Annotated in this window: 101 protein-coding genes and 2 pseudogenes (1 of these 103 running past the window's edge); 46 read left to right on the top strand and 57 right to left on the bottom strand. The window is 63.5% G+C overall.

The genetic code is table 11. From position 1 onward, the window contains the following. Both NKJ75_RS11775 and aptA read right to left on the bottom strand, forming a co-directional pair. On the bottom strand, nt 1-155 hold the start of the coding sequence (locus NKJ75_RS11775) for an endonuclease domain-containing protein (protein ID WP_352499706.1). It extends 292 nt beyond the left edge of the window; 155 of the gene's 447 nt are visible here — the first part of the coding sequence; its start codon is at nt 153-155; its stop codon lies beyond the left edge, outside the window. Between the two features lie 112 nt (nt 156-267). Continuing rightward, nucleotides 268-1,596, bottom strand: coding sequence for an omega-aminotransferase AptA (gene aptA, locus NKJ75_RS11770; protein WP_023687994.1), 1,329 nt, complete (start codon nt 1,594-1,596; stop codon nt 268-270). Between the two features lie 255 nt (nt 1,597-1,851). Here aptA and NKJ75_RS11765 point away from each other — a divergent pair, with 255 nt between their 5' ends. Then, the gene (locus tag NKJ75_RS11765) at nt 1,852-2,481 is read left to right on the top strand and encodes a TetR family transcriptional regulator C-terminal domain-containing protein (RefSeq protein WP_023705585.1); all 630 of its coding nucleotides are present in this window, start codon (nt 1,852-1,854) and stop codon (nt 2,479-2,481) included. Nucleotides 2,482-2,490: 9 nt separating this feature from the next. On the opposite strand, the gene NKJ75_RS11760 is transcribed toward NKJ75_RS11765, so the two are convergent. Then, nucleotides 2,491-3,363: a helix-turn-helix transcriptional regulator gene (locus NKJ75_RS11760; RefSeq protein ID WP_023729382.1), complete on the bottom strand. Its 873-nt coding sequence runs from the start codon at nt 3,361-3,363 to the stop codon at nt 2,491-2,493. Nucleotides 3,364-3,462: 99 nt separating this feature from the next. Between NKJ75_RS11760 and NKJ75_RS11755 the strand changes: the two genes are divergently transcribed. Together NKJ75_RS11755 and NKJ75_RS11750 are read left to right on the top strand one after the other, a co-directional pair. After that, the gene (locus NKJ75_RS11755) at nt 3,463-4,302 is read left to right on the top strand and encodes an SDR family oxidoreductase (protein WP_352499705.1); all 840 of its coding nucleotides are present in this window, start codon (nt 3,463-3,465) and stop codon (nt 4,300-4,302) included. Further along, nucleotides 4,299-5,021 (top strand): SDR family oxidoreductase, encoded by a 723-nt coding sequence (locus NKJ75_RS11750; RefSeq protein WP_023687991.1) that lies wholly within the window; start codon nt 4,299-4,301, stop codon nt 5,019-5,021. The genes NKJ75_RS11755 and NKJ75_RS11750 overlap by 4 nt, the downstream gene beginning before the upstream one ends. A 2-nt stretch (nt 5,022-5,023) precedes the next feature. Here NKJ75_RS11750 and NKJ75_RS11745 read toward each other — a convergent pair whose 3' ends face one another. From NKJ75_RS11745 to NKJ75_RS11720, 7 genes are all read right to left on the bottom strand, one after another. Beyond that, nucleotides 5,024-5,401: a DoxX family protein gene (locus tag NKJ75_RS11745; RefSeq protein WP_352499704.1), complete on the bottom strand. Its 378-nt coding sequence runs from the start codon at nt 5,399-5,401 to the stop codon at nt 5,024-5,026. Between the two features lie 76 nt (nt 5,402-5,477). Then, the gene (locus NKJ75_RS11740; protein ID WP_023690827.1) at nt 5,478-5,936 is read right to left on the bottom strand and encodes a carboxymuconolactone decarboxylase family protein; all 459 of its coding nucleotides are present in this window, start codon (nt 5,934-5,936) and stop codon (nt 5,478-5,480) included. Nucleotides 5,937-5,962: 26 nt separating this feature from the next. After that, nucleotides 5,963-6,481, bottom strand: coding sequence for an RrF2 family transcriptional regulator (locus NKJ75_RS11735; protein WP_352499703.1), 519 nt, complete (start codon nt 6,479-6,481; stop codon nt 5,963-5,965). Nucleotides 6,482-6,590: 109 nt separating this feature from the next. Next, nucleotides 6,591-7,904: an NAD-dependent dihydropyrimidine dehydrogenase subunit PreA gene (gene preA, locus NKJ75_RS11730; protein WP_023699020.1), complete on the bottom strand. Its 1,314-nt coding sequence runs from the start codon at nt 7,902-7,904 to the stop codon at nt 6,591-6,593. A 59-nt stretch (nt 7,905-7,963) separates the two neighbouring features. Next, nucleotides 7,964-8,317 carry a hypothetical protein gene (locus tag NKJ75_RS11725; protein ID WP_352499702.1) on the bottom strand — a complete coding sequence of 118 codons (354 nt, stop codon included), beginning with the start codon at nt 8,315-8,317 and terminating at the stop codon, nt 7,964-7,966. Between the two features lie 109 nt (nt 8,318-8,426). Further along, a complete protein-coding gene (locus NKJ75_RS32860; protein ID WP_502903854.1) occupies nt 8,427-8,750 on the bottom strand; it encodes a hypothetical protein in 324 nt (107 codons plus the stop codon). Next, nucleotides 8,743-10,110, bottom strand: a complete 1,368-nt coding sequence (locus NKJ75_RS11720) for an NAD(P)-dependent oxidoreductase (RefSeq protein ID WP_352499701.1) — start codon at nt 10,108-10,110, stop codon at nt 8,743-8,745. The genes NKJ75_RS32860 and NKJ75_RS11720 overlap by 8 nt, the downstream gene beginning before the upstream one ends. Before the next feature lie 211 nt (nt 10,111-10,321). On the opposite strand from NKJ75_RS11720, the gene NKJ75_RS11715 reads away from it, so the two are divergent. After that, the gene (locus NKJ75_RS11715) at nt 10,322-10,765 is read left to right on the top strand and encodes a hypothetical protein (protein WP_156935986.1); all 444 of its coding nucleotides are present in this window, start codon (nt 10,322-10,324) and stop codon (nt 10,763-10,765) included. 68 nt (nt 10,766-10,833) lie between these two features. On the opposite strand, the gene NKJ75_RS11710 is transcribed toward NKJ75_RS11715, so the two are convergent. Then, nucleotides 10,834-11,553 carry a gamma-glutamylcyclotransferase gene (locus NKJ75_RS11710; protein WP_023699643.1) on the bottom strand — a complete coding sequence of 240 codons (720 nt, stop codon included), beginning with the start codon at nt 11,551-11,553 and terminating at the stop codon, nt 10,834-10,836. 196 nt (nt 11,554-11,749) lie between these two features. Between NKJ75_RS11710 and NKJ75_RS11705 the strand changes: the two genes are divergently transcribed. Continuing rightward, nucleotides 11,750-12,526: a VOC family protein gene (locus tag NKJ75_RS11705; protein ID WP_352499700.1), complete on the top strand. Its 777-nt coding sequence runs from the start codon at nt 11,750-11,752 to the stop codon at nt 12,524-12,526. A gap of 251 nt (nt 12,527-12,777) precedes the next feature. Beyond that, entirely contained in the window at nt 12,778-13,440 is a 663-nt protein-coding gene (locus NKJ75_RS11700) for a hypothetical protein (RefSeq protein ID WP_352499699.1), read from the top strand. A gap of 31 nt (nt 13,441-13,471) precedes the next feature. Here NKJ75_RS11700 and NKJ75_RS11695 read toward each other — a convergent pair whose 3' ends face one another. Next, nucleotides 13,472-13,960, bottom strand: coding sequence for a hypothetical protein (locus NKJ75_RS11695; RefSeq protein WP_352499698.1), 489 nt, complete (start codon nt 13,958-13,960; stop codon nt 13,472-13,474). Between the two features lie 207 nt (nt 13,961-14,167). On the opposite strand from NKJ75_RS11695, the gene NKJ75_RS11690 reads away from it, so the two are divergent. After that, nucleotides 14,168-14,560: a DoxX family protein gene (locus NKJ75_RS11690; RefSeq protein WP_352499697.1), complete on the top strand. Its 393-nt coding sequence runs from the start codon at nt 14,168-14,170 to the stop codon at nt 14,558-14,560. A gap of 92 nt (nt 14,561-14,652) precedes the next feature. On the opposite strand, the gene NKJ75_RS11685 is transcribed toward NKJ75_RS11690, so the two are convergent. Beyond that, a complete protein-coding gene (locus tag NKJ75_RS11685; protein WP_352499696.1) occupies nt 14,653-17,094 on the bottom strand; it encodes a GcvT family protein in 2,442 nt (813 codons plus the stop codon). 242 nt (nt 17,095-17,336) lie between these two features. Continuing rightward, the gene (locus NKJ75_RS11680) at nt 17,337-18,875 is read right to left on the bottom strand and encodes a trimethylamine methyltransferase family protein (protein WP_352499695.1); all 1,539 of its coding nucleotides are present in this window, start codon (nt 18,873-18,875) and stop codon (nt 17,337-17,339) included. A 217-nt stretch (nt 18,876-19,092) separates the two neighbouring features. On the opposite strand from NKJ75_RS11680, the gene NKJ75_RS11675 reads away from it, so the two are divergent. Then, entirely contained in the window at nt 19,093-19,683 is a 591-nt protein-coding gene (locus tag NKJ75_RS11675) for a transglycosylase SLT domain-containing protein (protein WP_352446054.1), read from the top strand. 56 nt (nt 19,684-19,739) lie between these two features. On the opposite strand, the gene NKJ75_RS11670 is transcribed toward NKJ75_RS11675, so the two are convergent. The 8 genes from NKJ75_RS11670 to NKJ75_RS11635 form a co-directional block, all read right to left on the bottom strand. Next, nucleotides 19,740-20,177 (bottom strand): TA system VapC family ribonuclease toxin, encoded by a 438-nt coding sequence (locus NKJ75_RS11670; RefSeq protein ID WP_352499694.1) that lies wholly within the window; start codon nt 20,175-20,177, stop codon nt 19,740-19,742. Continuing rightward, complete coding sequence (locus NKJ75_RS11665) at nt 20,174-20,401, bottom strand: hypothetical protein (RefSeq protein ID WP_023668191.1); 228 nt, start codon at nt 20,399-20,401, stop codon at nt 20,174-20,176. The genes NKJ75_RS11670 and NKJ75_RS11665 overlap by 4 nt, the downstream gene beginning before the upstream one ends. A gap of 142 nt (nt 20,402-20,543) precedes the next feature. After that, nucleotides 20,544-22,760 (bottom strand): dipeptide ABC transporter ATP-binding protein, encoded by a 2,217-nt coding sequence (locus NKJ75_RS11660; RefSeq protein WP_023729392.1) that lies wholly within the window; start codon nt 22,758-22,760, stop codon nt 20,544-20,546. A 47-nt stretch (nt 22,761-22,807) separates the two neighbouring features. After that, complete coding sequence (locus NKJ75_RS11655; protein WP_023668189.1) at nt 22,808-23,965, bottom strand: ABC transporter permease; 1,158 nt, start codon at nt 23,963-23,965, stop codon at nt 22,808-22,810. Between the two features lie 13 nt (nt 23,966-23,978). Further along, complete coding sequence (locus NKJ75_RS11650) at nt 23,979-25,013, bottom strand: ABC transporter permease (protein WP_023668188.1); 1,035 nt, start codon at nt 25,011-25,013, stop codon at nt 23,979-23,981. Nucleotides 25,014-25,236: 223 nt separating this feature from the next. Next, complete coding sequence (locus tag NKJ75_RS11645) at nt 25,237-26,889, bottom strand: ABC transporter substrate-binding protein (protein ID WP_023668187.1); 1,653 nt, start codon at nt 26,887-26,889, stop codon at nt 25,237-25,239. 253 nt (nt 26,890-27,142) lie between these two features. After that, nucleotides 27,143-33,190, bottom strand: coding sequence for a translocation/assembly module TamB domain-containing protein (locus tag NKJ75_RS11640; protein ID WP_352499693.1), 6,048 nt, complete (start codon nt 33,188-33,190; stop codon nt 27,143-27,145). Nucleotides 33,191-33,192: 2 nt separating this feature from the next. Further along, the gene (locus NKJ75_RS11635; RefSeq protein WP_352499692.1) at nt 33,193-35,121 is read right to left on the bottom strand and encodes an autotransporter assembly complex protein TamA; all 1,929 of its coding nucleotides are present in this window, start codon (nt 35,119-35,121) and stop codon (nt 33,193-33,195) included. Nucleotides 35,122-35,398: 277 nt separating this feature from the next. Between NKJ75_RS11635 and NKJ75_RS11630 the strand changes: the two genes are divergently transcribed. The 7 genes from NKJ75_RS11630 (at nt 35,399) to NKJ75_RS11600 (ending at nt 47,974) form a co-directional block, all read left to right on the top strand. Next, complete coding sequence (locus NKJ75_RS11630) at nt 35,399-40,885, top strand: alpha-2-macroglobulin family protein (RefSeq protein ID WP_352499691.1); 5,487 nt, start codon at nt 35,399-35,401, stop codon at nt 40,883-40,885. 83 nt (nt 40,886-40,968) lie between these two features. Next, on the top strand, nt 40,969-43,074 hold the full coding sequence (gene pbpC / locus NKJ75_RS11625) for a penicillin-binding protein 1C (RefSeq protein ID WP_352499690.1): 2,106 nt from the start codon (nt 40,969-40,971) through the stop codon (nt 43,072-43,074). A gap of 100 nt (nt 43,075-43,174) precedes the next feature. Beyond that, nucleotides 43,175-43,858, top strand: a complete 684-nt coding sequence (locus NKJ75_RS11620; RefSeq protein ID WP_352499689.1) for a M15 family metallopeptidase — start codon at nt 43,175-43,177, stop codon at nt 43,856-43,858. Nucleotides 43,859-44,088: 230 nt separating this feature from the next. Then, entirely contained in the window at nt 44,089-45,117 is a 1,029-nt protein-coding gene (locus tag NKJ75_RS11615; protein WP_023673082.1) for a sulfate ABC transporter substrate-binding protein, read from the top strand. Between the two features lie 18 nt (nt 45,118-45,135). Next, a complete protein-coding gene (gene cysT, locus NKJ75_RS11610; protein ID WP_023687973.1) occupies nt 45,136-45,987 on the top strand; it encodes a sulfate ABC transporter permease subunit CysT in 852 nt (283 codons plus the stop codon). Next, complete coding sequence (gene cysW, locus NKJ75_RS11605; protein WP_023690809.1) at nt 45,980-46,864, top strand: sulfate ABC transporter permease subunit CysW; 885 nt, start codon at nt 45,980-45,982, stop codon at nt 46,862-46,864. The genes cysT and cysW overlap by 8 nt, the downstream gene beginning before the upstream one ends. Nucleotides 46,865-46,933: 69 nt before the next feature. Then, nucleotides 46,934-47,974, top strand: coding sequence for a sulfate/molybdate ABC transporter ATP-binding protein (locus NKJ75_RS11600; protein ID WP_023673079.1), 1,041 nt, complete (start codon nt 46,934-46,936; stop codon nt 47,972-47,974). Between the two features lie 14 nt (nt 47,975-47,988). On the opposite strand, the gene NKJ75_RS11595 is transcribed toward NKJ75_RS11600, so the two are convergent. Beyond that, entirely contained in the window at nt 47,989-48,375 is a 387-nt protein-coding gene (locus tag NKJ75_RS11595; RefSeq protein ID WP_031247062.1) for a PIN domain-containing protein, read from the bottom strand. A gap of 8 nt (nt 48,376-48,383) precedes the next feature. Further along, the gene (locus tag NKJ75_RS11590) at nt 48,384-48,656 is read right to left on the bottom strand and encodes an AbrB/MazE/SpoVT family DNA-binding domain-containing protein (RefSeq protein ID WP_023690806.1); all 273 of its coding nucleotides are present in this window, start codon (nt 48,654-48,656) and stop codon (nt 48,384-48,386) included. Between the two features lie 240 nt (nt 48,657-48,896). Here NKJ75_RS11590 and NKJ75_RS11585 point away from each other — a divergent pair, with 240 nt between their 5' ends. After that, nucleotides 48,897-49,883, top strand: coding sequence for a sulfate ABC transporter substrate-binding protein (locus NKJ75_RS11585; protein ID WP_023744562.1), 987 nt, complete (start codon nt 48,897-48,899; stop codon nt 49,881-49,883). A 260-nt stretch (nt 49,884-50,143) separates the two neighbouring features. Then, nucleotides 50,144-50,593 (top strand): RrF2 family transcriptional regulator, encoded by a 450-nt coding sequence (locus NKJ75_RS11580; protein ID WP_023673075.1) that lies wholly within the window; start codon nt 50,144-50,146, stop codon nt 50,591-50,593. A 65-nt stretch (nt 50,594-50,658) separates the two neighbouring features. Here NKJ75_RS11580 and NKJ75_RS11575 read toward each other — a convergent pair whose 3' ends face one another. After that, complete coding sequence (locus tag NKJ75_RS11575; protein WP_050485897.1) at nt 50,659-52,200, bottom strand: acyl--CoA ligase; 1,542 nt, start codon at nt 52,198-52,200, stop codon at nt 50,659-50,661. 113 nt (nt 52,201-52,313) lie between these two features. On the opposite strand from NKJ75_RS11575, the gene NKJ75_RS11570 reads away from it, so the two are divergent. After that, nucleotides 52,314-53,462, top strand: coding sequence for a lysophospholipid acyltransferase family protein (locus NKJ75_RS11570; protein WP_023744560.1), 1,149 nt, complete (start codon nt 52,314-52,316; stop codon nt 53,460-53,462). On the opposite strand, the gene NKJ75_RS11565 is transcribed toward NKJ75_RS11570, so the two are convergent. The 7 genes from NKJ75_RS11565 to NKJ75_RS11535 all read right to left on the bottom strand — a co-directional run bounded on the left by NKJ75_RS11565 (nt 53,457) and on the right by NKJ75_RS11535 (nt 61,440). After that, complete coding sequence (locus NKJ75_RS11565; protein WP_023733120.1) at nt 53,457-54,011, bottom strand: gluconokinase; 555 nt, start codon at nt 54,009-54,011, stop codon at nt 53,457-53,459. The two genes, NKJ75_RS11570 and NKJ75_RS11565, sit on opposite strands and share 6 nt — an antisense overlap. Before the next feature lie 2 nt (nt 54,012-54,013). Then, the gene (locus NKJ75_RS11560) at nt 54,014-55,000 is read right to left on the bottom strand and encodes an ABC transporter permease (protein ID WP_023696194.1); all 987 of its coding nucleotides are present in this window, start codon (nt 54,998-55,000) and stop codon (nt 54,014-54,016) included. After that, entirely contained in the window at nt 54,997-55,977 is a 981-nt protein-coding gene (locus tag NKJ75_RS11555; protein WP_023690800.1) for an ABC transporter permease, read from the bottom strand. The genes NKJ75_RS11560 and NKJ75_RS11555 overlap by 4 nt, the downstream gene beginning before the upstream one ends. After that, entirely contained in the window at nt 55,974-57,536 is a 1,563-nt protein-coding gene (locus NKJ75_RS11550; protein WP_023744559.1) for a sugar ABC transporter ATP-binding protein, read from the bottom strand. Before NKJ75_RS11550 ends, NKJ75_RS11555 begins: the two co-directional genes overlap by 4 nt. Before the next feature lie 93 nt (nt 57,537-57,629). After that, complete coding sequence (locus tag NKJ75_RS11545; RefSeq protein WP_023833938.1) at nt 57,630-58,754, bottom strand: sugar ABC transporter substrate-binding protein; 1,125 nt, start codon at nt 58,752-58,754, stop codon at nt 57,630-57,632. 325 nt (nt 58,755-59,079) lie between these two features. Continuing rightward, complete coding sequence (gene gntR, locus NKJ75_RS11540; protein ID WP_023712085.1) at nt 59,080-60,108, bottom strand: HTH-type transcriptional regulator GntR; 1,029 nt, start codon at nt 60,106-60,108, stop codon at nt 59,080-59,082. A 159-nt stretch (nt 60,109-60,267) separates the two neighbouring features. After that, nucleotides 60,268-61,440 (bottom strand): MFS transporter, encoded by a 1,173-nt coding sequence (locus tag NKJ75_RS11535; RefSeq protein WP_050587434.1) that lies wholly within the window; start codon nt 61,438-61,440, stop codon nt 60,268-60,270. Nucleotides 61,441-61,671: 231 nt separating this feature from the next. On the opposite strand from NKJ75_RS11535, the gene NKJ75_RS11530 reads away from it, so the two are divergent. The 4 genes from NKJ75_RS11530 to mocR all read left to right on the top strand — a co-directional run bounded on the left by NKJ75_RS11530 (nt 61,672) and on the right by mocR (nt 64,948). Further along, a complete protein-coding gene (locus NKJ75_RS11530; RefSeq protein WP_023673065.1) occupies nt 61,672-61,959 on the top strand; it encodes a DUF3175 domain-containing protein in 288 nt (95 codons plus the stop codon). A gap of 188 nt (nt 61,960-62,147) precedes the next feature. Next, on the top strand, nt 62,148-63,059 hold the full coding sequence (iolE, locus tag NKJ75_RS11525; RefSeq protein ID WP_023673064.1) for a myo-inosose-2 dehydratase: 912 nt from the start codon (nt 62,148-62,150) through the stop codon (nt 63,057-63,059). Between the two features lie 214 nt (nt 63,060-63,273). Then, nucleotides 63,274-63,480 carry a LacI family DNA-binding transcriptional regulator gene (locus NKJ75_RS11520; protein ID WP_023673063.1) on the top strand — a complete coding sequence of 69 codons (207 nt, stop codon included), beginning with the start codon at nt 63,274-63,276 and terminating at the stop codon, nt 63,478-63,480. Between the two features lies 1 nt (nt 63,481). Next, entirely contained in the window at nt 63,482-64,948 is a 1,467-nt protein-coding gene (gene mocR / locus NKJ75_RS11515; protein ID WP_023673062.1) for a rhizopine catabolism transcriptional regulator MocR, read from the top strand. A gap of 19 nt (nt 64,949-64,967) precedes the next feature. Here the strand turns inward: mocR and NKJ75_RS11510 are convergent, their stop codons facing one another. Then, on the bottom strand, nt 64,968-66,212 hold the full coding sequence (locus NKJ75_RS11510; protein ID WP_023673061.1) for a DegT/DnrJ/EryC1/StrS family aminotransferase: 1,245 nt from the start codon (nt 66,210-66,212) through the stop codon (nt 64,968-64,970). Between the two features lie 359 nt (nt 66,213-66,571). Here NKJ75_RS11510 and NKJ75_RS11505 point away from each other — a divergent pair, with 359 nt between their 5' ends. From NKJ75_RS11505 to NKJ75_RS11485, 5 genes are all read left to right on the top strand, one after another. After that, a complete protein-coding gene (locus tag NKJ75_RS11505) occupies nt 66,572-67,483 on the top strand; it encodes a polysaccharide deacetylase family protein (RefSeq protein ID WP_023673060.1) in 912 nt (303 codons plus the stop codon). Nucleotides 67,484-67,546: 63 nt separating this feature from the next. After that, nucleotides 67,547-68,515, top strand: coding sequence for a rhizopine catabolism ABC transporter substrate-binding protein (locus NKJ75_RS11500; RefSeq protein ID WP_023687959.1), 969 nt, complete (start codon nt 67,547-67,549; stop codon nt 68,513-68,515). A 157-nt stretch (nt 68,516-68,672) separates the two neighbouring features. After that, complete coding sequence (locus NKJ75_RS11495; protein WP_023687958.1) at nt 68,673-69,788, top strand: ABC transporter permease; 1,116 nt, start codon at nt 68,673-68,675, stop codon at nt 69,786-69,788. After that, nucleotides 69,785-70,621: an ATP-binding cassette domain-containing protein gene (locus NKJ75_RS11490; protein ID WP_023712088.1), complete on the top strand. Its 837-nt coding sequence runs from the start codon at nt 69,785-69,787 to the stop codon at nt 70,619-70,621. Before NKJ75_RS11495 ends, NKJ75_RS11490 begins: the two co-directional genes overlap by 4 nt. Before the next feature lie 33 nt (nt 70,622-70,654). Then, nucleotides 70,655-71,761, top strand: coding sequence for a Gfo/Idh/MocA family protein (locus NKJ75_RS11485; RefSeq protein WP_023744558.1), 1,107 nt, complete (start codon nt 70,655-70,657; stop codon nt 71,759-71,761). Nucleotides 71,762-71,901: 140 nt separating this feature from the next. On the opposite strand, the gene NKJ75_RS11480 is transcribed toward NKJ75_RS11485, so the two are convergent. Together NKJ75_RS11480 and NKJ75_RS11475 are read right to left on the bottom strand one after the other, a co-directional pair. Continuing rightward, complete coding sequence (locus tag NKJ75_RS11480) at nt 71,902-72,678, bottom strand: FadR/GntR family transcriptional regulator (RefSeq protein ID WP_023725423.1); 777 nt, start codon at nt 72,676-72,678, stop codon at nt 71,902-71,904. Between the two features lie 118 nt (nt 72,679-72,796). Next, on the bottom strand, nt 72,797-73,687 hold the full coding sequence (locus NKJ75_RS11475; RefSeq protein WP_023744557.1) for an NAD-dependent epimerase/dehydratase family protein: 891 nt from the start codon (nt 73,685-73,687) through the stop codon (nt 72,797-72,799). Between the two features lie 117 nt (nt 73,688-73,804). Here NKJ75_RS11475 and NKJ75_RS11470 point away from each other — a divergent pair, with 117 nt between their 5' ends. Continuing rightward, complete coding sequence (locus NKJ75_RS11470; RefSeq protein WP_023756378.1) at nt 73,805-74,743, top strand: NAD(P)-dependent oxidoreductase; 939 nt, start codon at nt 73,805-73,807, stop codon at nt 74,741-74,743. A gap of 19 nt (nt 74,744-74,762) precedes the next feature. On the opposite strand, the gene NKJ75_RS11465 is transcribed toward NKJ75_RS11470, so the two are convergent. Together NKJ75_RS11465 and NKJ75_RS11460 are read right to left on the bottom strand one after the other, a co-directional pair. Further along, nucleotides 74,763-75,545 carry a FadR/GntR family transcriptional regulator gene (locus NKJ75_RS11465; protein WP_023712091.1) on the bottom strand — a complete coding sequence of 261 codons (783 nt, stop codon included), beginning with the start codon at nt 75,543-75,545 and terminating at the stop codon, nt 74,763-74,765. A gap of 180 nt (nt 75,546-75,725) precedes the next feature. Then, nucleotides 75,726-76,715 carry a sugar-binding protein gene (locus NKJ75_RS11460; protein WP_023673050.1) on the bottom strand — a complete coding sequence of 330 codons (990 nt, stop codon included), beginning with the start codon at nt 76,713-76,715 and terminating at the stop codon, nt 75,726-75,728. Between the two features lie 466 nt (nt 76,716-77,181). On the opposite strand from NKJ75_RS11460, the gene NKJ75_RS11455 reads away from it, so the two are divergent. From NKJ75_RS11455 to NKJ75_RS11400, 13 genes and pseudogenes are all read left to right on the top strand, one after another. Continuing rightward, the gene (locus NKJ75_RS11455) at nt 77,182-77,922 is read left to right on the top strand and encodes an ATP-binding cassette domain-containing protein (protein WP_023682237.1); all 741 of its coding nucleotides are present in this window, start codon (nt 77,182-77,184) and stop codon (nt 77,920-77,922) included. A 41-nt stretch (nt 77,923-77,963) separates the two neighbouring features. Continuing rightward, nucleotides 77,964-78,962: an ABC transporter permease gene (locus NKJ75_RS11450; RefSeq protein WP_023673048.1), complete on the top strand. Its 999-nt coding sequence runs from the start codon at nt 77,964-77,966 to the stop codon at nt 78,960-78,962. A gap of 39 nt (nt 78,963-79,001) precedes the next feature. Then, the gene (locus NKJ75_RS11445; protein WP_352499688.1) at nt 79,002-79,772 is read left to right on the top strand and encodes an SDR family oxidoreductase; all 771 of its coding nucleotides are present in this window, start codon (nt 79,002-79,004) and stop codon (nt 79,770-79,772) included. 150 nt (nt 79,773-79,922) lie between these two features. Then, nucleotides 79,923-80,750, top strand: a complete 828-nt coding sequence (locus NKJ75_RS11440) for an AraC family transcriptional regulator (RefSeq protein WP_352499687.1) — start codon at nt 79,923-79,925, stop codon at nt 80,748-80,750. Nucleotides 80,751-80,861: 111 nt separating this feature from the next. After that, entirely contained in the window at nt 80,862-81,305 is a 444-nt protein-coding gene (locus tag NKJ75_RS11435; RefSeq protein ID WP_023815618.1) for an SRPBCC family protein, read from the top strand. 16 nt (nt 81,306-81,321) lie between these two features. Next, complete coding sequence (locus NKJ75_RS11430; protein ID WP_352499686.1) at nt 81,322-82,116, top strand: FAD binding domain-containing protein; 795 nt, start codon at nt 81,322-81,324, stop codon at nt 82,114-82,116. 61 nt (nt 82,117-82,177) lie between these two features. Continuing rightward, nucleotides 82,178-82,660: a (2Fe-2S)-binding protein gene (locus tag NKJ75_RS11425; protein WP_023752952.1), complete on the top strand. Its 483-nt coding sequence runs from the start codon at nt 82,178-82,180 to the stop codon at nt 82,658-82,660. 11 nt (nt 82,661-82,671) lie between these two features. Further along, the gene (locus tag NKJ75_RS11420) at nt 82,672-84,039 is read left to right on the top strand and encodes a xanthine dehydrogenase family protein molybdopterin-binding subunit (RefSeq protein ID WP_352499685.1); all 1,368 of its coding nucleotides are present in this window, start codon (nt 82,672-82,674) and stop codon (nt 84,037-84,039) included. 1 nt (nt 84,040) lies between these two features. After that, on the top strand, nt 84,041-85,045 hold the full coding sequence (locus tag NKJ75_RS11415; protein WP_023690781.1) for a xanthine dehydrogenase family protein molybdopterin-binding subunit: 1,005 nt from the start codon (nt 84,041-84,043) through the stop codon (nt 85,043-85,045). A gap of 7 nt (nt 85,046-85,052) precedes the next feature. Further along, nucleotides 85,053-85,934, top strand: a complete 882-nt coding sequence (locus NKJ75_RS11410; RefSeq protein WP_023736011.1) for an AAA family ATPase — start codon at nt 85,053-85,055, stop codon at nt 85,932-85,934. A gap of 3 nt (nt 85,935-85,937) precedes the next feature. After that, a pseudogene (locus tag NKJ75_RS32855) lies at nt 85,938-86,167 on the top strand (hypothetical protein); the annotation flags it as partial. A gap of 2 nt (nt 86,168-86,169) precedes the next feature. Then, complete coding sequence (locus tag NKJ75_RS11405; protein WP_352499684.1) at nt 86,170-87,306, top strand: vWA domain-containing protein; 1,137 nt, start codon at nt 86,170-86,172, stop codon at nt 87,304-87,306. Then, nucleotides 87,306-88,193 (top strand): amidohydrolase family protein, encoded by an 888-nt coding sequence (locus NKJ75_RS11400; RefSeq protein WP_352499683.1) that lies wholly within the window; start codon nt 87,306-87,308, stop codon nt 88,191-88,193. Before NKJ75_RS11405 ends, NKJ75_RS11400 begins: the two co-directional genes overlap by 1 nt. Before the next feature lie 11 nt (nt 88,194-88,204). Here the strand turns inward: NKJ75_RS11400 and NKJ75_RS11395 are convergent, their stop codons facing one another. The 8 genes from NKJ75_RS11395 to NKJ75_RS11360 all read right to left on the bottom strand — a co-directional run bounded on the left by NKJ75_RS11395 (nt 88,205) and on the right by NKJ75_RS11360 (nt 98,084). Further along, nucleotides 88,205-88,735 carry a GNAT family N-acetyltransferase gene (locus NKJ75_RS11395; protein WP_352499682.1) on the bottom strand — a complete coding sequence of 177 codons (531 nt, stop codon included), beginning with the start codon at nt 88,733-88,735 and terminating at the stop codon, nt 88,205-88,207. Between the two features lie 26 nt (nt 88,736-88,761). Further along, on the bottom strand, nt 88,762-89,169 hold the full coding sequence (locus NKJ75_RS11390; protein WP_352499681.1) for a carboxymuconolactone decarboxylase family protein: 408 nt from the start codon (nt 89,167-89,169) through the stop codon (nt 88,762-88,764). A gap of 391 nt (nt 89,170-89,560) precedes the next feature. Then, nucleotides 89,561-91,057: a sugar ABC transporter ATP-binding protein gene (locus NKJ75_RS11385; RefSeq protein ID WP_023668180.1), complete on the bottom strand. Its 1,497-nt coding sequence runs from the start codon at nt 91,055-91,057 to the stop codon at nt 89,561-89,563. Beyond that, on the bottom strand, nt 91,057-92,106 hold the full coding sequence (locus NKJ75_RS11380) for a hypothetical protein (RefSeq protein WP_027050677.1): 1,050 nt from the start codon (nt 92,104-92,106) through the stop codon (nt 91,057-91,059). The genes NKJ75_RS11385 and NKJ75_RS11380 overlap by 1 nt, the downstream gene beginning before the upstream one ends. After that, nucleotides 92,103-94,226, bottom strand: coding sequence for an ABC transporter permease (locus NKJ75_RS11375; protein WP_352499680.1), 2,124 nt, complete (start codon nt 94,224-94,226; stop codon nt 92,103-92,105). Before NKJ75_RS11375 ends, NKJ75_RS11380 begins: the two co-directional genes overlap by 4 nt. A gap of 79 nt (nt 94,227-94,305) precedes the next feature. Continuing rightward, a complete protein-coding gene (locus NKJ75_RS11370; RefSeq protein ID WP_352499679.1) occupies nt 94,306-95,331 on the bottom strand; it encodes a sugar ABC transporter substrate-binding protein in 1,026 nt (341 codons plus the stop codon). A gap of 59 nt (nt 95,332-95,390) precedes the next feature. Next, nucleotides 95,391-96,377: an ABC transporter permease gene (locus tag NKJ75_RS11365; RefSeq protein ID WP_023668176.1), complete on the bottom strand. Its 987-nt coding sequence runs from the start codon at nt 96,375-96,377 to the stop codon at nt 95,391-95,393. A gap of 273 nt (nt 96,378-96,650) precedes the next feature. Beyond that, entirely contained in the window at nt 96,651-98,084 is a 1,434-nt protein-coding gene (locus NKJ75_RS11360; RefSeq protein WP_352499678.1) for a DHA2 family efflux MFS transporter permease subunit, read from the bottom strand. 109 nt (nt 98,085-98,193) lie between these two features. On the opposite strand from NKJ75_RS11360, the gene NKJ75_RS11355 reads away from it, so the two are divergent. Further along, nucleotides 98,194-99,195, top strand: coding sequence for an ornithine cyclodeaminase family protein (locus tag NKJ75_RS11355; protein ID WP_352499677.1), 1,002 nt, complete (start codon nt 98,194-98,196; stop codon nt 99,193-99,195). Beyond that, a complete protein-coding gene (locus tag NKJ75_RS11350) occupies nt 99,192-100,700 on the top strand; it encodes an HAL/PAL/TAL family ammonia-lyase (protein WP_352499676.1) in 1,509 nt (502 codons plus the stop codon). Before NKJ75_RS11355 ends, NKJ75_RS11350 begins: the two co-directional genes overlap by 4 nt. Here NKJ75_RS11350 and NKJ75_RS11345 read toward each other — a convergent pair whose 3' ends face one another. From NKJ75_RS11345 to NKJ75_RS11290, 12 genes are all read right to left on the bottom strand, one after another. Next, nucleotides 100,701-101,504, bottom strand: a complete 804-nt coding sequence (locus NKJ75_RS11345) for a 3-methyl-2-oxobutanoate hydroxymethyltransferase (RefSeq protein ID WP_023682254.1) — start codon at nt 101,502-101,504, stop codon at nt 100,701-100,703. It abuts the gene before it with no gap. Nucleotides 101,505-101,589: 85 nt separating this feature from the next. Beyond that, nucleotides 101,590-102,684 (bottom strand): fatty acid desaturase family protein, encoded by a 1,095-nt coding sequence (locus NKJ75_RS11340; protein ID WP_352499675.1) that lies wholly within the window; start codon nt 102,682-102,684, stop codon nt 101,590-101,592. Nucleotides 102,685-102,700: 16 nt separating this feature from the next. After that, nucleotides 102,701-103,615 carry a sugar phosphate isomerase/epimerase family protein gene (locus tag NKJ75_RS11335; protein WP_023705643.1) on the bottom strand — a complete coding sequence of 305 codons (915 nt, stop codon included), beginning with the start codon at nt 103,613-103,615 and terminating at the stop codon, nt 102,701-102,703. 54 nt (nt 103,616-103,669) lie between these two features. Next, complete coding sequence (locus NKJ75_RS11330; RefSeq protein WP_352499674.1) at nt 103,670-104,758, bottom strand: Gfo/Idh/MocA family protein; 1,089 nt, start codon at nt 104,756-104,758, stop codon at nt 103,670-103,672. A 103-nt stretch (nt 104,759-104,861) separates the two neighbouring features. Next, nucleotides 104,862-105,929: an ABC transporter ATP-binding protein gene (locus NKJ75_RS11325; RefSeq protein WP_023833947.1), complete on the bottom strand. Its 1,068-nt coding sequence runs from the start codon at nt 105,927-105,929 to the stop codon at nt 104,862-104,864. Then, nucleotides 105,929-106,717 (bottom strand): ABC transporter permease, encoded by a 789-nt coding sequence (locus NKJ75_RS11320; RefSeq protein ID WP_023712104.1) that lies wholly within the window; start codon nt 106,715-106,717, stop codon nt 105,929-105,931. Before NKJ75_RS11320 ends, NKJ75_RS11325 begins: the two co-directional genes overlap by 1 nt. Then, nucleotides 106,717-107,586, bottom strand: coding sequence for an ABC transporter permease (locus NKJ75_RS11315; protein WP_023712105.1), 870 nt, complete (start codon nt 107,584-107,586; stop codon nt 106,717-106,719). The genes NKJ75_RS11320 and NKJ75_RS11315 overlap by 1 nt, the downstream gene beginning before the upstream one ends. A gap of 65 nt (nt 107,587-107,651) precedes the next feature. Further along, nucleotides 107,652-108,713 carry an ABC transporter substrate-binding protein gene (locus tag NKJ75_RS11310; RefSeq protein ID WP_023668165.1) on the bottom strand — a complete coding sequence of 354 codons (1,062 nt, stop codon included), beginning with the start codon at nt 108,711-108,713 and terminating at the stop codon, nt 107,652-107,654. 33 nt (nt 108,714-108,746) lie between these two features. Next, a complete protein-coding gene (locus tag NKJ75_RS11305) occupies nt 108,747-109,721 on the bottom strand; it encodes a PfkB family carbohydrate kinase (protein WP_023714831.1) in 975 nt (324 codons plus the stop codon). Next, a complete protein-coding gene (locus NKJ75_RS11300; protein ID WP_023714832.1) occupies nt 109,718-110,752 on the bottom strand; it encodes an ADP-ribosylglycohydrolase family protein in 1,035 nt (344 codons plus the stop codon). Before NKJ75_RS11300 ends, NKJ75_RS11305 begins: the two co-directional genes overlap by 4 nt. A 3-nt stretch (nt 110,753-110,755) precedes the next feature. Next, a complete protein-coding gene (locus NKJ75_RS11295; RefSeq protein ID WP_023687928.1) occupies nt 110,756-111,481 on the bottom strand; it encodes a GntR family transcriptional regulator in 726 nt (241 codons plus the stop codon). Between the two features lie 208 nt (nt 111,482-111,689). Next, entirely contained in the window at nt 111,690-112,460 is a 771-nt protein-coding gene (locus NKJ75_RS11290) for an IclR family transcriptional regulator domain-containing protein (RefSeq protein ID WP_352499673.1), read from the bottom strand. Nucleotides 112,461-112,576: 116 nt separating this feature from the next. On the opposite strand from NKJ75_RS11290, the gene NKJ75_RS11285 reads away from it, so the two are divergent. The 3 genes and pseudogenes from NKJ75_RS11285 to pcaF form a co-directional block, all read left to right on the top strand. After that, the gene (locus NKJ75_RS11285) at nt 112,577-113,434 is read left to right on the top strand and encodes a CoA transferase subunit A (protein WP_023685266.1); all 858 of its coding nucleotides are present in this window, start codon (nt 112,577-112,579) and stop codon (nt 113,432-113,434) included. Next, nucleotides 113,431-114,219 (top strand): CoA-transferase subunit beta, encoded by a 789-nt coding sequence (locus NKJ75_RS11280; protein ID WP_023685267.1) that lies wholly within the window; start codon nt 113,431-113,433, stop codon nt 114,217-114,219. Before NKJ75_RS11285 ends, NKJ75_RS11280 begins: the two co-directional genes overlap by 4 nt. 1 nt (nt 114,220) lies before the next feature. Next, nucleotides 114,221-115,303 (top strand): annotated as a pseudogene (gene pcaF / locus NKJ75_RS11275) (3-oxoadipyl-CoA thiolase); the annotation flags it as partial. Nucleotides 115,304-115,343 lie beyond the last annotated feature (40 nt).

Below are 115,343 nucleotides of genomic sequence, written 5' to 3'. Positions count from 1 at the left end.
ATGTACGGCCCAATCGGGCACTGACGGCGAAACTTGATGCCGGCTGATTTCAGGTCCCGCAGTTCATACCACAGCAGCGATTCTCCCTTGGTCGCGTGAACTCGAAGCGCTCGCGCCTTTTGGCGCATTTCGAAGCTCACGCGGGTACGGGGCATCAGGAGCGGCCTTGGAACAAAAGAGCAGGTCGGCGTCCGGTCGCACCGACCCCACCCGACCGCTTCGCGGCCACCCTCCCCTCGAGGGGGAGGGATATCCGCGCCCGGTTTGTCAATCGATCGCCCTCAGCACTTCTCTGACATGGTCGATCAATTCGTTGATCTGGCCCTTGGTGATGATCAGTGGCGGCGACAGCGCGATGATGTCGCCGGTGGTGCGGATCAGCGCGCCGCGCTCGAACGCCTTGACGAAGGCCGAGAAGGCCCGCTTGGTCGGGCTGCCGGCGATCGGCGCCAGTTCGATCGCGCCGATCAGGCCGATATTCCGGATGTCGATGACATGCGGCTCGCCCTTCAGCGAATGCAGCGCATCTTCCCAGTACGGCGCCAGTTCCTCGCCGCGGGTGAGCAGGCCCTCTTCCTTGTAGGTGTCGAGCGTGCCGAGTGCCGCGGCGCACGCAATCGGATTGCCCGAATAGGTGTAGCCGTGGAAGAACTCGATCATGTGCTCGGGGCCGGTCATGAAGGCGTCGTGGATTTCCTTCTTCACGAACACCGCGCCCATCGGGATGACGCCGTTGGAGACGCCCTTGGCGGTGGTCATGATGTCGGGCGTGACGCCGAAATAATCCGCAGCAAACGGCGCGCCCAGACGGCCGAAACCGGTGATGACCTCGTCGAAGATCAGCAAAATGCCGTGCTTGGTGCAGATCTCGCGCAGCTTCTGCAGATAGCCCTTCGGCGGCAGGATGACGCCGGTGGAGCCGGCGACCGGTTCGACGATGACGGCGGCGATGGTCGAGGCGTCATGCAGGGCAACGATGCGCTCGAGCTCGTTGGCGAGTTCGGCGCCATATTCCGGCACGCCCTTGGAGAAGGCGTTCTTTTCCGGCAGATGCGTGTGCGGCATGTGGTCGACGCCGCCGAGCAGCGTGCCGAACATCTTGCGGTTGGTGACGATGCCGCCGACCGAAATGCCGCCGAAATTGACGCCGTGATAGCCGCGTTCGCGGCCGATCAGGCGGGTGCGCGCGCCCTCGCCCTTCACACGGTGATAGGCGATCGCCATCTTCAGCGCGGTTTCCACCGATTCCGAACCGGAATTGGTGAAGAAGACATGGTCCATGCCCTTGGGCGCGAGGTCGACCAGCCGGTTTGCCAATTCGAACACGATCGGGTGTCCCATCTGGAAGGCCGGCGCATAGTCGAGTTCGGCCGCCTGATGCTGGATCGCTTCCGTGATCTTGGGACGGCAATGGCCGGCATTGACGCACCAGAGGCCGGCGGTGCCGTCGAGCACCTTGCGGCCGTCGCTGGTGGTGTAGTGCATGTCCTTGGCGGACACGAACATGCGCGGCGCCTGTTTGAACTGCCGGTTTGCCGTGAACGGCATCCAGAATGCGCTGAGATCGTTCGGCGTGACTTTCAGCCGGTTGGACATGACCAAGACTTCCCCTTGTAACCTGTTTCGGTGCGGCTAACGCTTGGTCTTTCCAAAGCTTGGTCTTTGCTGCGTTTTCATGCTACGCAAATTTTTGACCGATTGGACAAACGTTAGCACCGCCCTGTCGGCGGTCAAGGGATTACTAGCGGAAATGCGGCCTGCGAAGTGCGCTCCACGGGTAAGAGAAAAACTGGTCCAGAGAATTGGTCCAGATGACCCGCTCGGCCAAGGCTTGCAGGGGTGAGCGGCGCCATGGAAGGCTCAGCCCCTCGCCGCACCCGCATCCAGCAGGAAAAGCGCGAACTGATCCTGGAAGCAGCGCTCGAAGTCTTCTCCACCAACGGCTTTCGCGGCTCGACCATCGACCAGATCGCCGAGGCCGCGGGGATGTCGAAGCCGAACCTGCTCTATTATTTCCGCCGCAAGGAAGACATCCACGAAACGCTGATGGAGCGGCTGCTGGCGACCTGGCTGGCGCCGCTACGTGAACTCGACGACATCGGCGACCCCCTGACCGAGCTCAGGAGCTACATCCGGCGCAAGCTCGAAATGGCGCGTGATTTTCCCAGGGAGAGCCGGCTGTTCGCCAACGAGATCCTGCAAGGCGCGCCGCGCATCATGCCGCTGCTGGCGGGTGAGCTGAAAACGCTGGTCGACGAGAAGGCCAACGTCATCAAGGGCTGGATGCGCGCCGGAAAAATCGCCCGCACCGATCCCTGGCACCTGATCTTTTCGATCTGGGCGACGACGCAGCACTATGCCGATTTCGATGTCCAGGTCCGCGCGGTGCTCGGGCCCGACCGCGGCAGCGACGGCCGCTTCGAGGATGCGGCGCGGTTTCTGGAGCAGTTGTTCATTGATGGGCTGAAGCCGAAGGGCTGACCTTGGGCGTCAGGCGCTGCGGCGCTCCGCCGGCATCGCCTCAAGCAAATTCTGCAGCTTCTCGATCGAATTCTGTTCGGCCAGCGGCGTGTAGACGATCAGCTTCATGTCCGAGCCGTCGTCGATCGACAGGCTCATATGCTCGAACGTCATGGCGCCGGCTCTCGGATGTCGGACATGTTTCACCCCCGACAATCGGCGTGCCACGTCGCGTTGCGGCCACCAGTCCCGAAACTCCGGACTTGAGCGCGTCATAAGCACGATCAGCCGCTCGAAATCCGCATCGCCCACATAGCGGGCGCTTTCCGCCCGGAACGAGGCCAGCACGGTGCGCGCCAATTGCTCCCAGTCAACCAGCAGGCGCCGGTGATGCGGATTGGTGAACACCATGTGGACGATGTTGCGGGCGTCGCCCTCTAGCAGGCCATAATCACCGAACACCGCTACCGCCGCCGGATTCCAGGCCAGCACGTCCCAGCGCCGCCCGACGACATAGGCCGGCTGCAGCACCAGGCTCTCCAGCATATGCATCAGCGGGCCATCGACCTTTTCCGGCGCAGCCACGCGGTTCTCCGGTTGCTGGCGGCCTGCCAGGATGAACAGATGCCGCCTTTCAACGGCGTCGAGGCGCAGCGCTTCGCTGAGCGCCGCTAGCACCTCCACCGAGGGTCTGACCTCGCGCCCCTGCTCTAGCCATGTGTACCAGGTGGTGCCGACGCCGGCGATCATCGCCACTTCCTCGCGACGCAAGCCTGGCGTGCGTCTCCGCAGGCCGGTCGCGATGCCGGTGGCGGACGGCGTCAATCTTTCGCGGCGCGAGCGCAGGAAGGCGCCAAGCTCGCGCCGGCGGCTGTCTTCAGCGGAGTGCGTGGGAGCATCCATGAGAGCTATTATAGCAGTATTGATACCAGGATAAAGTTTGAACTGTTTGGGCTGCGTCAGGCGCCCCATCTTCCATCCAGAGAGATGGAGGCTCTGAATATGGATCTGAAAGACAAGACAATCCTCATCACCGGTTCGACCGACGGCGTCGGCCGTGTCGTCGCGCAAAGACTGGGCGCCGGCGGCGCGCGCGTGCTGGTGCATGGCCGTGACGCGGCTCGCGGCAAGGCAGCCGTCGCAGAAATCGAATCCGCCGGCGGCAAAGCCGAGTTCCTCGCCGCGGACCTCGCCTCGCTAGCCGAGGTCCGCCGCCTTGCCGAGGCCGTACGCGCAAAAACCGACCGGCTTGACATCCTCATCAACAATGCCGGCATCGGCACGGCCGGCGCCAAGCGACAGCTCAGCGCCGACGGCTTCGAACTGCGCTTTGCGGTCAACTATCTCGCCGGTTTCCTGCTGACCTCGGAACTGCTGCCGCTGCTCAAGGCGAGTTCGCCGGCGCGCATCATCAACGTCGCTTCGGCCGGCCAGCAGGCGATCGATTTCGGCGATGTCATGCTGACACGTTCCTATGACGGCGTGCGCGCCTATTGCCAGAGCAAGCTGGCGCAGATCCTGTTCACCATCGACCTGGCCGGAGAGTTGAAAGGCAGCGGCGTCACCGTCAACGCTCTGCATCCGGTGAGCTACATGAACACCACCATGGTCCGCCAGGCCGGCGTGACGCCATGGAGTTCGGTCGAGACCGGCGCCGACGCCATTCTCAACCTCGCGACATCGCCCGCCCTGGAGGGCCGCAGTGGCCTCTATTTCGATGGCCAAAAGGAATCCCGCGCCGACGCACAAGCCTATGACGCCAAGGCCAGACAGCAATTGCGAACCCTGAGCCTCGACCTCGTCGGCCAAGCCTCCGCAAAATCGAAGGAACAGCATTCATGACCGGCAAGATCGAACACACGGTCGTCATCGGCGGCTCATCCGGCATCGGCTTGGCAACGGCGCGAAAACTGCTGGGCCCAGGCATGAAGGTGACCATCACCGGACGAAACCAGGACAAGCTCACCAGCGCCTGGAAGAGCCTCGGCGGCGCCGCCGAAAAAGCTGCCTTCGATGCTTCGAAGCCGGACGAAGTCCGCCAGTTCTTTGGGGAACTCGGACCGTTCGATCACCTCGTGCTGGCTGCCAGCGGCGGCAAGGGACTTGGGCGGTTCGAAACCCTCGACCTCTCAGACATCGCCGGCGGCGTCGACGAGAAAGTCAGGCCGCAGCTGTCCTGTTTGCAGGCAGCCTTACCGACGCTCAACAGATCGGGATCGGTCACTTTCATCTCGGCGGTGTCGGCACAATTGTCGGCGCCCGGCGTGGCTGGCATTGCCGCCGTCAACGGCATGCTGCTGACGGTGGTGCCGATCCTGGCGGTCGAACTGAAGCCTCTGCGCGTCAACGTCGTGGCGCCCGGCGTCATCGACACGCCATGGTGGGATTTTCTGGCCGAAGACCAGCGGCAGGCGGTGTTCAGCGAATATGCCGGCAAAACCCCGGTGGGCAGGATCGGCCGCGCCGAAGACGTCGCCGGCGCAATCGCCTTTCTCGTCTCCAACGGCTTCATGACCGGCCAGGTGCTGACCTGCGACGGCGGCCTGCGCTACGCGGCGTGACCTTACAGCGACTGCGCGATCAGCGTGAGAAGGCCTCCGGCCAGTGCGACGTTGCCGACGAAACCGTTGATGCGCGACGCCCGGTCCGGGCCCTGATGGTCCCAGAAATTGTGGAACATCGGCGTGGCGACGGTGAGAAACAGCAGCAGCACGGCGCAGGCGGTCGCAGTCCACAGGCCGGCCATCAACAGCGCGCCGGCAATGGTCTGCAGGACGATGCCGGCCCACAACGCCAATCTCGCCTGCGGCACGCCGCGCGCGGTCATCAGCCCTGTCAGGAAGGTCTCGTTCTGAACATTGCGCAGGCCGGCGAAAACGAAGGCGCCGCCGAGCAACAGGCGGCCGAGAAACAAAAAGGTCGAAGGCAAATCGACAGGCATGAAATCTTCCCCGTACTTAAGCATGAAACAGGTGGAGCGCCGCCCTTTCGACGGCGCTCCATGACTCACCGGACGGTCAGGCTGCTTTGGCAGCCGGCATCGGGTGAATGGCGTGGAACGGGATGCAGAGCCGGTTCCAGGTGTTGATCATGCCGATCGCGACCGACAGCTTGACCAGTTCCTCTTCCGAGAAGTGCTCGAGCGTGCGGGCATAGAGTTCGTCCGAAACGCCATTGTTGGCGATCAGGGTCGTTGCCTCGGTCCAGGCAAGGGCCGCGCGTTCACGTTCGGAAAACAGCGGCGATTCCTGCCAGGCCGAAACCAGATAGAGCCGTGTCTCGGTTTCGCCGTCGCGCCTTGCCTCGCGGCTGTGCATCTCGACGCAGTAGGAGCAGCCATTGATCTGCGAGGCGCGGAGCTTGATCAAATGCAGCAGGCTCACTTCAAGCCCGCATTCGTCGACCGCCTTGTTGAGCGCTGACACCGCCTTCATGATTTCCGGCGCCTTGGCAAAGAATTGCAGTCTCTGTTTCATCGTCTTTCCTTTCTGTCTGGCGGGGGTTAACTTTGCTTGGCTGCAGTGGGTTTCTGCGGCCGCTGATGGCGCGCGACAAAGGCACAGCTGGCGGCAAACGATCGCGGATCGCCTTCGGCCTTGTAGTCAGCCAGGATGTCGGACAACCGGGTTTCCGCGAGGGCCGCGCGATAGGCGCGCTCGGCCTTCAGCATCGCGGCATTGATGCCGCACGGCTTCACATAGGCCGAAGCATCGATCTTGACCGGGCCGCGCTGGCGGATCTCGCCGCAGCGGAAGGCCGGCTCGCGACCCTCGACCGCAAGCACGATATCGAGCAGCGTGATGCGCTCGGCCGGACGCGCCAGCCGGTAGCCGCCCGCCGGTCCCGGCACCGATTCCAGGATGCGCGCAGCCGTCAGTTGGTTCAGATGTTTCAGCAGATAGCTCGGCGACAGGCCGAAGGACTCTGCCAAGGCAGCACCCGGCATCGTGCTGTTGCCCTCCACGCTGGCCAGTGTGGCCGCGCAATGGATGGCCGCTTCAACGCCCTCGCCCAGCTTCATGATGTTGATCTCCGATTCATGGATATCTTATATCGTGGATAAATTTTATCTGCAATAGGAAAATGAAAAACGGCGCTCGAAAGCGCCGCTTTTTTCTTCGACCCGTTCCCTACTCCGCAGCCACCTTGGCCATTGGGTTGTTCGGGTGTGTCGTCCAATTGGCATAGACCGGCGACACCGGCTTGCCGGTGCGCTGGTCCATCACGCCGGCGGCCAGCGGCTCCATGGTGATGCAGTTCTCGACCGGGCAGACATTGACGCACAGATTGCAGCCGACGCATTCGGCCTCGATCACCTCGAAATGCCTGACGCCGTCGACCATGTTGGTGATCGCCTGGTGCGAAGTGTCCTCGCAGGCGATGTGGCAGCGGCCGCATTTGATGCAGGCGTCCTGGTCGATATGCGCCTTGGCGATGTAATTGAGGTTGAGATACTGCCAGTCGGTGACGTTGGGCGTGGCGCGGCCGACAATGTCGTTGAGCGAGGCGTGGCCTTTCTCGTCCATCCAGTTTTCGAGACCGGCGATCATCTCCTGCACGATCTTGAAGCCGTATGTCATCGCCGCCGTGCACACCTGCACATTGCCGGCGCCGAGCGCCATGAATTCGGCCGCATCGCGCCAGGTGGTGATGCCGCCAATGCCGGAGATCGGCAGGCCGCGCGTTTCCGGATCGCGGGCGATCTCGGCCACCATGTTCATGGCGATCGGCTTCACCGCCGGGCCGCAATAGCCGCCATGCGAGCCCTTGCCGTCGATGGTCGGCTGCGGCGCGAAGCTATCGAGGTCGACGCCGGTGATCGAGTTGATGGTGTTGATCAGCGACACCGCGTCGGTTCCGCCGGAGAGTGCGGCGCGCGCCGGCTTGCGCACATCGGTGATATTCGGCGTCAGCTTGGTGATGACAGGCATGCGGGTGTTGGCCTTGCACCAGCGCACCACCATTTCGATGTATTCCGGCACCTGGCCGACGGCCGCGCCCATGCCGCGTTCCGACATGCCGTGCGGGCAGCCGAAATTGAGCTCGATGCCGTCGGCTTCGGTCTCCTCGACCACCGGCAGGATCGCCTTCCAGCTTTCCTCGACGCATGGCACCATCAGTGAGACGACGATGGCGCGGTCGGGCCAGTCCTTCTTGACCTGTTTGATCTCGCGCAGATTGACCTGCAAATCGCGGTCGGTGATCAGCTCGATATTGTTGAGGCCGAGCAGGCGCCGGTCGGCCCCCCAAATCGCGCCATAACGCGGGCCGTTGACGTTGACCACCGGCGGACCTTCTTCGCCCAGCGTCTTCCACACGACGCCGCCCCAGCCCGCCTTGAAGGCGCGGATGACATTGTAGGCCTTGTCGGTCGGCGGCGCCGAAGCCAGCCAGAACGGATTGGGCGATTTGATGCCGACGAAATTGTTGCGGATGTCTGCCATGGGTCTTTCTCCTCTGGCCGTGGCGGGCTTACCGCCACCTTAAAGCGTTGCCTATCGGATCATTCCTCGCATCGAAGAAAAACCGATGGCGGTTCACCTTCGACCGTTACCGTGATCTGGTCCGGATCGCCCTTGCGCGCTTCCAGCCCGACCATTTTTTCATCCATGCGCACGGTCTCGTCCCCGTTGAGATAGACGCTGGCGCATGAAACCGTCGTTTGTACCAGGTCGCCAGTTGGCGACCCGGCTGTCCATTGGCAGATCGTGTGCTCGCTGAAGCCGACGCCGGACGCCTCGACGATCATCCGCTCTTCACCCTTCTGGTCGCACCATTGCGCATAGAGCCAATAATCCCCTGAAGCCGCCGGCATTGCCGCGGTACCGATGACGGCAGCGAGGATCGGCGCGATCATCGCAGTGCCCGGTTGATCAAGCGGGTCGGCTTTACCGAGGCCAACCAGAACGGATTGGGCGATTTGATGCCGACGAAATTGTTGCGGATGTCGGTCATAACTCTCTCCGCTAGCTACAGATCACAACAAGAGTTATCTGAACTGCTACAGGCTCACTCGAAACGTTTCGGACGACGACCTGCCACACATGGTCGCTAAACGGATAACTTGCCGATACAACCAACGCAGTAGGGTTGGCCGGCGGGATATCAAGCGCGTAACCTCCAGAGATGAGCTCCTCGTTCCCGCACCCAAGCATAGGAGAGAACGCCTCCCCTGCGCGAACGTCCGGTTGATCAAAATATCTGGTCACACGATGAGCCGCCGAGGCGTTGGCAGAAAACAGCAACAGGCTCGTGCTTAAAGCTCCAACGAACTTGACGACGTTAGGCATTCCAGCTTCCTCCAGCCAGTGCCCGGTTGATGCTCTCCGCCGCATCGCGGCCTTGCGCGACGGCCGATACCGTCAAATCGTCGCCGCCAAAAATGCAGTCGCCGCCGGCCCAGACATTGGCGAGCGAGGTGCGCCCTTCTGCGTCGACCTTGATGCGGCCGGCTTCGAGTTCGATCGCAGCACCGCTGCCGTTAAGTGCCGCCGGCACAAAGCTCTGGCCGATCGCCTTGAACACCTGGTCGGCGGCCAGCGTCAGCCGCTCGCCGGTGCCGACAAGCGTGTCGCCGTTCATCGCTGTGTATTCGAGCTCGATGCCCGACACTTTGCCACCTTCGACAATGACCCGCTTCGGCTGCAGCCAGTGGCGGATGGTGACGCCGTTGGCCGCGGCCAGATCCTGCTCGAACTCGGAGGCGTTCATGTGCTCCTGGCCGCGCCGGTAGCAGATCGTCACCTCCTCGGCGCCGAGCAGCTTCGACTGCACCGCGGCATCGATCGCCGTCATGCCGCCGCCGATGACGACGACGCGCCGGCCGACCGGCAGGCTCGCGAGATCGCTGGCCTGGCGTAGCTCGGCGATGAACTCGACCGCATTGACAACGCCATCGGCGTCCTCGCCATCCGCGCGCAACGCATTCACGCCGCCTAGCCCCATGCCGAGGAAGACGGCATCGTAATTCAGGATCAGGTCCGACAGCTGGTAGTCGCGGCCGAGCGCCTTGCCGTTATGGATATCGATGCCGCCGATCCCCGTGACATAGTCGACCTCGGCCTGGGCGAAATTGTCGGTGCTCTTGTAGGCGGCGATGCCATATTCATTGAGGCCGCCGGCCTTCGGGCGGGCTTCCAGAATGGTGACGTCATGGCCCTGGCGGGCGAGCCGGTGGGCCGCGGCAAGACCGGCCGGTCCGGCGCCCACGACGGCGACCGACTTGCCGGTCGATTCAGCGCGCGGATAAAACTGCTTGTGCTCGGCCATGGCGACATCGGTGGCGTAGCGTTGCAGGCGGCCGATCTGCACCGGCTTGCCTTCCGCCACCTCGCGCACGCAGACCTCTTCGCAAAGCGTCTCGGTCGGGCAGACGCGGGCGCACATGCCACCCAGTATGTTCTGGTCGAAAATCGTCTTGGCCGAACCGATCGGGTTGCCGGTCGATATCTGGCGGATGAACAGCGGAATGTCGATCGAGGTCGGGCATGCATTCATGCACGGCGCGTCGTAGCAGAAATAGCAGCGATCGGATTCGACCAGCGCTTCGTGGTGATCGAGCGGCGGATGCAGATCGGAAAAATTCTCGGCGTACTGGTCGGCGGCAAGCCGGCCGCCGGCAATGCCGTCCTTGAACTGGCCTTCTGGCATCGTCAGTTCCCCTGTTTCGTTTTGGGGAAGGCTAGCACGTTTTATTTTTTTATCAATTGGTCAATTTTCGACCCAAGCCGCTGAAAAGATTAGCTGATAATATGATTTAGTTGCTCATGTTATGAGTGACGGTTGCGTCCTCAAAGAGGGGAGCGCGACAAGCTCCAAGTCGCGGCAAGCTGTTCCAGGCCAGCGCGAAATGATAGGGCGCTTGAGCACGATGCGCGGCTTTCATTCAACGGAGAAGGCGATGACCGATGATAGGGAGACGGCTCACCGGTGGGAGCCCGTGGGAGATTTACCTCTGGCTGCCTGTCAGGTGTGGCGTCTAAAATCCGACAATAACTTTGAGCTGACCGTCGAAGGCGACTTCGGGACATCGGAACGAACTCTCAAGATCGATTTTCAAGGGGTAGTAGCCCTGGCTGCCCATGATGACATGCTGGGACTGACCAAAATCCGTGCGGACACCTCGATCCCATTGATTGGATCTGGCAGGCAAGCCTCCTACAGGTGGCCGATCCTGCGAGTGGAGAACTCGCACTGGTTGCGATCGACACTTGGCCCGACAGAAGACTGTACGCATTTTCTGCTGCTCAGTCTCGAATGCACGGTTGAGGTCATTGCTCGTGAAGCCACTCCTTCTTGGATCTGATCACCCGGGGAGCGAAACGCCTTGAAACCGCATACGCTCCGGCACAGGCCAAGATTGGTGGCTGTTCGCTACGAAGGTGCCAGCTGTAGGCTGGCATCTGAGCGGCCGCCATGGATCGACCTGATCTCGTCGGCAACCAGTTGCTGCAGCCGCCACAGATTGCGGTCGCGGATGCCGAATTCCTCGAGGTGGCTGACGGTGTTGTAGAGATATTCCGCGCCCGAGCCGACATGGCCGCAGGCTCTGGCAAGCACCCCCGCCACCGTGTCCAGCGGCTGCCCGAGCGACGTTCCCCTGCCGGTCACCCCGACCCAGAAGCCGAGCGCCCGTATCCGGCCCTGCTCCGTGCGCACGGGAACCCACCGGACCGAGCTGACACTCTCATGGTCGTCGATCTCGCGCCGCAGCAGTCTTTCGATCTGCTGCGGCTTGTCGCCGTCGGGCAGGCGGTAGATGACGCCGTCGCATCGGCCGCCGCGTTCGAGCGCCATCATCAGCCCCGGCTGCGCGACGCTGCCGCGCCAGCGCACCATGTCGAGGCAGAAGGAGCGATGCCAGCCAAACGCAGTGGCGCGCTGGCGTTCGACGGACTCGAAAGCCGGCTTCCAGATCAGCGAGCCATAGGCGAACACCCATAACGGCCCCGCATCGGCTTCGTCGGAGAGCTGTAAGGCAAGCGTGCGAAAATCCTCGTCGTTCAGCTGCGTCCAGCTGCCGTCCGGCCCGGGATCGACCTCTTCGCGATGACACAGTGACACAAGCTCAGGCGTGAGCGACATAAGGCGCATGAAACGACTACCCTTCGTTTGCCCAAGGAAAGTCGAAAACCGCCGCACGTGCAAGGCGTCGAGCGGGACGAAGTGCGGAACGATGTGTCAACGCAGCCGTTGAACTTTTCTCCGCTTCGCTGTCGGATTCGCGTCGCTGAAAACGTCCTTTGATGGATCGGACGACGATCTATGCATGAAGGTGAGGAGACCGAAAATGCCGAAATCCGCAATGCCCTTCTTCTGGTACGAGTTGATGACCAGCGACCTCGATGCGGCGCAAGCGTTCTACACCACCGTGGTCGGCTGGCGGGCCGAGCCCTTCGACAAGGCGCCCGGCATGCCGCGCTATATCGTGGTGAACTCCGCCGAGCGTGGCGTCGGCGGGCTGATGACCCTGCCCGAGGAAGCAGCCAGGACGGGTTTGAAGCCGGCCTGGTTCGGCTATATCCACACCAGCGATACCGATGCCTCGACCGAGGCACTGAAAGCCGCCGGCGGGGCTGTTCACCGCGAACCCGACGACATTCCCGGCGTCGGCCGTTTCTCCGTCGTCGCCGACCCGCAAGGCGCCGCCTTCATGTTCCTGCAGCCCAATGGTCCCGACCAGCCCGTCCTTCCGGCAACGACGCCGGGCCATGTCGGCTGGCACGAGCTTTATGCGGCCGACCGCCAGAAGGCCTGCGATTTCTATTCAAGCCAGTTCGGCTGGACCGATGCCGGTAGCATGGACGTCGGCGAGATGGGCATCTATCAGACCTTCTCGGCCGGCCCTGAATCTGGCGGCGGCATCATGAACAAGCCGCAACAGCTGCCGGTGCCGGTCTGGCTGTTCTACTTCAATGTCGACGCCATCGACGCAGCCGCCAAACGCGTCACCGACAATGGCGGCAAAATTGTCATGGGTCCGATGCCGGTGCCGACCGGCCAATGGATTGCCCAGTTCACCGATCCGCAAGGCGCTTATTTCGCGCTGATCGCGCCCGGCCGCTGATCCCCTCTGTACTCGCCTGCACGGAACTGCTCTCATCGCGCCGCCGGTGCGATGAGAGGCGCGTCCGGGGCGGTCACTCTGGCGCCAGCACCGCGCCCCCTTTGCTTATCACCCACTTTGCGGACGCTGTATATGCACTCAACGGAAAGCTGAACCAAGCGGCCCGACGTGCGCGCTCGGCTATGAACGGCGAGTCACCCAGAACTTGAGCAGAGCACGGAATAGTGCTCTTGCTCTTAGTCAGAAACCTGTTGATCGGCATTGCATTCATGAGCCAGCTTCTGAGCGCGATCTTTAAGCCCGATAGCCGGGCAGAGGCTGAACGAGCGAAATTTCTGTCGCGAATGTTCGGCATATTCTCTGAGAGGATTGTCTCGCTTTGGTGTGATGACGAGCGATCGCTGTACCAAAACATCGGTCGCCCCACGGTAAAAACTGCCATGACAGATCGGGGCTATACGCTGGACTTCACCCTGCGAGATCGGAGGAGCGACGCGCTTTACGTTGCCGAGATGAAGTGTGAGATCGAATACCAGAGCTTCCGATACTTCATTCTAACGAACGCTGATCAGCTCAAGCATCACAAAAAGCCAGCTTTCGAAGTTTTCCTGCGATCAGCTCGGCCGTCGGAAGACCTGCAGGTGTGGGTTGGCAAACAGAGGGTGCCGACCGCCGGCGCGATCCTTATCTGGGGTGCTGTATCGCCTTCTGGCCGCATGAACGCCATCAAGGAGTTTGGATTGCGAGATGCTCTTTCGCTCGACGAGATGTGTCGCGATCTCATCTCCTGGAAATGTCCGCGGTATGAAGCCTTGCTCAGTGAGCGCCGAACTTGGAGCATTCAACTTTTCGACGGATTGCTTAGCTCTGACTATGACCAGCGAAGCCCCAGGGATGACCCCTCCACGAGTTAATGCCGTACCTTCGCGGCACGCTCCTGCGCGGTCATTCCGGCGCCAGCACCGCGACCTTGAGGTTCTCTTTCCTGGCGCCGCTGAGCTGGATCGTGGCTGAGCCAGGCGTCAGCTTGAAGCGCACGCTCTTGCGGATGCCGGGGCAGGTCTTCACGCCGCTGAAACCCGCTGATTTCACGGCCTGGCCATCCTGAATGACGTCGACCCAGGCCTCATCGGACAGGCTGATCTGGAGCTCTCCTTCCGGTGGCACGGCCACGTTTGCCGTCGCGCCGAACGTGCCGGCTGCCGGCGCGCGTTGCGGTGAGACCATGAAGCTGACCGCATCGACCGGCTCCAGCGCCATATCCGCGGCTTCGCCGAAAGCAAGAGAGGCACCGGACTGCGCGGCGGGCGCTGCCGGAAACAGTTCCTGCTCGCGTGTTACCGGCCATTTGAAGGCATCGCAGCCAGCATCAGCGGCCACGGCGAAACTGGTGCTTGCGAGGATTGCGAACAGGCTGATGGCGATTTTTTTCATGGCGAAGGAACCCGTCTGGTTTGGAGTGTCTACTCGCAGATATACAACTTTAACGAGATGTATGCAACCATAACGAGAGCAGATTTCGAAGTCAGACTGGAAATAATTGCAATCACCGATTGTTGATGACAGGCCATGGGAAGTGAATGGTCCAGCGCCGGGTGATGATTTATGGCCGGGCCACAGGGTTGGAAAAATGGAGTTTAGATGAAGCTTTTTGACGGTCTCGCCAGATTTCAGCCGCAGGCACTCGGCGTCCTGCGCATCATCACAGCCCTGCAGTTCCTCGAGCATGGCTCGCAGAAACTGTTCAATTTTCCGGTCAGCGCCGAGCCTCACGCTCTTAGCGGCCTGACGGCGACGGCAGGCATCCTGGAATTCGCAGGTGGCATCCTGCTGGCGCTCGGTCTGTTGACCCGCCCGGTCGCGTTCCTTCTGGCCGGCGAGATGGCCATCGCCTATTTCATGGCGCACTACCCGCGCGACTTCTTCCCGGTCAACAACAGCGGCGACGCGGCAATCTCCTTCTGCTTCATCTTCCTCTATCTGCTGTTTGCCGGCGCCGGCGCCTTCGCGCTCGACAACCGCCGCAACGTCTGACGCGCAATGCATGTCGCCCAAAGGTGCGCAGCGGTTTTGGGATAACGACATGCACAAAGGAATCTGAAGCGCCTCGGCGAAGCCGAAGCGCTTCAGGCGCGCATTCGCTCGAAGTTCGCGTCAAAGAGCGGCGCTGCCTGAACGCGCGCCGCGTGGCGCTTGCCCAAAAGTTCGATTTCGAAGCCGTCGCTCTTGTCTGCGATCTCCTTCGGCACATAGCCGATGGCGACGGATTTCTTCGAGTGATGCGCATAGCCGCCCGACGTCACCCAGCCGCGCACCGCGCCATCGTACCAGATCGGCTCGTCGCCGATGACATCGGCATCGTCGGCATCGAGGATAAATGTGCGCAGCCTGAGCTTGCCGCCCTGCTTGCGCTCGGCAAGAGCGCCAGCCTTGCCGATGAAATCGGCATCCTTGCCATAGGCGACGAAACGGTCGAGTCCGGCCTCCAGCGGCCCGTAGATCGGCCGGTATTCGCGCGCCCATGAGCCGTAGTTTTTCTCCAGCCGCAGCGCATTGAGCGCGCGCGAGCCGAACAGGCCGAGGCCGAATTCCTCGCCTGCCGCCATCAATGCCCGGAAGGCAGCGCGCTGATATTCCGGCGCCACCCAGATCTCGTAGCCGAGATCGCCGGTGTAGCTGACGCGGCCGACCAGGCACGGCGCCGTGCCGATGTCCATTTTCGCGACCGCCATGAAGGGGAATGCGGTGTTGGCGACATCCGCGCGGCTGACCTTCGCCAGCACCTCCCTCGCCTTGGGTCCGGCGATCGCCAGACCGGTCAGTTTCTGCCCCAGCGCCTCCATGCGCACTGAGCTATCCGCAGGTAAATGCGCCTCGAACCAGCGCATATGATACTGCTCGGCGATACCGGAGCCGGCGATGAACCACTCGGTCCCGTTGGAATTGGTGGCACCGATATTGGCCAGCGTGAAATCGCCGATGAGCTTGCCGTCATCCTTCAGCATCGGCGCCAGCGTCATGCGGCCTGGCTTGGGCAACTTGCAGGCAAAGATCCGGTCGAGCCAAGCGGCCGCCCCTCCTCCCGTCACCTTGTATTTGGCGAAGTTCGAAATCTCCGCCAGGCCGACGCTCTCACGAACAGTCGCGACCTCGTTGGCGACATGGGAAAAATCGCTGGACCGCCGCCACGAGAACTCGTCCTTGACACCCTCGGGCGCAAACCAGAGCGGCACTTCCAGCCCACAGGACACGCCCCATTGCGCGCCCTTGGCCGACAGCAGATCGTAGATCGGCGTCGTCTTCAGCAGCCGCCCGGCGGGCAGCTCCTCATTGGGAAAGCGGATCGAGAAGCGGCGCGAATAATTCTCGCGCACCTTGGCGTTGGTGTAAGCCATCGTCGCCCAGTCGCCGTAGCGCGCCACATCCATGGCCCAGATGTCGGCGCCGGGATCGCCCTCGATCATCCAGTTGGACAGCGCCAGGCCGACGCCGCCGCCTTGTGAAAAGCCCGCCATGACGCCGCAGGCGACCCAGAAGCCGGGAAGGCCACGCACCGGCCCAACCAGCGGATTGCCGTCCGGCGCGAAGGTGAAGGGCCCGTTGATGATCTGCTTGATGCCGGTCCTCTCGAAGGCCGGGAAATGCCGGAAGCCGACCTCGAGCGACGGCGCGATGCGGTCGATGTCCGGCTCCAGCAGTTCATGGCCGAAATCCCAAGGCGTCTGGAACTCGGACCACACCTTGTTGGCCTTCTCATAGGTGCCCATCAGCATGCCGCCGCGCTCCTGGCGCAGATAGAGCTCACCGTCGAAATCGACGGCGTGGATGATCTCGGTGCCGGTCTTGGCGTTCCACGCCGCGACTTCCGGCATATCCTCGGTGATCAGGTACATGTGCTCCATGGCCAGCACCGGCAGTTCCAGCCCGACCATGCGGCCGACCTCGCGCGCCCACAGGCCGCCGGCATTGACGACATGCTCGGCCACGACCTCGCCCTTGTTGGTGATGACCCGCCACATCCCGTCGGGCCGGCGCACAATGTCTTCCACCTTGGTGAAGCGCTCGACCTCGGCGCCAAGCTTGCGCGCGGCCTTGGCGTAGGCATGCGTCACACCGGAGGGATCGAGATGGCCGTCTTCCTTGTTGCGAACGGCGCCGACGAACTGCTTGGGATCAATCAGCGGCATCAGTTCAGCCGCTTCGTTGGCCGATATTTCCTCGAGATCGATGCCGAGGTAACGCCCTTTGGCAACGACGCCGCGCAGCCAGTCGAGCCGCGCCTCGGTCGCCGCCAGCAGCACGCCGCCGGTCAGATGCACGCCGGTCGCCTGCCCCGACAGCTCCTCGATCTCCTTGTAGAGCGAGATCGTGTATTTCTGCAGCTTGGCGACGTTGGGGTCGCCATTGATCGTGTGCATGCCGCCGGCCGCATGCCAGGTCGAGCCGGAGGTCAACTCGTCGCGCTCCAAAAGCACGACATCGGTCCAGCCATGACGCGCCAGATGGAACAGCACGGAGCACCCGACGACGCCACCGCCAATGACCACGACCTTTGCATGCGATTTCATGAGTTTTGCTCTGTTATCAATGAGTTGGGAACGTAGGATGAATCGGAAAAGGAAGCGCCAAGCGACCCCCCTCTGGCCTGCCGGCCATCTCCCCCTCAAGGGGGGAGATCAGCAGCGTCTGCATCGCCGCTTTCTTTTCAGCGTTGGTGATTGGCGAAGGAAGACGTGACAGCCAATCTCCCCCCTTGAGGGGGAGATGTCCGGCAGGACAGAGGGGGCGCCGCGCGCCGACGCTGAAAAAGTCACGGCTCGCCCTGCCCGATCGCTTCCTTGCGCCTGGCCACATACGCCTCCAGCGCCTCGCGCACGGCGATATCCATCACCGGCTCGACATAGTCTTCCAGCGCCTTCTTCCACAGCCGGGTCGCGCGCGCCGTCGTGTCGAGGCCGCCGGCTTCCTGCCAGGCCTCGTAATTCTGCCAGTTGGACAGCATCGGCTGGTAGAAGGCGGTGGCATAGCGCTCCAGCGTGTGCGGTTCGCCGAAGAAATGGCCGCCGGTCGGCACCGCACCCAATGCCTCGACCGCAAGCTCGGCCTCATCGACGACGATCGGGCGCAGGAACTCCATCATGTGCTGGATCATCTCGACGTCGATGATCAGTTTTTCGAACGATGCCGTCAGCCCGCCTTCCTGCCAGCCGGCGGCGTGATAGACGAGGTTGCCGTGGCCGAGCACCGCGCCCCACAGCGCCATCAGCGTCTCATAGGCGCCCTGCGCGTCCGCCGCGTTCGAGGCCGAGCCGGGCGTCGTGCGGTAAGGCAGATTGTAGCGCCGCGCCAATTGCCCCGAGGCGATGTTGGCCTTGGTGTTCTCCGGCGTGCCGAAGGCCGGCGCGCCCGACTTCATGTCGACATTGGAGGTGAAGGCGCCGTACATCACCGGCGCGCCGGGGCGCACCAGTTGCGTCAGCACCACGCCGAACAGCGCCTCGGCATTCTGCTGCGCCAGGGCGCCGGCGAGCGTCACCGGGCTCATCGCGCCCATCAGCGTGAACGGCGTCACCGCCACCGACTGGCCGAACTCGGCCATGGTCATCAGCCCTTCGGCCATCATCTCGTCGAAACGCCGCGGCGAGTTGACCGAGATGATGGTGGCAATGCCGGGATCATCGCGCATCTCGTCCAGCGTCAGCCCGCGCGCGATTGCCATCATCTCGATGCCGTCCAGCGCCCGGCCTCGTCCGATCGCCGAGACATGGAAGGATCTGTCGGTCAGCGTCAGATTGGTAAAATAGGTATCCATGTGCCTGGTGTTCGCCGGCAGTTCAACCGGCGCGCAGACCTGGTTGCCGAGCATGTGGATACAGTTGAAATGCTGCGCCAGCCGGGTCAGATCGGCATAGTCGTGCAAGTTTCCAGCGCGCCGGCCGCGCTCCATGTCGTGCACATTGGGCGGCCCGGCGACGAGAGTGAAATTGATCGTGTTGCCGCCGAGATGAATGGTGTTGGCGGGGTTGCGCGGCGTCAGCCGGTAGCTGGACTGCGTGGTCTTCAGCGCCTCGGCGACAAGGCCCCGGTCGATGCGGACATTCGCGGTCGCATGGTCGACTTTTGCGCCCGCCTTCTCGAACAGCGCCAGCGCCCGCTGAGACATCACCTCGATGCCGAAATTTTCCAGAATGTGCATCGACGCCTGGTGGATCGCTTCGACCTGGTCGACTGAGAGCATCGCCATCGGCGGATAGGGATTGGTCACCCGCCGCAGTGGAAGTTGCGGGATGGCGGCGGGCCCCCGGTTGCTGGTTCGCTCCGCGCCGCGCTTTCGTCTTGGTTCATTCATGCCTGGCATCAGAGCGCCGGCATCCGGACATCGCTGTCAGAAATCCGCCCTTCGCGGACGTGATTTTAGCCAAGGCGGCATTTTTGAATTCTGACGGAGATAAAGGCGACGCGAAAGGTCGGAATAATGATACAGGCCCACTGAGCGCAGCCAGGCCGGCAAGCCGTTAAGAAACGCCGCAAGATTCCCTTTATGATTTCGGCCTATTCGTTTTCCAATGCGTAGTTCGAGTTTGAGTAAAATTGTAGCGGTTGGCGTGCTGCTGGCTTTGCCGGCCTGCGCGACGCCGCCCAACCATATCAACGATGTCTGCGCCGTCTTCGACCAGAACGACGGCTGGTTCGACAACTGGCAGTCGGCCGCCGAGCGCGCCTCGCAGAAATACGGCGTCCCCGTCCCCGTGCTGATGGCGACGGTGCGCAAGGAATCCGGTTTCAAGAGCAATGCCAGGCCGCCGCGTACCAAACTGCTCGGCTTCATTCCGTGGAAACATGTCTCGTCAGCCACCGGTTTCTCGCAGGCGCTCGACGGCACCTGGTCGCAATATCAGAGCGAAACCGGCAGTTGGGCGGCGAGGCGGACCAAGTTTGCCGATGCCGTCGATTTCGTCGGCTGGTATCATTCCAAGACATCAGACACGTTCGGCGTCGCCCGCAACGACACCTACAATCTCTACCTCGCCTACTATCTCGGCTGGACGGCCTACGGCCGTGGCAACCGTGGTGACGCCGGCGTGCAGGGCTATGCCAGGGCGACCGAAAAGATGGCCCGCGACTATGCCGAACAGCTGCAGCAATGCGGCAGCTGACGTTGCCAAGCGGTCTTGCAGCCACGCAGTTTGCGATCGAAGCAGAACTCAGCCATTCATTCGCTTGGGATCAGGTGGAGGATCGACCTCCCTCCCTTTACCGCTGCCGTCGACAGCTTTCGGTCAAACGTCGCCAATTGGCCGTCACGCGCCTTGGCGAGTCCCAACAGATAGCTATCCGTTACCTGTGCCGGGGTGAGGATCCTGGCTGCATCGATGTCGTTGGAACCGACAAGGCTGATCTCGTCAGGCCAGAACTGATGTCCTGAAAGGGCATGCAGCTTGCCGACAATCTGCGCCACCACGGCGGGCGAACCCGGAGAATTGGGGTATTTCGGGTTGCTTACAATCCTGATGACGCCATTCTCGGTAGTGGGACATGTTGCCCATGATAAATGCCCGGTGGATTGAAACCACCGATGGGCATCTTCATGCGCGACGTGAGCCGGATCGATCAACGCAATCAAGACATTGACGTCGAGCAGGAAGGTCACGGCAATTCGTCGCGAAGCGCATTGACCATTTCGAGATCGACCATCGGGCCGTCGGGCCGCGATGCAAGCAAGGGGATGCCGTTGCGTTCACCGCCGGTCGGTGGCCTGCGCAGTGAGCGGCGAGCCAGATCGGAAATGACATCGCCAACGCTGCGATCCTGCTGCCGCGCCATGGCCTTGGCCGCAAGTAGGACATCGTCATCGATTGCAAGTGTGGTTCTCACAATATGCTCTCTATCGCGCATCAAACATCACGCATCACATAATGCAATGGACAGCAATATTCAAGCGAACGTAGCTGTCGTTCCTTGAGCTATGGCGACGCTGCGGCAATGCGCCAACGAGCGGCATTGCCTCTATGGCTGGTCAGCTCGGCTTCTTGCCATGCGGGCGCTTCGGCGGTTCGCCGGCGAAACCGGGGCCGATCCCATCCGGTGCGTCTTCCGGCACGCCCTCATGCGCTGCGTGTTCCCTGTCGAACTTGATCACGGGCTCCATCGTCGCCAGCACATCGTCCGACAGCCAGCACAGGCTCATATGGCCATCGCCGAGATGCTTCACCGGCGGCACCTTGGTCTCGCACAGATTGTCCGGCACCAGTTTCTTGTAGCCGCAGCGCGTCTGGAACGGGCAGCCGCTCGGCGGGTTCATCGCCGACGGGATATCGCCTTCGAGCACGATGTGCCGTTTGACCACGCTGGTGTCGGCGATCGGGATAGCCGACAGCAGCGCCTCTGTGTAGGGGTGATAGGGTGGCGCGAAGATCTGGTCGGTCGTGCCCTGCTCGACGATGTAGCCGAGATACATGACGACGACGCGGTCGGCGATGTAGCGCACGACGGACAGATCGTGGCTGATGAACAGCATCGTCGTCTTGTTCTTGCGCTGGATGTCCATCAGCAGCTCGGTCACCGCCGCCTGCACCGAGACGTCGAGTGCCGACACCGGCTCGTCGGCCACCACCACCTTGGCATCGCCGGCAAAGGCACGCGCCACGCCGATGCGCTGCTTCTGGCCGCCTGAGAGCTGACGCGGCTTGCGCGTCTCGAAGGCCCGCGGCAGCTTCACCAGGTCGAGCAGCTCCAGCATGCGCTTGCGCCGCTCGGCGACATTGTTGCCGACTTTGAATTTTTCCAGCGTGCGGATGATCTGCGAACCGACGGAGTGGCTGGGATTGAGTGTATCGAACGGGTTCTGGAACACCATCTGGATCGACGACACCGTTTCGACGCTGCGCTTCTCGATGCCGGTCGACTGGATCTCCTTGTTGCCCAGCGTCACTGTGCCGGCACTTGCCGTCTCCAGCCCCAGCAGGACCTTGGCCAGTGTCGACTTTCCGCAGCCGGACTCGCCGACGATGGCGACGGTCTCGGATTCGCGCGCCATGAACGAGATCGTCTCATTGGCCTTGACCACGCGGCCTTCGCTGGAGCCGAACACTTCGCTGCCGCCGACCTTGTAGTATTTTCTCAAATCCTCGATCTTGAGCACCGGCGCGCCGGGCACGACCTTCTCATTGACCTTCTTGGCGCCGGGAGGCAGCGCTTCCCAGTCGATCTCGTTGAAGCGCACGCAGCGCGAGAAATGCCCTTCGTGACCGGCGACCTCGATCATCGGGATTTCGGCGGCATTGCAGACGCCCTCAACGAAATGGTGGCAGCGCGGGCCGAAATTGCAGCCCTTGGGCCGCTCATGCGGCAGCGGCAACTGGCCGGGGATAGAGATCAGCGGCCGCGAATTCTTGTCGGCGCCCGGCAGCGGAATCGAGCGGAACAGCCCTTGCGTATAGGGATGGCGCATCCGGTCGAACACGTCCTTGATCTTGCCGGTCTCGACCGCTTCGCCCGAATACATCACCGTGATGCGGTCGCAGGTCTCGAGGATGAGGCCCAGATTGTGCGACACGAAGATCATCGACGTGCCGAACTTCTCGCCCAGCCCCTTGACCAGTTCGACGATGCCGGCCTCCACCGTCACGTCGAGCGCCGTCGTCGGTTCATCGAGCAGAAGCAGCGCCGGCTTCGACAGCAGCGCCATGGCAATGACGATGCGCTGCTGCTGGCCGCCGGACAGCTGGTGCGGATAGGAACGCATCATGCGTTCGGGATCGGGCAATCTCACCGAGCGCACCATTTCGAGCGCCCTTTTGTAAGCCTCTTCCTTCGACACCTTGTCGTGGATCAGCGGCACTTCCATCAATTGCTGGCCGACCTTCATCGCCGGATTGAGGCTCGCCATCGGCTCCTGGTAGATCATGGCGATCTTGTTGCCGCGGATGGAGCGCAACTCCTCGTCGGACAGCTCGCCCATGTCCTTGCCCTGGAACTTGATCTTGCCGCCGACGATCTTTCCGATGTTGGAGAGGTCGCGCATGATGCCGAGCGACACGGTCGACTTGCCGCAGCCGGACTCGCCGACGATGCCCATGGCTTCGCCCGGCATCACCGTGCAGGAAAAGTCCATGACGGCGGGGATCTCGCCCTTGCGGGTGAAGAAGGAGATCGACAGGTTCTCGATCTCGATGATCGGCGCAGCGCTTGGCCCAAGGGTCGGGTTGCCGGGATTTCGAACTGCCTCATTCATGGGTCGCTCCAATCCTATTTTCATGCTCGCGGGCCGAAACCCGCAGATCAGTCTTTCATCGATTGTTCGCGCAGCGAGTCGGCAAGCAGGTTCAAGCCCAGCACGAACGACATCAGCGCGATCGTCGGCGGCAGCGCCGGGTGGATGAAGGAGCGCAGCAGGCGGCTGGCGTCCTTGATTGCGGTGCCCCAGTCCGGGCTCTCCGGCGCCAGGCCCAGCCCGAAATAGCCGAGCGTGCCGAGCAGGATCGTGGTGTAGCCGATGCGCAGGCAGGCATCGACGATCAGCGGCCCGCGCGCATTGGGCAGGATCTCCCACAGCATGATGTACCAGGGCGATTCACCGCGCGTCTGCGCCGCCGCCACATAGTCGCGCGTCTTGATGTCCATCACCAGGCCGCGCACGATGCGGAATACGCCGGGGCTGGAGGCGAACACCACCGCCACGAAGATGTTGAGCTGGTTGGGATCGATGTGGATGATCTTGAACGGATCGGCGTCGAACACCAGGCCGGCATAGACCCAGCCGCCGATGATCAGCGTCAGCCCGAGCAATATATAGAGGCGGTCCGGCCGGTTCTTGTAGCGGGTCCAGAACAGCACCGAAAAGAAGATGATCGGGAACAGGAAGAACAGCCCGGCCATGGCGTATGGGATCGGCGTATCCATGATGCCCGGCGTCACCAGCAGGTAGAACAGCAGGATCACCGGGAAGGCCAGCACCAGATTGGCCAGGAAGGACAGCACGGTGTCGATCCGGCCGCCATAGTAGCCGGCGGGCAGACCGAGCGTAATGCCGACCATCAGCGCGAAACCGGTCGCAGCCGGTGCGATGATCAGCACGATCTGGCTGCCATAGACCATGCGCGAAAAGACATCGCGGGCGAGCTTGTCGCCGCCGAAATAGTAGATGAGTTTCGATACCGGCTCGAGCGCGCCCGGCAGCGCATCCTTCATGATCGGCACCTGGGCGAGCGGATCGAAGGGCGCGACGGTCGACGCGAAGATTGCCGTGAACAGCCAGAACAGGCAGATGCCGACACCCACTATGCCGACGCCGCTATCGAACAGCTGGCCGTAGAGGCCGAGCCTTTTCTTGTAGGCGAAGCTCGCTCCCATCACCAGGGCAAGCCCTAACCAGACCGGCCAGAAACGCCCAATCACGCCGAGCACGACATTGAAGGCACCGATATATTCGACCTGCATCTGCCCCAGCCCCCTATTGAACTCTGATACGCGGATTGAGGAACGCGTAGCCGACATCCGAGATGAGCTGCGTGATCAGCACGATGAACACCGAGACCAGTGAACAGCCAAGCAGCAGATCGATGTCGTTGTTGCCGGCGGCTTCGACCAGCGTGTAGCCAAAGCCCTGGTAGCGGAACATCACCTCGACGATGACGACGCCGGTAAGCAGCCAGGGAAATTGCAGCATGATGACGGTGAACGGCGCGATCAGCGCATTACGCAGCGCGTGCTTGACGACGACGCTGCCGAAGGAAAGCCCTTTCAGCCGGGCGGTGCGGATATATTGCTGCGTCATCACCTCGACCATCGAGGCGCGTGTCATGCGGGCGATGTAGCCGATGCCGTAGATCGCCAGCGTCATCACCGGCAGGGTGAAATTGTAGAAGGTGATGCCCTGGCTTGCCGAGGCGGCCGAACCGTTCAGCCAGCCGAGCCAGGAGGCGAAGATGACGGTGAAGATGACGCCGGACACATATTCGGGCGTCGCCGTCGACGCGATCGATGCGACGGACAGCGTTCGGTCCGTTCGCGAGCCCTCGCGCATGCCGGCCAGGATGCCGATCAGCAGCGAAATTGGCACCATCACCAACAGCACACAGAGCATCAGGATACCGGTGGCGGCGAGTGCGGGGAAGAGCTTTGACGCAACGGAGGTTTTGAACTTGGTCGAGCAGCCGAAATCACCTTCCAGGATGCCGGAGAATTTCGGCTCCAGCGGATCGTTGCAGAAGGAGAAACGCTGCGTCGGCTTGCCGGTCGCCGGATCGGTCACCGGTTGCTTCGGGACGACGCCCAGCCATTGCCCGTAGCGCACGAAGAAGTTCTGCCGGTAGCCATGGTTGACCAGCCAGCTTTCGAGCTGTTCGGCCGATGTGTGCATTTCGGTCTGGCTGATCGCCAGCTTCTTCAAATTCGGCTCGAGGTTGATCAGGAAGAAGACGATCATCGTCAGGCACAGCATCGTCAATGCCATGGTGCCGAGACGCCGGATTACGAAAGAAAGCATGGCGGTCCCCTGCCGGTCTGGTTGGGGTTGGAGCCAGTTCGAAAAACCAGCTTTGCCGTTGCCGGCAGAGTTGGCCGTCAAATCGGCACTCGGATGCAATCAACCCAGTTTTATTGAACGGTCTTTCAGGAGAGTCCGCAACTTTTTGCTGCGGCGGCTTCCGGTTCTGGGCCATGCGAGGCGTGACGGGAAGGAGCGAAGCGCCCCTTCCCTGACGTTCCAATCACGCCTGGTCGAGCCAGACCTTGCCGTAGTCGCGCTCGAAGGTCGGATGCATCTTGTAATTCTGCACCGCCTTGACCGAGTGGCTGTAGAGCTTGCGCCAGTATGGCTGGATCATGATGCCGGAATCCTGCAGGATCTGCTCGATGTCCTTCATCATCTCCTTGCGCTTGGCCGCATCGGCAACGGCCAATGCTGCATTGAGCTTGGCATCCCATTCGGGGTTGGAATAGGCCGACTCGTTCCACGCCTCGCCGGTGCGGTAGCCGATCGCCAGAACCTGGACGCCGAGCGGGCGCATGTTCCAGTTGGTCATGGACAGCGGATACTTGGTCCAGTCGTTCCAGAACGTCGAGCCCGGCAGCACCGTGCGCTTTACCTTGAGGCCGGCGTCGCGCATCTGCGCGGCGATGGCGTCGCCGGTATTCTTGTGCCAGTCTTCGTCGACCGTGATCAGCTCGTGCTCGAAGTCGGCCTGGCCGGCTTCCGCCATAAGCGCCTTGGCCTTGGCCGGATCGCGAGCGACTTTGGGCAGCTCGTAATATTCCGGGTGGATTTGGCAGACATGGTGGTTTTCAGCCACCGTGCCGGCATTCCCGTAGCCAAGCTGCAGGACGACATTGTTGTCGACCGCCAGTTGCAGCGCGTTACGCACCTTCTGATCGCCGTAAGGCTTGTTGTTGATGTTGGTGCGGCACACGATGGTCGAGGCGGTGACGATTTCGGACTTGACCAGGTCCAGTCCGTCGAGGATCGACACATAGTCGGCCGAGGTCTCGAAATTGGTATGGACTTCGCCGGCCTCGAAGGCACTGACCATGGCTGCCGGATCGGTGCCGTAGTCGACGAATTCGATGCCGTCGAGGAACACCTCGCCGTCCCACCACTTGTTATCCTCGCGGCGCTTGTAGACCACCTTCTGGCCGACATCGTAGGAGACGAGCTCGAACGGGCCGGTACCGATCGGGCAGGCTTTGAAGTCGCCGCCCTTCTCGTCGAAGCTCTTGTGCACGATGAGGCCGGGATAGTCGCACATGTTCGGAATGAGCGCGATGTCGGCCTTGCCGAGCTTCAGCTTGACGGTGTGGTCGTCAACCTTGGTCACGGCGCTTTCGTCGAGTTTGTCGTCCTTGACCAGCGTGCCGAGACGGCCAGGCATCGAATTGCCCTCGGCCTTCTTGTCGGCCCAGCGCTTGAGATTGAAGATGACGTCATCGGCGGTGAAGGCATCGCCATTCGACCAGGTCACACCCTTGCGCACATGCAGCGTGTACTCGGTGGCGTCGTCGTTGACCTCCCAGCTCTCCAGAAGGTACGGGCGGAACGTGTATTCGCTGGTGTACTTGACCAGCGGCTCAAGCGCCTGGCGCTCGGCATTGGCGATTTCCGACCAATCGGCCTTGCGTGGATCCTTGGGATCCTTGACCCATTGCGCGACTTTCAGGATGCCGCCCTTCTTGCCCTGCACCTCTTCGGCCCTGGCTTGGGTCGGCACGGCTACGCCGAGCATGCCGTAGGCCATCGCAGTCGACGCGCCGAACACGCTGGCCATGGCGAGGAACTCGCGGCGATCGACTTTGCCTGCCTTGGCTTCTTCGGCCATGGCCAGGATGTGATCGGGAACGCGATCGCCATTACTCTTGTAATTTGTCATACCTTAACTCCCATTGTTGGCTTTCCGCCTTTTAACATTCCGCATCCCTGCCGTGATGTCAAAGACGGCATGGCTACGGAACCTGTTAGGGAATGTGCAACTTTGAAAAGGGAGCGGTTCGCGTGATAACGACAGACTTGGCGCAAAAGTGCTAGCGCGCCCAGATTCCGCCGGAATCTGCTTAGGCGAGTAATTGATACATTTTGGGCTGGTTGAGACAGCGCCATTTCCGGCGGCGGTAAGGGCCAGGAACTCAATATTCCTTTTCGTAGAATATGCCGCCCTTGGCCTCACCGCCATCGTTGGCCTCGCCGCGCAGCTTGACGCCGCGTCCGACATTGAGGTCGATCGTCGCCTTGCCCGATCCTGGCCTGTCGCCTTTCTGGATCGTCACATAGGTGCGGTCATTGAGGTACTTGCCCGCCGACACGGCGGTGCCGCCCTGGTCATCGGTGGTCACATCCAGGTCATCGACGCCGATTGCACTGCGCAGGTTTTCGAGCAGCGAGGTCGAGCCGCCGACGCCGGCCAGTTGGCCGGCGGCCTCGGCCAGCTGCGCGATCTGAAGCGGCGACAGGTTCGACATAGAGCGGCCGAAAATCAGCTGCGCCAGCACCTCGTCCTCGGGCAGCGCCGGCACCGAGGAGAAGTCGAATTTCGGATTGGTCGCTTCGCCCGAGACGACGATGGTGACGGTGGCGCTGGTCGTGGTCGATGTCGCGGTCAAGTTGAGGTAGGGCACCAGCGAGCCCGAAAAGCCGACCGTGCCTTCGGTAAAGGTCAGCCGCTTGCCGAGAATCGACAGCCGCCCACGCTGCAAGGTGAAGGTGCCGACCGCCTGCGGCGAAGCCGCCGGGCCGGTCAGCCTTAGCGAACCGCCGAACTCGGCATCGACGCCCCTGCCCTGGATGAAGATCTGGTTCGGCGCATTGACCGTGACGTCGAGGACAAGCCCACTGCCGCCACCACCGCTGGCCGCCGCCGGTCGCAAGGCCTTGTCCTGCGCCCGCACGGAGGCGGGCGCGTTCTTGTGCTTGACACCGAGCGCTGCCAGCGAGCCCGGCAGCTTATCGGGAACGGTGATGACGGTCTTGGCCAGGTTGACGGTGCCCGAAATCACCGGCGCCGAGGTGAGCGGCCCCTTGATGGTCAGGTCGCCGCCGAGATTGGCTGTCACCACCCTGCCGTCGGTATAGCGGCCGTCGACCAGCTTGATCGACAAATCGGCTGGGAAACCTTGCGCCGGATTGATGCCGAGGGTGCCGGAGGCCGACAGGCTGCCGCGTGTCGATAGCGTGCCGGTCAGCCGGTTGATCCGGGCAACGCCGTTGCCGATCGAAATGTCGGCGGCAATGTCATTGACGGCAAGACCGGAACGCGCGTCGACCAGGCGGGCGCCCGACGTGCTGACCGTGCCGCCGATCACCGGCGACGCCGCCGGGCCGCGCATCTGGATATTGACGTTGGCGGTGCCGCTGAGCGACAGCCCTTGCGCCGCAAGCTTGGCGGCCAGGAAGGAAAATGGCACCTTGCCGTTGAAGTCGAGCACCAGCGCTGGTGTGCCGGCCGTCGTCACCGTACCGCCGCCCTTGAGGCCAAGCCCGGCGCCGTCGCTGATGTCGGCGTTGAAGGTGAGCTTCTTGCCGGCGAATGTTCCCGACGAAGAGATATTCATGCCGCCAAGACCGGCGCTGCGCGTCTGCGAGGTCTGCACCCCACCAGCATCGATATCGAAAGCGACAGTCGGATTGCCCGGCGCGCCGGTTACCTTGACTGTTCCCGAAATCGAACCGGCGGCCTGGAGGCCCGGCGAAAAACTGTTGGCCAGCGAAGCCGGCACCTTCGACAGCGCGGCACTGATGTCGAGTGCCTGCCCGACCTTGCCGGTCACCGTCGCCGTGCCGCCACCGAGATTGAGCACCAGCTTGTCCAGCGTCGTGGTGCCGTTGGCGATGCTGACGGTCGAGGCCTGGGCGATGGCCGCCTTGATGCCCTGCACCGTGGCCTGGCCGGAAGCGAGTTCGATGGTGGTGGTGCCGCCAGCCACCTTTACCCTGCCCGCAGCCCTCGCCGGAATGCCCTTGACGGTGGCGCCGCCGGAAAACCCGGTCCAGTCGCCGTCGCGCTTCAAATCGACATCGATGCCGCTGATGGCGGTGCCGCCGGAAATGACGCTGTCGGCGCGAATCTTGCCCGAGATGACCGGCGCGGCGAGATAGTTGGCGACCAGCGCATCGATCGACACCGTCTTCGCCTGCAGGTCGCCGCGCGTGATCGAAGCGGTCGCAGCCTTGACGGCGACGTTCGGGCCATCCGCGGTCTTGGAGAATGCAATAGTGCCGCGCACATCGCCTTCGGCCTTTTCCAGCGCCAGCGCCGCCAGCGGTCCGATATCGGGCAGGTCGAGCGCGATGGTGCCGACCGGCACGAAAGCCTCGTCGAGCGCAAGGTCGCCGGAAATCCTGTTCTTGCCGAGTGACAGCAGCAGGCCGTTGATGGCGCTCTTGCCGTCCGCCGTCGCCAGCACCGCGCTACCTTGCAGCGCCTGTCCAGCGACATTGCCGGTCAGTTGCACATTGGCCGCCGGATTGGCGGCATCGGCCTTGCCGGTGGCGGTCAGCTTCAACCCGGTGATTTCGCGTTCCGCCACCAGCAGCCGGTCGCTGTTGACCGTCAGCGACAGGTCCGGCGCCAGGCTGGGCCCCTGCGCGTTGAGTGCAAAGCTGATCGCGCCTTTGGCATCTTTCGACAACAGTGAGATGTCGGCCAGTGCACCCTTGATATCTGCGCTGAGCTTGTTGTCGGCGAGACTGGCCTGACAGTCCGCGGTCAGTGCGCCCGACGCCAGTCTGACCGGATTGGCGCTGACATTGCCATTGGCATCCCGCTTCAGCGTGGCGCTGAGCTGCGTGCGCTCTGCCAGCACGCCGCGCGCCGCAGCCGGCAATGCCGCGGACAGCACGTCGGCGTTGAGGTTGAGGTCGATTGCTCCATCGGCAAAGCCGACACGGCCATTGAAGGCACTGCCCAGCGCATCGGCCTGCACCGAGCCGCTGTCGATGGTGATCGCGTCCGCCGCCAGGGTGCCGGCGATCTTGGCGGTGATCTTGCCGGCGATCAGCGGCGCGATGGTCGGATTGTCCAGACCGATCTTGTCCGCCGTCACCGTGCCCGAGATCGGACCGGTTCGGCTTTTCATATCAAATGCATCGGAATGCAGCGCAAGCGCAATGCCCTCGACCTTGGCGTCATCCGTCGCCACCGAAGGCAGTACCGCCGAGATGTCGAGCTTGGCTTGCGCAGCCTGCCCGGCCGCCTTCACCGACAGCGCCTGCAATTCGAGCTTGATCGGGCTTTCCGCGCTGCCCAGCGTCAACGGCAGGCTCGGACCGGACGATGTCAGATCGAGCGCGAAATCGCTGGCGCCGTTCGGGTTGACGGTGCCGGCTGCCTTGCCGGAGATTTTTTGGCCCGACAGCGTCGCCTGATCCAGCACGATGCCGCCGGCCGTCGAATAGCTGCCGGCCGCATCGACATCGAGCGGTCCGAGCCCGGCCTGACGGGTCTGGCTGGTCTCGGCGCCGGCCAGTTTTGTATTAAAGCGAATGTCGGGATTTGCTGACGGCCCGGTGATTTGCGCCGTGCCGTCGAGCGTGCCCGCGGCATCGAGGCCGGGCGAAAAGCCATTGGCAAGCGCAGCCGGCAGCGCCGAGAAGGTCGCCGCCAGATCGAGCGTCTGGCCCGCCGTGCCCGACAGCGTCACCGAGCCGCCGCCGAGATCGACTACCAGCCTTTGAATGTTGGTTATGCCATCGGCAATGGTCAGGCTCGACGGCTCGGCGATCGCCACCTTGATGCCGCGCACCGTCGCCTCGCCGGACGCGATCTCGACGCTGGTCGCGCCCCCGGCAATCTTCGCCCGCCCGGCAGCTGTCGCCGGAATGCCTGATATGGTTGCGCCGCCGGTGAAATTCGTCCAGTCGCCGTCACGCTTGAGGTCGACGCCGATGCCACTGACGACGGTCGTTCCCGAGGTCACGCTCTCGGCCTTGATCGTGCCGGAGATCGCAGGGCTGTTGAGATAGTTGGCGATCAGTGCGCTGACGGTGACTGCCTTGGCTGCCACATCACCGCGCGCGATCGACACGCTGGCTGCATTGATGGTGACAGTGGGAGCCTCGCCGTCTTTGGCGAACACCACGGTGCCGCCGATATCGCCGGCCGCCGTCTGCCCGGCCAGCGACGCCAGCGGCGCGATATCGGGGGCGGAGATCGTCAGCGTCCCCAGCGGCAGGAATTTTTCATCGAGCGTGAGGTCGCCCGACACCTTGTTGTCGCCCAGCGCTACGCTGAGCCCCTTGATTGAGCGCTTGCCATCGCTCGTCACCAGCGCCGCCTTGATGGCGAGCGGCTGTTCGTCGACCGCGCCGGTCAGCGAGATATCTGCGGCCGGGCTCACAATGTCGGCCTTGCCCGATGCGGTCAGCTTGATGTCCTTGACCGTGCGGCCGGAGGCCGTCAGGCTGGCACTGTCGGCCGAAACCGAGAAATCCGGTGCGTTGCGCGCGCCGCTTGCCGTCAGCGCGAAATCGACCCCGCCGGCGATCGGCACGCCGACCAGCGAAGACAGCACCGAGACGTCGCCGAGCTTGCCCTTGATGTCGGCCTGGATATCGCTGCCTTGCGCGCTGGCGGTGCCGCTGGCGCTCAGCGAACCGGAAGTGAGTTCGATCGAGTTGGCGGCGAAAGAGCCCTGCGGATCGCGCGTCGCGGTCGCCGAGAATTTGACCCGTTCGCCAAGCAGTGAACTGATCTGCGGCGGCAGCGCCGTCGACACCGCATCGGCATTCATCTTGAGCGTCATGGCGAGGTCGGCCAGCGCCACCTTGGCCGTCAGCCCGGCATTGAGCGCATCGCTGCGCAGCGTACCCTCATCGAGCGAGATCTCATCCTTGCTGATCGAGCCGGAAAGAGAGGCCGTCAGCTTGCCGGTGACCAGCGGGGCCAGCGTCGCGACGTCGGTCTTCAGCCCGGCCGCCGCCAGCGACACGCTGACCGGGCCGCTGCGGTTCTCGATGTCGAAACCGTCGGAATGGATCCGCGCATCGAGATTGTTCACCTGAGAACCGCCCGCAACCACCGAGACGAGCGAAGCGCTGGCGTCAATCATCGGCGCCTTGCCGTCACCGAAGGCGCGCGCGGTCACATTGTTGATGGCCACCATGATCGGCTGCGCCTGGGTACCGGCATTGACCGTGACCGGCTTGGCTTTGACCACGAGTTCGACCGAAAGGTCGCTGGCGCCGTTGGGGTCGACCATGCCGGCAGCGGTACCATGAACTGCGTCGCTCTCGATCGCAGCGCGCTCGATGTCGACGCCGCCGGCCGCGGTCGCGGTGCCGGCTAGGTCGAAGCTGGTCTTGCCGGCAAACAGCGACTTGAACCGTTCCGGCAGGAAGCCTTCGAACGAACCGTCGCCCTTGGCCTCGATCCGGTTGCCCTTGTCGGTGAGCTGGTGCCGGCCGGTGAGCTGGGTAACGATCTGACCGTCGACCATGAAGGTGCCGATGCCGCTCCAGTTGGCCAGCGGCCCGGTGCCCGAGACGACGATGTTGACCGGCGGCGCGCCGGGTAGCTTGAGCAGGTTGGCGATGATGCCGCCGGCCGGCTCGGAAGCCTTGAGATCGAGGTCGAGCTTGTTTTCATCCGGCGCGAAGTGGATGTTGGCGTCGACATTGCCTTGCTTGCCGTCATGGCGGGTAACGTTGAGCACCGTCTGGATCGCCAGTGGCGACGCATCGACCTTGGCCGATCCCTTGGCCGCAAGTTCGGCAATGCCGCTGCCGGCAAGTTGCTGGCCGAGCGCGATCTCCGGCAAATCGATCGCTCTGATATCAAGCGAAACCGGCAGGCCGCCCGACCCGCTCTTGCTCGGCTCGGTGCTCGCCACAGGCAGCCGTGCCAATTCTATCCGTTCGGCCGCTATGCGGTCGGCGCTGAAATTCTTCGACAGCAGCGCCAGCGGCGACCAGTCGATGGCCACCTTGCGGGCCACCAGCCAGGCGCCCTCGCGGTCTTCCAGCACGACATGGTCGACCGTCAGCGCGCCGGACCAGATACCGTTAATGCCGCTGACCGTGACTTTGCTGTCCCTTGACGAGGCCATGTCAGAGATGATGCCGGCGAGATTTTCGCGGCCGCGCTCGGTCTTGGTCAGCACGACCAGCGCGCCGATGCCCGCCGCCGCCACGATCAGCAGCGTGTAGAAAAACAGGCGAAGGATGCGTTTCAAAATCTTCATCGTCAGAACGCCTGTCCGATCCCGGCATAGATGCCGAAACGCGGGTCGCCACGGTCGCGGTTGAGCGGCACGGCGGCGTCGATGCGCAGCGGCCCGAACGGCGTGATGTAGCGCAGGCCAACGCCCGCGCCGACCTTCACGTCGGAAAAGTCCGGCGTCGCTGTGGTCGAGACAGTGCCGGCGTCGACGAACGGCACGATGCCGATCGTGTCGGTCAGCGCAATGCGCATTTCGACCGATGTTTCGAAGAAGGAAAGCCCGCCGATCGGCTGATTGTCGATGTCCTTCGGTCCGATGCCCTGATAGGCATAGCCCCGCACCGAGCCGCCACCGCCGGAATAGAAGCGCCTGTCGGCTGGAACGTTCTGAAGGCCGGTGCCGACGATCGAACCCAGCGCGACGCGTTCGGCAAGCACGAATTTCGAGGCCGTGTCGAGCGACTGATAGGCCGACCCCTCGCCCCTGAGCTTGAGGAAGGCGGCGCCGCTCAGAATGTCGTAGCTCGGTTCGGCATAGGCCAGAACCCTGAAGCCGCTGGTCGGATTGAGCCGGTTGTCCCTGTTGTCATAGACATATTGCAGCGGAATGCTGGCGATCAGGTATTTGTGCTTGCCGAAGGCGTCGGTGATCCTGGAATAGTCCAGCGCGATTTCAGCCGAAACCGTCTGCTTCTTGTCGATCTCATAGGACAGGCCGGTGCTGCCCTTGACCGAGAAATGGTCGTAGGCATCGGGATGTTCGAGGACGGTCTTGACGCTGGCGATGAATTTCGAGGCCGGCCCGACCACGCCCGGCTTCTCGAACATGATGCCGGCATTGTAGTTGAGCTCGCTGAGATCGTTGCTGCCGATGCCGCTGATCTTGCCCTCGATGCGCAGCTTTTCGGCCCGGCCGAACAGATTTCGGTGGCCCCAATAGCCTTCCAGGCCTAGCCCTTCGGTGTTGGAGAAAGTGCCGCCAACGCCGAAATAGCGTGGTTTGCGCTCGCTGACCTGAACGCCGATCGGAATGTTGCCGTCGGCGTCGAGACTTTCGGCTTCCTTCAGCGTCACGCTGTTGAACACTTCGAGCCTCAGCAGCCGGTCGCGGGCATCGTCGATCTCGTCGGGCGAATATTGCCGGCCGCGTTTCAGCCCGGTCATATATTCGGTGAACTCGCGATTGACCTTCTCTGTGCCATCGACGGTGGTGTCGCCATAACCGGCAACCGGCCCGGCGGCCACCGTCAGCGTCACGTCGAGCGTCGAGGTGGTGTGCTCGGCCACGACCTGCCTGTCGGTGATCCGGGCCAGCGGCCGGCCCTCCTGCTTCAGCGCCCGCACGATCAGCGCCTCGGCCTTGAGCACGGCGCCCGAGCCGGCATCGCCGCCGGCTATCAGGCCGAAATCGGCGCTCGCCAGCCCGGCGGCATCGCCCTCCAGCCGAATATTGCCGAGCGTGAATTTGGGCCCGCTCGAGATGCTGATCACCACCGGGATCGGCTGCGGACCCGTAAATTCGGCATCGGGCGGCAAATCGTCGAGCGCCTTGCCCTGGATGGTGATAGTGACGACGCCTTCATAACGGGCGTCGGCATAAAGCGCGGCGACCAGCTGTTCGCGGTCGCTACGCGCCTTCGCCAAAAGGCCGAGCGAGCCGGAAACCGGGCGGTCTTCGTCGGATTTCAGCGACGAGGCGTTTTCGAGCTTCTTGACCAGGTCCTTGTCGGCATCGGGCGCTTCGATGGTCACCGCATAGCGCAGCGGGTCGACGATATCGGCGTCCTCGTCATTCGAAGAGCCCCACAATTTGATGCCGAAGAGCTCGAAGGCGGCCGCCGACCCCGATTCGGCAACGAGCACGGTCGAGCACGCCAACGCCACAATCAGCGCACGCGAAAGCGTGCGCCGTGGCGCACTTACCTTCGACATCTGCGCTTCATACGCCGGCATCAGGACAACCTAGGTTACAAAACTAAAATTGGAATGAAGTTTTGAAGCGCTCGTAAAGGGGCCACAATCCAATTGTCTGAAATAGGCAGGGCTTGGAATTCACACCTTCTGCGTTTTCGCAAGAAAGCGTGATCCCTTTCCCGTGGATGAACTATCGGCATACCGGTCATTGGCCGGTTTGGGAACCGTTGGCGGGCGGAAACCTGCCCGTCCTCGTGTTGACAAGCTTGACTGAAGCTTGAACATGCCGCGGACGTAGCAGTGTCTGGAGGGTGTTATGGCGATGCGCGCGGCGGCTCGTGGTCTGTCGATCTTGATTCTTCTCATTTTCGCCTGGGGGTCTGTAGCGCAAGCGGCCGAAGCCCGCCGGGTGGTGACCTCAAATAATTCCGACTATTTCGGCTTCGATCTCAGATCGGACCAGAATGTCAGCCTCGATCAGTGCAAGACGACATGCCTCGGCGACCCCGCCTGCCGCGCCTTTACTTACAACAACAAGGCCAAATGGTGCTTCCTAAAGTCCGACTATAACCAGTTGAAACCCTTCAGCGGCGCGGTCGCGGGCAAGGTCGTCAATGTCGATGGCGACCCCGATATCGGCGCCCCGCCGGAACTCGCCTTCTTCCCCAACTGGATGGCCGACCAGGCCCAGCAATACCGCAACAAGCTGACCGATCCGGCCTATGACAAGCCGACCGACGGGCTGGAATCACTCCGCGCCGCCGCCGAACAGGCTGCACTGACCGGCGACCATGGGCAGGCCATGAACAAATACGAGGCCGCGGTCTCGGTCCTGCCTGACGACGGTCAGCTTTGGCTCGGTCTGGCGCGTGAAACGCTTGCCATACAGCCGGCCAGCGGCACCTCCGAATCCTACAATCTGCCGGTCAAAGGCACCTCCGCCGCCATCAACGCCTACAAGTTGCTGCGCACCACCAAGACCCGCGCCGAAGTGCTGGCGCTGCTCGGCAACGGCCTCGACCGCCGCGATCTCTACCGTCCGGCCCTGCAGGCTTATGAAGCCAGCCTCGCGCTGGTCAGTTCGCCGGCGGTCAAGGCCGAATATGAGGATCTCAAGGCCCGCAAGGGCTTCCGCGTCATCGATCACTCGATCGACGCCGACACCAGCGCGCCGCGCATTTGCGCGCAGTTTTCCGAGGAGCTGGTCAAGACCGGCGTCGACTACGCCCAGTTCGTCACCGTCGACAACCAGCCGCCCAAGGGCGTCGAGGCCAAGGACAAGCAGATCTGCGTCGAAGGCCTGGAGCACGGCCAACATTACGAAGTGACCTTCCGCGCCGGTCTGCCGGCCGCCATTGGCGAGGTCACCGCCGCTCCGGTCGTGCTGTCGATCTATGTGCAGGACCGCGCGCCGTCCGCCCGCTTCACCGGCGACAGCTTCGTGCTGCCCGCCGGCGCCCGCCGTGGCATCCCCATCGTCACCGTCAACATGAACACCGCGCAGATGAAGCTCTACCGTATCGGCGATCGTTCGCTGGCGCAGCTTCTGTCCGGCTATCAGTTCCTGAAGCAGCTCGACGGCTATGATATCTCCAGCATTTCCGACCAGATGGGTGAGCCGGTCTGGCAGGGGCAGCTGGATATCGCCAACGACCTCAACAAGGACGTCACGACTTCGTTCCCGGTCGACGAAGCCTTGCCGCAGCGCAAGCCCGGCGTCTACGTGCTGACCGCGCAAGCGGTAAATGAAAATGACGAGGACAATTACAATTCGCTTGCCACGCAGTGGTTCGTCGTCTCCGACATCGGCCTGTCGACCTATACCGGCCAGGATGGCCTCAATGTCTTTGCCCGCTCGCTCGGAACCGCCAAGCCGATCGCCGGCGCCGAACTGACGCTGCTGGCCAGGAACAATGAAATCCTCGGCACAGCCACGTCGGACGCCGAAGGCCATGCTGTCTTCAACCCCGGCCTGACGCGCGGCGACGGCGGCATGGTGCCGGCCGTTCTGATGGCCAAGCAGGGCGACAACGATTTCGTCTTCCTCGACATGGGCCGCGCCGGCTTCGATCTGTCCGATCGCGGCGTCGCCGGACGCGCCGCACCGGGCGCGCTCGATGTCTATGCCTGGACCGAACGCGGCATCTACCGCGCCGGCGAGGATGTGCATGTCGCAGCCCTTGCCCGCGACGTCGCCTCCAAAGCGGTGGAAAACCTGCCGCTGACCTTCATCTTCACCCGTCCCGACGGCGTCGAGAACCGCCGCATCGTTGCCGATGGCGTCTCGGCCGGCGGCTATGCCGTCGACCTGCCGCTGGAAGCCAACGCCATGCGCGGCACCTGGACGGTGTCGATCTATACCGATCCCAAGCAGGCGGCCGTTTCCAGCCAGATGTTCCTGGTCGAAGACTTCGTGCCGGATCGCATCGAGTTCGACATGAAGTCCGACAAGCAGGAGATCGCACAGGGCGAAACCGCCAACATCGACATTGACGGCCGCTTCCTCTATGGCGCGCCGGCCGCCGGCCTCGCGCTCGAAGGCGAGCTGACGCTGTCGACGGCGCGCGACTGGGACCGTTTCGCCGGCTATTCGTTCGGCCTTGCTGACGAGCAGTCGGCCGAGCCTTCGGTCACCCCGTTCACCGGTCTGCCGGTGGTCGGCGACGACGGCAAGGCGACCTTCCCGGTCACGGTCGACCAATTGCCCGCGACCACCAAGCTGGTCGACGCCAAGGTCACGGTTCGCATGCGTGAAACCGGCGGCCGCGCCATCGAACGCTCGCTCAACATCGGCATCCGCCCGCAAGGCCACATGATCGGCATTCGTCCGGATTTCGCCGACAATGAGGTGCCGCAGGGCGGCACCGCCAAGTTCAGCCTCATCGCGGTCGACCCCGACGGCAAGCGCGAGACGCTGAAGGGCGCGCAGTGGTCGCTGGTCAAGGTCGAACGCAATTACCAGTGGTACCGCAACAACAATTCGTGGAACTACGAACCGGTCACCTTCACCAAGTCGATCGCCAACGGCCAGGTCGATCTCAGCGCCGATGCCGAGGCGACCGTGACGATGCCGGTCGACTGGGGCCAGTACCGGCTCGAGATCGAGACTGCCGATCCCGAGGGCCCGGCGACCAGCTATGAGTTCGACGCCGGCTGGTATGTCTCCTCGACCTCCACCGAAACGCCTGACGGGCTCGAGATCGCTCTCGACAAGGACAGCTATGCCGTCGGCGACGTGGCCAAGCTGAAAGTGTCGCCGCATTTTGCCGGCGAACTGCTGGTCACCATCGGCGCCGACAAGCTGCTCAAGACCGTCACGGCAACCGTGCCGGCCGGCGGCAGCACGGTCGAGATCCCGGTCGGTGACGACTGGGGCGCCGGCGCCTACATCACCGCAACCCTGTTCCGGCCCGGCGATGCGCAGGAAACCCGCATGCCGGCGCGCGCCATCGGCGTAAAATGGCTGACGGTCGACCCAGGCTCGAAAAAGCTCGCCGTCACCCTGACGCCGCCGGACAAGACGATGCCGCGCCAGCAGCTGTCGATCCCGGTTTCGGTCGCCGGCGTAGCGCCGGGCAGCAATGCCTATGTCACGGTCGCTGCCGTCGATGTCGGCATTTTGAACCTCACCAACTACAAGGCGCCGGATCCGGAGGGCTGGTATTTCGGCCAGCGCATGCTCGGGCTCGAAGTCCGCGACATCTATGGCCGTCTCATCGACGGCTCGCTCGGCACCACCGGCAAGCTCAGGACCGGCGGCGACGGCGCCTCGATGCAGCCGCAAGGCAGTCCGCCGACCGAAAAGCTGGTCGCCTTCTTCTCCGGCCCGGTCCAGCTCGACGCCGACGGCAAGGCAAGGATCGACTTCGACATCCCGCAGTTCAACGGCACCGTGCGCGTCATGGCCGTCGCCTGGACCAAGGAGGCCGTCGGCCATGCCACGACCGATGTCATCGTGCGCGATCCGGTGGTGATCACTGCCGGCCTGCCCCGCTTCCTGGCGCCTGGAGATGCAGCTATCATGCGGCTCGACGTCGCCGACACCGACGGTCCGGAGGGCGACTATGCCCTGTCGATCGCCACGACCGGCGACCTCTCGACCGGCGACAAGCCCTTGCCCGAAAAGCTGACGCTGGCCAAGGGCAAGCGCCAGACGCTGACCGTGCCGCTGATTGCACAGACGGCGGGCAATGCCTCGATCACCATCAAGCTCGCCCATGGCGACGGCACCGCCGTCGAGCAGACGCTGTATGTTCCGGTGCGTCCGGCGCAATTGCCGGTCACCACCCGTCTGGTCGTCGACCTCAAGGGCAATGGCGGCTCGCTGCGCGTCGACAAGGAGCTGCTCGCGGCAAGCCTGCTCGACGGCGCCTCGATCAGTGTCGGCGTTTCGCAGGCTGCCGCCTTCGACGTGCCGTCGCTGCTGATGACGCTCGACCGCTACCCCTATGGTTGCGCCGAGCAGACCACCAGCCGCGCCATGCCGCTTCTCTACGTCAACGATCTGGCGTCCGGCGTTGGCATGCAAAGCGATCCCGAACTGCACGGCCGCGTGCAGGCCGCCATCTACAAGGTGCTGAGCTACCAGGCTTCGGCCGGCAGCTTCGGCCTGTGGGGTCCGGGCTCCGGCGATCTGTGGCTTGACTCTTACGTCACCGACTTCCTGACCCGGGCGCGCGAGCAGAACTACGACGTGCCGGCGCTGGCGATGAGCCAGGCGCTGAGCAATCTGCAAAACTCGGTCGGTTACGACCAGGACGTCCAGGATCGCGGCAGCGAAATCGCCTACGCGCTCTATGTTCTGGCCCGCAACAAGAAGGCCTCGGTCGGCGATCTGCGCTACTACGCCGACACCAAGCTCGAAGCCTTCTCGAGCCCGATGGCCGTCGCCCAGTTGGCGGCGAGCCTGGCGCTCTACGGCGACGCGCAGCGTTCGGAAGCAACCTTCCAGACGGCGCTGCAGCTGGCCAAGTCGACCACCGAATACGACTACTACCGGTCCGACTATGGCTCGCGGCTGCGTGATGGCGCCGCGATCCTGGCGCTCGCCGCCGAATCGAAGCCGGTGCCGACCATCGTGCCGGAGCTGATCCGGCTGGTGGCAAGGGAACGCGCCGATGCCCGCTGGACCAGCACGCAGGACGAGTCCTGGATGCTTCTGGCGGCCCGCGCGCTGAAGTCGGGCAACGACTCTATCACGCTGTCGGTCAACGGCGCGCCGCATGCAGGTGGATATTCCAACCACCTCAGCGGCACCGACATTGCCGACAGCCCGCTGACCATCGCCAACACCGGCGCCACGCCGCTGCAGGCGGTCGTCACCACGGTCGCCTCGCCGGTAGAGCCCTTGCCGGCCGGCGGCGACGGCTTCACCATCGACCGCACCTACTACAAGCTCGATGGCACCGAAGCCAACGTCACCGAGGCGACGCAGAACGAACGCTACGTGGTCGTGCTCAAGGTTTACGAGCAGAACCGCTGGCCTTCGCGCCTGCTGATCACCGACCTGTTGCCGGCCGGCTTCGAGATCGACAATCCGGGCCTTGTTTCCAGCGCCCAGCTGTCGAACTTCACCTGGCTGGCGCAAACGGACGCAGCCCATCTCGAATTCCGCGACGACCGTTTCGTCGCGGCATTCAATCCCAATGACGGCGATGGCGACCGCAACATCATGCTGGCCTACGTCGTGCGTGCGGTAACGCCGGGCACCTATGCCCATCCGGCAGCCACGGTGGAGGACATGTACCGGCCGCAATATTCGGCCCGCACCGCCACCGGCATGATGGAGATCAAGGCGCCGTAAGGCGCCTTGACGAAGATGAACACGCCGATCTCCGCGACCATCTCCTTCTCCCCGCTATGCGGAGAGAAGGAGCCGGCAGGCGGATGAAGGGCACCACCATGCTCTCCAGAAAATTTCTCCGTCGAACAGGCATCGCCGCCGCCTCCCTCGTCGGCTTTGCGGCGATCGCTGCCGCTTCTCTCTGGGAACTCGACCGCGCTTTTCCGCCGCCGCTGCCCGGAAGGCTCACCGTCTCCACCGAGGTCCAGGACCGCGACGGCCAGCTGTTGCGCGCCTTCGCCACGCCGGACGGTTACTGGCGGCTCGACACTCATCTCGACCAGGTCGACAAGCAGTTCGTCGACATGCTGGTCACCTATGAAGACAAGCGCTTTTGGGACCATGATGGCGTCGATGTGCTGGCGCTGGCGCGCGCCGCCGGCCAGTTCGCCACCAGCGGCCATATCGTCTCCGGCGGCTCGACCCTGTCGATGCAGCTTGCCCGGCTGATCGAGCCACGCGAAAACCGCAGCCTCGGCTCGAAGATCAAGCAGATGCTGCGTGCCATCCAGATCGAGCGGCGGCTGTCTAAGCAGGAGATCCTCGAACGCTATTTGACGCTGGCGCCTTATGGCGGCAATCTCGAAGGCGTGCGCGCCGCGTCACTCGCCTATTTCGGCAAGGAGCCGAAGCGGCTGACGGTCTCGGAAGCCGCCCTGCTGGTTGCGCTGCCGCAATTGCCGGAAAAGCGCCGGCCCGACCGCAATCTCACCATCGCTCATGCAGCCCGCGACCGCGTGCTGACCCGCATGGTATCAGCTGACCTGCTTGGCGAGCGCGAGGCCGCGCGCGCAGCGCTCGATGATGTCTCGGGCTTGCGCCGCAAACTGCCGGCACTGGCGCCACATGCCGCCTATGCCATGCTGCCCAAGGCCGTACCCGGCAAGCCATTGCAGCTGACGATCCGCAAAAGCGTCCAGCAAGGGCTGGAACAGGTGGCGCGCGATGCCGCGATCAAGCTTGGCCCGCGCCTGTCGGTCGCCATGGTGATGGCGGACGCGCGCACCGGCGACATTCTTGGCGAAGTCGGCTCGGCCGATTTCTTCGACGCCAGCCGCTCCGGCTGGATCGACATGACCAAGATCGTGCGTTCGCCCGGTTCGACGCTGAAGCCGTTCATCTATGGCCTCGCCTTCGAGCAAGGGCTGGTGGCGCAGGAAATGCTGATCGAGGACAGCCCGGTCGATTTCGGCGGCTACCGGCCAAAGAATTTCGACATGGGCTATCAGGGGGATGTCTCGATCCGCCAGGCGCTGCAGCTGTCGCTCAACGTTCCGGCGATCCGCGTGCTCGACTCGGTCGGCCCGGCACGGCTGATGGCGCGCTTCCGCCAGGCCGGCGTCAGCCCGGTGCTGCCGGTCAACGAGGCGCCGGGCCTCGCCATCGGCCTCGGAGGCGTCGGCGTAACGCTGCGCGATCTCGTCCAGCTCTATACCGGCCTCGCCAATGGCGGCAAGGCAAACACGCTGCATGACGGCACCGAGCCGGCCAATGCCGAGCGCACCACCGCCACGATCCTCGACGCCCAGGCGAACTGGCAGATCACCGACATATTGTCGGGCGTAAAGCCGCCCGAGGGCGCCTTGCAGCGCGGCATCGCCTACAAGACCGGCACGTCCTACGGCTACCGCGACGCCTGGTCGGTCGGCTTCGACGGCCGCTACGTGCTGGGTGTGTGGGTCGGCCGCGCCGATGCCGGTGCGGTGCCCGGCCTGTCCGGCTATGTCTCGGCCGCCCCCATCCTGTTCGAGGGCTTCGTCCGCTCCGGCCTCACCGCCGTCCCGTTGCCCAGCCAGCCGGCCGGTGTCCTCAAGGCCAGGCGCGAAGACCTGCCGGTGACATTGGGGCGCTTCGGCGCCGGCGCCGACGGACTGGTGCAGGCAGGCCCGACGGAACCGGCGCCGACGATCATTTTCCCGCCCAACGGCGCCCGCGTCGATCTCGCCACCAATTCCGCCGAGGCCTCGCCGCTGGTGCTGAAACTGCAAGGCGGCCGCGCGCCGTTCCGCTGGCTGGCCAACGGCAAGCCGCTCGTCGGCATCGACCGCCGCCGCACCGCGACCTGGCTGCCCGACGGCGCCGGCTATTCGACGCTCACCGTCATCGACGCCGTGGGACGCGCGGCAAGCGTGAAGGTGTTCGTTGAATAGATGGCGCCAAGCGATTCAGGGGATTGGGCTTCTTCGCCCGAGGCCCGGCGCGAGGGGTGTGCCGAAGCGCTTGCATCGAGGATTGGCCTTAGCCCTATCCATGTTCGTTTCGACTTGCTCCCCCGCCTCCGCCGATCCCCTGCCCGCCGGCTTTGTCCGCCTGGCCGATGTCGATCCCTCGATCCGCCAGGACATCCGCTATGCCGGCCTGGAAAATTTCCTGCATCGCAAGGCCGATGGCTACGACGCCCCAGTCTGCATCCTCACGAAGCAAGCTGCGCAAACGCTGTCCGGCGTGCAGAAAGCGCTCGCCGCCGACGGCCTGACGCTGGTCGTCTTCGACTGCTACCGCCCGGCCCGCGCCGTTGCCGACATGGGCAAATGGACCAGAGAGGGCGGCCCGCCCGATCCGCAATGGTACCCTCAGGTGCAGCGCGGCGACCTCATCGCCACGGGCTATATCGGCGAATTGTCCACCCATTCGCGCGGCTCGACCGTCGATATCGCCATCGCCCGCAGCGACGGCAAGAACAAATCATGCGCCGCTTGCGGCACGGCCGGCGCCGGCACGCTCGATTTCGGCACCAGCTTCGACTGTTTCGACCCGGCAAGCGAAACCGCACATCGCCCATTGGCGGCAGAAGCGGCGGCAAACCGCAAAAGGCTGCTCGACGCCATGCGCGCCGACGGCTTCAAGAATTATGCGCGAGAGTGGTGGCACTACACGCTTCGGGATGAGCCGTTTCCAAAGCTGCGCTTCGATTTTCCCATCACTGCGGGCTGAACCGCCCGGTGCTACACCGAGCCTTCCCTCACTCGGCCTTGCTTCTGCGGTGTCAGCTCCTAGATAGCGTCAAACCGGCCGGATTTGGGTTAGACCAATATGAGGAAAATATTTCCTTCCGAAACCCAATATCGGCGAAAATTTCCTTCGAGTGGACAAAAAAGGCAACGTTGAATGCATCTAATTTCTATCAATTCGATAGAGTTCAGCCGTCATCAACGGAGGCGGGAATGACCAAACCTCATTTCAAGAAACTGCTCGGCGCACTGGTCGCCACATCGATCCAGTTCGGCACGCTCGGTTTCGCGTTTGCCGATACGACCATTCTGAACGTGTCCTACGACCCGACACGCGAACTCTACAAGGCCTATGACGAAGCCTTCGTCGCACACTGGAAGGCCGAGACCGGCGAGACGGTCACCATCCAGCAATCGCATGGCGGCTCCGGCGCCCAGGCCCGCGCCGTGATCGACGGCCTCGATGCCGATGTGGTCACGCTGGCGCTCGAAGGCGACATCAACGCCATCGTCACCAAGTCGAAGAAGATCAACCCGGACTGGCGCAAGAAGTTCGAGAACAATTCGGCGCCGTACACCTCGACCATCATCTTCCTGGTCCGCAAGGGCAACCCGAAGGGCATCCACGACTGGAGCGATCTGGTCAAGGACGGCGTCCAGGTGATCACGCCGAACCCCAAGACCTCCGGCGGTGCCCGCTGGAACTACCTTGCCGCCTGGGCCTATGCCAACGCCAATGATGGCGGCGACGAAGCCAAGAACAAGGAATTCGTCGGCAAGCTCTACGCCAATGCTCCGGTGCTCGACACCGGTGCGCGCGGCTCGACGGTCACCTTCGCGCAAAAGGGCATCGGCGACGTGCTGATCGGCTGGGAAAACGACGCCTATCTGGCGCTCAATGAATTCGGAGCCGACAATTTCGAGATCGTCTATCCCCCGACCTCGATCCTGGCCGAGCCGCCGGTGGCGATCGTCGACGCCAATGTCGATGCCAAGGGCACCCGCAAGGTCGCCGAAGCCTATCTCGGCTGGCTCTATTCCAAGGAAGCCCAGACGATCATCGCCAAGAACCACTATCGTCCGGCCAAGCCCGAGCTGGTGGATGCGGCTGACATTCCGAAGACGCCCGAAATCAAGCTGATCTCCATCGACGATCCGCTTTTTGGCGGCTGGAAGAAGGCACAGCCTTATCATTTCGGCGATGGTGGTATATTCGACCAGATCTACAAGCCGGCCCAGTAGGATTTAGATCAGGACGACATGACCATAGCACCCGCCAAGGCGGGGTGGCGATTCAGACAGCCGAGTGTCATTCCGGGTTTCGGATTGACGCTCGGCTTCTCGCTTGCCTACCTCACGCTCATCATCCTCATCCCCCTGTCGGGCCTGATCTGGCGCTCGGCAGCCCTCGGCTGGACCGATTTCTGGGCGATCGCCACCGACCGCCGGACCATCAACGCACTCGAAATCAGCTTCGGCACAGCCTTCATCGCAGCCGCCGTCAACGTCGTCTTCGGCACGCTCGTCGCCTGGGTGCTGGTGCGCTACCGCTTCCCCGGCCGCCGCGTCGTCGACGCCATGGTCGACCTGCCCTTCGCGCTGCCGACCGCGGTCGCGGGCATTGCGCTGACCACTCTTTATGCGCCCAATGGCTGGATCGGCCATCTCCTGGCGCCGCTCGGCATCAAGGTCGCCTACACGCCGCTCGGCATCGTCGTGGCGCTTGTCTTCATCGGCCTGCCGTTTGTCGTGCGCACGGTGCAGCCGATCATGGAAGAGATCGACAAGGAAGTGGAGGAAGCCGCCGCGACGCTCGGCGCCAACCGCTTCCAGATCATCACCCGCATCCTGTTTCCCGGCCTGGCGCCGGCCATCATCACCGGCTTCTCACTCGCCTTCGCGCGCGGCGTCGGCGAATACGGCTCGGTCATCTTCATCGCCGGCAACCTTCCCTACAAGTCGGAGATCGCACCGCTTCTGATCGTCATCCGGCTCGAGGAGTACAATTATCCGGCGGCCACCGCGATCGCGGCGATCATGCTTTTGCTGTCGTTCGTGATGCTGCTGGTCATCAACCTGGCGCAGTCATGGAGTCGCAAGCGCTATGGCTGACCCCGAGATCAAATCCTACGAACCGCATCACGAGAGCCGGTCGGCGGCGGTGACCGAAAGCCGGCCGGTGCGGCTGCTGCTGATGGCGGTGGCCTTCGCCTTCCTCGCCATCTTCCTGCTGCTGCCGCTGATCATCGTCTTCCACGAGGCGCTGGCGAAAGGCATTGGCGCCTACACGGAATCGCTCTCCAATCCCGATACGCGCTCGGCGATCCGGCTGACGCTGCTGGTGGCGGTGATCGCCGTGCCGCTTAACGTCGTCTTCGGCATTTCGGCTGCCTGGGCGATCGCCAAGTTCGAGTTCAAGGGCAAGGCTTTTCTGACCACGCTGATCGACCTGCCCTTCTCGGTCTCGCCGGTCATTTCCGGCCTGGTCTATGTGCTTTTGTTTGGCGCTCAGGGACTGTTCGGTGAATGGCTGAAGGCGCACGGCATCCAGATCTTGTTCGCCGTGCCCGGCATCGTGCTCGCGACCATCTTCGTCACCTTCCCCTTCGTTGCCCGCGAACTGATCCCGCTGATGCAGGAACAGGGCAACGGCGACGAGGAAGCCGCGCTCTCTCTCGGCGCCAATGGCTGGCAGACCTTCTGGTACGTGACGCTGCCCAACGTCAAATGGGGATTGCTCTACGGCGTGCTTCTGTGCAACGCCCGCTCGATGGGCGAATTCGGCGCGGTCTCGGTCGTGTCGGGCCACATACGCGGGCTGACCAACACCATGCCGTTGCATGTCGAAATCCTCTACAACGAGTACAACGCCGTCGGCGCTTTTGCCGTCGCTTCGCTGCTTGCCGGCCTGGCGCTGGTCACGCTGGTCTTGAAAACACTTCTTGAGATGCGCTACGGCGCCGAGATCGCCGCGACGCGCGGACATTAGATGCATGTCGCCCAAAAGTGTGAAGCGGTTTTGGGATAACGACATGCATCCACTAAAAAGGGACATTTGATGGAAGTTCGCGTTGCCAACGTACGCAAGGAGTTTGACCGGTTTCCGGCCCTCCATGACGTATCGCTTGACATCAAATCGGGTGAGCTGATCGCGCTGCTTGGGCCATCCGGCTCCGGCAAGACGACGCTGCTGAGGCTTATCGCCGGCCTGGAGCGGCCGACGCGCGGAAAGATCTTCTTCGGCGACGAGGACGCCTCGCACCGCTCGATCCAGGAGCGCAATGTCGGCTTCGTCTTCCAGCACTATGCGCTCTTCCGGCACATGACGGTCGCCGACAATATCGGCTTCGGCCTCAAGGTGCGGCATGGACCGTCGCGACCACCGGCGGCCGAAATCCGCCGACGCGCCTCCGAACTGCTCGATCTCGTTCAGCTTTCCGGCCTGGAAAAGCGCTATCCGGCGCAACTTTCGGGTGGCCAGCGCCAGCGCGTGGCGCTCGCCCGGGCCATGGCCATCGAGCCCAAGGTGCTGTTGCTCGACGAGCCGTTCGGCGCGCTCGATGCGCAGGTGCGCCGGGAACTGCGCCGCTGGCTGCGCGAGATCCATGACCGTACCGGCCACACCACCGTCTTCGTCACCCACGACCAGGAAGAGGCGCTCGAGCTTGCCGACCGCGTCGTGGTGATGAGCCAGGGCCGCATCGAGCAGGTCGGCTCCGCCGACGAGATCTACGACACGCCGAACTCGCCCTTCGTCTACTCCTTCATCGGCGAATCGAGCATGCTGCCGGTCAAGGTTGAGAATGGCGAGATCTGGCTCGCCGACCGTCCGATCGGCGTGTCGGCGCCGCACGCACCCGAGGGCGATGCGACGCTGTACTTCCGCCCGCACGATATCGAACTGCTCGACGGCTGCAGCGGCTGCATCGCCGGCACGGTCGCCGCCAGCCGCCGCGTCGCCGGCACAAGACGCGTCGAACTGGAAATCGGCGGCGAGCGCCAGCGCGTCGAGATCGAACTGCCTGTGGACCATCCTGCGGCGCAGAAGAGCCGGGTGGCGTTCAGGCCGAGGCGCTGGAAGCTTTTCCCGGCGGCATAGACATCGATCCGGCGCTACTCCAGCCAGTTCTCGACCGTCAGGCCCTTGATCCGACGGAACTCGGTGTTGGCCGTCACCAGTGTCGTCCCCAACACACAGGCATGGGCAGCAATGAAAAGATCATTGTGGCCGATTGGCTGGCCTCTGGCCTCCAGCTCGGCACGAAGTGCTCCGTATTCGTTATCCATCGGCACATCGAGCGGCAACACAGGAACCTCGGCGAGCAATTCCTCCACCTTGGCGAGCAGCTTGGCCGATCTCTTGCGGGCGCAGCCATAACGCAGCTCCGAGGCGACAACGATGCTGGTGCACAGGGCACCGTCTCCCGCGCGAACCGCCGCACTGGCAGCCTTGCCGGCAGGGTTTCGGATCATGTCGCTGAGAATGTTGGTGTCCAGCATGAACCGAATCAAAAGATATCCTCAGGCCCCACGGGCGCATCATGGATCTCGGGAAAGTCGTCTTCAGGACCAAGCGGCGGCTCTTTCGCCCATTGGGTGAGCAAGGCGGTGAGGCCTGGTTGACGGACCGGCTCGATGATCAGCCGGTCGCCATCGCGGCTGATCAGGACCTTCTCGCCAGGCAGCTCGAATTCGACAGGGATGCGAACCGCCTGACTGCGGTTGTTGCGAAACAACTTCGCCTCCCTGGACGGTGGTATTGAGTGACGGTGCTGCGGCATGGCAGCCTCCCCTGTCTGTTCCACTTGTATATGCCATTTGTATATGCCACTCGGCCTCGAATTGCAAACCACAGAAAACCCCAACGCATCGGCATTTCGGCTGGAATGAAATTTCGCCGATAACCTGCTTCAGCGATTTCTTTTTCGCTGCAACGCCATACGTCTGCCCCGTGTGCCTCGCAGTACACCCTCCGGCCCAGCTATGTTCTGGCAACGCATTGCACATCGGAGCCTGTTTTCATGAAGCGATTTTTCCTCAGCGTCGCCACTGTCGCCGGCCTGATCCTCGCCTGTTCGCAGGCCTGGTCGGCCGACAAATTGCTCAACGCTTCCTATGATGTCGGCCGCGAATTGTTCGCCCAGGTGAACAAGGCTTTCGTCGCCGGCCATCCGGGCTTCACCGTCGACCAGTCGCACGCCGGCACCTCAGCGCAAGCGCGCGCCATTGCCGAAGGCCTCGGCGCAGATGTCGTCACCTTCAACCAGGTCACCGACATCGACTTTCTGGTCAAGAAAGGCCTCGTCTCCGCCGACTGGCAGAAGGATTTCCCCGACAACGCCTCGCCCTTCTATTCGCTCCCATCCTTTCTCGTCCGCGCGGGCAACCCCAAGCACATCAAGGACTGGAACGACCTCGTGCGCGACGACGTGCAGGTGATCTTCCCCAACCCCAAGACGTCGGGCAATGCGCGCTACACCTATCTGGCCGCAACCGCCTACGCCAAGGAAGCCTTCAAGGGCGACGACGCCAAGGTGAAGGAGTTCGTCACCAAGCTGTTCAACAACGTGCCGATCTTCGACACCGGCGGGCGCGCCGCCACCACCACCTTCGTGCAGCGCGAGATCGGCGACGTGCTGATCACCTTCGAGTCGGAAACGCGCGGCATCCGCAAGGAGTATGGCAACGACAAGTTCGAACAGGTCACGCCAACGGTCAGCCTGCTCGCCGAATTCCCGGTGGCGATCGTCGACAAGGTCGCCGACGAGCACGGCAGCCGTGACCTCGCCAAGACCTATCTCGACTTCCTCTACACGCCCGAGGGCCAGACCATCGCGGCTGAAAATGGCCTGCGCGCCCGCAACGCTGAAGTCGCGGCAAAATACAAGGCCGACTTCCCCGATGTCCGCCTGCTGACGGTGGAAGACGTCTTTGGCGGCTGGGACAAGGTACAGAAGGAGCACTTCGCCGCCGGCGGTCTGCTCGACCAGACCTATGGCAGCCGCTGATATCAGCAGCGTTCGACCTCACCTCACAAGAAAGCCGGCGCTTTGCCGGCTTTTTTGATTTCGCGCGCCGACAAACGGCTTTCAGGCGGAATCTGTCGCGATCGGCGAAAACGTTACAAAGAATCAACGCCTTTGTGCCTAACATCTCAACCGGGCGGCTTGTTCTACGCGAAACCGGGTTGTTCAGGCGAAACGTCATGATTTGCACACAAACAACCGCCAGATGCGGGTGGTTGGGGTTTTCATGAACTGAAGCGGGCATGCTTACCAAAAAAGGCAAATACGGCCTCAAGGCCCTCGTGCATCTTTCCGGCCTGCCGGTCGGCCAGCTTGCATTCGTCAACGACATCGCGATCGCCAACAACATCCCGAAGAAATTTCTGGATGCCATTCTGGGCGAGCTGCGCAATGCCGGTTTCGTCCTCAGTCGCAAGGGCAAGGAAGGCGGTTATCGCCTCGCCCGGCCGGCTTCCGAAATCAAGATCGGCCACGTCGTGCGCGTGCTGGACGGCCCGCTCGCTCCCATACCCTGCGCCAGCCGCACGCAATACCAGCGCTGCGAGGATTGCGACGAGGCGACCTGCCAGGTCCGGCACATGATGCTGGAAGTGCGCCAGGCGATCGCCGAAGTGCTGGACAATCGCAGCCTCGCCGCCATGCGCGACGCCGACAATGATGATTTTCCGGTCGAGCTGACATCGCAGATCTAAATTAGAGCATGGTCCCGAAAAGTGGGAACCGGTTTTCGGACAAGATCATGCTCAAATGAGAGTCCTCAGACCAGGCCGAGCTTGCCGGCCAGGCCGACGCGCTGGATCTTGCCTGTGGGACCCTTGGGTATCTCCTGAAGAAACAAGATGTGGCGCGGCACCTTGAACTCGACAATGCGGCTGCGCGCGAAATCGCGTATCTCATCGGCGTCGGCGATGGCGCCCTCGGCCAGCACGATAGCCGCACCCACCTCCTCGCCGAGCATGGCATGCGGCACGGCGAAGGTCACCGCCTGCGCCACCAGCGGATGATCGAGCAGCACATTGTCGACCTCGAGCGGCGAGATCTTTTCGCCGCCGCGGTTGATGATCTCCTTCAGCCGCCCGGTGATCTTCAGATCGCCATCCTCGTCGATGAGACCCTGGTCGCCGGTGCGGAACCAGCCATCGCTGAAGGCAGCTTCATTGGCCACCGGATTGTCGAGATAGCCATCATGGATGTTGGCGCCGCGCACCGCGATCTCGCCCTTTTCACCCGCCGGCAGGATCGTCCCCTTGTCGTCCAGGATCGTCACCTGCGGACCCGCAGGCAGGCCGACCGAGCCTGGCTTGCGGCGTGCCGGCGGCAGGCCGTTGGATGTCATCTGGTGCGCCGCCTCGGTCATGCCATAGGCCTCGACCACCGGACAGCCGAAGACGCGCTCGAGGTCGCGGAACACGGTGTCGGGAAGCGCTGCCGAAGACGAGCGGATGAAGCGCAGCCGCGCAGCCGCGATGGTTTCGCCATTGCGGGCGGCGCGCGCCAGGATCGCCTGATGCATGGTCGGCACCGCGCTGTACCAGCTCGGCCGGAAATCGCCCAGCCAGCCGTAGAATTTGAGCGGGTTGAAGCCCGGCGTGCAGACAACAGCGCCGCCGACTGCCAGCTGTGCGCTGAGCGCCGCCATCAGCCCGTGAATGTGGAACAGCGGCATCACGTTGAGACACATATCGTTTGCCGACAGCGCCAGGGTGCTGGCGATGTTGGCCATCGATGCCTGCAGATTGCGCTGCCGCAAGCCGACGATCTTCGGCCGCGCCGTGGTTCCCGATGTGTGCAGGACAAGCGCGAAATCGTCGGGCCCGTTGAGCTGCACCTTGTCGCGGCGTGCCTCGCCGGCAGCCGCAAGTTCGGCGTCGCCCAAGAGGAGAAACTCGCCGGCCTTGGCGCCGTCAGTCACGACGACGTCGAGCACCGCAATGCCGAGCCCCTTTGCGGTGTTGCGCGCGGCATCGCCCATGCCTTGTCCGCACAGCAGCAGCTTCACATCGAGATCGCCGAGATAGAAGCGGAATTCGTCTTCGCCGTAAGCCGGATTGAGCGGCGCAGCCGTCGCCAACGCCGAGACCGCCAGGAAACAGGCCGCCATTTCCGGGCCGTTGGGCAAGACGATGCCGACGGCCGTGCCGCGGGCAACGCCACGCCTGGCGAGATCGCCGCAGAGCTTGTCGACAAGATTGGCGAGGCCGGCAAAGCTCAGGGATGGCCGGTCCGGCGCCATCAGCGCCACAGCAGCCGGCTGCCAGGGCTCCAGTTGAGGAAGTGCTACCGATAGGGCCTGTTTCAAGTTCGAACCCTGAATGGCGTTCACCATGGCCTTGCCGGCGCCGATTGCGCGCCCGTGGCAGACGCAGTAAAGCGATTTCCGGACGCACGCAAGAACAGGTGGACACCGATCGGATGAGGCTGCCGTGGCTGGGAAAATCCCGGAAAGCCGACCGGACACCATCGTCCGCCGTCATTTATCATACGGAAATCATCGCCGACATCCTGGTGCCCCAACGCGCCGAGAATGTTCGCTTCTTCAGCCGCAAGCTGGTCCGCGCCGGCAAGTTGCGCACCTTCAACAACAGGGATTTCCGCGAGCTGCTGCTGGCCGCCTTCTATCTCGGGGTCGCGGCATTGCTGCCGGTCAATTGGTGGGCCGCGATCTGCAGCCGCGTATCGGGACTGCGCCTCAAGCGCCACATCCGCAAGGATTTCGTGCGCTACGCCGCCGCGACGCGCGCCGTGCTCGGCAATGGCATCGATGCGCAAAGGCAGTTCAGGGCCTTGCTCTGCGCCAACCACCGTCGGCGTCTGCTGCTTGCCGCGCATCTCATCGGCCGCCGGTGGTCGCCTGATATCCGGCTGGAAGGCCTGGAAGGTCTGGAAGCGGCGCTGAAGCGCGGCCACGGCGCTATCATCTGGTGCGATCAGTTCACGGCCCAGACCATAATCGGCAAACGCGCTCTCCATGAAGCCGGAATCGAGACACACCAGCTCAGTGTCAGGGCTCACGGCATATCCGATTCGACCTTCGGCTTGCGCTTCCTGAACCCGCCGATGGTTCGGGTCGAGAACCGTTTCCTGAAAAGCCGGATCGTGTTCGACCGCAGCGACGCCTACCAGGTCACCGGCCGGATCCAGAAGATCCTTGGCAGCAACGGCGTGGTGTTGGTGACCAACACGGTGCATGCCGGCTCGACATTCACCGAAGTCGGCCTTGGCGAGAGCGGCTGGACCCACCTCGCCTCGGCGCCGACGAATTTCGCTGCCAGAGGCAAGGCGGCGCTGTTTTCCATGTCGACCTTCGAGACCGATCCGTTCCGCCAATACCGCGCCGTCCTAAGTCCCGAACTGGTGCCGGCCCCGGCAGAGGCCGGCGAGCCCGCGACCAGAGCCGGCGGCGCCAAGAACACGGCGCTTCAGGCCGAGTACATATTGCTCAAGCGCGACCGCTTGCTGGAGGCGTTGAAACTCTATCCCGAGCAAATGATGGTCTGGTCAGGCCATGACCGGTTCACCGAACGGCCGGAAACCGCCTTGCCCGACGAGGGTGGTTCATGATTTTGCGCCGGCCAGCAGGCTGGCAACGGCGGTGACGATCTCAGCCACTGGAAGTGTGGCGTCGGCCGTCAGCGCCCGCTCGTCGGCGCCAGGCGGTTCAAGGATGGCGAACTGGCTTTCGACCAGGCTTGCCGGCATGAAATGCCCCTTGCGGCTGGCGACACGCTGCTTGGCGGTAGCGGGATCGATCTCCAGATAGATGAAAACGATATCCCGGCGGAAGCCGCGCAGACGATCGCGGTAGCTGCGCTTCAGCGCCGAGCAGGCGGCAACCACGCTTTGGCCGCTGCCGGTCAGGTCGGCGATCCGCTCGCCGATGGCATCGAGCCAGCCCTCACGCAGTTGATCTGTGAGCGGCTCACCGCTCGCCATGCGGGCGACGTTTTCGGGCGGGTGCAGCCTGTCGCCCTCGACAAAGACGGCCCCTTCCTCTGCTGCCAATGCTTTGCCGACAGCCGACTTTCCGCAGCCGGCGACGCCCATCACCACAATGGCCCGAGGCACTGAGCCGGTAGCGCCCATTGGCGCCTGTGCCGTCTCTTCGTCCACGGTCAGCGGCTTGCCGGCGCGCGGCCGTAGAGCAGGAGCATGGCGACGATGACCAGGCCATAGACGATCTGCCGCCCCGCCTCCGGCATCTGCATGACCGAGAGTATGGACTGCAGGAGGGTGATCAGAATGACACCGGCGACGGTGCCGAGATAGGAGCCGCGGCCACCCAGGATGGAGGTGCCGCCCAGAACCACGGCGGCGATCGACGGCAGGAGATAGGCATCGCCCATCGATTGCGCCGCCTTGGAGGCATAGCCGGCGAGAAGCACCCCGCCAAAGGCGGACAGCCCGCCTGAGATAGCGAAGGCGATCATCACCACGCGCCTTGTATCGATGCCGGAGAGATAGGCGGCACGCTCGCGGTTGCCGATGCCGTAGACGGTGCGGCCGAAGCTGGTGCGGGACAGCACGAACACCATCGCAGCGCCAATCAGCGCCCAGATGATGACGGCGTTAGGCACGCCAGGAATGGTAAAACCTGTCGCAAGATAGCGCATGGCGCCGGTGGCCGAATCCTGTGGCGAGTAGCCGCCGGTATAAACGACCATGAGCCCTTGCGCGACAGCGTTGGTGGCGAGCGTGATGATCATCGAGGGTATGCGCAGATAGGCGACGCCAAAGCCGTTGACGATGCCGATCAGCACCCCGCAAAAGATGCCGAACGGGATGGCCAGCGCCACACCGATCGGGCCATAGGCGGCAGCCGCACACGCCATCATCGCGCCCGCCGCCACCGCCCACGGCACCGACAGGTCGATTTGGCCTAGCAGGATGACCAGCATCATGCCTGTGGCGATGACGCCGAGGAACGAGGCCACCTTGAGCTGCTGCAAGAGATATTCAGGCGACAGAAAGCTCCTGGAATAGAGGCTGCCTAGGAACAGCAACAGCACGATGCAGGCGAAGGCCGTCAGCACCGCCGGATCGGCGCGGCGGATGAATTTCGGCACGCGGCCGGCGATACCGCCCAATGTCGTTTCGCTCACAGGAACCACTCCAGCCGGTTGCGGACCCGAAACAGCGCAAACGCGCCAAGGCTGACCGCGACCAGCAGGATCACGCCCTGGAACAGCGGCTGCCATAGCGGGTCGAAATCGAACACGAACAACAGGTCGCCGATGGTGCGGAAGGCCAGCGCGCCGAAGATGGCGCCGATGGCGCTGCCTTTCCCGCCGAACAGCGAGACGCCGCCCAGCACCACCGCGGCGATCGAAAACAGCGTATAGGCGTTGCCGCTGGCATAGGCTGCATCGCCGGTATAGGTGAAGAAGGTCAGGAACAGTCCGCCGATCGCGGCCAACAGGCCTGCGAGCGCGTAGGCAGCGAACTTGCCGCGCCTTATCGGCACACCGGACATGTAGGCCGCCGTCTCCGAGGATCCGGCCGCATAGGCCGCGCGCCCGAGCACCGAGCGGCTGAACGGTACCCAGACCACGAGCACGACGGCGAGCAGCACGACCAGGCTCGCCGGCACCACGCCCAACAGGCGTCCGGTCAGCGCGTCGGCGAGACCTTCGTTGACCGAACCGCCGGGAAACGGCCTCAGCAGCAGCGCGATGCCGAAATAGACCGCACCCGTGGCGATCGTGGCGACGATCGGCTGCAGGCGGCCGTAGATGACGATGGCGCCGTTGATCGCTCCGCAAAGGAGCCCGGTGCCGAGCACGGCGATGACGCCGAAAGCGGTCTCGAGGCCGGTGCCGATGACCAGCCAGGAGGCGAGGCAATTGGTCAGCGTGAAGATCATGCCGACGGAGAGGTCGATGCCGGCGGTGATCACGACCAGTGTCTGCGCCATGGCGACGAAGGCGAGCAGCACGCCCTTGTTGGACGCCGTCTGCACGACATTGGCGGTGAAGCCCGCCGGATGGTTCGAGGTGTAGATGACGAACATGACAATGAATATGCCGAGTGCCATCAGTGTTCCGCGCTGCTCGGCCAGCCAGTAGCGCCACTCTTTCACGCGTCCGCTCCCTGTCTTGCGCCGGCATCGTCTCTCGCGCCGTCATCGCCGTGGATGTTGAGCGCGCTTGCAATGAGCGCCCGCTCGGTGATCTCGGCCCCGACCAGCTCGCGCTTGACCGCGCCGTCATAGAGCACCAGCACGCGGTCGCAGCAGCCGATCAGTTCGTCATAGTCGGTCGAATAGAACAGGATCGCCGCCCCCGCATCCGCCAGCTTGCGCATCAGTTGATAGAGTTCCTGCTTGGTGCCGACGTCGATGCCGCGCGTCGGATCGTTGAGCAGGATGATACGCGGCTGGCGCATCAGCCATTTGGCGATGACCACCTTCTGCTGGTTGCCCCCCGACAGCGCACCGACCGGAATGTCGAGGCCGCCCGTCTTGATCGCCAGCAGCCCGACCATGTCGTCGATCAGCCGCTGTTCGGCGGCGCGGTCGATGATGCCGGCCTTGGACAGCCGGTCTAGGGCGGCAAAGGAGAGGTTCTCGCGCACCGTCATCGGCAGCATCAGGCCTTCGGTCTTGCGGTCCTCCGGGATCAGCGCCATGCCGATGCGGTCGTCGCGCGCCGCTTGGGGGCTGGCGATCGAAACAGGCTTGCCGTCGATAAGGATCTGGCCGCCGAGGCCGCGCAGCACACCGAAAAAGGCAAGCAGCAATTCGCGCTGGCCCTGGCCGTCCAGGCCGCCAAGGCCGACGACCTCGCCTGCCCCGACCGTCAGCGAGACATTGTCCAGCCGGTCCGTCCAGGACAGCTTGCGCGCCTCCAGCACAGGAACGGCGGCGGCTGCGGTGCGCGCGGGTTTGGGCGGGAAAATATGGCTGTATTCGCGCCCGATCATCAGTTCGACGACTTCGTTGTCGCTCTTTGTGCCTGCCTTGTAGCTGGCGACATTGCGGCCGTTGCGAAACACCGTGCAGTGGTCGGCAAGCTCGGCGATCTCGTTCATGCGGTGCGAAATGTAAAGCAGCGCCAACCCTTCCGAGCGCAACCGCTTGAGCACGCTGAATATCCTGGCGACGTCCGTCGCGGTCAGCGCCGAGGTCGCCTCGTCGAGGATCAGGATGCGCGGCTTCCTGGCCAATGCCTTGGCAATCTCGACCATCTGTCTTCTTGAAAGCGGAAGATCCTTGACCAGCGCCAATGGATGGATATCGGCCGCACCTGCGCGTGCCAGCGCATCCTCGGCAATGCGGCGCTGCGCCTTGCGGTCGATCATGCCGAAACGCTTCGGCGGATCGGAGATGACGATGTTGTCGGCAACGCTGAGTTCGGGAACCAGCGACAGCTCCTGGAAGATGCAGACGATGCCGGACTTGTTTGCAGCAGCAGGCGAAGCGAACGTCACCTCGCCGCCGTTCAGCATCATGCGGCCTTCGTCGGGCGCGACGACGCCCGCCATGACCTTGATCAGCGTCGATTTGCCGGCGCCGTTTTCGCCGAGAATGGCGTGGATGCTACCGGACGCGACCGAAAGCTCGGCCTTTTCCAGCGCCCGCACACCACCATAGCGCTTGGATATGCCTTCCATCCGGAAGAGCGGAACCGCACCGTCCATCGGCCCTCCCGAGGCAGTTTGACTTCAAGGGATATCGAGTGGCCGGCGCCGCGGAGATCCCGCGGCGCCGGATATGCCGCCTATTGGTCAGCCCTATTGGTCAGCTTTGGTCTGGCCCATGATTTCCTGCGCGGTGAAATTGATGCCGCAGGTCGGGAAGGAATTGCCGACGAAGAAATTGTCGGACTGGTCGGGGAAGAAATCCTGACCGGCCTTGAAGTTCGGATCCTCGACGATCGCCAGCGGCAGTTTCACCGCCTGCGGCACGACGTTGCCTTCGAGCGCGGCAATCGCCGTCTTGATGGCGACCGCGACCTGCGCCGGACCGGTGCCGGCCGATGAGCATTTCAGCCCGTCACCGGCATGTGCCGCGCAGAACTTGCGGAAACCGTTCTCGGTCTCCCCGCCGAACGGCACGAAAGCATGCTTGGCATCGATCATCGCCTGCACGATGCCGGTGTCGCCGCCTTGCCCGGTGATGCCGTCGAACGGGCCGTTGGTGGCAATGGCGTCGGCCGTGGCTTTCTGCGCCACGCCGTCGTCCCATTTGCCGACCACCTCGGTGACGTCCCATTTCTTGCCGGAGGCATCGAGCGCTTCATGGATGCCGTTGTGACGGTCGGTGTCCACGGAAGTTCCGGCAACGCCGCGCACTTCGAGCACCTTGCCGCCATTCGGCACATGGCCGACCAGCCATTTGCCCCACAATTCGCCAAGGCCCTTCTGGTCGACATTGACGTTGATGGCGTCCTTGGTGTCGAGAATATTGTCGAAGGCGACGAGGATGACGCCAGCTTCCCTGGCGCGCTTGATGACCGGCCCGAAAGCGGTCGGGTTCTGGGCGTTGACGACGATCGCGTCATAGCCGGAATCGATGAAGTTGTTGATCGCCGAAATCTGAGCCGGCACGTCCTCGCCGGTCGAGACGACCTTGAATTCCTTCAGTTTCGCGGCGACCTCCGGCTGGGCCGCATAGGCCTTGGCGGTCTGCACCATCTGGATGCGCCAGGTGTTGGCGATATAGCCATTGGCGAGCGCGATGCGGTATGGGCCGTCTTTCTTGGGGTACTTGAAGAACTGCGTATCGGCCGCCCAGGGCGCAAAGCAATCCGGCTCAGCCGACGGTCCCTTGACAACTTCCGGGTCGGCCATGGCCGACGAACTCAGCATGACGAATGCAGTGGCGGCAACGATGCCACCAACAAGTGACTTGATCATCGATATTCCTCCCAGTTGTAGTTTTGTTTGCTGCTGCTTGTTTATTTGATGCTGTTTGTCGTGGTGTGTTTTCCACGCCTGCCGAAGGCCCTCCAGCCTGGCCGGCGCCACGTCTCAAGGGCCCGAAGCCGGCCCGATCCCCTCCCCCTCGCCGCTTCACAGGCGAGAAACGAAACTAGCATATTATACATAATAAACAAGCATGAGCTGTTGCTTATGTATAATAAACAGGGGCGGCCTTTCATCAAAACGTCTGCCCGACGAAAATGGTAGCGCTACCATGACGTTGTGTAAAGCACCATTTGCTGAGGCAGCCAAAGCGTGTTCAGCGTGCGGTGCTCTCGCGGGGCTTGAGTTCGAAACCGAGATCGACGACCCGCTGCTCAGGCCTTCGTCCTGCGATCGCCGCCAGCGCCATGGCGACAGACCGACGGCCGATTTCATAGCGAGGGGTGCGGATACTGGTGAGCGGCGGGAACGCCGCCTGCATCATTTCGAGGTCGTTGAAGCCGACAATGCCGATTGTTTTCGGCACGTTGAGCGCGGCGCTATGGCATTCGAACAAAACGCCGAGCGCGATGTCGTCATTGTTGCAGAAAACGCCGTCGAGCGCCGGCATCTTGGCCAGCGCATCGCGAAGCAGCTCGCGGCCGAGCGTCACGCTGGACAGTAGCGGAGTGGTGGTGACGAGCCGCGGGTCGAACAGGCCGGCCTTCTCCATTGCCGCGCGATAGCCGGCAAGCCGCCGCTGCGAGCGCGGGTCCATGCGTGCGCCGATGAAGCCGATCCGCCGGCAGCCCGCCTCGATCAGATGCTCGGTCGCGGTGCGGCCGCCGTCGAAATGCGAGAAGCCGACCAGCATGTCGACCGGATCGGGCCCGGTCTCCATCACCTGCACCACCGGGCAGCCCGCGCTCTCCAGCAGCTTTCGCGAGGTCGGCGTCTGGTCGATGCCGGCCACGATCAGCGCCGCCGGGCGCTGCGGTGCGAACACCTGCAGCAGGCGCTCCTCCTCGAGGCCGGAATAATGGGTGTTGCCGAGCTGGACGCGGAACGGGCCGTCCGACAGGCTGTCATAGATGCCGCGCACCACTTCTGCGAAGACGTTGTTGGTCAGCGACGGCACCAGCACGCCGAACACATCGGCGCGCGCCGAGGCCAGTGCCCGTGCATTGGGATCCGGGACATAACCAAGTTCGTCGACAGCGGCCTGGATCTGGCGCCGCAGATCCTGGCTGACGCGTTCCGGTTCGCGCAGCGCCCGCGACACGGTAATGGCGCCGACGCCGGCCTTGCGCGCCACATCTGATAGGGTCGGGCGGCCGCCCCCACGACGCGAGCGCGGCTTGGTCATGGACATCCTCCACGTGCCAGGCCCCGGCCGCTGCGCCCTTGCGAAACCATGTTCAGCTTTTCCACTGCCACCATGCCAACCGGCTGCTGCCGCACCCACTCGCCTGCTGGCGTCGCGCAGCCAATCGCCCTTGTCAAGCAACAGGGCAATCCTGCCTTCCTAAGCCATCAGGGCAGCACTGCGTTTTGCTTTCCACAGCAGCAGCCCGATGGCCACTATGTTCAGCAAGTTCCACGCGATCCCGTTGAGGAACGCGGCGGCGTAAGAGCCGGTCAGGTCGTAGATCCAGCCCGACATCCAGCCACCGATCGCCATGCCGAAGATGGTCGCCATCATGACGATGCCGATACGCTGGCCGGCCTCCCTGGCGGGCAGGTATTCGCGCACGATGATGGCATAGCAAGGCACGATGCCGCCTTGCGACAGGCCGAACACCAGCGACACGACATAGAGCGAGGCAAGCCCATCGAACGGGATGTAAAACAAAAGCGACAGGCATTGCAGCACGGAACCGATAAGCAGGGTTTTCACGCCGCCGATGCGGTCGGCGACAAAGCCGGAGGCGAGCCGGCTGACGACACCCGCCGCCATCATGATCGACAGCATGTCGGCGCCATGCGCAATGCCGTAGCCAAGATCCATGCAATAGGCGACGATGTGCACCTGCGGCATCGACATCGCCACGCAGCAGCCGAGACCGGCAACGATCAGCAGCACCTGTAACGCCGCCGGCGACAGCGAAATCGACTGCACTGGCCGGCTTCCGGGCGAACCGGCGGCAGCCGCCGCCGGAGCAGCGCGCCGCAACAACAGCACCAGTGGCACCATGGTGACCAGGCAGAAGACACCGATGCCGGCATAGGTGAAGCGCCAGCCTTCCGCCTTGATCAGTGTCGGCATGATGGTTGGCCAGAGCGCTCCGGCGAGATAGTTGCCAGCCGCCGCAGCTGTGACGGCGACGCCGCGCCGACGGTTGAACCAGTGCGAGATGTCGGCGATCAGCGGCCCGAAGATCACCGATGTGCCGACACCAATCAGCACGCCCTGGGCAAGGGTGAATTGCAGGATAGAGGTCGACAGCGCGGCGAGCAGCAGGCCGGCGGCGAGAGCCACCGAGGATAGCAGTGCCGGGATCCAATACCCCATGCGATCGACCGCGCGGCCAACCAGCACATTGCCGGCGGCGAAGCCGACCATGGTTGCGGTGTAGGGCATCGATGCCGCGGCGCGGTCAACGCCGAACTCGGCCTGCACGGCCGGCAGCACGACGACGACGGCCCACATGCCGACCGCACCGATCGTCGCCAGCAGCATGGAGATGGCAAGCCGCATCCAGGCGTAGCTGCTGTCGATGCCGGGGCTATCCGCCTGATTGGCGACGATCGGGGTCAAGGCGTTTCCTGTTTACGGTCCTGGGAAGTCGACCGTTGTGTCGCCACTATCGGCGCATTCACCGCGACGGGCAGCGCCACAGGGCCATGATCCGTGGCTCCAGCGGCCCGGCGACTTTCTCGGGAACCGGCGGCGGCCTGCTCGAGTTTTTGCGACAGGAAGGAGTTTGTCATGACCGCGAAAAAGAAATGGTCGGCCGAGGTGACCGAGCACAGCGATGCGATGGACCTCGAGGACCACATCTTCGAAGCCGACGACGCCAGGAAGATCGCGGCCTCGCTCAAGCGCTCGGCCGAGCACAGCGACCGCCGCAAGGCCGAGCCGTTTCAGTCGGCCATGTCGATGCTGAATTTCTACATCAACCGCGCCGGCAAGAACCTGCCGCAGGCGCGCCGGAAAGTGCTCGAGGACGCCAAGGACGAACTGCGCGCGGCCTTCGGAAGGCCGCAGCAGGATTAATGCATGTCGCTCAAAAGTGGCGCCGGTTTTGAGACAACGACATGCAAAGACCTAAGCGCGTCGACGCGCTTTAGCGCTCCCGATTGGCTCTACCAAATTCACCTCAACTGGACCTAGTGACAGGTCCTCTTTCCCCTCAGTTTGCCGGCCTCGGCTTTGTGTTTCCCCGAGCCCTTTGAAGTAGCGGCATGACGGTCAAGATCGGCATCAATCCCATCACCTGGAGCAATGACGATGTTCCCGCACTCGGCGGCGATACGCCGCTCGCGACATGCCTGTCGGAAACCAGGCAGGCCGGCTATCGCGGCACCGAACTCGGCGGCAAATTCCCCAGGCGAAGCGACGAGCTTGGACCGATCCTGTCTTCTTACGGACTGGAACTCGTCTCCGGCTGGTATGACGGCCGCATTCTGGACCGCACGGTCGACGAGGAATTCGCCGCCCTCACCTCGCATCTGACCCTGCTGCGCGACCTCGGCGCCAAGGTCGTCGTCTATGCCGACACCTCGCGCGGCCGTCATGACGGCATTTTCGCGCCGATCTCACAGCGTCCGCGCCTCGCTGACGGCGAATGGACCGCCTATGGCGAGAAGCTGACCGAACTCGCCGACCGCATGGCTGCCTTCGGCGTCGGCATGGCTTTCCATCACCATATGGGCACGATCGTCGAGAGCGATGACGAGGTGGACAGGCTGATGGCCGCAACCGGCAAGAGCGTCGGCCTGCTGTTCGATACCGGCCATTGTCTGTTCTCAGGCGGCGACCCGGCCTCCCTCCTGAACCGGCATCTCGACCGCATCGTGCATTTCCATTGCAAGGACGTCCGCGCGGCCGTGCTGGAGAAGGCACGGCGCGAGGACATGAGTTTCATGGCGGCAGTGATGGAAGGAATCTTCACCGTGCCCGGCGATGGCTCCGTCGATTTCCTGTCGCTGCTGCAGCCTCTGGCCAGCCATGGCTTCGAAGGCTGGATCGTCGTCGAGGCCGAGCAGGATCCGGCCAAGGCACACCCCTTGACCTATGCCACGAAAGGTTACGCTTCGCTTCTCAAAACGGCCTGCGCGGCCGGGTTCGACGTGGCAATACGAGACATGGCCTAACCACCGCCGGGGGGCTGGTGGTTGGGCCGGTTGGGCGCGCGCCTCGGTAGGGGTAGCGACGCGAAAGCGCCCGGCGATCCGCGCCGCCGCCCTCCCTTGGCGGCGCGGATCGCACAGTTCTTGGCATCGAAATTTTTGCCCCCGAGTTGCCGGCCCGGCGTTTCCAGCTTGAGGCTGGGGACGAGGCATGCCTTGATGCAGATGGAGGAGCGACATGGCATTCGAGGCGGCACTCGGCATGGAACGGCTTTGCACCATCCGTGAGATCGCCGAGAAGGCGGAACTCGGCGCGGCAACCGTTCACCGCGCGCTGAAGAACAGCCGCGAGGTCCGTCCCGAAACCAGACGGCTGGTGCTGGAGACTGTCTGCCTGCTTAACGAAGAGAAGATCGCCCGCGCCGCCAGGTTGGTCGGAGACTAGCTTGGCCGACCATATGCGCCTTTCCCTCGACATCATGTCGGTCGACCGCGGCTCGGACGAACCGATGCACCGGCAGATCTACGGCGCCTTGCGGCGCTTCATCCTCGACGGCCAGATCCAGCAGAACACGCTGCTTCCTTCGACACGCTCGCTGGCCGAGGATCTCAAGGTCGGCCGCAACACGGTGATCGCCGCCTACGACCAGCTGCTCGCCGAAGGGTTTATAGAGGCGCGCGCCGGGTCCGGCACCTGGGTGGCGCCGATCCAGCAGAAACGCCCGCCGGCCGCGCTGCGCGCCGGACTCGCCGCCCCGCAAAAACTCTCGCGGCGCGGTCAGACCATCGTCAACGGCCCGCAGCCGCCACGCAATGCCGGCGTCATCAACTTCCATCCGGGCGTGCCGGAATCGGCATCCTTTCCCTTCACCATCTGGTCGAGCCTTCTGGTGCGCAATGCGCGCAGCCGCGATGAGAATTTGCTCGGCTATATCTCCTTTGCCGGCCATCCCGGCCTGCGCCAGGCCATCGCCTCGACCATAAGCCTGTCGCGCGGCATCAATTGCACCGCCGACCAGGTCATCATCGTCACCGGCGCGCAGGCAGCACTCGACCTCGCTTCGCGCGTGCTGATGGACGAAGGCGACCATGTCTGGATGGAGGAGCCCGGCTATCTCGGCGCCAAGAGCGCCTTTCTCGCCAGCGGCGCGCAGCTTGCGCCCTTGAAGGTCGATCGCCTTGGATGGCATCTCGCAGACCCAGAGCTGCCGCCGCCGCGCCTGATCTATGTGACGCCATCCTGCCAGTGGCCGTTCGGCACCATCATGCGCATCGAGGAACGGCTGCAGCTGCTCGACATCGCCGAGCGCCACGGCGCCTGGATCGTCGAGGATGATTATGACGGCGAGTACCGGTACCGTGGCCGGCCGGTACCGGCGCTGCGCGGCCTCGATCACGCCGACCGGGTCGTCTATATCGGCTCCTTCGGCAAGACGCTGATCCCGGCGCTCCGCATCGGCTATCTCATCGTGCCGCGCGAACTGTCGGTCCCCTTCGACCGCGCCGTCTCGATCACCGGCCAGTTCGCGCCGCTGATCCTGCAGGCGACGGTCAACGACTTCATCACGCAAGGCTATTTCGCCACGCATCTGAAGCGTATGCGCCGGCTCTATGCGCGCCGGCAGGCCAATTTCGTAAAACTGTGCCAGGAGCATCTGGCCGAATGGCTGACTGTGACCGAGAACGATTCCGGCATGCAGCTGCTGGCCAGTTTTATCCGACCCTACAAGGACAGCGACGTCGTCGCCGCTGCCGTCAAGGAGGGCCTTGACGTGCAGGGCATCTCGATCAACTACCATTCGAGCGAGCCGGAACACGGCCTGCTGCTCGGCTATGCCGCGATGGACGAACGCCAGATCCTGCGCGCAGTGCTGGCGCTGCGCGCCGCCTTTATGCGACTGGACCGGCAATAAGCCGGTCCAACGCGGCTCTTCAATTCACGCTGTCGAATTTCTGCAGGTCCACCGGTGCTGCCTTGCGCACCTCGACATCGTCCAGCGAGGCATTCTCCAGCGCCACACGGGCCGCCGCATCGATGTTATGGATCATGTCGTCGATGTCGGCGTCGCCATGCGCCGGATTCATCGCGATCATCACCGTGCGGTTGAGGATGTCGAGAGAACCCTTGCCGAGGTCGTCGGCATAGGTCAGCCGCAGGCCCTTGTTTTCCGGCAGCGTGTACGGATTGAGCGCCGGATGATGCGCGCCCTCATGCATCAGCACCTGGTCCCACTGGGTGAAATTGTGGCGGCCGGTCTTGCCGGCAATGACGCTCGGAATGGTCTTCGAAAAAGTCTGCGCCGCCTGTTCGCTGGGCAGCAGATACATTACCTGTGCCGCGCAATCGTCGTCGGGGCTGTTCATCGGCGACGGCGTCAGGCCGAGATTGCCGAGATGGCGCGTGCCGGCCAGCACCTTCTTCTTCTCCGCCCGCATCGCCTCGATGATGCCGTCCAGACGGTCGAGCTGGACATTGAGCATTGCACCCATCAGTTCCGAGGCGCGCGCCCCGATGCCGGCGAACGGCTTGATGCTGTCGCTGCGGCCCTGCCAGTAGAAGTGGCAGGGGTCGATGGCGCAGCGCGCGCGCTCGGCCACTTTCGGATCGCTGGTGGCGATGCCGCCGCCCTCGCCCGACGTGATGTTCTTGAAGTAGTTGAAGGAGTAGGCGCCGGCATGGCCGATGGAGCCGAGCTTCTTGCCCTCATAGCCGCCGCCAATGCCCTGGCAGACATCTTCCAGCACGAGCAGACCGCGTTTTTTAGCGATATCCATGATCGCGTTCATGTTGCAGGCCGCACCCCACATATGCACCGGGATGACCGCCTTGGTGCGCGGGCCGATGGCGTCGCGCAGAGCGGCCGGGTCAATGGTCAGGCTCTCGTCGATGTCGACAATGACCGGAATGGCGCCGACCGACAGCACTGCCGTTGCGGTCGCCATATAGGTGTGCGCCGGCACCAGCACCTCATCGCCCGGGCCGATGCCGAGGCCGATCAGGCCGGCGGCGAGCCCATAGGTGCCGCTGGCGGCCAGCGCAAAATGCTCGACGCCGAGATGCCTGGCATAGCGGGCCTCGAAGCGGTTGCACTCGCTGTTCTCGCCATAGCGAAACAGCGCACCCGAGCGGATCACCCTGGCAATGGCTTCGATCTCTTCTTCGCCGGCAGTGTACATGGCAAGTCTCCACATCGCTGATGGTATGAAAGCAGTACGCCTGCGGCCGCTGTTTGAAAGAACCACTCCGCTGCGATCTGACCAAGCCATCCCGGTTGCTTGATGGCCGGGTTTGACGCCGAATGTGGGCATATCGAATGAAATCGACATTCCAGAATGCAGGCCCGCGGAAAAATCGTACCCATCCGAATTCGTCGAAGTGGCCCTGTCGGAAAGCCGGCATTGGGCGTTCCATCGCGTCCAGTTGGGCAAACGGTCGGTTCCATGCAGCACGGGACACACTTTGGAAGACCCTCGAAACCGGCGTGCCGGCAAGATGGTGGCCGGCAAGATGGTGGCCGGCAAGACGGTGGCCGTCCATGACGCGACAGCTCGTCCTGCATGAAGACGATGTCGGCATGTGCCATGGCGCCAACAGCGCCTTCCTCGAACTGACCGCACACGGCGCCTGCAGCTCCGGCGCCGTGATGGTGCCGTGCCCATGGTTCCCTGAGATGGCCGAAGCGGCAGCCGCCGATCCCCGGCTCGATCTCGGCGTCCACCTGACGCTGAACAGCGAAAAGCAGCACTACAAATGGCGGCCGCTGACGTCGCCGTCGCGCGCGGCCGGCCTGACGGACGAGTTCGGCTATTTCTGGCCCGATGTAGCGACCACCCGCCGCAAGGCAGCACCGCAAGCGGTGGAAACCGAGCTTCGCGCGCAGATCGACACCGCCTACCGCGCCGGCATCGACGTCACTCATCTTGACGCCCATATGGGGGCAGCGCTGTCGCCGGAGTTTTGCGACGTCTACATCAAGCTCGGCCTGGAATATCGGCTGCCGGTGCTGTTGACCAAAACGCTGTCGGCCTATTCGCCCAACGACAATCTGGTCGGCGTCACCGAAGCGGCGTTCCAGCGCGGCGTCACTGGAGCCCGCGCCAAAGGCTTTGTCATCTTCGACGCCGCCATTCAGACGACCTGGGGCCGTCCACGCTCCAAGCCGATAGAGCCAGCCTACAAGGCATTGGTCGAAGGGGTCCGTGAAGGCCTGACCTTCTTTTGCCTGCACTTCAACGCGCCGGGCGAGCTCGAACTGATCGAGCCGCGCTCCGCCTATATCCGCACCGAGGAATATGAACTCTTCCGCGACCAGGCTTTTCGCGACTGGCTCGGCGCGCAGGACATCGACATCATCGGCATGAAGCCGTTGCGCGAGGAACTGCGTGCACGGCTCGGGGCATCGACACCGGCAAAGGCCCGCAAAGCGGCCACCCGGTCAGCGCCGTAAGCCGATCCGTCGGCCAACAGCGCAAAGAGGGATTTGGAACTGCAACGACAATGGGAGAATGACATGAAGACTGTTCTGAAACTGGCGCTCGGCGCGCTTGTCTCGATGAGTATGCTGGCGGGCGTCGTGCAGGCCGCGGGCCTGAAGGACCCGAAGGATGTCCGCATCACCTTCGTGGTGCATGGCTCGGCCTCCGATCCCTACTGGTCGGTGGTCAAGCGCGGCGTCGACGATGCGGCGGCGCTCACCGGCGCCAAGGTCGAATATTATGCGCCGCAAGTGTTCGACGTGGTCGAACAGGCCCGCCTGCTCGACGCGGCCATCGCCACCAATCCCGACGGCATCGCCGTCTCCATTGCCGACGCCAATGCGCTTGGTAAATCGGTCAAGGCCGGCCTTGCCGCCAACATTCCGATGGTCGTCCTGGATTCCGGCGAGAAGGAAGGCGCCGAACTCGGCACCTCTCTCTACGTCGGCACAGTCTCCGAATATGATTCCGGCAAGAAGGCGGGCGAGCGGCTGGCCAAGGAAGGCACGCTCAAGGTCGTCTGCATCAACCACGAGGTCGGCAATGTCAGCCTCGACCAGCGCTGCCAGGGGTTGAATGACGGGCTGAAGCCGTCAGGCGGCGGCACCGAGGTGCTTACCGTGTCGCCCGATCCGGCCGACATCCAGCGCCGCACCGAGGCCTATCTGTCGGCGCATCCCGACACCCAGGCGGTGTTTGCGCTCGGCGCCACCGCCGCCAATCCGCTGATCCCGTTCTTCCGGCAGAAGGAACTGTTCGGCAAGATCAAGCTCTACACCTTCGACATCAGCCCCGAAGTCCTGGATTCCGTCGTCGCCGGCGAAATGGGCTTCGGCATGGACGCCCAGCAATATCTGATGGGATACCTGCCGGTGATCTATCTGGTCGAGCATGCCACACATGGCTTCTGGCCGCAGAACAACGCCTACACCGGGCCGCTGTTCATCGACTCGCCCGACAAGGCCAAGGCGATCCTGGCGCTCGCCAAGGACGGCATCCGCTAAGGCAAGACCAAAACGGATCGGGGAGCCGCCATGCGCTCCCCGTCTCTGGTCGAGATTGCGAAGTGAGCGATTGGGGAGCCTAATGGCTGTTGTGGAAGACAAGGCGATACCTCCAGAAGCGCCGGCCCCCGGGGTACTGGGCAAGGACCGTTTCGGCATGACGTCGAAACGGGCTGCCGGCACTGACGAGCGGCTGGCCAGCACCGGCCGGCTGACGCAATGGCTGCGCCGGCCCGAAGCCGGTGCCGCCGGCGGCCTCATCGCCACCGTCATCATCTTCGCCCTGCTGCCGGGTGCGTCGAACCTCTATTCGCTACAGGGGTCGATGACCTTCCTGACGCTGGCAGCCGAACTCGGCATCATCGCCACGGCCGCAGCCCTTCTCATCATCGCCGGCGAGTTCGATCTCTCCGTCGGCTCGATGGTCGGCTTCGCCGGCGTCGTCATCGGCCTGACCGTCAAATACTGGGGCTTGCCGCTGTGGGGCGGCATCGCCTGCGCCTTCGCTGTCGCCATCCTCACCGGCTACGTCAACGGCCTGATCGTGGTGAAGACCCGCCTGCCCTCCTTCATCGTGACGCTGGCGTCGCTCTACATCCTGCGCGGCCTGTCGATCGGCATCACCCGCGCCGTCACCGGCCGCACGCAGATCCCCTACATCCTCGACGGCGCGCCGGACCCGGCAACCGCGGGCCTGTTCAACGGCCATCTCCTGACCGGCTTCTTCCAATGGATGGGCACGCAAGGTTGGATCGCCACCCGCACCGACGGCATTCCCTTCGTCGTCGGCATTCCGATGTCGATCGTCTGGTGGCTCGGACTGACAGCGCTTGCCGGCTATGTCTTGACCCAGACCAAATACGGCAACTGGATCTTCGCCACCGGCGGCGACCTCAATGCCGCCCGCAATGTCGGCGTGCCGGTCGACCGGGTTAAGATCGCGCTGTTCATCTACACCGCCTGTGCCGCGACCTTGCTTGCCACCATCCAGGTGATGGAGGCCGGCTCCGCCGACACCACGCGCGGCCTGCTCAAGGAATTCGAGGCGATCATCGCCGCGGTCATCGGCGGCGTGCTGCTCACCGGCGGCTACGGCACCGTCTATGGCGTGCTGTTCGGCGCGCTGATCTTCGGCCTGGTGCAGATGGGCATCTTCTACACCGGCATCGACACCGACTGGTTCAAGGTCTTCCTCGGCATCGTCATTTTGATGGCCGTGCTGGTCAACAACTACATCCGCCTCAAGGCGCTCGGACGCGGAGGCGGCAAATGACCTACCCAAACCCGTCCCCGGCCATCCAGCCAGCCATGGAATTGCGTGGTGTGTCGGTCAATTTCGGCTCGGTGCGCGCGCTGCAGGATATCGACATCAAGGTCTATCCCGGCGAGGTGCACTGCTTGCTGGGCGACAACGGCGCCGGCAAGTCGACGCTGATCAAGGTTCTGTCGGGCGTGCACCGGCCGACCAAGGGCGAGATTTTCGTCGACGGCAAGCCCGTCACGTTCCGCAGCCCGCGCGACGCGCAGGACCTCGGCGTCGCGACGGTCTTCCAGGACCTCGGCATGATCTCGCTGATGTCGATCACGCGCAATTTCTTCCTCGGCCGCGAGCCGACCAGAAGCCGCCTGCCCTTCTCGCGCTTCGACAAGGAGCGCGCCAACACAATTGCCCGCCAGGCGATGGCCGATATCGGCATCGACGTGCGCGACCCGACGCAGGCCGTCGGCACGCTGTCGGGCGGCGAGCGCCAATCGGTGGCAATCGCGCGCGCAGTCCACTTCGGCGCAAAGGTGCTGATCCTTGACGAGCCGACCTCGGCGCTCGGCGTGCATCAGGCGGCCATGGTGCTGAAATTCATCATCGAGGCGCGCATGCGCGGGCTGGCGGTGATCTTCATCAGCCACAACATCCACCACGCCTACCCTGTCGGTGACACTTTCACGCTGCTCAACCGCGGCCGCAATCGCGGCACATACGCAAAGTCCGAGATCTCGCGCGACGAGGTGATTTCCATCATGTCGGGCGGCGAGGATCTGAAGGCGGTGGAAGCTGAGATTGCCGGGCTGTTGGCGCAGATCGGCAACCGGCCGGCCGCCGCACCCTGAGCCTGGAACACTTTTGCAGAGAGTATTAACAGCATGAGCAGGATACGCGTCGGCGTCATCGGCGCCGGCATGATTTCGCAGGTCGAGCATATTCCAAACCTGTTGCGGCTCGGCGACCTGTTCGAACTGGTCGGCGTTGCCGACCCGTCAAGGATTTCGCGGGAATATGTCAGCGAAATTCACGGCATCGCCAATTTCGAAACGCCGGAGCAACTGTTCGGCCAGAAGCTCGACGCCGTCGTCATCGGCTCGCCCGACCCGCTGCATCACGAGCAGGTACTGGCCGCACTCGGGCGCGGCCTGCATGTCTTCTGCGAAAAGCCGCTCTGCTATTCCCCGGCGGAAATCGCCGAGATCATCGCCGCGCGGGACAAGGCCGGCAAGGTCATGCAGGTCGGCTATATGAAGCGCTTCGATCCGAGCTACCGGCTGGCGCTGGCCTCGCTGCCCGGCACGGCAAAGACGTTGCGGTCCGTCTCGGTCGAGGTCAACGATCCCGATGCCTGGCCGTTCATCGCCCACCAGCGCTACAAGCGCGGCAACGACATTCCCGAGGAGCTGATTGCCGCCGCGCAAAGCAAGCAGAAACAACAGGTCGAGCGCGCCATCGGCCAGCCCATGACCGATCTGGCTTTCCGTGGGTTTACCGGCGCTTACAGCTCCGCCTTGATTCACGATGTGAATGCCGTGCACGGCCTGCTCGACGCGCTCAGCGTGCCGGAGGGCGAGGTTGTCGGCGCGCAGATCTTCGCCAATGGCGATGGCGGCCAGGGCGCGGTAAAACTGCTCGACGGCCAGGCGCTGTGGACGATGACGCATCTCACCGTGCCGAAGCTCGCCGACTACAAGGAACGCATCACGCTCTTCTTCGACGATGCCAGCCTTGAGCTCGAATTCCCCTCGCCCTGGCTCAACCATCATCCGACCCGGCTGACTGTGAAGACCTCGGACGGCCACACACTGTCGACAAGGGATCTGCGTGCCGGCTACGGCGAAGCCTTCGTCGAGGAACTGCGCGGCTTCTGGGGTGCGATCGTCAATGGCGACGAGGTGGTCAACCGCCCCGAGCACGCCGCCCGCGACCAGGCGCTGCTGGTCGCGCTGACCAGGCAGCACCTGGCCACTTCGCAGGCCGGCTGAGCGCTCGCAGGATGTGTTGAGATTCAGGTCAGGCCGCGCCGAAAACGTTGGATTTCGAGAACCGGAGCGGAGCGTACTTAAGTACGTGAAGCGCGCAAGCCGGCGTTTGCAGGCCGGCCTCACCTGAATATCAGCATATCCTACCGGGTGTTGATGACGCCGTCGGTATTGGCGAGCAGCTTGCGCACCGCGTTGCGGGCCGCCTCCGGCCGCTGCAGGCGGATGGCCTTCTCGATCGCCTCGTGCAGTTGCTGTGCATGCTGCAGATCGTCGAGTTCGCGCGTCGTATAGGTGAACAGATGATCGAAGGCGGATTCGATCAGCACGCCGAGCGGCACCAGCAGATCGTTGCCGGAGGCGCGCAGGATGGCCAGATGGAAACGCGTATCGGCGCGCGTGCGCTCCTGCAGGCTCGGCGCCTCGCCCATCTCGCGGCAGGCCTGGCTGATCTCGGCCATCTGCTCCTCGGTGCGTCGCATGGCGGCGAAGGCAGTCGCTTCTGGCTCGATGATATGGCGGAATTCCTGCACCGTCTTCAGGAACACCTCACGGTCGGGCGCGGTCGCGTACCAGGCGAGCACATCGCGATCGAGCAGGTTCCAGCGCTCCCTGGGCTCCACCCAGCTGCCGATCTTGGGGCGCGATGCCAGAAGGCTTTTGGCCATCAGCATCTTGATCGCCTCACGCACCGCCGAGCGGCTGACGTTGAAGGTTTCGGACCATTTGGCTTCATTGGGCAGGATGGTGCCCGGCGGATAGTCGCCGCGCACGATCCGAAGCCCGATTTCGCTGGCCAGTGACGCATGCACGCTGGTGCCGGGCATCCGGGTCGCGTCAGCCCGGCGAAGGGCCGCCGGGCGCTCGGCGGATGCCCCCTTTTCAGGCTTCGTTCCCTTATTCGGCTTTCCGTCCCTCATGCCTCCACAAAGTCCGGATTTCGAAAGCTGTCAAGCAGAGTGCCGGGCGCAGACGGCAAAGCCTGCGCCTGTGCACAGATCAGGTTACACCCTTGCCCCAAAGCCCAATTTGCCAGCCCTATTTGACGTATTTGCGCCAGCTGTGCTCGGGACGGAAGCCGAGCATGTCCCTGGCCTTGCGGTTCGAGAGCAGCGTTTCATATTCGCCGAGATCCGCTTTGACCGGCACGTCGGGGTAAAACCGCTTCAAAAGTTCGGCCGTCGGCAGGTCGGACGAGGTGTCGTCATTGGCGGCGTTGAACACCTGGAAGCCGAGCCCGTCCGTTTCAACGGCGCGCAGCGTGATCTGGCCGAGATCGCGCGCGTCGACATAGCTCCAGGCGATGCGCTTGCGAAAGCCCGGATCGGCAAACCACTTCGGAAACAGCGAATATTCGTGCGGCTCGATGACGTTGCCGATGCGCAAGGCATAGATATCGGTGCCGTTGCGCTGCGCAAAGGCGCGCGCCGTGTGCTCGTTGACGACCTTGGACAGAGCATAGCTGTCCATCGGATCGACGTCGTATTCTTCATCGAGGGGAAAATATTTGGGGTCGCGCGGTTCATTGGCGAACACCACGCCGTAGGTGGTCTCGCTGGACGCGATCACCACCTTGGGGATGCCAAGCTTCACCGCCGCCTCGATGACGTTGTAGGTGCCCATCGCATTGATGCGGAACACCTCATTGTCGGTCGTGATCATGATGCGCGGTATGGCGGCGAAATGCACCACGGCATCGACCGGCTGCGGCCGCAGCGACGGGTCGAATTCATGCAGGCCCATATAGCTCGACAGCGCGTTGAACACCTGGCCGCTGTCGGTGATGTCGGTGATCAGCGTGCGCACCTTGGGATTGTCGAGCGGCTTGGTGTCGATGTTGAGCACCTGGCAGCCCTGTTCGACCAGATATTGCACGACATGGCGACCGGCCTTGCCGCTGCCGCCGGTGAACATGATCCGCTTCGTCATTTTCGTCTCCAATGCCTAGGATTTCCGTGTATTGTCAGACAATATGGCATTCCGCAACCACCCTCGCCCGCCAGACGGCGGCGCCCAATATCAATCATCGCAACAGGACTTCAAGACATGACCACGACCGCCGCGAGCGAAAAGATCGGCTTTATCGGCCTTGGCCTGATGGGGCACGGCATTGCCAAGAACATCGTCGACAAGGGCTATGGCCTGACCTTCCTCGGCCGCAAGAACCGCAAGCCGGCGGAGGACCTGATTGGCCGGGGCGCCAAGGAGGCGGCGACTTCGCGCGACGTGGCGGCGGCGTCCGACATCGTCTTCATCTGCGTCACCGGCTCGCGCGAAGTGGAAGCCATCATCCGCGGCCCCGGCGGCCTCAAGGAGGGCTTGAAGAAGGGTTCGGTCGTCGTCGACTGCTCGACCGCCGATCCGGTCTCGACGGTGGCGCTGGCGGCGGAACTGAAGGAGATCGGCGTCGACTTCGTCGATGCACCGCTCAGCCGCACCCCGAAGGAAGCCTGGGAAGGCACGCTCGACGCCATGGTCGGCGCGCCCGACGCGCTGTTTGCCCGTGTGAAGCCGGTCATCGAAACCTGGGCCGGCCGCATCGTCCATATTGGCGATACCGGTGACGGCCACCGCATGAAGCTGCTCAACAACTTCATCTCGCTGGGCTATGCCGCGATCTATTCCGAGGCGCTGGCGCTGGCCGAAAAGGTCGGCATCTCGCCACCGCGTTTCGACAGCGTCATCCGCAACGGCCGCATGGATTGCGGGTTCTACCAGACCTTCATGCGCTGGACGCTGGAGGGCGACCGCGACGCACATAAATTCACCATCGCCAACGCCTTCAAGGACCTGACCTATCTGGAATCGATGGCGGGTGCGGCCGGCATCGCCAACCCGCTCGGCAACGCCACCAAGAACTCCTTCGCCGGTGCCTATGCCACTGGCCCGGCCGAGCAATTCGTGCCGATGCTGGCGACATATATCGGCAAGGTCAACGGCGTCGACCTGATGCCCAGCAAGGACGGCAAGAAGCAGACGATTTGAAGGCGGCGAAAAGCCTGTGTCAGCGCCTCGACCGGCCGATAACATCGTCGGTGTTGGCGAGCAGTTTGTGCACCGCATTGCGCGCGGCCGCAGGGCGCTGCAGGCGGATGTTCTTCTCGATCGCCTCATGCAGCGCCTGCGCCCGCCGCTGATCGCTGGTCTCGCGTGTGACGAAGACAAAGAGATGATCGAGCGCCGACTCGATCAGAACGCCAAGCGGCACCAGCAGATCGTTGCCCGAGGCGCGTAGTATGGCGAGGTGAAAACGCGTATCGGCGCGGATACGCTCCTGCAGGTTCAGAGCCTCGCCCATCTCACGACAGGCCTGGCTGATCTCGTCCATCTGCTCGTCGCTGCGCCGCGTGGCGGCAAAGGCCGACGCTTCCGGCTCGATGATGTGACGGAACTCCTGCACCGTGCGCAGGAAGGCCTCCCGGTCCGGCCCGGTCGCGTACCAGGCCAGCACATCGCGGTCGAGCAGGTTCCAGCGTTCCCTGGGCTCGACCCAGCTGCCGATCTTGGGCCGTGAAGCCAGCAGGCTTTTGGCCATCAGCATCTTGATGGCTTCGCGCACCGCCGAACGACTGACATCGAAGGTCTCGGCCCATTTGGCCTCGTTGGGCAGAATGGTGCCGGGCGGATAGTCGCCACGCACGATTCTGAGGCCGATCTCGCCGGCCAGCGAGACATGGACGCTCGCTCCCGGAAAATGCGCGGCACCGGCCCTGCGCATGACAGCCGGACCGCGGCTGGCTTGTGCCTTGGCCCGCTCGGCTCGCTTCTTTGATTTCTCGTCCGGCATTCACGTTCCAATGCGTCGGCCGTCTGCGTCCGGACTGGTCCGAACCTGCACGGCGCGCCGATCTCGTTGCCGAAAATCCAAACTACAAGCGCGTCAAAGCCAGAGCCTGCTGCCCCACCCCGTTGCGTCCGTTCGGGAAGAGACGGGGCGCCCGTCAAAGGGCGCCCCGAAATCGAGAACCTACTTCTGGATGCAGGTGTCGACCGTGTCCTTGGTGCATTCGTCGAGGCCGGTGAACACCGGATCGGCGACGGCCTTGCCTTCGACCAGATCGATCATCACCGATGGTGCCTTGTAGCCCATTTCGAACGGCCGCTGACCGACCAGAGCGGTCACAAGGCCGTCACGGGCGATCGCCACTTCATCGCCGATCGTATCGGCGGCGCCGATGACGAAGTCGTTGCTGGCGATCCGGTCCTTGAGCGGCCCGAACAGGTCGCGATAGGGCTGCGGTGCGCCAAACAGCGGCCAGCCGCCCATGATGCCGAAGGCGTCGAGCTTGGGATTGGCGGCGAGGATGTCGGTCATCGCCTGAACGCCCTTGGCGCCATCGTCATTGGTGAACACCGGGCAACCGGCGACTTCGGTCCAGCCGCCTTCGCCGGCAAGTGCCGCCAGGCCTTCCTTGCCCGACAGCGCGTCACGCATGCCCTGCGCGCGGCGCAGGATGTTGTCGGCCGCGGGATTGCCTTCGATGGTACAGATCGTGCCGCCGTTCGGCTTGCCCTTCTTGATGTACTCGCCGATCTTGTGACCCATCAAATAGTTGTCGGTGCCGAGATAGGTCTTGCGCAGCGCGGCATCTTCCTTGCTGAGATCGGCGTCGAGCGTCATGATCGGGATCGTCGGATTGGCGGTCTTGATCGTCTGCGCGATCAGCGGCGCGTTGGATGGCGAAATCGCCATTGCCACCGTGTCGGCCTTGCTCAGCATGTCCTGGACGATCTGCGCCTCGCCGGCCTCGTCGGAGGTCGACGCCGGGCCGGTGTAGAAGCATTCATATTCCGAGCTGGCATTTTCCTTGTTCCATTTCTCGCAACCCTGGTGGATGGCTTCGAAGAATGGATTGTCGAGACCCTTCACCACGATGACGAGCTGTTTCTTGGCCAAAGCCGGCCCGGCGCCCAGCGCCATGGCGGCGACGGCGGCGAGCAAAAGTGTTTTCCTCATGTCAGTCCTCCCTTGAAACAGACGGACACGGCGTGCCCGCCACACAGATCGACCGGATGCTTAATGACCGAGGTTCGTTTCACGAGCACTCGTGTCGCCAAGACAGATCGATAAGCATTTCCAGATGCGGCATTGGCCCGGCTCAACACATGGGTGGCGCCGCAACCTCGACCGATAAACCTCCGCCGATTCCGCCCGGCTAACCGCCAGCGGCATCGGCATAATCTCCTCCGACGCTTAGCTAATATCGGCTTGCGGCCAACGTCAATGCTATTTGTCCTACAAAACGGATTTTTGGATAGCCAAGGCTTCAATTCGTCCGACAATTGATTGACGAGCGCCGGCTTTTGCGTAAAAGAACGCTGACGCTGTTTCCGGGAGGAGATGGGGAGAGCGGGGCCAAAGCAGCGCCGGCATGCACGCCGGGAACAGCAGCGGGTCGCAAAACACGGGGAGGCAAAGACTGGTGGCGGTTCTCGAACTCACCAACATCTCGAGGCATTTCGGCGCCATCCAGGCGGTCAACGACGTATCGCTGTCGATCGAGCCCGGACAGGTGGTCGGCCTGATGGGCGACAACGGCGCCGGCAAGTCGACACTGGTCAAGATGATCGCCGGCAATTTCCGCCCCAGCCATGGCGTCATGCGCATGGACGGCAAGGAGTTGATCCTGCACAAGCCGGCCGAAGCTCGCCAGCACGGCATCGAGATCGTCCACCAGGACCTGGCGCTGTGCAACAATCTGACCGCTGCCGCCAATGTCTATCTCGGCCGTGAACTGCGCCGCGGCCTCGGCCCTTTACGCATCCTCGACTATGCCGCCATGTACAAGCGCGCCGGCCAGCTCTTCGCCGAGTTGAAGTCCGAGACCCGTCCGCGCGACCTCGTCAAGCAGATGTCGGGCGGCCAGCGCCAGGCAGTAGCGATTGCCCGCACCATGCTGTCGCAGGCCAAGATCGTGTTGATGGACGAACCGACGGCCGCGATCTCGGTGCGCCAGGTCGCCGAAGTGCTGAACCTGATCCGCCATTTGCGCGACCAGGGCATCGCAGTGGTGCTGATCAGCCACCGCATGCCTGACGTGTTCACCGTCGCCGACCGCGTCATCGTCATGCGGCGTGGCCGCAAGGTCGCCGACAAGACGATTGCGTCAAGTTCGCCCGAGGAAGTCACCGGGCTGATCACCGGCGCCATCGAACAGGTTTGATCTCAGCGAATTTCACCACGCACAGCACATGAAGGTCGACGATGGCACTGACAATTGACCAGCCGATCGAACAAAAACAGCAATCCTTGCCGGCAAGACTGTTTGCCAGCCAGACCTTCTGGGTGGTGATCGCGGTCATCCTGGCCTGCCTGTTCCTGTCTTTTGCCACCGACGCCTTCGCCACGTCGAAGAACCTTTACAACATCACCCGCAACATCACCTTCGTCGCCATCATCGCGCTCGGCATGACCTTCGTTATCATCACCGGCGGCATCGACCTGTCGGTCGGTTCGGTGCTCTGCCTGTCGTCGATGGTGCTGGCCGTTACCATGCATGCCGGCTACTCCATCGAGGTCGGCATCCTCGCCTCGATCGCCACCGCGCTCGCCATAGGGGCCTTCAACGGCATCATGATCGCCTATCTCGGCTTTCCACCCTTCGTGGTGACGCTCGGTATGCTGTCGATTGCCCGCAGCCTGGCCATGGTCGCCTCCAACAACACCGTCGTCTTCCAGTTCGGCCCGGATCACGACAAGCTTCTGGCGCTGGGCGGCGGCGCGTGGGTGTTCGGCATCGCCAATCCGGTCCTCTACATGATCCTTCTGGCGCTGATCACCGGATTCACGCTGCGCTGGACCAAGTTTGGCCGCCACATCTTCGCCATTGGCGGCAATGAGCACGCGGCGACGCTGACCGGCGTTCCCGTCAAGCAGATCAAGGTCGCCGTCTATATGATCTCGGCGCTGGCGGCGGGCATTGCCGGCATCATCCAGACCGGATGGCTTGGCGCCGTCACCACCAATCTCGGCACCGGCATGGAACTGCAGGTCATCGCCGCCACCGTGATCGGCGGCGCCAATCTCGCCGGCGGCGTCGGCACCGCTTTCGGCGCCATTGTCGGTGCCGCGCTCATCGAAGTGATCCGCAACAGCCTTGGTCTGCTCGGCATCAATGCTTTCTGGCAAGGCGTGTTCATCGGCGGCGCCATCCTGCTCGCGGTGCTGTTCGACCGGATCCGCAACTTCAGGCGCAATGACTGAATGTTTTTGGACTGAATCTTCCGGCTGGAAACCGTTGCTTTGACATCGAAATCCCTGTTCGACCTCAACGGACGGCTGGCGCTGATCACCGGTTCCGGCCAGGGCATCGGCCTGGCGCTGGCGCGCGGCCTTGCCGAGCATGGCGCAAGTGTCGTACTCAACGGCCGCGATGCCGGCAAGGTTGCCGGTGCCGCCGCCGGCTTGCGCGATGCCGGCTTCAAAGCGCACCCCTCGACCTTCGACGTGACGGATTTTCGCGCGGTCGATGCCGATGTCGCCCGCATCGAGGCCGAGATCGGCGCCATCGACATCCTGATCAACAATGCCGGCGTGCAGTTTCGCGCCCCGCTCGAGGACTTTCCCGAGGAGCAGTGGGAGCGGCTGTTCAAGACCAATGTCTCCGGCGCCTTCCATGCCGGCAAGGCGGTCGCCCGCAACATGATCGCGCGCGGCAAAGGCAAGATCATCAACATCGGCTCGGTGCAGAGCGAACTCGCCCGGCCTAACATCGCGCCGTACACGGCGACCAAGGGCGCGATCCGCAATTTGACCCGTGGCATGTGCACCGACTGGGCGAAATACGGCTTGCAGATCAATGCCATCGCCCCCGGCTATTTCCGCACCGAGATGAACCAGGCGCTGGTCGACAACCAGGAATTCTCCGCCTGGCTGGAAAAGCGCACGCCGGCTGGCCGCTGGGGGTATGTCGACGAACTGATCGGCGCCGCCGTGTTCCTCGCTTCCGACGCCTCGTCCTTCGTCAACGGCCATACGCTCTATGTCGACGGCGGCATGACGGCTTCGGTTTGACGGGAAACCCTATCGCTCAGTCTGAAAATCCACCACTACGGCCGGCAGCACACAGCGGCTTTCGCCCCGCGCCTTGACGCGAGCCCGAACTGAGCCGCACAATCCCGTCGCAGGCGAAGGGAGGCCAGTCGTCTGCGGGAGGTATAACCCATGACGGACGCGATCAGGCTCTATTGGGGCCGGTTCGGACATGTTTCTGTCCTGAATGTCGCCAGCGACTTCGTCACCCATGCGCATGTCGAGGCCCACATCATCATCTGGCTGGAGGGCACGGCCGGCGAGATGACTGTCGGCCGCGAGACGGTGCCGCTGGGTCCCGGCACCGCCGCCGGCATCAATTCCTACCAGCCACACAGCCACATTCTGTCGCAGAACGGCAGGCCCGGCCTGTTCCTCGCCTTCTACATCGATCCGGATTGGGCGCGTCGGCGCCGCGACCTGCCTTCGTCGGCGCCGTTGTTTGCACAGGCGGCAATCACGCTCGAACCATGGCTGCACCAGGCCGCCGCCAATCTGCTTGACCATTTGAGCGAGAATGAAAGCATCGACGACGTCGCCAATTACGAGATCGAGCGCTTCATCGATAGCGTGCTCGACGCCGCCGACGCCTCGGCGCCGCAGGAGACGCGCATCCGCGTCAACACCATGCAGGATTTCCGCGTCCGCAAGGCGATCCAGCTGATGAAGGCCAATGTCTGCGAGCGCATCTCGTTCGACGACGTCGCCCGCAGCGTCGGCCTGTCGCGGCCGCACTTCTTCGCTTTATTCAAGGAACAGACCAATCTGACGCCCAACGTCTACTGGAACACGCTGCGCATGGAGGAAGCCGTGCGGCAGCTGCAGTGGTCGCAGGAGCCGCTGATCTCGGTCGCCTGCAATCTCGGCTTCACCACCCAGGGCAATTTCTCGCGGTTCTTCCGCGACCATGTCGGCGTGCCGCCGACGCTTTACCGCGAAGCGGCGCGTGCCATGGCCTGAACGGGCCGTTCTTTTTCAGACTCCTTGATAGGGCCGCAAGACCCATTGATAAGCGCAGCGCCGGCCGCCGCCCTACCCTGCAGCGTATCGAATTCGTAGGGGAATGATCATATGGCTGAAGTCACCGTCTCCAGCGTCATCGACGCGCCGGTCGAAAAGGTCTGGGCGCGCATACGCGACTTCAACGACCTGCCGGGCTGGCATCCGCGCATGGTCAAGAGCCATATCGAAGACGGCAAGAGCGCCGAAACCATCGGCTGCGTGCGTAATTTCGAGCTCGCCAGCGGCGCGCGTATCCGCGAAAAACTGCTCGACTTCTCCGACGCGAATTTCCGCGTCAGCTACTCGATCCTCGAAACGCCGCAACCGCTGACCAATCACAAGGCGACGCTGCAATTGCGCCGCGTGACAGACGGCGACCGCACCTATGCCGAATGGACCGCGAGCTTCGACGCGGCACCCGACGAGGCCGACAAGATCGCCGCCGGCATGGCCGCCAATGTCTTCCAGGGTGGCTTCAATGCGTTGAAGAGCCATTTTTCTGGCCAAAGCTGAGTCAGGGGAGACTGTCATGGCGCTTGCCCTCCAGACCTTTTCGGCCGTAAGGGATGCCAACGCGGCGCTGAAGGCGCCCGGCACCCGCTATCTCGGCGGCGGCACGCTGGTCGTGCGTGCCGCCAATGAAGGCGATGTCTCCGTCACCGGTCTTGTCCGCTCGACCGATCCGACCCTTTCCGGGATTACCGTTGCCGGCGGCAAGGTCCGCATCGGCGCTTCGGTGACAATGGCGGCTATCGCCCGCCATCCCGAGCTTGCGGCGCTGTCCAAGGCCGCGCGCGCCGTCGGCGGCCCGGCGATCCGCAATATGGCGACCGTCGGCGGCAATTTGTTTGCGCCGGCGCCCTATGGCGATTTCGCCGTGGTGTTGCTGGCGCTGGATGCGACGGTTGGCACCGATGATGGGGAATTGCCTATCGAGGATTTTCTGGCCAGGCGGGACGGCAGCCGCGCCATCGTCACGTCAGTCGCCTTCGCGTTGCCGAAGGCCGAGAATTTCCGCTTCCTGAAAGTGTCGCGGGTCAAGCCGAAGGGCGTCTCGGTGCTCAGCATCGCCGCCGTTCTCGAACAGGCCGGCGACGGCACTGTCTCCTCGGCGCGGATCGCGCTCGGCTGCGTGGCAGACCGGCCGATGCGCGCCCGTGCTGCGGAAAAGGCACTGATCGGCAGCAGGCTTGACCAGGACGGCGTCGCAGCGGCGCTGGCTGCAGCCGGTGAAGGCACTTCGCCAATCACCGACCCGATCGCCAGCGCCTGGTATCGCGCCGAGGTTCTGCCGGTCCATCTCGGCCGGCTGCTGCTTACTTAACCACCGCTTTGGGGGGCGCGCGTCTGTCCGATCAATCGGGCAGGCGCGCTGGGAGGAAAACATGGCAAAGGTTCCGGTTCAGTTCACGCTCAACGGCTCGGAGAAGGCCGAATTTGTCGACAGCGGCACGACGCTGCTGCACGCGCTGCGCGACAAGATCGGCGACACCTCGCCCAAGGGCGGCTGCCACCAGGGCACCTGCGGCGCCTGTTCGGTCATCATCGACGGCGAACTCCGGCTCTCTTGCCTGACGCTGGCCGAGACCTGCAGCGGCGCCGACATCCGCACCACATCGGGCCTCGCTGAGGCCGGCGTCCTGCATCCGCTGCAGCGTGCCTTCCTCGATGCCTTCGCTACGCAATGCGGCTTCTGCACGCCGGGCATGATCATGGCCGCCAAGGTGCTGCTCGACCACACGCCCAATCCGAGCCGCGAGGATGTGGTCGAGGCGCTGTCCGGCAATATCTGCCGCTGCACCGGCTACGAGCCGATCATCCAGGCGGTGCTGACGGCGGCCCGAGCCAATTCGCAGAACGCGGCCTAAGGATCAAAAGAATGGAACTGCGCAAAAACTATTTCGCCGATCAGCGCAAGGACGGCCTGCACGAGATCGGCCATGGGCGGCCTCGGCTGGATTCGCCGGGACATGTGACGGGCAAGACCGCCTATTTCGCCGACCGCAACTTCCCGAATATGCTTCACCTGAAAATGGTGCGCAGTCCGCACCACCATGCCCGCATCCGTTCGATCGACACTTCCGAAGCGGAGAAGCATCCCGGCGTGGTGAAAATCCTCACCGCCAAGGATGTGCCGCACAATGTCTACACCATCCTGATCCTGATCCAGGTCGGACCGGAAGACGAGACGGTGCTGGCCGACGGCAAGGTACGCTGGAAGGGCGAGGCGGTGGTGGCGGTGCTGGCCGAGACCGAGCGCGCGGCTCAGGAAGCGGCAGCCAAGGTCAAGGTCGACTACGAGGTGCTGCCGGCCGTCTTCGACATGGAAGAAGCGCTGAAGCCTGGCGCGCCTTTGGTCAATGAATATCACGGCCAGAACTATTATCTCTATGACAGCGGCGAATGCCGCAAGGTGCGCTTCGGCGATGTCGAGGCGAGCTTCGCCGGCGCCGACCACATCCTCGAACAGAGTTATCAATCCTCGCCCATCGAGCATGCGCCGACCGAGACCACGGGTTGCGTCGTGGTGCCCGAAGGCAATGATCGCTTCACCTGCTACACCAACACCCAGGCGATGTTCTTCACCCTCGACAACGCCTCGATCATCCTGCAGATGCCCGGCTCAAAACTGCATTTCGTCGGCGGCACTGTCGGCGGCGGCTTTGGCGGCAAGGTCGACGTCATCGTCGAGCCGATCGCCATTCTTGGCGCTAAACAAACCGGACGCCCAGTCTGTTTCGTCTATAGCCGCGAGGAGGAGATGCAGATCTCCTCGCCGCGCGCCGCCGAAAAGATAATCATCAAGGACGGCGTGATGAACGATGGCCGCATCGTTGCGCGCAAGGTGACCGGCTATACCGATGCCGGCGCCTATTCGCGCCATTCGCCTTATGGCGCGCAGAAGGGAGCGGCGCACTATCCCGGGCCCTACACCATTCCCAATGTCTGGATCGACACTTATTGCGTCTACACCAACCGCACTCCCTCCTCCGCGATGCGCGGCTTCGGCGTCACCATCGGCGACTTCGCGCTTGAGGTGCAGATGGACAAGCTGGCGCGGCTGATCGGCATGGACCCCCTCGAATTCCGCTTCATCAACGCCTATCGCGATGGCGACATGAAGGCGCATCGCCAGCCGACCGAAGGAGCGGCGCTGATCGAGTGCATGCAGGAGGCGTCGCGCGCCGCCAACTGGCCGGTGGCGGAGAAGTATATGGCGATGTCCTCCTACACGAAAGGAGCTTGAGATGGCGATAAGGCGCGGACGCGGCGTCGCCGCGATCAACTACCCGACGGGCATGAACCTTGGCGGCGACCCGACGCAGGCGCTGGTGCATTCGACGCCGACCGGCAATTTTATGGTCACACTTTCGTCGGTCGATCTTGGCCAGGGCCTGAAGCAGATCATGGCGCAGATCTGCGCCGAGACCATCGGCGTGCCGACGGACCGGGTTACCATCGACACCGCCGACACCGACACCGGTCCGCACTGCATGGGCACCTTCGCCTCGCGCGGCACCCACCGCGCCGGCAACGCCGTCATCCAGGCGGCCAAGGAAGCGCGCCAGGTGATGCTGGAAGTGGCGGCGGAAGAGCTGGAGGTGAACGCCTCCGATCTCGAAACTGATGGCGAGGGCAACATTCTGGTCAAGGGCGCGCCGCAAAAGTCGATCTCGATCTTCGATGTCGCGCTGTCGGCTCATTTCAAGCGTGGCCGCTCGATCTCAGGCCGCGGCATGTTCCTGATCCCGCGCTCCTATCCGGAGAAAGAGACCGGCGCGATGAAGCCGTCGACCTGCTACGCCCATGCCTGCACGGTGGCCGAGGTCGAGGTCGATGACGAGACGGGCGAGGTTACGGTGCTGACCGTCAAGAACGTCTTTGAGATCGGCCGCGCGCTGAACCCGAAAATGGTCGAGCAGCAACTGGTCGGCGGTTCCTGGATGGGCATCAGCCACGCGCTCTACGAAACGACCGAGCCCTATTATCCCAACCGCGACCATGGCGGCACCGACTTCAACCAGTATCTGATGCCGGGACCGGGCGATCTCGCCCAAACCGAGATCATCGTGCTGGAGCGGCCGTCGGCGGATGGTCCTTACGGTGCCAAAGGACCAGGCGAAATGTGCGCGAACCCGCAGATCCCCGCGGTTGCCAATGCCGTCTTCGACGCCGTCGGCGTGCGCATCGACACGCTGCCGATCACACCGGAGCGCATATTGCGCGCGCTGAAGGCGCAAGCGGCGAACTGAGGACGACATGCAGGAGCCGAATGCCGAGACTGTCGCGACCTCGCCGGAGGCGGTGGCACGCCACCTCGCTGGATCGCGCTACCTCGCCGACGACAGCCTGGCCACCGCCATCTTCCTGGCCATACGGCTCGGCAAGCCGCTGCTGCTGGAAGGCGCGCCCGGCGTTGGCAAGACCGAAGCTGCGAAGGCGATCGCGCAACTGCTTGGCCGCGATCTGGTGCGGCTGCAATGCTATGAAGGCATCGACGCAGCACACGCGCTCTACGAATGGAACTACCAGCGCCAGCTGCTTGCCATCCGCCATGCCGGCGAGCATGAGATCGACATCTATGACGACCGCTTTCTGATCGCGCGGCCATTGCTGCAGGTGCTGCGGGCGCCGGAGCAGCGCGTGCTGCTGGTCGACGAGATCGACCGCTCCGACCACGAATTCGAAGCGCTGCTTCTCGAATTCCTCTCCGACTTCCAGATCAGCATCCCTGAGCGCGGCACGATCCGCGCCGAGGCGCAGCCGATCGTCATCCTGACCTCGAACCGAACCCGCGAACTGGCGGAGGCGCTGCGTCGGCGTTGCGTCTATCACTGGATCGGCTATCCCGACGCCGAGCGCGAAGCCGCCATCATCATGCTGCGCGCCGGCGATGTCGCCGAGACCACCGCGCGCGCCGTGGCGAATGCCGTGCAGTCGATCCGCGCGCGGCCACTGGCCAAGCCGCCCGGCATCTCCGAGGCCGTCGAATGGGCCAACGCCGCCACCATACTGGAGAAAGGCGGCAGCCCATGGCCGCAAGCCTTCCGCCGCGCCATCGGCGTGCTGATCAAGGACGAGGAGGATTTGTCCGCGATCGCGCCGGAGCTTGGTGCCATCGTCGAGGAGGCGCTGGGGTGACGTGTGAGGTCAACAGCTCGTTCACAGCGAGGTGGCCTCACCTGGGCACTCTGCAACGCTGGCGGGACAGCGCCCCCCTCTGTCCTGCCGGACATCTCCCCCACAAGGGGGGAGATCAGCCGTCATCCTGGCTTTCGCCAATCTCCAGCGGCGCAGAAAGAACCGAAGCGCCAAAGCTGCTGATCTCCCCCCTTGTGGGGGAGATGTCCGGCAGGACAGAGGGGGGCGCGAAGGAATGATGCGTCAGGGAACCCTTCCTCTCGCCTCCGCGCCCTTCCTCGACTTCGCCCGGCTGCTGCGCCGCCACGCCTTTGCCGTCGCCCCCGAGCAGGTCTGCAGCTTCATGCAGGCCATAACCCTGCTCGGCCCGCGCTCCATGGCCGACATCCGCGAGGCGGCGCTCGCAACGCTTGCCCCCCCGCCCGATCGCCGCGGCGAATTCGAGGCGCATTTTCGCAATCACTTCCATGGCGATGGCCAACCCTCGATCGAAGGCGAGGAAGACGAGGAAACCCGCATCAAGGACGATCACGGCACGCGCCAGGAGGAGAAACAGACCACGCGCCAGGAGAAAGGCGGCGAGCTGTCGTCGGCAATCGAACAGCTCAGCAGCCGCGACTTCCTCCGCGACAACGATGGCCTTGGGCCCTTCCGCCGCAAGCTCGCTTCAGCCCTCCCCGCCCGCCGCTCATTCCGCACCGTGCGCACCCATTCGCGCGGCAAGCTCGATCTGCGCCGCTCGCTCAGGGAAATCGTCAGCGCCGATGGCGATATCCCCTCGCCGCAGCTCCGCCGCCGCCAAACCGTTTCGCGCAAGCTGCTGATCCTGATCGATGTTTCCGGCTCGATGAAGCTGCATACATCGGATTATCTCAAACTGGCGCACGCCGCCGTACAAGGTGCTGACCGTGCCGAAATCTTCACCTTCGGCACGCGGCTCACCCGCATCACGTCCGCACTGCGTATCCGCGATCGCGACCAGGCTCTCGCCCGAGCGGCGGCACTCGTCGACGACTGGGACGGCGGCACGCGGATGGGACCGACCCTGCTCGCCTTCCTCTCGGTGCCCCGTTTCTCAGCCTTCGCCCGCGGCGCTGCTGTGATCATCCTGTCGGACGCGCTGGAGCGCGGCGACCATGCCGATCTCGAGACCGCAATGCGCCGGCTGAGCGCCCGCGCCTTTCGCCTGTCGCTGGCCACACCGCTGGCCGGTGACCCGCGTTTCCTTCCCGCCACGGCAGCACTCCGCGCCATCTTGCCCGATCTCGACGATCTCATCGACGGCTCGTCGCTCGGGAGCCTCACCGATTTCATCCTGTCGCTCGCCCGCCCGGCCCCGGCGGCGTCGGCAATCTGGAAAAGGGTATCGTGATGCAGAAAGCCATCGACGCGCATTTCCACATCTGGCGCCAGCAGGACCAGCCATGGCTGGTCGGGCCGATGGTGCCACGCATTTTCGGCCCCTACGAGCCGATCCGCCGCGACTATCCGATCGAGGAATTTCTCGCCGATCAGCAAGGCGCAGGTGTCGAGAAGGCCGTCTATGTCCAGACCAACTGGGCCAAGGAGGATTTCGAAAAAGAAGTCGCCTTCCTGCAGAAGACTGCCGACGAGACCGGCTGGCCGCACGCTATCGTCGGCTATACCGATATGACTGTCGACGATGTCCGGCCCCAGATCGATCGATTGAAAAAGTACCCGCTGCTGCGCGGCGTGCGCATGCAGCTGCATTGGCACGAGACGCCGGCCTTCCGCTTCGCTGCCTCGGCCGATCAGGTCATCGACCCCAAGGTGCGGGCCAATGTCGCGCGGCTTAAAGACTATGGCCTGTCCTTCGACCTGCAGCTTTTCCCTGCCCAGATGAAGGACGGGCTGACGCTGGTCGGCGAGAACCCGCAGATCAACTTCATCCTCACCCATGCCGGCATGCTGACCGGCATGGAGCCGGAAACCACCGAGGCCTGGAAAGCCGGCCTGAGTACGCTATCAACAGCGCCGAACTTCTACGCCAAGCTGTCGGGCCTCGGCACCTTCGCCCACCGCAACGATCCGGCGTTGGTTGCCTACATCGTCGACAATGCCATCGACATTCTGGGCGCTGACCACCTGATGTTCGGCTCCAACTTCCCGATCGAAAAACTCTGGACCAGCCACGCCGAACTGATCAAGGCGCATCGTGCCGCGGTAGGCAAGCATGGCGCGGCCGCCGAGGCGGATATCTTCTGGAACACGGCCGAGAAGGTTTATCGGCCGGTGTAAGCGTGGTGCCTTCACAATGCCCGCCCCAGAATCTGGACCATGTGCCGTTTGGCGCCGAAGCTGACCGGGCCTGCGATCCGCGCCGGTCCGAAGCCCTGCGCCTGCCAGAACCGAAGCCCCTGCTCGTTTTCGGTGAGCACACCGAGCTCCACGCGCTTGATCTGTTGCGATTTCAGCCGGTTGAAAAAGTCGGTGCAAAGGGTGCGCCCAACGCCTTGTCCGCGAAGGGCCTTGTCGATCATCAGCAAGGCGATCCACCAGCACCCCGCTTGCGGATAGTCGCGGTCGCAAGACAGCAAGCCGACAAACTCGCCATCGACGGCTTTCAATCCGAACACGAATTTGTCCGCCTCCGTCCGGTTGGGCGGAAAGCTTTCGAACTCCTCCCTTGCGCTGTCGGCTGTGGGCAACTCGCCTCGCTCAAGCAAGACGTAATCCGAGCAAGCCTGATATAACCGCACCAGCCGCGGCGCGTCGTTTCCAATTAGCCCTTCGATCTCGTAGCCGGCGAGCGAAATTGGAAATCTTGTCGTCTTGTCCATGAAACCCTAATCCGGAAGAGCACCCCTCACTTCACCTCGAACTCGGGATCGACCGGAATCTGCATCGCCGTCACCAGATGGTTGGTCTGCCCGGCCAGCCCGATGATCGACACCATCTCGCCATGCTGCGCATCGGTCATGCCTTTGGCGCGGGCAGCTGCCGTATGCGAGTGGACGCAGTAGGAGCAGCCATTGGCGGTCGACACCGCGATATAGATCATTTCCTTGGTCAGCGGGTCGATGGCGCTCTCCGTGGCCATCACCACCTTCACCTGTTCCCATGTCCGTTTCAGCAAGGCCGGATCGTTGGCGAGCCCACGCCAGAAATTGTTGACGAAATCCGATTTGCGCGTCGCGCGGATGTCGTCGAAGACCGCGTTCACGGCCGGGATTTTTTCGACCTCGGCGTCGGTCAGGAGTCTGGTGGCAGCCATGGTGTTTCCTTTCGTTGAATCGATGGATCAGGTCGTTGAATCAGATGTCGAGAAAAGGCGGCTAACCGGCTATTCCAATTCAGTCATACGGAATGACACAGAACCATGGCGATTGGCCGAAGCATCTCAGCGTCGTCATCCACGGGCGAAGCAGGCGCGAAGCGCCGTCGCGGAGACCCGAGGATCCATTCTGCGACCTCGCGCGAGGGATGCAGCGGCGCAAAATTCTGGACCGAAGAAACGCTCAGGAGTCCCGGCATCGATCCTCCGGTCTGCGCTGCGTCGCTACGCTCCTTGCTCCGCCCGTGGATGACGAAGGGATGGACGGCTCGGCTAATCTCCACATTGTTCAACCCAGCAGCACACCCCTTTCGCTTCCTGCTTCAACACCCTAATGAACCGCGGCATACATGATCTTCTCCTCCGTCGCCTCCGCCGGCGAGAACTCCTCCACGATGCGGCCCTGCCGGCACACCAGAATCCGGTCCGACAGGTTCATGATTTCCGGCAGGTAGGACGAGATCACGACCACGGCCAGCCCCTCATCGGCCAGCCGGTTGATGATCTGGTGGATCTCGGCGATGGCGCCGACATCGACGCCGCGCGTCGGCTCGTCGAAGATCACGATACGCGGCTGCTGCACCAGCCCCTTGCCGATCACCACCTTTTGCTGGTTGCCGCCGGAAAGCTCGACCACGCGGGCATTGTCGTTGATCGCCTTGATGTTCAGCGTCTTCGTCCATTCAGCGGAAAGCGTGCGCATCTCCTGCTGGTTGATCACCCAGGCCTTTTCGCGGCCCGCTGCCAGCAGCCCGCCGAACAGGTTCTCGGCGATGCCCATCGTCTCGAAAATGCCCTCGCTCTTGCGGTCCTCGGTAACATAGACGATGCCGTCGGCGACCGCCTCACTGGGCACGAGATAGCGCACCGGCCTGTCGTCGAGTTCAATCGCGCCACCGCGCAAAAAATCGCGCTTGTAGATGCCGGAGACGATCTTGAAGGTCTCGGTGCGGCCGGAGCCGATCAGCCCGAACACGCCGGTGATCTGTCCCTGAAAGATCGAGAAGGAGGTGTTGCGCACGACATTGCTCATCGAAATGTCCTGCACCGACAGCACCTTCTTGCCGGCCTTGCGCAGCCTGGCCTCGTCGCGCTGGCGGTAGATCTGTCCCGACAACGTACGCCCGACCATGGCGGCGACGATCTTGTCGCGGTCGAAGGCCGATGTGTCGTCGGTGATCACCAGTTCGCCATCGCGCAGGATTGTGATGCGGTCGGCGATCATCAGCGCCTCTTCCAATGCATGGCTGATGAAGACGATCGAGACGCCGTTCGCCTTCAGCCGCCGGATCAGTGCGAAAAAGTGCCGCTTCTCCTCCGGCGTCAGCGTCGCCGTAGGCTCGTCGAAGATGATGATCTCGGCATTGTGGTGAACGGCGCGCGCGATCTCGACCATCTGACGCTTGGCCGCGCCGAGCGTTGCCACCATGGCGTTCGGGTCGACCGGGAAGTTCAGCGATTGCAAAAACTGTTGCGCCGAAATGTAGGTGCCGCGCAGCCGGTTGAGAAACTTTTCGGTGCCGAGATAGAGGTTCTGCGCCACTGTCATCGACGGCACCAGGCTGGTCTCCTGGAACACCATGGCGATGCCGGCCTCGAGCGCCGCATGCGGCGAGGCGTAGGCGATCTCGCCGCCTTTGTGGAACATCTTGCCGGAAGTGGCGTCGACGACGCCGGCAATGATCTTGGTCAGCGTCGATTTTCCGGCGCCATTCTCGCCGAGCAGCGCGTGGATTTCGCCCTTGCGCAGTTCGAAGCTGACTTGTCTGACCGCGGGCACGCCGCGATAGTTCTTGGTGACATTTTCCAGGCGCACGATCGGTTCCATCAGAGACCTCCTGCGTCGATGGCCAGCACGCAATCGCCGCCCCTGGAGGCGATGAACAGGCGGCCGTCCGTTTCCGCCACGCTGCAGATGCCATGGCGCGTGCCGTCGGCGCGGCTGTGCAGGCTGAATTGCGGCTGCATGTTCTGATCGAGCCTGACCACCAGCCCATAGGAGCGGCTCGGCGACCAGGGCTTGTGGATGCCCATGGTGCGGATGCCGCCGCATTGCAGCGGTTCGAGGAAGCTGCGATTGGAGGCCAAAGCCGGCGCGATCCAGTAGGCCGGCGCCACCTGGTCTAGCATGTCGCGCCGATAGTGGGTTTCCTGGAGAACGAATTCGATCAGCCGGTTGCGTGGCGCGAACAGAGCCAGCCACGCGCCGCCCTCGCCGGCCGGCGCGAGGCGCGCGGGATAGCCGGGCAGATGCGTCAGCACGGTCGAGCGGCTACCGGTCGCACCATCGAAGCGAACGAGCTGATGGCGCCAGCTTTCGCTGACCAGCACATCCCGCCCAATGGGATGCAGCCCATAGGGAAAGGCGATATCGCCGGCCACTTTGCGGAACTCGGCGGCGGCCGCGTCCCGCCTCCAAAGCGAACCGGACGCGCCCTTCTTCATCAGGTCGGCGGCCCATTGCGACGACGTGTGCTCAGCCGAGCCATTGGCCAGCCACAACGTGCCGTCGTCTGCATAGGCAAGCGCGGTGATGCAGCTGACGCCGGCCGGCAGCGAAACCTCCTTGCCGGCAACCAGCAGCTTGCCGCTTTCCAACCCCACCGTCAGTTCGCCCGACAGTGATAGAGCCAGCGCCGTGATGGGGGAAAGAAAGGTCCCGACAACTTTCGGCTCCACCCCTGCGGCAAGCGAATATACCGCATTGCCGCTGGAAACGAGCAGCCGGCCATCGGCAACCAGAAGATTGTCGGGCTCCGTCAAATCGGCGAACACTGGCGCCTCGTCCAGCCGCGTGTTGGGACGGAAGGCACCGTCGAGCGGTGGGATGGTCACCGCCTTGCCACGAAACAGGTCGAGCACAGGATCGAGGATCATGGCTTCGCTCCCCAGTAAGAAGCGGAGCTGGTCCAGTTCGGGTCGGCGCCCGCAATCTTGTAGCGGCCGATGCGGTTGTTAAGGATGCCGCCGACGAACAGGAAACCCTTGTGCTCGCGCATCGAGGTGACCATCGGATGCGCGCCGCCGGTGAGGTCGCCCATCGCCTCGACAATGCCGCCCTTGTCGTTGAATTTCACCACGCCGCCGGTGTTGATGTTGGGGAACAGCCACTCGTCCTGCGGCAGCCGGCGCGTCATGCGCTTGCGCATATCGGGATGGCGCAGCGACAGGTCGAAGCTCGGCGTGCGCATGCCGAGCCATGCCATCCAGTAATTGCCGTCCGACGCCCGGTTGATGTTGTCGGGATAGCCCGGCATGTCGCGGATGACGCATTCGGCGGTGCCTGCTTTCGGCCCTTCCAGCCAGTATCGATGCACACGGCAGGCCCAGCTCTCAGCGAAGAACAGCGACTTCCCGTCATGCGCCATGCACACGCCATTGGTGTAGCGGTAGCCGTCGAGCAGTGTCTTCGTCGAACCGTCCTTCGGGTCATAAACCAGCAGCCGGCCGGTGGCGCGGTTCTCGATCGAGTCCAGCGCCCAATCGTGGGCGTCATAGCGCTTGGTGGAGTCAGTGAAATAGATCCGCCCGTCCGGCGCGATGTCGCAATCGTTGGGGTCGCGCAGCCGCGCATCGTCGACGATCGAGGTCCAGGAACGCGACGTCTCGGCCGACAGGCGCTTCACTTCCCGATCCGGCGAGACGGAATAGAGCCCCATGGCGCCGACGCAGCTGATCAGATTGCCCGATTTGTCGAAGGCCAGGCCCAGCGGAAAGCCGCCGATGTGGGCAAACACCTCCGACTTAACGTAATCCGGCGCGAAGAAGCGGACGATCTCGCCATGGCGCGTGCCGCAATAGAGGTGATCGTCGCGGTCGAGGATGACGTCTTCCGGCCCTTCCAACTCGCCGAGCCCGATATGGTCGGCCGCCGACAGCCGGTTGTCGAGCGCGTAGGGCGTGCCTGAGCCCGGCACCGCAGACTGTGTCTCGCCCATCTTGAGATAGACCGGCGCGACATAGACTTCGTTGAGCACCTTATGGCGGTTCTTCAGCCAGCGAATGTCGATCGTCACTGCCACCGCCAGCATGATGCCCAGCACCATCTGGTTGGTGCCGGTGCCATAGCCCAGCCGGATCAGCCCGTTGGTCATGGTCAGCACGATGATGGCGCCCATCAGCCCCTTGATGACCGAGCCGCGGCCACCACCCAGGCTGACGCCGCCGACCACCGCCGCCGTCAGCGCCATGATCTCAAGGTTGAGGCCGGTGCCCGGCCCTGCCCCACTCAGGCGGCAAGCGATCAGGAAGCCGCCGATCGAGGCGCAGAAGCCGGAAAAGACATAGGTCATGAACACGGTGCGGCGCACGCGAATGCCGGCATTGTGCGCCGAGCGCCTAGATCCGCCGACCGCCAGCACATGCCAGCCCGGCCGTGAGCGCGTCAGCGCGATATGGGTGACGATGGCAAGAATGATCGCCAGCCACACCGAGACCGAAAGCCCCCAGAAGGTGCTGTCGCCGATGAAGTCGAGCACATCGGATGTCGCCTGGGAAAGCTGCACGTCTGCGGCATAGGTGGTGACGAGAATATCGAACAGCGCCCGGCCAAAAATGAAGGTGACCAGCGTAGTCAGAAAGGCGCGCAGCCTGAGATAGCCGACGAGGTAGCCGTTGACGGCGCCGAAGATGAGGCCGGTGGCGAGCGATGCCGCCACCGCCAGCCAGATAGACTGTTCGAGAATGAAGAAGACATAGACGGCGGAGAAGCAGGACAGCGCGAAGATCGAACCGACGGACAGATCGATGCCGCCGCCCAGCATCACCACCGTCATGCCGGTGACCACCATCGAGAACTCGCCGAGCTGGCGGGTCGATTCCTGCAGCGAGGTCAGCTTGAAGAAGCCGGGAATGATCGAGCCGAACACGCTGAGCGTCGCCACCAGCGCCAGGAACGGAATGGCGTTGTCGGTCCAGCGTTTTGTCAGGATCTCGCCGACCAGATGGTCGGGCACGAGATTGTAGCGCCAGGACTGGAGGCGTTCGCGAAAGGACATCGGCGGCTGCTATTCCATGAGGGAACGAGGTGACCGGATTGTCCAGCCACCTCGTTTATTTCAGTCGAAAAAGCGCGGCTTACTTCGCCGCCGCTTCGGCCTGCAGCGCCTTCAGGTCCCAGCAGCTGTCGGGCTTGAGGTCGGCCTTGGTCGTAGCCTTCTCCAGCGTGTAGATGTAGGTGTGCGACGTGCCGGCCGGCTGGCCGCTCTGCAGCAGGAACTTGATGATAGCGTTCATGTCGCCGGACTGGCGAGCCAGATCGGTCATCACCACGGCGCCGTAAGTTCCGTCCTGCAATTTGTCGCAATCGGCCGCCTTCTCGCCGCCGCCGGTGGTGACCAAAAAGACCTTGCCGTCGAGCTTGGCGTCGCGGATGGCGGCGGATGCGCCGGTGGCGTCGCCATCCCAGAAGTCGATGATCGAGCAGATGTCAGGGTTCTGCTGCAGCATTGTCGTCGTCACGTTGCGCGACGTCGTCGGATCCCAGTTGGAGTCGGGCTTGGCCACGACTTTGAAGTCGGGGTGCTTCTCCAGCACCTTCATGATGCCGGCATACTGGTAGAGACTGGACGAGTTGGCCTGATCACCCTGCACAAGGCCGATCTTCTTCGACGAATTCTCGCCGCAGCCCTTGATCGCCGCTTCGGCCTCGAGTTGGCCGAGCCGGTCCCAGTCACTGCCGACAAAGGCGTCGGCCGGGAAGTTGGCGGGGTTGTCGACCAGTATGACGTAGGTTCCGGCAGCCTGCGCCTTCTTCATCAGCTTGGAATAGGAGTTGAGGTCCGGCGCATGGATGATCAGCACGTCCGGCCTTGTGTCGGACGAGATCGCGTCGGTGATCGCCTGTGCGCCGGCATCGACGACCCAGTTCGGATCGCGTGTTTCGAAGGTGCCGCCCCAGGCTTCGACTTCCGTCTTCAGATAGTGCGACCAGCCCTGCGCAAGGTCGAAGCCCATCGCCAGCGGCACCAGCATGACGCGCTTGCCCTTGAGCGCCTGCGCGTAAGCGGCCGGGCCCGGATCGTCGGCGGCGAAGGTCGGCGCGACGAAGGCGGCAGCGGCAAGCGCCGTGGCGGCCGCCATCAGTGTTCTGATCAGTTTCATGTCACATCCTCTGTTTTTCACTTATTGCCGGCCGGTCCGCATGACCCGTCGGGTACCCCTTAGATGTCGCCCTGCTGCGCGGTCTGTTCGTCGCGCGGATTGATGATGCCGTCGACGATGATGGCTCCGAGCAGGATCGCCGCCTTGATCAGGTTTTGATAGAGCAGCGGAATGTCGATGATGGTCATCGCGTTCGACAGGATGCCGATAAGTGCAGCGCCCACCAGCACGTTGCGCACTCCGCCCCGCCCGCCGGACAGGCCGATGCCGCCGATCACCGCCACCAGCACGATGTCATAGAGCAGCGTCGAGTTGACGACGCGGGTGTTGATCGAGTGCAGGCTCGACGCCGTCAGCAGGCCGGCGATCAGCGCGACGAAGGCCGAAACCACATAACGCAGCACCAGCATTGGCCGCACCGGAATGCCGATGTTGCGCGCGGCGACCGGATTGTCGCCGGCGAAATAGATGTAGCGGCCCCATTTGGTGTAGCGCAGGAACAGGAAGAACAGGAAGGCGAGCCCGGCGAAGACGAACACTTCGATCGGAATGTCGAGGAAACGCAGGCCGCCGAGCAACTCCACCCAATGGCCCTGAGGCACCGGCACCGCATCCTGTGTGATCAGTTGCGAGCGGACATAGCCGAAGACGAAGGAGCCGGTCGCCAGCGTCACGAAGATCGCCGGCACGTCGGCATAAGCGACGAGAAAACCGTTGAGCAGGCCGATGGCGAGCACGCCTGCCAGCACATAGGCGAAGGCGAGCCCATCAGGCGTTCCGGCGTTGAGCAATTGTAGATACCAGGCGACCGACATCGCCATGATCGCCACCGCCGACAGGTCGATGCCCCTGCCGATTATGACGACCGCCATGCCGAGCGCCAAAATGCCCAGCACCGACACCGAGCGGACGATGGCAACGAGATTGTTGGCAGCGATGAAACCAGGCAGCCCAATGGCAGCGGCGACGAACAGCACCACGGCGATGGCAAAGACAATGCCTTCCTGATTCAGGCTCCTGACATTTGGCCAGCCAATCGTGTTCATGTCTGCATTCGCCCCGATGGCAGCTCTGCCACCCCTTCCGAAGAAAGCTAATCGGCCCGGCGCCGCTTCGTCAAATGAATCCGCGCTCGGAACGCCCGTTGGCAGTGATAATCTTCCAGTGGACGCACCGATTGCTAGAACTGGCGCAATCCTAGGAAAAGGCTGCGCTTTTGGCATTCCGTTGCGCCATTGCGCGTATGCGCGAAGGTGCCGTTCTGAGGCGAAAGCACAAGGCGGAATTTAATTGCCGCCTGAGCGGCGAAAATCGCGAATTCAGGTCCTGGTCATGTGGCCTGAAACTTCGGCGCCTGCACCGGGCGGCAGCACGAGGAACCGCAACGCCGCCACCAGCCCGATGGCGCCGATGACCAGGAAGGCGGTGCGAAAATCGACGAGGTCGAGCGCCGGCCGGTCCCTGACGATCTGCGACAGGTTGAGGATGGCAGCCGCCACCGCCACGCCGAACAGCATCGACATCTGCTGCAGCATGGACGACAAAGTCGCCGCCGAGTTGCGCTGCGCGGCATCGATGTCGGCGAAAGCCAGAGTATTCAGCGCCGTGAACTGCATCGAGCGCGTCAGGCCGGCGATCAGCATCAGCATCACTACCAGCGCCTGCGGCGTTTCGGGCGAGATCGCCGCGCAGGCCATGATCGAGGCCGAGGCGATCAGGCCGTTGACGACCATGACCGTGCGAAAACCAAAGCGCCGCAGCGTCGGCGTCGTCACCGTCTTCATGCCGAGATTGCCGAGGAAGTAGGCCAGGATCATCAAGCCGGCATCGACCGGCGAAAGGCCAAAGCCGACCTGAAACAGCAGCGGCAAAAGGAACGGCGTGGCGTTGATCGCCACGCGAAAAATGGTGCCGGCGGCAAGCGTCGAGATGGCGAAGGTCTGCACCCTGAACGCGCTGAGATCGAGCAGCGGATGCGGCGCGCGCCGGAGATGCCGCACCGCCAGCCAGCCGATGACGATGCCGGCGGCAACCAGCAGCACGGCGGGCAAGGCGCCGTCTTCCGGATGTGCGATGCGCTCAAGGCCGTAGAGCAGCAGCGCGAGCCCCAGCGACGTGAGGAAAAACCCCGGCCAATCCAGCGGCTTGGGATCGGCCGCGCGGTCGCCCGGAATGAAGCGCGCGACCAGCGCCAGCCCGACGAGCCCAAGCGGGAAGTTGATGAAGAAATTCCAGTGCCAGGAGAGATAGGTTGTGATGAAGCCGCCAAGCACCGGCCCGACCACGGGCGCAAACAACGCCGGCCAGGTGATCAGCGCCGTGGCGTTGAGCAGCTCCGATTTCGACGCACTGCGCAGCACCAGAATTCGCCCGACCGGCGTCATCAGCGCGCTGCCAAGGCCTTGCACGACGCGAGCGGCAACGAACTGAGGCAGACTTTGCGAGAAGCCGCAGGCCAGCGAGGCCAGCGTGAACAGTACGATCGCCAGCAGGAAGATGTTGCGCGCGCCGAAGCGGTCGGCAAGCCAGCCCGACAGCGGCACGAACACTGCCATGGTCAGCATATAGGCGGTGATGCCGATGCTCATCGCCACCGCCGGCACGCCGAAGGATTGTCCCATCTGCGGCAGCGAGGTCGAGATGATCGTCGAATCCAGCAGCTGCATGAAAAAGGCGATGGCAACGATCAACGCCACGCGCCGCGCATTGCTGGCGGTTACGGCGGAGGCCTCGGTGTCGGGAACGGCAGTCATGGCGAACCGCGTTGAACAGCATATGGCTGGCCCCGTCCAGAGCTTATCCAACAAACTTCCGTGTCGGCTCGCAGCCTGTTATGGATGGGCGGGCGGCCAAGGACATTGCATGAAGCCTATCTATATCGACTACCTCAATGGCCTCGATATCGAAGCCCTGGAGATGACCGACGGCGAAATCATTGCCGCTGTCGAAGCCGGGCTTATCGCGCAAGGCAATGGCCAGACGGTGATCGAGCCGCGCGTCCATCTTGAACCCGCCCCTTCCTTCCATGGCCATTTCAACGTTCTGCGCGGCTACGTTGCGCCGCTCGATACGGCGGGCGTGAAAATCGTCGGCGACTATGTCGACAACTATCTGCACGGGCTCCCTTCAGAATTTGGCATTTTGAACCTGTTCGATCCGCGCACCGGCACGCCGCGCGCCATTCTCGACGCCACCGTCATCACCGACATGCGCACCGGCGCCGTCACCGCCATTGGCGCCAAACATCTGGCGCGCAAGAACTCCAAGGTGCTGGCCCATATCGGCGCGCGCGGCACCGCCTATTGGAATGTGCGCCTGCTCGACCATCTCTTCGACTTCGACGAGATCCGCGTCCATTCGCGCCGCCCGGAAAGCCGCGACGGCTTCGCCGCCAAACTCTCGGCCGATCTCGGCAAGAAAGTTACCGCGGTTGCCGACTGGGAAAGCTGCATCAAGGGCGCCGACATCGTCGTCGAGGCCTCGCGGCTGCCGGAGCCGCAGCCGCTGCTCAAGACCGAATGGATCAAGCCCGGTGCGCTGGTCGTGCCCTATGGTACGATGAGCGCGGTGGAGCTGTCATTGACCGACATCATGCAGAAAATGGTCGTCGACGACTGGGGCCAGTGCAAAGGCGGCAAGTTCGGCTCGCTGCGCGCCCATGTCGAGACCGGGCGGCTGGGCGAAGCGACGCTGCACGCCGAGCTCGGCCAGATCGCTGCCGGTCTCAAGCCGGGACGCCAGAGCGACGACGAGACGATCCTGTTCTGGCATCGCGGCCTGTCGCTGTCCGACATTGCGCTGGGCAAGGCGATGCTGGCCAAGGCTGCTGATAAAGGCATCGGCCAGAGGCTGCGCTTCGCATGAGCGCGCTCGTCCTCACCGGCGCCGGCGTCAGCGTCGAGGACGTTGCGCAGGTCGCCCGCGGCGGCCGCAAGGTCGAGGTTGAACCGACAGTCATCGAGAGGCTCGACAAAGCGCGAAAAGTGCTCGATCAGGTCGCCGCGTCCGGTCAGCAAATCTATGGGCTCAACACCGGGCTCGGCGCCAATCTCGGCACATCGGTCGAGGGCGATGCCAGCGCCTTCCAGCGCCAGTTGCTGGAAGGGCGAAGCGGCGCTGTCGGCGAACCGTTGCCCCAAGAGGCGGTGCGGGCGACCATGCTTGCGCGCGCAGCGATGCTGGCAGTCGGCGGCTCCGGCATTTCGCCGGCGGCTTTCACCGCCCTTGTCGATGCGCTCAATGCAGGCGTGCATCCGGTAATGCCGCAGTTGGGCTCGATCGGCGCCGGCGATCTCGTGCTGATGGCGGCGCTCGCCCGTCTGCTGACCGGCGACGGCGAAGCTGACTATCAGGGTCGGCGCATGCCGGCGGCCAAGGCGTTGATGATGGCGCGGTTGGCTCCGATCAGCCTGGCGCCGAAAGACGGCCTGTCGCTGATCAACGCCTCGGCGGTATCAGCCGGCACTGGCGCGTTGGTACTGGCCGACGCGCTGTCGGCCTTTGCGCAACAGCAGCAGGCGGGAGCGCTGACCATGGAAGGGTTTGGCGCCAACCGCACCATCCTCGATCCGCGCCTGCATCTGGCGCGGCCGGCAGCCTGCCAGCAACTCGCGGCCAAGGGCCTGCGCGACCTGCTTGCCCGTGACGAGGAGCCGGCGCCGACCACCTTGCAGGACCCGTTGTCGATCCGCTGCATGCCGTCGATCCATGGTGCATTGATCCAGGCGATCGATCAGGCGCGGCTGGCGCTGGAGATCGAACTCAATGCCGCCGCCGACAATCCGCTGGTGCTGGGCGATGACGGGCTGGTTCTGTCGACCGGCAATTTCCACACCGCATCGCTGGCGCTTGCCTTCGAGACGCTCGGCCTGGCGATCGCGCAATGTGCCGCGGCAAGCGTTGCCCGCTTGATCCAGCTCGCCGGCTCCTGCCGCAACGGCCTGCCAAAATATTTGTCACCGGTCGGCGGCGCCTCGGCCGGTTTCGTGCCGCTGCAAAAGACCGCAACGGCAATCCTGGCCGGCATCCGCCACAAGGCCAATCCGGTGATGCTGGATTTCTTGGCCGTATCCGAAGGCGTCGAGGACCATGCGACGCAGACCCCTCTGGCGGTGTCGAAATGCGCCGAAATGATCGCGTTGTGGCGACGGCTGATCGCCTTCGAATTGATGGCCGCCGCCCAGGCAGTCGATCTGCGCGATGGCCTTAAGCTGGCGCCCGGCACAGCAGCGGTCCATACCGCGGTGCGCGCGCATGTAGCGATGCTCAGGGAGGACCGGCCGCTGGGAACGGATGCCGAGGTGCTCCATGCCATGCTCGCTGACGGAACATGGCAAGGTGCAGCGATGATCGGCAAGGAGGCCGAGTAGTTAGCCCTTTGCGTCCACCCGTTTCATGAACAGGCTGAGCTCGGCCGGATCCATGCGCACGACATGCCTGTCTTCCGGATAGGCGCCGCTATCGACGTCGGCAACGTACTCGGAAAACGCCGCGACGCGTTCCGCCTGCAGACGATCGTACTCGGCGGCGAAGTTGCGGTAGACCTTGGAATGGCGCGGCATGTGGCCCCGGTTCTGGCCAAGAATATCGTCGGCAAACAGATATTGCGCGTCGCAGCCGGTGCCCGCACCCATCGACAGCATGATCAGCGAGGTCCGTTCCGAGATCGCCTTCGCCACCTCGATCGGCACCACTTCGATCTCGGCGCCGAGAGCTCCAACGGCCTCATACTGCTTGACCGCCTCAAAAATCTGCATGGCGGTGTCGGCGGTCTTGCCGACGGCCTTGAAGCCGCCGGTCCAGGTGGCGCGGGACGGAATGAGGCCGACATGGCCGATGACGGGGATCGCGTCGTCGGCGAGCCGCTTCACGGTGGCGAAACCGGCGCTGCAATAAACGGCGTCGGCGCCGGCCTTGTAGAGCCGGAACGCCCAGCGCAGGAAATCGTCCGCCGTGCCGATCTCATAAAAATTCTCGCCCGGCATGGTGAACAGGCTGGGCGCCGCATCGCGATACTCAGGGTTGAGCACCAGCTCGGGCGGCACCGAGACGATATCGACCCCTGCCCGCTCGGCAGCCTCGGCCTCGTCCATGGTCAGGACGCGCAGCATGGTCAGCTGGCGCTTGCCCTTCATGGCGCGTAGATCGGCGACGGTCGGTCTCTTTCGGCTCATCGGGATGTCCCTGTTGGCTGGTTGCTTTTCCCGGTCACCTTACCGGCCCCGTGACAGGCCGGATAGAAGGCGGGTGGTTTATTCGCTACTCGGCCGCCGCCGACATATCGAGCTCGTGAAATTCACCGCGATAGGGCCGCGCCGTCGGCGGCAATTCGCGCTTGAGGAAATAATCCTCGTACCGCAGCTGCTTCAGCAGCACCGGCCAGACCTCGCGATAGGCATGCCACATGGACGGGTTCGCCGCCGGCAGGTCGTGCTTGACCAGCTCGTGCAGCCTCGGCAGCGCATGGTAGGGCACCATCGGAAACATGTGATGCTCGACGTGGTAATTCATGTTCCAGTAGATGAAGCGGCTGACCGGGTTCATGTAGACGGTGCGCGTGTTCAGCCGGTGGTCGACGACATTGTCGGCCAACCCGATATGCTGCAGCAGGCCGGTCAGAACCATGTGCCAGCTGCCATAAAAACGCGGCAGGCCGATCAGCACCAGCGGCAGCCATGAACCCAGCGCGATCGCGAGGGCGATCGTCGCAACGTACACGGCGACATGCCAGCGCGCCGCCGTGATGGCCTTGCCCTGTTCGGTCTCAGGAATGTAGCTCTTTTCGTCGTCCGACAGCTTGCCCAACGTCTGGCGCGCCAGGATCGGCAGCGAATAACGGAAATCGAGAATGCCGGTGAAGGCAAGCGCCGCCTTGACCAGATTTGGCGGCCGCATTACCGCGATCTCGGCGTCACGGCCGACGATGATCGTGTCGGTGTGATGCCGCGCATGGCTCCAGCGCCATTGCACCGGATTGCGCACCACCATGAAGCTGGCGATTTCGTAGATCGCATCGTTCATCCAGCGTGTGCGGAAGGCGGTGCCATGGCCGCATTCGTGCCAGCGCGAATCGCTCGACGATCCATAGAGCACGCCATAGACGAGCAGGAACGGCACCACCCACCACGTGCCCCAGAACCACACGATGCCGGCGGCCGAGCCCAGGATGGCTGCGATCCAGATCACTGTATCGCGGATCGCCGGCCCGTCGGAGCGCTGCATCATTTCCTTCATTGCCTTGCGCGGCACGTCGGTGTGATACCACTCGGCCGAGGCCAGCCCGGTCTCGATCGCCCGGCGGGTGCTTTCGCCGACCAGGCCGTAATCGCGCTTTGTCTTGGCCGCCGTCGCCATCACCGTCTCGCCTACCTCAAAGCCCGTTGGCGCGGAACTTCCCGTCGAGAAATGTTTTCGCCCGCGGCACGTCGTCCTCGGTCAGATGCTCGATGATAACAGGGATGTTCGGGTGCTTCTCACTGAGCCGCTGCAGATAGAGATCGTAATTCAGCGATCCCAGCCCGGGCGCCGGCAGCTCGATCTCGCCGACGCCGCGGAAGGTCAGCCCCTCATGCGCGTCCGCGTCGCCGATATCGGCATGCTTCTCGGTCTTGTCGCTGCCTGAGCGCTTGACGTCCTTGGCGTGCGCGATGCGGATCTTGTCGGCCAGCGTGTCGAACACCTGGTTCAGCACCTGGTCCATGCGGTCGATATTGTGCGCCTCGAAATAATTGGTCGGATCCATCAGCAGGCCGAGGCCCGGATGGTCGACCTGCGCGAACATTTTGACCGTCTCCTCGACCGAACCGACGACATTGTTGACATAGGTTTCGAGCAGGAACACCGCGCCATGGTCGTAAGCCGTCTGGGCAAGATCCGAGATCACCTTGCGGCATTCCTCGAAGCCTTCCTCGGTCTTGTTTTTGGGATGATGCACCCAGTCGGATTCGGTGTTGTAGGTGCCGGTCTCCGAGATCACGTAGGGCGAGCCGAAGTCGCGCGCATTGCGGATGATTTCCTTGAGATAGCCGACGCGCTTCTCGCGCTCGGATTTGTCGGGATGGATGATGTTGGTGTAGCCCGAGATGCAGCAGACCGGCAGATTGTGGTCGCGAAACGTGTCGCGCACTGTCCTCGCCTTGTCCCCGGTGATCTGCCCGGCCGTGAGATCGACATCCCTGAAATGCATGTCGAGCTGCACTGTGTTGAAGCCGAGTGCACGGATGCGGCGGGCGGCCTCCGCGAGCTCATAGGGGAAATAGCCGGTGAAGATACCTGCCTGCATCATGATGTGAACTCCTCCCGGTAAGCGATTCAGCCGCCACACTATTCGGCGGCATGTTCAGTCGATCGATATCTCGGACAGTTTGACGGTGCGGCCTTGCGCCATCGAGCGGTAGCCCGCCTCGACCAGTGCCATTGTCTTGACGTTATCGGCGACGGAGAGCGCCGGCGGCGCGCCTGTCTTCACCGCATGCTGCAATTGCTCCATCACGCCGATGAAGGCATGCGGGAACCACATCGTGTCCCAGCTCGGGCTGACCCATTCGCCGCCGGTCGTCTTGGTCGACGCATAGGTCAGCGTCGAGGCCACGCCTTTCGGCCAGCCGATCGTGCCTTTGGCGACACCCTTGATGCCGTCGACGCGCCAGTTGATGTGCTGGTCGTCCTCATAGCCCTCCTGGCGCGGTCCGGACCAGACATCCTCCAGCGACACGGCGAGCACGCCGGAGGGAAAGCGCAGCGTCGAGACGGTGATGCCGTCTGAATGGTCGAATGTCGTGCGCGGATCCTTGCGCGTCAGCGTGGTGATTTCCGAGGGATCGCCGAACAGGAAGCGCAGCACGTCCAGATGATGCACGCTCATATTGGCGAGCGTCAGCCGGTCGTAGTCCTGAAGGAAAGTCTGCCAGTGCGGGATCGCATGCATGTCGATCTGCGCAAAGACGATGTCGCCCAGCGCGCCGCTGTCGATGATCTGCTTCAGGACGCGCATCGACTGGTCGTAGCGCATGTTCTGGTTGACCGAGAGGATCTTGCCTGACTTGGCTGCCTCGTCGCGCAGCTTCACGGCTTCATCGACCGACAGCGCCAGTGGCTTCTGCGCCAGGATCGCCTTGATGTGAGGCTGCTTCAGCGCATGGCGGATCAGCGCCGGCTGCTGGTCGGGCGGAAAGGCAAGGTCGACGATCTCGACCTCAGAATCCTCGATCAGCTGTTCCGGTGTGTCGTGGACGGTCGCAATGCTCCAGCGCTTCGCCACCTTCTCGGCGCTGGTCTTGGTGCGCGAGGCGATGGCGACGACTGGGAAACCGGCCTGCGCATAGGCGGCAAGATGGCATTCGGCCATGATCATGCCGGCGCCGATGCAACCGATCCGGTATTCGCTGGTGCGAACCCTCACATCCGGCTCGAAACCCTGGCCTGCCATCCATTCCTCCCTTGGACGACAGGATATAACGCCATGGCCGGCCCATCAGCCAAGGTCCGCTCCATCAATTCCCATCAGAACCATGCCGGGGTGACGGTGCGAACTAGTTTGCGGCAATCAGCACGGTGCTTTCCGGCGACCAGCTGAGCATTACATTCTGGCCCTCGGCCAGCCGGTCACTGCCGGTATTCTGGACGATGACTTTCAACGTCTGGCCGGCACGCTCGACGAAATAGGTGCTGTTGTTGCCGGCGAAAATGCGCTTGGAGATCTGGCCCTTCAGAGCGTTGGCATTGGCCGCATCCGCAACCCCGGCATCGGTCGCGATGCGAATGCGTTCGGGACGCACGGCGCAGCTGGCCTTCGTACCGGCGGCAAGCCGATCACCCACCCCGGCGGCGATCGCCGTGCCGTCAGGCAGCCGGATGCCGTTGCCGGTCGCATCGCCGCGAAAAATGTTTGCGTCGCCAAGGAAGGTGGCGGCGAATTCGCTCTTCGGCCGGTCGTAGATTTCCTCCGGCGGCCCTTCCTGCACGAGCCTGCCGTCCCGCAATATGCCGATGCGGTCGCTCATCGTCAGCGCCTCTTCCTGGTCGTGGGTGACGAAGATGGTGGTGATGCCGATCTCGCGCTGGATGCGCTTCAGCTCGATCTGCATGTCGACGCGCAGCGCCTTGTCGAGCGCGCCGAGCGGCTCGTCGAGCAACAGCACGCGCGGCTTGGTGACGATGGCGCGCGCCAGCGCCACACGCTGGCGTTGGCCGCCGGAGAGCTGGTGCGGCCGGCGCTCGCCGAGCTTGCCGAGCTGAACCAGATCGAGCGCGCGCTGCACTTCGGTGGCGATCGTCGCTTTCGTTTCGCCGCGCACCGACAGGCCGAAGGCGACATTATCGGCGACGCTCATATTGGGAAACAGCGCATAGTTCTGGAACACCATGCCGATGCGCCGCTTTTCGACCGGCACCCGTTCGACGCTCTCGCCGCCAATGGCGATGCGGCCGGAGTCGGGAAAGTCGAAGCCGGCGATTTGCCTGAGCACCGTGGTCTTGCCGCTGCCCGAGGGGCCAAGCAGCCCATAGAAACCGCCATCGGCGAAATCGATGGAGACGTGGTCCAGCGCCTTGTGCGCGCCAAAACTGCGGGAGACGTTCGATACCTGCACGCCGGCCATTATTTCTCTCCGCCGAATTTGAAGAAGCGCGCCGTGAACAGCATCAGCGCCATCGACACGACAATGATGATGGTCGAGACCGCGTTGATCTCGGGCGTGAACCCCTTGCGGATCGCGGCGTAGATTTCGACCGGCAGCGTCGTCTGCCCCGGCGTCGCCAGGAAGTAGGAGACGACAAACTGGTCGAACGACACGGCAAATGCGAACAAGCCGCCGGCAATGACGCCGGGCATGATCCACGGCAGCGTCACACGCGCGGTCACCTGCCACTGGTTGGCGCCGAGCGAGCGCGCCGCCTCTTCCAGCTCCGGTGCAAAAGTCTGCAGCCGGGCCGAGACGACGACGATGACATAGGGCAGCGCCAGCGCCACATGGCCGAGCAGGATGGCTAACAGGCCGCGGCCAATGCCGACGCCGAAGAAGAAGATCAGCATCGCCGTGCCGGTGATCAGCCACGGAATGGCGATCGGCGGAAACAGCAGCGCCTGCAGCACTTTCTTGCCGCGGAAGTCGTAGCGGAAGAGCGCCAGCGAAGCGGCCGAGCCAAGCACCACTGAGATGAGCGTGGTGATGACCGCGATCTCGAGGCTGTTCCAGGTCGCCGCGATCAGCTGGTCGTTCTGCCAGAGCGAGGCATACCATTCCGTCGTCCATTCGAACGGCAATTGGTAGAAGGGCGAGACGTTGAACGACATCAGCGCCATGATGATGATCGGCAGATAGAGGAAGACGAGCAGCAGTCCGATGTAGAAGCGGCCTAGTCCTTCGATTATGCGGGTCGTCATCATCAAGCAGCCCTCCGCAGCACCGGCGAGGCAACCGCCAGGATCACCAGCACCACCGCCAGCAGGATGAAGGAAAGCGCCGCCCCCAGCGGCCAGTTGAAGACGGCGACGAACTGGTCCTCGATCACCGTGCCATAGAACGTGCCGGTGCGGCCGCCGAGAATGCGCGGCTCCATGAACGAGCCGACGACCGGCACGAAGATCAGTGCCGCACCTGCCACCAGGCCGGGCATAGACAGCGGGATGATCACCCGCTTCAGCACCTGCAGCCGCGAGGCGCCCAGCGAACGTCCGGCCTCGATCAGCGAGTCGTCGATGGCCTGCAAAGTGAGGTAACAGGTCAGCACCATGTAGGGCACGTAGGAGTGCACCAGGCCGATGATGACTGCGGGGTAGGAATACATCAGGTCGATGTTGATATTGAACGGCAGCACGGCGTTGAGCGCCGTGTCGAGGATGCCGCCCTCGCGCAGCACCATCGCCCAGGAGAAGATGCGCACCAGCCCGTTCGACCAGAACGGCAGGATGACCAGCAGGAAGATCGCCTCGCGGCTGCGCCCCTTCAGCACCTTGGCCAACACATAGGCTGCGGGATAACCGATGACGACGCACCACAAAGTCACTTCGAGGCCGAGCCGCAGCGAAGCGAGCAGCAGCGTCAGGTACAGGCTCTGCGAGAAGAAGGCGGCGTAATTGCCAAGGGTCAAGGCCCACGGCTTTCCCGACAGCGGCAGGTCGGTCATGAAGGAGAAGAACACCATGGCCGAGAGCGGCAGGAAGATCGCCACCGTCAGCCAGAGATAGGCCGGCGCCAGCAGCGGCAGGGCCGATCTCAGCCCGCTGCGCGACGCGACCGCACCCTGTACCGCCATGATACCCTCCTCCCCAGGATTGAAGGCCAGCCGGCGCCAACCGCCGGCTGGTCCGGACGTGAGCGTTACTTCACGTCGACTTTGAGCTGCTGCCACAGCGCCAGATAGGCCTCGCGCTGCGCGTCGGTGATCGGCGCCTGGAACTGGATGCGCTTGGCCACCTCGGGATCGCCCATCACCTTGCGGTTGAAGGAGTCTTCAGGCAGCGCTTCCACCGCCTTGGTGTTGGCCGACACCGGAGCGCCGACCTTGGTGACCCATTCGACATAGAATTTCGGATCGATCATCCAGTTGATGAAGGCCTGCGCACCTTCGACATTCTTCGAGCCCACCGGGATCGAGAACGCGTCGAGCCAGGCGACGGCGCCTTCCTGCGGAACGACCAGCGAGACCGGCAGCTTGAAGTGGGTCTTGGCGCGATCGGCCGAGCCGCTCCAATAGGTGCCGATGTCGATCTGGTTGGAGGCGACCATCTGGTTCCAGTCGTTCTCCGAACTCCAGAACGTCTTGATCTGCGGCATCAGCGAGGTCAGCTTCGCCTTGACCGCTTCCATATCCTTGATGTCGTTGATATTCTGACCGGTGGCGATGGCGCCGAACTGCACCGCTTCGACAGCGTCGTCGCGAATGACGACCCGGCCCTTATGCGCTGGGTCCCACATTTCGGCGATCGAGGTCGGTGGCTTGTCGAAGGACTTTTCGTTGATTGCCAGCGCCGTCAGGCCCCACACCCACGGCACGCCATAGACCTTGCCGTCATGGTCGAGCATCGGAGATTGCGCCTTGTCCTTGCTGATGTCGGCATAGTTCGGCAGCTTCGAGACATCGATCGGCTGGATCAGCTTTTCCGCCATCGCCTGATCGTTGAAGGCGGCGTTGATCATGACCACGTCATAGAGGCCCGGATTGGTGCGGATCTTGGTCAGCATTTCCTGTTCGGAATTGAAGAAGTCGTTGACGACCTTGTTGCTGGTCGCCTTTTCGAAGGCTTCGATCGCCCACGGCTCGTCGGCGCCGTAGCCCTTCCAGTTGAGCACATGCACTTCGGCGGCACTGGCGGCCAGCGTGAGCGCGGAGGTGATGACGGCGGTCGCCGTCAGCAGGGCAGTCAGTCTTGGCATGCGCATGTTCGTTCCTCTCTTGTTTGCCCGCTTGGCGGGTCAGGCTGTCTGATGGGCCTTCTGGTTCTGGCCCGGCTCGCCCGTGGCGGCCTGGCTCAGGAAAGTCTGGATCTCGCTGTCGGTCGGCGCCGATGAGCCGCCATGGCGGGTGACGGAAAGTGCTGCCGCCGCATTGGCATAGCGCGCCGCCTCGAAGGGATGCACGCCGCGCGAGAGTGCACTGACGAAACCGCCGATATGGGTGTCGCCGGCGCCATTGGTGTCGATGGCATCGACCTTGAAGCCGGCAATGGTCTGCGTCTCGCCATTGACCAACCTCACGAAACAGCCCTTGGCGCCGGCGCGGATAACGACGCCTTCGGCCTTTGGGCAGTGGTCGGCGAGCAGCCGGGCGGCGAGTGCCTCGACATCGCCTTGCCCAGCGATCTCGACCGCTTCCGTCATGTTGCAGCTCAGCCATGTCGTACGGGCAAGCACCCGCGAAAGGATGGGACGTGGGATATCCGCGATGACCGGCGTTGGATCGAAAACGAAGGGAATGTTTTCTGGCAGCGCCTCGATCCAGTCGGTCAGCGCGTCGCGGCTGCCGGAATAGCTCAGCGTATAGCCCGACGTGAACACCCAATCATCAGGCGCGACCACCACGGGCCTCATCATCTCGAGGCTGAGAAAGCTCTCCGCACCGGGCCACGACACGAAGGTGCGCTCGGCATCCCCGGAGATCATGGCGACGCAATTGCCGCTGTCCATGACCGGCGATGGCGACGTCAGCGTTATGATGCCTTCGGCCGCAAACGCGGCGCGCAAGAAATCGCCATTCGGTCCGCTGCCGAGCTGGCCGCCGAACACAACCGTCATGCCGGTGCGGCTGGCCGCGACCATCATGTTGAAGCCGCCGCCGGCGACCTGCGCAAAGCTCGACGCGGTCTTCTCGCAGCCCGGCGCCGGCAAGGCGTCGATGCGGTAGACATAGTCGACGACGGCGCTGCCGATATGGACCAGACGCCCACTCATGCCGCGGCATCCTTGCTGGCCTTTGCCGTGCGCGCCGCGACGAGGTCTTCGGCAAGCGAGCGCACCTCCCCCATATCTATGCCGACGAGCCCGGCAATGTGTTGTTGCGGCAGTTGCGAAAAGCCGACGCAGGCGCCGGCCATGCCTGAGGCAATCGCGCCGATCGTGTCGGTGTCGCCGCCGAGATTGGCGCTGATGATTGCCGCTTGCCAGGGATCGCCCTGCGCGACTTCAAGCACGGCGAAAGCTGCCGGCACGGACTCCTGGCTGGCCACACCGGTGCCGACGAGATCGGTGATGAGCCCGATCGCATCCCGCGTGGTCTTGCCGCGCACGAGCTCCTGCGCCCAGGCGATACGCGCGGCGATATCGCCACCAGTCACCCAATGTCCGAGCCTGGCGCCTCGCCGCGCGGCTGCTACCGCGCTGTCGGAAGCGGCACGCCAGTCGCCGCCGGCGACGCCACGGCTGACGGCGGCGGCGACGGCGGCAGCCGTGGCAATGGCGATCGAGGTGTTGTGCGTCGCGCGGCAGGTCTCCGCCACCTTGGCGATAAAAGCGTCGAGCGGTTCCAGCGGCATCATGATGCCGACCGGCGCGATGCGCATGGCCGCGCCATTGGTGTCGCCCCGGCTTCCCGCCTCTTCCGCCGGCACGCCGTCATTGATGGCGTCGATGGCGCGCTTGGTCGATGGTCCCAGCAGGTCATAGCTGCCGCGCGCCTTGACCTCGCGCTCCCAGTCGAGCAGTGCGTTCACCCAGCGCGCATGATCGAAGCGGTCGCCGGACTCGACGAGAATGCGACCAAGCAGCAGCGCCTGTTCGGTATCGTCGGTGATGGTGCCGGCAACGAGCCCCTTCGACACCGGATGATCGGCAAACGGCGCCACGAAATCCTCGACATGGCCGTATAGCTCGGCGATCCGCGCCGGCGACAGAAGCTGCGTCGGCATGCCCAGCGCATCACCGAGCGCCCCACCGACAAGCGCGCCCATGGCGCGATCGAGCGTGTCGTTGGTTCTGTCCGGCATCGCTCAAAACCTCATATGCAGCGCGAAATGCGCCGGGTTGAGCAGGCTGGTTACATATTCGATCGGCCGGTCGTCAGCCGCACGCGTCAGCCGGCGTCCGCGCAGGAACGGCGTGCCTTGCGGGCAGCCGAGAATGGCGGCGTCTTCGGCATTCAGCATCTCGATGCCGACCCATTCCTCGCCATGGTCTGGGATGAGGCCGGCGCCGCGCAGCGTCTGGTGCAGCGAGCCTTCGCGCAGACCGCGCAGCGGCACGTCCTCCAGTTCGGGCGACAGCGGCAGGCGGCTGCGTTCGATGGAGATCGCATGGCCGTCGCTGGCATTGGTGCGCACCCGGTCGACGGCGATGAAGAACGGGCTTTCGATGCCAAGCAGCGCGGCAAGATCGGCATCCTCGATCACTTCAAGCCGCAGCGTCCGCGTCTCGGCATTGGCGCCGGCATTGGCCAGCGCCCGCGACCAGCCAATGCTGTCATCGACCGGCTTGCCGTCGAAAGTGACGAAGGAGCCGATGCCGACCTTGGTCGTGATCAGCCCACGGCTGGACAACTCCTCGAGGCCCTTGCGGACCGTGTTGCGGCTGACGGAAAAGCGCTGGACGAGTTCGTTCTCGCTTTGCAGGCGGTCGCCGAAGCCAAGCACGCCGGAGCGGATCTCATGTTCGAGAACGGTGGCGATCTGCTCGGGCTTGCCCGTGCCGGGAGAAAGTTGAACCGCGCGCCGCTTCATATGGGTACCTGTTCAGTAAGCCTGTATAGTCCTGTTCGATATTGGAGTTGAAGGGCGACGTCAACGATATATTTGGATTCACGCATATGCGTTGTGCTCAGGTGCCCCAAGGCATCGTTTGTTCGCATGGCGACGCTAACCGCGTAGGGCGCTCCCGTCTCCGAGACAGAGCGGGGGCAGCGCTTCCCTCAGGCGATTAGCCTTGCGCTCACACGAAGAAAAATTCCTCGATCCGTTGCTTGGCCGTCCGCAGCGCTGGCAGGATATCCCGCTCCATCGCCTCGACGGAGAGCCGCGCCGACTGCGTCGAGACGTTGATCGCCGCCACGGTCTTGCCGGCGCGGTCATAGATCGGCACCGCTATCGAGCGCAGGCCAAGTTCCAGCTCTTCATCGACGACGGCAAAGCCATCCGCCCTCGCCGCGTCGATGGCCTTGGCCAGCGCGGCGCGGCTGGTGATCGTCTTCGGCGTGCGCCGCTCGATCCTCGCCTCTGCAAGCAAGGCCTTCAGCTCATCCGCGCCCAGCCCCGCAAGCAGGACGCGCCCCATCGAGGTGCAATGCGCCGGCAGCCTGGTGCCGACATCGAGCGAAACGCTGAGGATGCGGCGGCCAGGAATGCGCGCGACATAGACGACTTCCTCGCCCGACAGCACCGCCGCGTTACAGGCCTCGTCGAACTGGGCGGCCACGTCGCGCATGATGGGTGCGGCGAATGTCCACAGCGAGGCGCCGCCGAGCCAGGAGCGCACGATGGTGAGCAGGCGCGGCGATAGCGAAAACTGCCGGCCGGATTGCGTGGCATAGCCGGTCGCGGTCAGCGTCAGCAGGAAGCGACGCGCGCCGGCGCGGGTCAGCCCCGCCTCCTCCGCCATTTCGGTCAGCGTCATCCCGGCCGGATGCCGGGCCAGTATCTCCATGACTGCAAGGCCGCGCTCCAGCGAGCCGACATGGTCGCGTGTCGTTGCCTCGTCCTCCATGCGGCCTCCGCAAGACAATGCGCCGCCTTGACTCGTCTCGGCGGCGCGATGTAAAAATATCTCATACAAAACAAATGTTCGCAATACGAACTTTTTGAACTTCGGAGTTCTTGGCGATGGTCAATTTCCTGCCGCTCAAACAGGCCGTGGCTGAGAACCTGCATGATGGCGATACGGTCGCCTTCGAAGGCTTCACGCATCTGATCCCGACGGCGGCGGCGCATGAGGCCATCCGCCAGGGCTTTCGCGACCTGACGCTCATCCGCATGACCCCCGACCTGATCTACGACCAGATGATCGGCATGGGCATGGCCAAGAAGATCATCTTCTCCTATGTCGGCAATCCCGGCGTCGGCCTGCTGCGCCGCGCCCGCGACGCCATCGAGAACGGCTTCCCCCGGTCGATCGAGATCGAGGAGCACAGCCATGCCGGCATGGCCAACGCCTACGAGGCGGGAGCTGCCGGCCTGCCTTGCGCGGTGTTCCGCGGCTATCGCGGCGCCGGGCTGGCGGCAGTCAATCCCAACATCCGCTCGGTCACCTGCCCGTTCACCGGCGAGGTGCTTGCCGCCGTTCCTTCCATCCGACCGGACGTGACCTTCATCCACGCTCAGAAGGCCGACAAAAAAGGCAATGTGCTGGTCGAAGGCATTATCGGCATCCAGAAGGAAGCGGTGCTCGCGGCCAAGCGCGCCGTGGTGACGGTAGAGGAAGTCGTCGACAATTTCGACGACCTGCATCCCAACCTCACCGTGCTGCCGCGCTGGACCATCGCTGCGATCTCGGTGGTATCAGGCGGTTCGCATCCCTCCTACACGCACGGCTACTATGCCAGGGACAACGCCGCCTATCTCGAATGGGACGACATCGCCGCCGACCGTGAAAAATTCCAGACCTGGATGCAGGCCAATGTCCTTGAGCGCACGGCGGACGATTTCGCCGGCCGCGTAAAGCATCTGAGGAGCGCGGCATGAGCGGCTTTACTCCCAATGAGATGATGACGATTGCCGCCAGCCGAGCCCTGAAAAACGACGATGTCTGCTTCGTCGGCATTGGCGCGCCGTCGGCCGCCTGCAACGTCGCGCGACTGACGCATGCGCCCGACATCACGCTGATCTATGAAAGCGGCACCATCGGCACCGCGCCCGATGTTTTGCCGCTGTCGATCGGTGACGGCGAACTTTGCGACACCGCCGTCACGACCGTCTCGGTGCCGGAGATGTTTCGCTACTGGCTGCAGGGCGGTCGCATTTCGATCGGTTTCCTCGGTGCCGCCCAGCTCGACAAGTTCGGCAACATCAACACCACCATCATCGGCGACTATGCGCATCCCAAGACCCGCCTGCCCGGCGGCGGCGGCGCGCCGGAGATCGCCACCTCGTCGAAGGAGATCTACATCACCATGGCGCAGTCCAAGCGCGGCATGGTCGAGAAGATCGACTTCTTCACCTCCTTCGGCCATGGCAATGGCGGCGACCATCGCCAGCGCCTCGGCATCGAGACCGCTGGACCGACGCTGCTGATCACCGACCTCGCCATCTGGAAGCCCGACCCGATGAGCAAGGAATTCACCGTGGTGTCGCTGCATCCCGGCGTGACGCGGCAGCAGGTGCAGGACAGCTGCGGCTGGATCGTAAAGTTCGCCGAGGCGCTTGACGAAACGCCGGCGCCGACGGAACTCGAGCTGACGACATTGCGTGACCTGCAGGCCCGCACCAAGGCGGCGCATGAGGGAAGCGGAAAAGAAAAGGCCGCATGACATGACCGAGGCATTCATCTGCGATTACATCCGCACCCCGATCGGCCGTTTCGGCGGCTCGCTGTCGTCGGTGCGGGCCGACGATCTTGGCGCCATCCCGCTGAAGGCGCTGGTCGAGCGCAATGCCGGCATCGACTGGCAGGCTGTCGACGACGTCGTCTATGGCTGCGCCAATCAGGCCGGCGAGGACAACCGCAATGTAGCCCGCATGTCGCTGCTCCTGGCCGGACTGCCGAAGGAAATTTCAGGCTCGACCGTCAATCGCCTCTGCGGGTCCGGCATGGACGCGCTCACCATTGCCGCCCGCGCCATCAAGGCGGGCGAAGCCGAGTTGATGATCGCCGGCGGCGTCGAATCGATGAGCCGCGCGCCCTTCGTCATGCCCAAGGCCGAGACCGCCTTTTCACGCCATGCCGAGATCCATGACACCACCATCGGCTGGCGTTTCATCAACCCGCTGATGAAGAAACAATATGGCGTCGATTCCATGCCGGAGACCGGCGAGAACGTCGCCGAGGATTTTTCAGTGTCGCGCGCCGACCAGGACGCCTTTGCCGTGCGCAGCCAGGACAAGGCCGTCGCGGCACAGGCCAATGGCCGGCTGGCGAAGGAGATTACCCCGGTGACGGTCCCGCAGAAAAAGGGCGATGCGACTATCGTATCGAAGGATGAGCATCCCCGCGCCGGCACCACGGTCGAGTCGCTGGCCAAATTGCCGACGCCGTTCCGGCAAGACGGCACGGTCACCGCCGGCAACGCATCGGGCGTCAACGATGGCGCGGCGGCGCTGATCATCGCCTCCGAAGCGGCTGTGAAAAAACACGGCCTGACGCCGATCGCCCGCATCCTCGGCGGCGCTGCCGCCGGCGTGGCGCCGCGCATCATGGGCATCGGCCCTGCTCCGGCGACACAAAAGCTCTGCGCTCGCCTCGGCCTGACACCGCACCAATTCGATGTCATCGAACTCAACGAAGCCTTCGCCTCCCAAGGCATCGCCGTGCGACCCCAACAACGCAAAGCCCCGGATGGGGGGCACCTCAACACCAAAAGCGGCGCCCGAGCGCTTTGTGAAACCATGGGCCTGTAGGGGGCGCCCAAATGAAGCCCCGCTGCGCGGGGGCTTT

This window comes from Mesorhizobium sp. M0058 (genome assembly GCF_040323095.1).
Taxonomy (GTDB): Bacteria; Pseudomonadota; Alphaproteobacteria; order Rhizobiales; family Rhizobiaceae; genus Mesorhizobium.
Note: the sequence above shows the minus strand (reverse complement) of the source record. Positions and strands in the feature narration are given on the sequence as shown.

Bases quoted from the DNA above. Each gene is read 5' to 3' on its own strand.
- NKJ75_RS11480 (WP_023725423.1), bottom strand. From the start codon at position 72,678: ATGAGGGACGGAAAGCCGAATAAGGGAACGAAGCCTGAAAAGGGGGCA.
- NKJ75_RS11425 (WP_023752952.1), top strand. From the start codon at position 82,178: ATGGCAAAGGTTCCGGTTCAGTTCACGCTCAACGGCTCGGAGAAGGCC.
- NKJ75_RS11765 (WP_023705585.1), top strand. From the start codon at position 1,852: ATGGAAGGCTCAGCCCCTCGCCGCACCCGCATCCAGCAGGAAAAGCGC.
- NKJ75_RS11640 (WP_352499693.1), bottom strand. From the start codon at position 33,190: ATGAAGATTTTGAAACGCATCCTTCGCCTGTTTTTCTACACGCTGCTG.
- NKJ75_RS11750 (WP_023687991.1), top strand. From the start codon at position 4,299: ATGACCGGCAAGATCGAACACACGGTCGTCATCGGCGGCTCATCCGGC.
- NKJ75_RS11450 (WP_023673048.1), top strand. From the start codon at position 77,964: ATGGCACTGACAATTGACCAGCCGATCGAACAAAAACAGCAATCCTTG.
- cysT (WP_023687973.1), top strand. From the start codon at position 45,136: ATGACCATAGCACCCGCCAAGGCGGGGTGGCGATTCAGACAGCCGAGT.
- NKJ75_RS11690 (WP_352499697.1), top strand. From the start codon at position 14,168: ATGAAGCTTTTTGACGGTCTCGCCAGATTTCAGCCGCAGGCACTCGGC.
- NKJ75_RS11570 (WP_023744560.1), top strand. From the start codon at position 52,314: ATGAGGCTGCCGTGGCTGGGAAAATCCCGGAAAGCCGACCGGACACCA.
- NKJ75_RS11655 (WP_023668189.1), bottom strand. From the start codon at position 23,965: ATGCAGGTCGAATATATCGGTGCCTTCAATGTCGTGCTCGGCGTGATT.
- NKJ75_RS11360 (WP_352499678.1), bottom strand. From the start codon at position 98,084: ATGACTGCCGTTCCCGACACCGAGGCCTCCGCCGTAACCGCCAGCAAT.
- NKJ75_RS11290 (WP_352499673.1), bottom strand. From the start codon at position 112,460: ATGGAGGACGAGGCAACGACACGCGACCATGTCGGCTCGCTGGAGCGC.
- NKJ75_RS11310 (WP_023668165.1), bottom strand. From the start codon at position 108,713: ATGCGCATGCCAAGACTGACTGCCCTGCTGACGGCGACCGCCGTCATC.
- NKJ75_RS11595 (WP_031247062.1), bottom strand. From the start codon at position 48,375: ATGCTGGACACCAACATTCTCAGCGACATGATCCGAAACCCTGCCGGC.
- iolE (WP_023673064.1), top strand. From the start codon at position 62,148: ATGACGGTCAAGATCGGCATCAATCCCATCACCTGGAGCAATGACGAT.
- NKJ75_RS11485 (WP_023744558.1), top strand. From the start codon at position 70,655: ATGAGCAGGATACGCGTCGGCGTCATCGGCGCCGGCATGATTTCGCAG.
- NKJ75_RS11660 (WP_023729392.1), bottom strand. From the start codon at position 22,760: ATGAATGAGGCAGTTCGAAATCCCGGCAACCCGACCCTTGGGCCAAGC.
- NKJ75_RS11580 (WP_023673075.1), top strand. From the start codon at position 50,144: ATGCTTACCAAAAAAGGCAAATACGGCCTCAAGGCCCTCGTGCATCTT.
- NKJ75_RS11410 (WP_023736011.1), top strand. From the start codon at position 85,053: ATGCAGGAGCCGAATGCCGAGACTGTCGCGACCTCGCCGGAGGCGGTG.
- NKJ75_RS11470 (WP_023756378.1), top strand. From the start codon at position 73,805: ATGACCACGACCGCCGCGAGCGAAAAGATCGGCTTTATCGGCCTTGGC.
- NKJ75_RS11305 (WP_023714831.1), bottom strand. From the start codon at position 109,721: ATGAGTGGGCGTCTGGTCCATATCGGCAGCGCCGTCGTCGACTATGTC.
- NKJ75_RS11615 (WP_023673082.1), top strand. From the start codon at position 44,089: ATGACCAAACCTCATTTCAAGAAACTGCTCGGCGCACTGGTCGCCACA.
- NKJ75_RS11420 (WP_352499685.1), top strand. From the start codon at position 82,672: ATGGAACTGCGCAAAAACTATTTCGCCGATCAGCGCAAGGACGGCCTG.
- NKJ75_RS11490 (WP_023712088.1), top strand. From the start codon at position 69,785: ATGACCTACCCAAACCCGTCCCCGGCCATCCAGCCAGCCATGGAATTG.
- NKJ75_RS11620 (WP_352499689.1), top strand. From the start codon at position 43,175: ATGTTCGTTTCGACTTGCTCCCCCGCCTCCGCCGATCCCCTGCCCGCC.
- NKJ75_RS11710 (WP_023699643.1), bottom strand. From the start codon at position 11,553: ATGCGCCTTATGTCGCTCACGCCTGAGCTTGTGTCACTGTGTCATCGC.
- NKJ75_RS11350 (WP_352499676.1), top strand. From the start codon at position 99,192: ATGAGCGCGCTCGTCCTCACCGGCGCCGGCGTCAGCGTCGAGGACGTT.
- NKJ75_RS11650 (WP_023668188.1), bottom strand. From the start codon at position 25,013: ATGCTTTCTTTCGTAATCCGGCGTCTCGGCACCATGGCATTGACGATG.
- NKJ75_RS11390 (WP_352499681.1), bottom strand. From the start codon at position 89,169: ATGGCTGCCACCAGACTCCTGACCGACGCCGAGGTCGAAAAAATCCCG.
- preA (WP_023699020.1), bottom strand. From the start codon at position 7,904: ATGGCAGACATCCGCAACAATTTCGTCGGCATCAAATCGCCCAATCCG.
- NKJ75_RS11535 (WP_050587434.1), bottom strand. From the start codon at position 61,440: ATGCGGCTTGCCATCTCCATGCTGCTGGCGACGATCGGTGCGGTCGGC.
- cysW (WP_023690809.1), top strand. From the start codon at position 45,980: ATGGCTGACCCCGAGATCAAATCCTACGAACCGCATCACGAGAGCCGG.
- NKJ75_RS11285 (WP_023685266.1), top strand. From the start codon at position 112,577: ATGGTCAATTTCCTGCCGCTCAAACAGGCCGTGGCTGAGAACCTGCAT.
- NKJ75_RS11530 (WP_023673065.1), top strand. From the start codon at position 61,672: ATGACCGCGAAAAAGAAATGGTCGGCCGAGGTGACCGAGCACAGCGAT.
- NKJ75_RS11330 (WP_352499674.1), bottom strand. From the start codon at position 104,758: ATGGCAGGCCAGGGTTTCGAGCCGGATGTGAGGGTTCGCACCAGCGAA.
- NKJ75_RS11760 (WP_023729382.1), bottom strand. From the start codon at position 3,363: ATGGATGCTCCCACGCACTCCGCTGAAGACAGCCGCCGGCGCGAGCTT.
- NKJ75_RS11370 (WP_352499679.1), bottom strand. From the start codon at position 95,331: ATGAAACTGATCAGAACACTGATGGCGGCCGCCACGGCGCTTGCCGCT.
- NKJ75_RS11550 (WP_023744559.1), bottom strand. From the start codon at position 57,536: ATGGACGGTGCGGTTCCGCTCTTCCGGATGGAAGGCATATCCAAGCGC.
- NKJ75_RS11280 (WP_023685267.1), top strand. From the start codon at position 113,431: ATGAGCGGCTTTACTCCCAATGAGATGATGACGATTGCCGCCAGCCGA.
- NKJ75_RS11335 (WP_023705643.1), bottom strand. From the start codon at position 103,615: ATGATGCAGGCAGGTATCTTCACCGGCTATTTCCCCTATGAGCTCGCG.
- NKJ75_RS11400 (WP_352499683.1), top strand. From the start codon at position 87,306: ATGCAGAAAGCCATCGACGCGCATTTCCACATCTGGCGCCAGCAGGAC.
- NKJ75_RS11500 (WP_023687959.1), top strand. From the start codon at position 67,547: ATGAAGACTGTTCTGAAACTGGCGCTCGGCGCGCTTGTCTCGATGAGT.
- NKJ75_RS11345 (WP_023682254.1), bottom strand. From the start codon at position 101,504: ATGAGCCGAAAGAGACCGACCGTCGCCGATCTACGCGCCATGAAGGGC.
- NKJ75_RS11705 (WP_352499700.1), top strand. From the start codon at position 11,750: ATGCCGAAATCCGCAATGCCCTTCTTCTGGTACGAGTTGATGACCAGC.
- NKJ75_RS11415 (WP_023690781.1), top strand. From the start codon at position 84,041: ATGGCGATAAGGCGCGGACGCGGCGTCGCCGCGATCAACTACCCGACG.
- NKJ75_RS11375 (WP_352499680.1), bottom strand. From the start codon at position 94,226: ATGTCCTTTCGCGAACGCCTCCAGTCCTGGCGCTACAATCTCGTGCCC.
- NKJ75_RS11720 (WP_352499701.1), bottom strand. From the start codon at position 10,110: ATGCCAGAAGGCCAGTTCAAGGACGGCATTGCCGGCGGCCGGCTTGCC.
- NKJ75_RS11635 (WP_352499692.1), bottom strand. From the start codon at position 35,121: ATGCCGGCGTATGAAGCGCAGATGTCGAAGGTAAGTGCGCCACGGCGC.
- NKJ75_RS11545 (WP_023833938.1), bottom strand. From the start codon at position 58,754: ATGATCAAGTCACTTGTTGGTGGCATCGTTGCCGCCACTGCATTCGTC.
- NKJ75_RS11340 (WP_352499675.1), bottom strand. From the start codon at position 102,684: ATGGCGACGGCGGCCAAGACAAAGCGCGATTACGGCCTGGTCGGCGAA.
- NKJ75_RS11520 (WP_023673063.1), top strand. From the start codon at position 63,274: ATGGCATTCGAGGCGGCACTCGGCATGGAACGGCTTTGCACCATCCGT.
- NKJ75_RS11325 (WP_023833947.1), bottom strand. From the start codon at position 105,929: ATGGCCGGCGTGCAGGTATCGAACGTCTCCCGCAGTTTTGGCGCGCAC.
- NKJ75_RS11600 (WP_023673079.1), top strand. From the start codon at position 46,934: ATGGAAGTTCGCGTTGCCAACGTACGCAAGGAGTTTGACCGGTTTCCG.
- NKJ75_RS11475 (WP_023744557.1), bottom strand. From the start codon at position 73,687: ATGACGAAGCGGATCATGTTCACCGGCGGCAGCGGCAAGGCCGGTCGC.
- NKJ75_RS11755 (WP_352499705.1), top strand. From the start codon at position 3,463: ATGGATCTGAAAGACAAGACAATCCTCATCACCGGTTCGACCGACGGC.
- pbpC (WP_352499690.1), top strand. From the start codon at position 40,969: ATGAAGGGCACCACCATGCTCTCCAGAAAATTTCTCCGTCGAACAGGC.
- gntR (WP_023712085.1), bottom strand. From the start codon at position 60,108: ATGACCAAGCCGCGCTCGCGTCGTGGGGGCGGCCGCCCGACCCTATCA.
- NKJ75_RS11510 (WP_023673061.1), bottom strand. From the start codon at position 66,212: ATGTACACTGCCGGCGAAGAAGAGATCGAAGCCATTGCCAGGGTGATC.
- NKJ75_RS11685 (WP_352499696.1), bottom strand. From the start codon at position 17,094: ATGAAATCGCATGCAAAGGTCGTGGTCATTGGCGGTGGCGTCGTCGGG.
- NKJ75_RS11675 (WP_352446054.1), top strand. From the start codon at position 19,093: ATGCGTAGTTCGAGTTTGAGTAAAATTGTAGCGGTTGGCGTGCTGCTG.
- NKJ75_RS11740 (WP_023690827.1), bottom strand. From the start codon at position 5,936: ATGAAACAGAGACTGCAATTCTTTGCCAAGGCGCCGGAAATCATGAAG.
- NKJ75_RS11460 (WP_023673050.1), bottom strand. From the start codon at position 76,715: ATGAGGAAAACACTTTTGCTCGCCGCCGTCGCCGCCATGGCGCTGGGC.
- NKJ75_RS11590 (WP_023690806.1), bottom strand. From the start codon at position 48,656: ATGCCGCAGCACCGTCACTCAATACCACCGTCCAGGGAGGCGAAGTTG.
- NKJ75_RS11435 (WP_023815618.1), top strand. From the start codon at position 80,862: ATGGCTGAAGTCACCGTCTCCAGCGTCATCGACGCGCCGGTCGAAAAG.
- NKJ75_RS11295 (WP_023687928.1), bottom strand. From the start codon at position 111,481: ATGAAGCGGCGCGCGGTTCAACTTTCTCCCGGCACGGGCAAGCCCGAG.
- NKJ75_RS11585 (WP_023744562.1), top strand. From the start codon at position 48,897: ATGAAGCGATTTTTCCTCAGCGTCGCCACTGTCGCCGGCCTGATCCTC.
- NKJ75_RS11735 (WP_352499703.1), bottom strand. From the start codon at position 6,481: ATGAAGCTGGGCGAGGGCGTTGAAGCGGCCATCCATTGCGCGGCCACA.
- NKJ75_RS11405 (WP_352499684.1), top strand. From the start codon at position 86,170: ATGATGCGTCAGGGAACCCTTCCTCTCGCCTCCGCGCCCTTCCTCGAC.
- NKJ75_RS11630 (WP_352499691.1), top strand. From the start codon at position 35,399: ATGGCGATGCGCGCGGCGGCTCGTGGTCTGTCGATCTTGATTCTTCTC.
- NKJ75_RS11725 (WP_352499702.1), bottom strand. From the start codon at position 8,317: ATGATCGCGCCGATCCTCGCTGCCGTCATCGGTACCGCGGCAATGCCG.
- NKJ75_RS11505 (WP_023673060.1), top strand. From the start codon at position 66,572: ATGACGCGACAGCTCGTCCTGCATGAAGACGATGTCGGCATGTGCCAT.
- NKJ75_RS11300 (WP_023714832.1), bottom strand. From the start codon at position 110,752: ATGCCGGACAGAACCAACGACACGCTCGATCGCGCCATGGGCGCGCTT.
- NKJ75_RS11320 (WP_023712104.1), bottom strand. From the start codon at position 106,717: ATGATGACGACCCGCATAATCGAAGGACTAGGCCGCTTCTACATCGGA.
- NKJ75_RS32860 (WP_502903854.1), bottom strand. From the start codon at position 8,750: ATGCCTAACGTCGTCAAGTTCGTTGGAGCTTTAAGCACGAGCCTGTTG.
- NKJ75_RS11440 (WP_352499687.1), top strand. From the start codon at position 79,923: ATGACGGACGCGATCAGGCTCTATTGGGGCCGGTTCGGACATGTTTCT.
- NKJ75_RS11365 (WP_023668176.1), bottom strand. From the start codon at position 96,377: ATGAACACGATTGGCTGGCCAAATGTCAGGAGCCTGAATCAGGAAGGC.
- NKJ75_RS11745 (WP_352499704.1), bottom strand. From the start codon at position 5,401: ATGCCTGTCGATTTGCCTTCGACCTTTTTGTTTCTCGGCCGCCTGTTG.
- NKJ75_RS11355 (WP_352499677.1), top strand. From the start codon at position 98,194: ATGAAGCCTATCTATATCGACTACCTCAATGGCCTCGATATCGAAGCC.
- aptA (WP_023687994.1), bottom strand. From the start codon at position 1,596: ATGTCCAACCGGCTGAAAGTCACGCCGAACGATCTCAGCGCATTCTGG.
- NKJ75_RS11385 (WP_023668180.1), bottom strand. From the start codon at position 91,057: ATGGAACCGATCGTGCGCCTGGAAAATGTCACCAAGAACTATCGCGGC.
- NKJ75_RS11680 (WP_352499695.1), bottom strand. From the start codon at position 18,875: ATGAATGAACCAAGACGAAAGCGCGGCGCGGAGCGAACCAGCAACCGG.
- NKJ75_RS11315 (WP_023712105.1), bottom strand. From the start codon at position 107,586: ATGGCGGTACAGGGTGCGGTCGCGTCGCGCAGCGGGCTGAGATCGGCC.
- NKJ75_RS11395 (WP_352499682.1), bottom strand. From the start codon at position 88,735: ATGGACAAGACGACAAGATTTCCAATTTCGCTCGCCGGCTACGAGATC.
- NKJ75_RS11645 (WP_023668187.1), bottom strand. From the start codon at position 26,889: ATGACAAATTACAAGAGTAATGGCGATCGCGTTCCCGATCACATCCTG.
- NKJ75_RS11495 (WP_023687958.1), top strand. From the start codon at position 68,673: ATGACGTCGAAACGGGCTGCCGGCACTGACGAGCGGCTGGCCAGCACC.
- NKJ75_RS11380 (WP_027050677.1), bottom strand. From the start codon at position 92,106: ATGATCCTCGATCCTGTGCTCGACCTGTTTCGTGGCAAGGCGGTGACC.
- NKJ75_RS11430 (WP_352499686.1), top strand. From the start codon at position 81,322: ATGGCGCTTGCCCTCCAGACCTTTTCGGCCGTAAGGGATGCCAACGCG.
- NKJ75_RS11465 (WP_023712091.1), bottom strand. From the start codon at position 75,545: ATGCCGGACGAGAAATCAAAGAAGCGAGCCGAGCGGGCCAAGGCACAA.
- NKJ75_RS11695 (WP_352499698.1), bottom strand. From the start codon at position 13,960: ATGAAAAAAATCGCCATCAGCCTGTTCGCAATCCTCGCAAGCACCAGT.